The following is a 95,000-nucleotide window of genomic DNA, read 5'->3' on the forward strand; positions in this document are numbered from 1 at the left end:
TGCGTTTCGGAATGCTGTTGCCCATGGTGACAGGTGAGCCGACGATGTTCGTCGTCCGCCGCGTCGCCTTCTCCACCTCATATTCGAGGCCAACGGAGGCACGCCATTGGTCGAGAACACGTAGGTTTCCGATCGAATCGGCCCAGTTGATGCCCGGGTAGGCGAATTCCGTTTGACCGGCGCGAATGGCGTCGCCAGCGGCGTCGACTTCGAAGGAATAGAGCCAACGATCTTCCTTGACCTCGACGATCTGTGTTTCCGCGCCCTTGATGAGCTCGATCTTGCCGATGCCACCCTTATGCCCGGAGGCGAACCAGAAATCCTTGACTTCCAGGCGACCGTCCGAGCCGATGATACGCAGCGTATTGTCCTGATTTGCCATGATCGAGCAGGAGACTTCGGCGATGATGTTGTTCGGGAATTTCAGCACCGCCGAGGCCCATTCGTCGACGCCGGTCTGGCCAAGATGAGCAACGCCTGAGACCTTTTCCGGGTCGAGGAACGGCTTGCCGTCAACGGCACCGGCAACCAGCCGCGCCATCGATACCGGATAGCCGCCGACATCCAGAATGCCTCCGCCGGCGGTGTCGTTGGCAAAAAGCCGGTGTTCGGGCTTGACCGTGCCCATGTTGAAGCCGAACGACGAGCGGATGATGCGGACCTCGCCGATCACGCCGCTTTTCACCAGTTCGATCAGCTTCGCCGTTTGCGGATGCACGCGGTACATGAAGGCTTCGCCGGCGAAGACGCCAGCCTTCTTGGCTTCGTAATAGATCGCCTCGGCATCATAAGCAGACAGCGCGATCGGCTTTTCGACGAGGACATGCTTGCCGGCGCGGATCGCCTTGATGGCCCATTCGGCGTGGCCGGTATGGGGGGTGGCGATATAGATGGCGTCGATTTCCTGGTCCGCCAGCAGCGCCTCATAGCCGGTGACGATGCGCGCACCGGGAAAATTGTCGCCGAGACCCGGCTTGTTGGGATTGCGGCTGGCGATGGCCACCAGTTTGCCGCTACGGGAGTGAGCGACGCCTTCGGCAAAAGTCTGTGCGATCCTGCCGGGGCCGATGATGCCCCAGCGGATGGATGTCTCAGTAGTCATGAATTGGTCCTTTCCTAAATCTGCAGGCTGTCTTGGGAGTGGTAGGAAAAGGGCGCCTATCGCAATCGATTGCCGGCGCCGTCGAACAGGAATGTCTTGGCTGCGGAGAGCGCGACGGTCAGCGTGTCGCGGTTGTTGGCGTTGCGGGATTCTTCCCGCTCAATGACGATCTGCTCGCCGCCGGCAATGTTGGCGTAGATGTAGCTGGTATTGCCGAGATGTTCGGCAACGTCGACATCGACGATCACATCGATATCGCCGCGGCCGGCCTCGAGAAAATGTTCAGGCCGCACACCGAGCGTCACCGCCTGGCCGGTTTCAACCTGAGCTGTCGTAATCGGCAGCGTCAGACGGACTTCGCGCTGATTCTGCAGGGCCACGGTCACGCGGCCATCCTGCTTGTCAACGATCTCGGCTGGCAGGAAGTTCATCTTCGGCGATCCGACGAAGCCGGCGACGAACTGGTTGGCGGGATCGTCGTAGAGGTCGAGCGGCGCGCCGACCTGCTCGATATTGCCGCCGCGCAGCACGACGATCTTGTCGGCCAGCGTCATCGCTTCCGTCTGGTCGTGCGTCACATAGATCATCGTCGTGCCGAGCTTCTTGTGGAGGCGCGAGATTTCGACGCGCATCTGTACGCGGAGCTCCGCGTCAAGATTGGAGAGCGGCTCGTCGAACAGGAAGATTTGCGGTTCGCGCACGATGGCGCGACCGATGGCGACGCGCTGGCGCTGGCCGCCGGAGAGCTGCTTCGGCCGGCGGTGCATCAACTCGGTGATCTTCAGGATCTCGGCTGCTTGTTTGACGCGGCGTTCGGTATCGGCCTTGGGATTGCCGTTCATGCGCAGCCCGAAGCTGAGATTCTGTTCGACGGTGAGGTGCGGATAAAGCGCGTAGGACTGGAACACCATGGCGATGCCGCGATCGGCCGGCTCCATGTCATTGACGACGCGGCCGCCGATCTTCAGTTCGCCGCCGGTGATGTCTTCCAGACCGGCGATCATGCGCAGCAGCGTGGACTTGCCGCAGCCGGATGGGCCGACGAAGACGACGAATTCGCCGTCCTTCACGTCGAGATTGGCGCCGTGGATGATTTCAAGAGTACCGTAGCGTTTGACGATATTGGTAAGGGACAGTTCGGCCATACGGATCTCCCGGAATTATTTGATTGCGCCGGCGGCGATGCCGGCGATGAAGTGGCGTTGCAGGAGAACGAAGACGATGAGGATCGGCGCCGTCAGCATCACGGCACCCGCCATGATGCCGCCCCAGGATACCCTGGTGAGGCCGATCAGCGTCCCGAGCGCCACCGGTGCCGTCATCATTCCCGGCCGGGAATTGATGAGCAGCGGCCAGAGATAGTTGTTCCACGAGGCCAGGAACAGGATGATGGCGAGCGCCGCCATGGTCGGCCTTGCGAGCGGCAGGGCGATGCGCAGAAAGATCTGCCATTCCTTGACGCCCTCGACGCGGGCGGCGTCAAAGAGTTCGCCCGGCATCATCGAGAAGGCCTGGCGCATGAACAGCACCCCGAGCGAATTGAAGAGCGGCGGTACGATCAGCGCGACCCATGAATTGGCCAGCCCGAAATCGCGCGCCACCATGATGAATTGCGGGATGACGACGACGGAGTAGGGCAGCGTGATCGTGCCGAGGATGATGCCTATGACGCCAGAGCGGCCGGCGAACTGGTAGCGGGCCAGCGCCCATCCGGCCATCGAGGTCAGCAGCACCGACAGGAAGGTATAGGTGACGGCAACGACGATGGAGATCGTCATCGCGCCCACGAAGTTGGTGTCGGCCTGCAGGTTCCGGACGTTGTCCATGAAACCCGTCGACGGTGTCAGGATGATGCCGGGGCTGAAGATGCCGTAATCGGGCATGGTCGAGAAGACGAACATCATCCAGAGCGGAAACAGCCAGATGATGGCGAGCGGCACCAGCAAGCCATGCAGCGCGATCGACCTAATCAGATTGGATTTGGACTTCGATTTCATTTCGGTTCGCGCCCCACCCAGAGATTGAGAAGAGAAATGACCACGGCAAGCGCTGCCATCGTGTAGGCGATCGCGGAGGCATAGCCGAAGTTGGTCGACTGGAAGGCCTGGCGATAGAGCAGGAGGCCGAGCGTCTCCGTCCCGCCGCCGGGACCACCCCTGTTGGTGATCAGATATGGTTCGGTGAAGAGCTGCATGGTGCCGATGACGGAGAGGACCACGCAGAACAGAATGATCGGTTTCAGCAGGGGCAGGGTGATATGGATGAACTGCTGGAAGCGGTTGACGCGGTCGAGGGTCGCAGCCTCGTAAACATCCTCAGGGATCGATTGTAGCCCGGACAGGATGATGATGGCGTTGTAACCCGCCCAGCGCCAGGTGACGGCGATGATGATGAGCACCATTGCGGCATGCGATTCGGCAAACCACGACACCGGTGCGAAGCCGACCGTGCCGAGTAGCTTGTTGACGATGCCGAAATCGACGTTGAACATAAGGCGGAAGACAGCGGCATAGGCCACCTCTCCAACAACGACGGGTGCGAAGAAAGCAAAGCGAAAAATGCCACGCGCCTTCAACAGCGGTGAATTCAGCAGCACCGCCATGACAGTGGCGAGCGTGATCATGACAGGTACCTGGACGATCAGGATGATCAGCGTGTTTTCAAGCGCGTTGTAGAAGGCCGGGTCGCCGAACAGTCGCCCCCAGTTGAACGACAGATTGTAGGCCCACGGATTAACTCGGGTGTTCTGGAACGAGATCAGGAACGAATCGATGATCGGCCAGACCCAGAAAGCGGCGAACACCAGAAGATAGGGTGCAAGGAACGCATAGGCGCTCCGGTTTCGCAACCGCATGGAAGCCTTCTCCTTTATGCGCAGTGAAATGATGCGTGACGTCGCATCCCCGCCGCCCTGAGGGCGGCGGGGATGCCGAGCGCGGCTTGGGATGCGCGCCCGGCAGTGTCACTCACTTCGCAAGCGGCAGACCTGTCGCCGAGGCGATCTGCTGGGCCGCATCGTCAAGCGCGGCCTTGCCGTTTGGATAGCCACCAGCGAGGTATTTCGTCTGGACGGCCTTTATGACCTCATCCGCGTCGCTGAAATACTGGGTGCCGGGGCTCGGGCGAATCTTCGGCAGGGTGGCGAGGATATCGGCCCAGACCTTCTGCCCACCCCAATAGGGCTGCGGCTGGTTGACGAAGGGATCCTGAACCGCCGTCAGAAGCGACGGTACGAGCCCGAAGGACTTCAGCATGGTAACCTGGCCCTCATTGGTGCCAAGCGTGTATTCGAGGAATTTCCAGGCGGCTTCCTTGTTCTTGGAACCGCTGGCAATTGCGAGCGACGAGCCACCGAGATTGGCCGCATGCTGGCCGTCGGCCGTCATGCTCGGCATCGGGTAGACGCCCCATTTGCCGGCGAGATCCGGCGAGGTGGAGCGGACGGTGCCTTCATACCAGCCGCCATAGAGCTGCGACGCCACTTTGCCGGCAGTGTTCGCCTGAATTTTCTCGTTCCAGTTCGCGGCGCTCATCAAGCCCGCGTCCTTGATCTCCTTCACCTTGTCCAGGGCTTTCACACAGGCCGGCTGGTTGACGGTGATGCTCTGGCTGTCATACGAGAAATAGCCGCAGCCCTGTTCGTTGGCGAGCATGCGGAACCATTCGGTATCGCCGTTGAGATCGGCCTGCGTCATGATGACGCCCGGATTGGCGGCGGAGATCTTCTTGCCGGCGGCAATGAAATCGTCCCAGGTCTTGATCGTTGCCGGATCGACGCCAGCCTTTTCATAGAAATCGCGGCGGTAGAACATGGTGACCGGGCCGGAATCCCACGGCATGGCGTAGGCGGCATCGCCGACTTCCAGTTCCGCACGCTTGAAGTCCGGAAACTGCTTCTTGAGCGCGTCCGTGTAGCCGAGCTTCGTCAGATCGGTCAGGCAGTCCGGAAAGCGGTTCCAGAAGATCGAAGCCTTGTGATTTTCGATCGACATGACGTCCGGCAGACCGTCGCCGCCGGCGGCACAAGCGGCCAGCATCTTGTCGAAGACCTGCGGGTTGCCGATGTCCTGAACTTCGACCTTGATGTCGGGATATTTCTTATTGAACCCCTCGACCGTGGATTTCAGCGCCGACGCGGCGATGTTCCAGCTCCAGACAGTAATGGTGGTTTGTGCTGCATAGGCAGAACCGGAAGCGAGCAAGGCAGCAAGTGCCGTCGCTCCCGCGAGTTTAAAACGCATTGAAAATCCTCCCTTTTCAATTGCCGTCCTCTAGCGAACACGCTTAAACTAGCTCCCGGTACGCTTCTGTCTCCTAAAAAAGGAACATGGACTTGGCGGAAAGTAAGGTGGGTCATCGAGCGGTTTATCAGCCGGGTGCAAGCAGCATCGAGGGGCTGCCGACGACTCTGCAAATGTTTCATACCCATCCGCCCCTGATGGCGATGCCGCATTGGCATGCGCAGGTCGAGGTGAATTACCTTATACGCGGCACGGTTCACTACCGTATGAACGACCATGAAATTCAGCTCCGCGCTGGCGATATCTGTCTGTTCTGGGGCGGGCAGCCGCATCAGATGGATGATTCCTCGGAAGATTCGATCTATGCCGGCGCGCATTTGCCGCTGGTGCATTTCTTCCGCATGCGCCTGCCGCTCGATATTTCCGGCCGGTTGATGCGAGGAGAGACGCTGGTCACCTCCGCGACGGATGCCGCCGATAACGAGAATTTTGCCCGCTGGTATCGCTATGTCCGCTCCGGCGATCCGGCCAAGGCCGAGCACGCGGTCGCCGAACTTCTGCTGCGCCTGGAGCGCATCGCCTTCGAACCCTATCGCATGCTGCCGGAAAAGCGCGAGCATCAGTCGAACGAACAGGTCCACCCGCAATCGTCGCGCAGCCTGGCACGGATGTGCGATTTCATTGCCGGCAATTTCCTGCACGATATCGATACTGTGGATATCGCCAAGGCGGCGGATCTGCATCCGAAATATGCGATGAACCTTTTCAAGAAATGCACCGGCATGACGCTCAGCAAATATGTCAACCTGCTGCGCCTGTCGCGCGCCCAGGCGATGCTGATGCGCGACGGCGCCAATGTGCTGCAGGTGGCGATGGACAGCGGCTTCGGCTCGATCAGCGCCTTCAACAAATCCTTCCGCCACATTGCCGGCATGTCCCCTTCGGATTTCCGTAGGGACATGCGCATGGTTACGGCAATGAGCGTCGAAGGCGCCCAGCCTGCTCTGCGCCGGTCCGCCTCGCAATTCTAGCCACCGGCCTCTTGCCGTCGCTGCCGATAGGGCGCACTCCTTGCGGCATAGTCTTTGGAGGAAGATTTTCATGCGGCAGTTTTCGGCATGTATCGAATGGTTGTTTGCCCGCGAGGGCGATGATTTTGCCGATCGTATCCGGCTGGCGCATCGGGCGGGATTGAGTGCGGTCGAGTTCTGGCGCTGGACGGACAAGGACCTCGACGCGATCGCATCCGTGGTCGCCGAGACTGGAATTGCCGTGTCGGGCATGGTCGCCGAGCCGATGATCGCGCTGACGAATCCGGCGAACAAGGAGGCCTGGCTGGAGGGATTGGAGATGTCTGTCAGCGTCGCGCAGGGCCTGGGTGTCCCGGTTTTGATCGCGCAGGCGGGGGATGATTTGCCGGAATTTACACGCGCCGAACAACGGGATGCCTTGATCTCCGCCTTGAGCGCCGGCGCCGATATCCTGAGCGGCTCTGGCGTACGCCTCGGCCTCGAACCGCTGAACACCAGGATCGATCATGTCGGCTACTATTTGTCCTCTACCACAGAGGGCCTGGATATTATCGACGAGGTGGGACGGCCGGAAATCGGTATCGTCTACGATATCTACCATTCGGCTGTCATGGGCGAGCGAACGGAAGAGGTCGTCGGCGAGCGGGCCGATCGCATCGTGCATGTCCATGTCGCCGATCATCCGGGCCGCAACGATCCCGGCACCGGCGGGATCGATCTGCTCAATCGCCTGAATTGGCTGTTTGCCCACGGCTATAGCGGCAGGATCGGTCTCGAATACAGGCCGAGGACGGAGGATGCCGCGGCGGTTCGTGCGGTGGTGAGGTCGCTGTCGGCTTGACGCTCAGACGGGCTCCAATACGCCGAAGACGGCGACCAGCGCGATGACGGCGATACCAAGGATGATCTCGGCAATGCTGCTGCGACGGATGGCGTTCAAAGACCGAACCCGATCGCGTCGTATCCTGGGCACGAGAATGTAGCGATTGACGATCGCCAGCAGGCTCATGCACGCGACAAGCGCGATCTTGACGGCAAGCAGCGTCTGATAGGGAGATGACCAGTCGGTCGGCAGGCGCTGGAGGACCAGCATCGTATTGACGAAGCCGGAGGCGATGACCAGCGCCACGGCGCCGTGCCCGGCGGTGGAGAAGCGCCGAAGCGCCGACAGCGCCTCCGCCCGCCATTCGGGCGTGTTCAAAAGCCGGAGGATCGGAACCATCGGCACCAAGGCGCCGAGCCAGCCGCCGCCGGCAAGCACATGAAGCATGTCATTGGCGCGATGGGCCAGCTTCAGCCAGCCTTCATGCATCGAGGCGTGACCGGTGAGCATGAGGGCGGCAAGGCCGAGGCCAGAACCCAGCGCTACGCCCGGACGACGCCATTGCCCTGGCGGCAGAAAGGCAAGAACGAGGATGAGTGCAGCGGCGGCTTGGGCCAGCCAGGCTTGTCCGACTGTCGTATCGAGCAGGACGTCGCGGATCGTGCCGGTATTGAGGGCATCGCTCCAGCCATTGCCGATGGTGGCGCTTGCAAGCGGCAGCCGGGCGAGGGCCGTGAGCCCGGCGATCAGCGCCGCAACGAACGGCGCGACGCCGAACATGCGCCAGACCTTCTCCGCCAGCGCTTTCGGCACCAGAAGGCAGAGAAAGACCGAGGCGCCCCACAGAAGCATCAGGGATACGTCGTGGAAGAAGCGGCACGCCTCGAGCGCTGTGTTGGGATCGATCAAGGTTTTACGGCGCTCGGCGTTTCGGAAACGGGACTATCAATACGCTCTGGGGTCACCGAGCGCGATAGAGTTGTGGACATGCTATGTCAATTTTCACCATGCGGAATGGCTATGTTCGGGACGCTTTGCCGCAAGGTAATTCTTTATTGATGGCTTCCGTCGACATAGACATCGGCCCGGAGCGTTTATTCCCGTACTCGGCAAAGAATTGTCGCTTTTCGATTATTTTTGCTTAGGAGGGTTAGAGCGCTCGGGATGGCGACATTTCGATGAGGGAGTTCCATGGCGGCAAATATCATACGCGAGAAAGTGACTCGCGGCTTCAGCCCGCGCCGGCGTCGGGAAAGCCTCGATAGGCTTGACAGGCCGACCTATGTGATCGGCGACGTCCATGGCTGCTACCACCTCCTGAGCGCGCTCGAACGCAAGATTTTCGCCGATGCCGCCATGCTGCCCGGCCCCAAACTGATCATCATGCTCGGTGATTTCATCGATCGTGGCCCGGCCTCGGCACAGGTTGTCAGCCGGCTGATGGCGCCGTTGCCGAATGGTTTCGACCGGATCTGCCTTACCGGCAATCATGAATTGGCCATGCTTGCCTATGCCGACGGTGAAATATCCCTGGACGACTGGGTGGGGCTCGGCGGCGAGGCAACGCTGAATTCCTACGGTTTGGATATCCAGGCTTTACGGAGGCAATATCCCCAGCAGAAAAAACTCGACACCTTCATCCGAACCTGGCTGCCGGATGATCATCTCAACTTTCTCCGCGGGCTGCCGATCCTGCTGGATACGCCGCAGGTGCTGTTCGTTCATGCCGGTATCGATCCGGAACGGCCGATTTCGGCGCAGGAGGATGATGATCTCGTTTTCATCCGCTCGCGCTTTTACGACAGCGCGCAGCCGCTGCCGAAACTGATCATTCATGGCCATACGCCGGTGAGACAAGCCGAAGCGCATGGGCTTCGGCTCAATATCGACACCGGCGCCTTTCGTTCCGGAAAGCTGACGGCGGCTCGTTTGTGGCAAGGCCGCATCCACATCACGTCGACTTGATGCTTTCTTTCAGAAGCCACCACGCCGCCGACATTTTAAGCCCGCGCAGTATCGTTATCTCCTTGCCTGTTCTATAGAACAGGACGAAAAAAGAATTGAGACGATAAGAGCCAGGAGAGCTTCATGGCCGCCACCATCCGTTATCACGAAGGCGATATTTCCGCGGCCGATGCCGCCCGCTACACCGGCGCCATAGCGATCGATACCGAAACGCTCGGCCTTATTCCGCGCCGCGACCGGCTCTGCGTGGTGCAGCTTTCGCCGGGTGACGGCACCGCTGATGTGATCCGCATCGCCTCCGGCCAGAAAGAGGCGCCGAACCTCGTCGCCATGCTGGCCGATCCCGCGCGCGAGAAGATCTTTCACTACGGCCGCTTCGATATCGCCGTGCTGTTCCACACGTTCGGTGTCACCACCACGCCGGTTTTCTGCACCAAGATCGCCTCGCGCCTCTGCCGCACCTATACGGACCGCCATGGCCTCAAGGACAATCTCAAGGAGATGCTGGAGGTCGATATTTCCAAGGCGCAGCAGTCTTCCGACTGGGCGGCTGAGACGCTCTCGCCGGCGCAGCTCGAATATGCCGCCTCTGATGTGCTTTACCTGCATGCGCTGCGCGACAAGTTGAAGGAACGCCTTGTGCGCGACGGTCGCATCGAGCATGCCAATGCCTGCTTCACCTTCCTGCCGACCCGGGCGAAGCTGGACCTCCTCGGCTGGGAAGAGACCGATATCTTCGCGCATAGCTGACCGGCTGCGCTAAAAGTGATGAAACGGGAAAGCCGGTGCCGCTGACGTTGCATCGGCTTTTATCGTTATGGTTAGCAATCTGTTAAGAGACGTCCTGCTATTCTATCCCTGATTTCAGGCATTCGACCGACGTTTTCCCGCGTCAATCAGCCGGTCAACCGGCCTTCGAATCGCTAGCGGCCGCATGAGCGGACCCTGATTGAACCTGCCTTCTGCTTCCGTCGTCGTCTTGCCAGACAAAGGAGCATCACATGTTGTCCCCCGTGAGTGCCGTGTCTGCTTTGGGTACAGCCCTTGAAAAACCAGTGGTTGCCACCCCGGAAACGTCCGGCGTCCAGACCGCCGCGACGCCGCTTGCCGTACTGTCGAGCACGGTGAACGCCAGCGTCGAGGGCAAGCTGAACATGCTGCTGGTGGCGGCGCGCGAGCGGATGTTCGACAGCCTGCTCTCCGCCATCGATGCTGCCAGCGTTGCGCTGAATGCTTCGCGCGAGCCGGATGAGAACAATGCAGCTTTGGCGCAGCGGCTGGCGGATACGATCCGCAGCCTGCCGCCCCAACAGCTTGCCGTTGCCCAGCAACTCCTGGACACGCAGACGGAAATGCCGATCTCCCTGCCTGTCCTTGCCGAGGCCTTGACCAATCCGGATGGACCGGAAGCGGTGCAAATCGCCATCAGCCTGGAAGCGGCGCTGACACAGGAGCCCGACGCGGTCCTCAAGGCCGTCGTCAATTCCTATGGTCAGAACGCGGGTGAAACGGAGACCGCCAAGCCGCAGACCCCGGTCCCGGCACAGACGGTGCTGAAGACTACAGACGCCGCTCCTATGGCGACATCGGCAGCCTCGCCGGCTTCGTCGGACAAGGCCGCAGCGCCTGCATCCGCGGCCGCGACGGCTGCAACTGCCGCGCAGGTTCCGGAGGAAACGCCGGCTGCGGCTGTGCGGAACCAGGCAGTTCTCTTTGCTGCGGCGATTTTGGGCCCGGAAATATCGCCTGACCTCGAAACTGTCTCGTCTCAGCAGGCCGTTCCGAACCAGCAATCCGCCCCGATTCCGCCAGCCGCAAGTGCGCTCGTCGTTGATACTGGCCTCGGCGAGATCGTTCATCCGCAAAATGCCATCCCCACCGAGGCCAACTTATCGTCCGCCGCAGTGGCATTGCTGGCCGCATCGGCCGAGGAACATCTCCCAACGGAAATCGCCCTGATCAGATCGCCGATCACGCCGCCGCCTGTGCCGCGGGATATCCAGCAGATCAGGGCCGACATCAAGGAAGGGCTGCAGGTGGTCATAGGCCGCGCCATCGACGTCGCTGGCCCGGAACTGCTGCAGATCATCCAGGATGATTCGACCTCGGCAGAAAGTGTCATCGCCCAAGCGCTTGCCGCCAATGCCGACGATCAGAAGGACGTGCCGTCGCTGCCGCAGACGGCCGGCAATGAGGGCACCCGGAATCTTGCCGCCGCCATGGCAAGCCAGAACGCGACCTCTCTCGATGAGATGCCGAATGCGCCAGCCGCACTTCTCGGTAAATCCTTGAGCGGCCCGCTGGTGGCGCCCGCCCCGGTCATGTCCGATGCTGCGGCGCAGATGGGAACACCGGCCCCGCTGCCGCAAGGCATTCCCTTTGCCATCGCACAATATTTGCCGGTGGATCTCCCCATTGACGACGAGGATCTGGAGAAGGTCAATCGTGTCGATCCCGCCGATGACGAGGAGGCCGAACAGGGGCAGGGCGGAGAAGCGCCACAGGACGAAGGTGAAGACGAATCCCAGCCCGAGGAAATGCATCATGCGCCTGCGGAAGCATCCGACGATGCCGAAGCAGCGTCCTCACAAGATAGCGTCGTTGCGCCCAAACCGCTCGCACTGCCCGCACCCGGGCTGAGGGATTCCCTGCATGATCATGCCTTCGATTTCTATCAACGCATGGTGGAATGGGAATAAGCGGACGGCATCAGAGCGCCGCTCCAATTCTTGAATCGTGAGCAAATAAAAAACCCGCCGGATCGCTCCGGCGGGTTTCTATCTCTGAGGCTTCGACCGAAGATTATTCGGCGTTGCGGTTCTTCAGAGCCGCACCCAGGATGTCACCGAGCGAAGCACCCGAGTCGGACGAACCGAACTGAGCGACTGCTTCCTTCTCTTCTGCGATTTCCAGAGCCTTGATGGACAGCATGATCTTGCGGTCCTTCTTGGAGAAGTTGGTGACGCGGGCGTCGACGGTCTGACCGACCGAGAAACGCTCCGGACGCTGCTCGTCGCGGTCACGCGACAGGTCGGCGCGGCGGATGAACGAGGTGATGTCGTCGTGGTTGACGAGCTTCACTTCGATGCCGCCATCGTTGATCGCGATGACTTCAGCCGAAACGACTGCATTCTTGCGCAGTTCGCCGGAAGCGGCGGCTTCGCCAACGCTGTCCTTGCCGAGCTGCTTGATGCCGAGCGAGATGCGTTCCTTGTCGACATCGACGTCGAGAACGACGGCCTTGACGACATCACCCTTGTTGTACTCCTCGATGACCTGCTCGCCCGGACGGTTCCAGTCGAGGTCGGAGAGGTGCACCATGCCGTCCACATCGCCGTCGAGGCCGATGAACAGGCCGAATTCGGTCTTGTTCTTGACTTCGCCTTCGACTTCGGTGCCAGCCGGATGGTTGCGGGCGAATGCTGCCCACGGATTTTCCAGCGTCTGCTTCAGGCCGAGCGAGATACGACGCTTGGTCGGATCGACTTCGAGAACGACGACTTCGACTTCCTGGCTCGTGGACAGGATCTTGCCGGGGTGAACGTTCTTCTTGGTCCAGGACATTTCCGAGATGTGGATCAGGCCTTCGATGCCCGGCTCCAGCTCGACGAACGCACCGTAGTCGGTGATGTTCGTAACGGTACCGGAGATCTTCTTGCCTTCCGGATACTTGGCCTGGATGCCATCCCACGGATCGCTCTCGAGCTGCTTCATGCCGAGCGAGATGCGGTGGGTTTCCTGGTTGATGCGGATGATCTGTACCTTGACCTGCTGGCCGATGGACAGGATTTCCGACGGATGGTTCACACGGCGCCATGCCATGTCGGTGACGTGCAGCAGGCCGTCGATGCCGCCGAGGTCAACGAACGCACCGTAATCGGTGATGTTCTTGACGACGCCGTCAACAACCTGGCCTTCTTCGAGGTTCTGAACGATTTCAGAACGCTGCTCGGCACGGGACTCTTCCAGAACCGTACGACGCGAAACGACGATGTTGCCGCGGCGCTTGTCCATCTTGAGGATTTCGAAGGGCTGCGGGTTGTGCATCAGGGGCGTAACGTCGCGGATCGGACGGATGTCGACCTGCGAACGCGGCAGGAAGGCGATAGCGCCGTCGAGGTCGACGGTGAAGCCGCCCTTGACCTGGTTGAAGATGACGCCTTCGACGCGCTCGCCAGCTTCGAACTTGGCTTCGAGCTTGATCCAGCTTTCTTCGCGGCGAGCCTTTTCGCGCGACAGAACAGCTTCGCCAAGCGCGTTTTCGATGCGCTCGACATAGACTTCGACTTCATCGCCAACCTTGAGCGTGCCGTCCTTGGCGCGTGCACCGAATTCCTTCAGCGCGATGCGGCCTTCGACCTTGAGGCCGACGTCGACAACGGCGACATCCTTTTCGATGCCGGTGATGATACCCTTGGTGACATAGCCTTCAGCCAGATCGTTCTTGGCAAAGGACTCTTCGAGAAGGGCTGCGAAATCTTCGCGAGAGGGGGAAGTTACAGACATAAAATCTCCTGGCGTGTCCTTATTGTGCATTCGGGACACTGATGCGCCGGTGGTTCGTGTTGAACAGGCCTGGATCCGTCCGCCTTCCCTTGGGGAAGGCTATCCGGCGCTTGGACGGAATGTCAGGCTTTCTAAAATAAGCGATTTCGTGCGCAAAGCACGCGAAAGCCGCTCGCATTTTTAGGCATTTCGGCTCAGACCGGCGTCGATGATCGATTTTGCCGCCTGAAACGCCGCTTCTATACTCATTTCCGAGGTATCAAGCAAGTGCGCGTCTTCCGCCGGCCGCAAAGGGCTGTCGGCGCGGCCCATGTCCCGCTCGTCGCGCCGTTTCACGTCCTCGAAAATCGCCGCATAATCGGCGCTGCCGCCGGCATTGACGATTTCGTCGTAACGTCGTTTCGCCCTGACTTCGGCCGAGGCCGTGACATAGATTTTCACCGGCGCATCGGGGCAGACGACGGTGCCGATGTCGCGTCCATCCAGAACCGTGCCCGGCTCCCTCCGTGAAAAAGCCCGCTGCGCCTCGACCAGCGCCCGGCGCACCGCCGGCATGACGGCAATCTTCGATGCCGCCTCGCCGATCTCATGCTTCGACAGGACCGCCCGGTCGAGCCCGGCAAGATCGATCTCGCGCGCCATCGTCTCTGCCACCGCCTCGTCGTCGAGCGGCAATCCGGCATCCAGCAGCGCTTTGGCGGTCGCCCGATAGGTCAGGCCGGTATCGAGATGGTGAAAACCAAATTCCTCGGCGATCCGGCGCGACAAGGTTCCCTTGCCTGCCGCAGCGGGTCCGTCGATGGCGATGATCATTCTTTTTATATCCCTGCCTTCGGTCCTGATATTATTTGTCGTATCGCCGCACCAGATCGGCCATTTCGGCGGCGTCGGTACGGTCGATTGCGTCGAGGCCTTGGGCGACGCCCTGGCGGTCGGCGGCCGGACGGTTCTGGCTGACCTTCCACTTGCCGTCAATTGTCTCGATGTCGATCTCGACACCGATAATGCCTTTCAACTGGGCACTGATGAACTCTGCCGGCGCATCGTCGACCGCCCAGGGCTCTGCACGGCCGCTCTCATTCTCGCCGGTCAGCATGCCGATCTGCTCGCGCAGCCAGGCGGGATCTTCGATGACGCGCGCATTGCCGCGAACCTGCACGACCGCATAGTTCCAGGTCGGCACAACCTTGCCCGTCTCCTGCTTGGTCGCATACCAGGACGGCGTGATGTAGCTTTCGGCACCCTGGAAGACGACGAGGACCGGCGCTCCCGCCTGGATTTCCCGCCATTGGCCGTTCGCTCTGGCGAGATGCGCCTGCAGCGTGCCCTTGGACGAAAGGCCGGTCCTGAGATGGAATGGCAAAGGATTGGCGATCAGCCCACCATTGCCGGCGGTGATCAGCAATCCCAGCGGATGCGCGCGGATTAGCGCGTGCTGCGTGCCGAGATCGTCTTCGCGGTGATGGGGCGGCTGATACATGGTCTGGAGCCATCTGATATTGTCGGGCGCATCATGCCGGCGGCCCCGAATGGCCATCGGCTGCTTCCGATTTGGGGTTGCGTTGCGCCTGCGGGCGCTTTCACCCGCAGGCCAGCACGATTTTATCAGCCCTCGACCTCGATCGTCGCACCCAATCTTGTCATGAGGTCAAAAAACTCCGGGAAGCTGGTGGCGATCATGGTGGAATCATCGACCTTGACCGGATGGTCCGAGGCAAGCCCCATCACGAGAAAGCTCATAGCAATGCGATGGTCGAGATGGGTCCTGACCTCGCCGCCGTCCGCACGGCCGAGACCTTTTCCATCCGGCCTTCCCCGAACCGTCAGCGAATCCGCGCCTTCGGTGCAATCGACGCCGTTCAGCATCAGCCCTTCAGCGACGGCCGAAAGCCGGTCGGATTCCTTGACTCGCAACTCTTCCAGCCCGAGCATGACCGTCGTCCCCTCGGCAAAAGCGGCAGCGACAGCGAGCACTGGATATTCGTCGATCATCCGAGGCGCCCGCTCGGCCGGGACGGTGACGCCCTTGAGCGGGGAGGAGCGCACACGCAGATCGGCGACATCCTCGCCGCCGGCAAGGCGCCTGTCGAGAATTTCGATGTCGGCGCCCATCTCCTGCAGCGTCAGAATCAGCCCGGTGCGGGTCGGGTTCATCAGTACGTTGCGGATGGTGATATCAGAGCCGGGAACGATCAGCGCCGCGACCAGCGGAAAGGCCGTCGAGGAGGGGTCGCCGGGAACGTCGATGATCTGGCCGGAAAGCTTGCCCTGGCCCTGAAGGCGGATGGTGCGCACGCCGTCCCGATCGGTCTCGACCGAAAGCTCGGCGCCGAAGCCGACCAGCATCTTTTCGGTATGGTCGCGGGTCATGACCGGCTCGATGACGGTGGTGATGCCAGGCGCATTGAGGCCGGCGAGCAGTACGGCGGATTTGACCTGCGCCGAGGCCATCGGCACGCGATAGGTGATCGGACTGGCCGTTTCCGGCCCGTGCAGCGTCACCGGCAGCCGGTCGCCTTCGCTGGACTGGACCTGCACGCCCATCCGCCGCAGCGGATCGAGGATGCGCCCCATCGGCCGCTTGGAAAGCGAGGCGTCGCCGATGAAGGTGGTCTCGAAGTCATAGACGCCGACAAGGCCCATGGTCAGGCGGCTGCCGGTGCCGGCATTGCCGAAATCGAGCGGCGCTTGCGGGGCGAGCAGTGCGCCGTTGCCGACGCCCTTGATGATCCATTCGGCCCCGACCTTTTCGATCGCAGCGCCCATGGCCTGCATGGCCTTGCCCGTATTGAGCACATCCTCGCCTTCGAGCAGGCCGGTGATGCGGGTTTCGCCGGCGGCGAGGCCACCGAACATGAGGGCGCGATGCGAAATGGATTTATCACCGGGAACGCGGATGGTACCGGAAAGATTGGTCGAGCGGCGCGCTGTCGCGGGCCGCGGATGAATGTCGTGCGGCATGGGCATTCCTTTGCGATGCCGTTATTTACGCCGCATTATCGCTGGCTTAGCTCCTGTTGCGCCAACTGACCTGCGGTTCACGCCGGCTCGTTACCATAGACCCGTTGCCCGGTCATCCCGGAATGCCGGGAAAACCCGTCTCGGCGTATATAAAGTTTAGCTTTGACAGAGAGAGCCGCAACGATTAAGGGGACCGGCTGATAATTTCCCTTAAAACGCCGGCTTCCCCGGCATTGCCGAATCTTTATTCGGCCATTCATGAGGCTTTGACAGTGGCGAAAGCGGAACTTGGAACAAAACGTACCGATCCAGATACCGGCAAGAAGTTCTATGACTTGAACCGGGACCCGGTCGTCTCGCCCTATACCGGCAAGTCCTGGCCCTTGTCCTTCTTCGAGGAAACCTCCGCTTCGAAGGAAGTTCCGGAAGAAGACGAAGTGGCCGAAGTGGATACCGAAAACACGGAAGTCGAACTGGTGTCGCTCGAAGACGCCGACGAAGCGGCAACCGGCGACGATATTCCGGATATCGGCGATGACGATGTCGAAATCGGCGACGATGACGACGATACCTTCCTCGAAGCCGACGAAGATGAAGATGATGACGATATGAGCGACATCATCGGCGTTACCGGCGACGACGACGACGTTTGATCTTTGAACAATCGGCCCGGTGAACAAGAAAAGTTTTCCGGGCCGAAAATTTCGGCTTGCTATCTGCAAAAACCAGAAGTAATAAGCCGCCACCCCGACGGGCGAAGCGCTCGGAAGGGACCCAGGGCCGGTCAAACGGCACCACCTTGATGGGGCTATAGCTCAGCTGGGAGAGCGCTTGCATGGCATGCAAGAGGTCAGCGGTTCGATCCCGCTTAGCTCCACCAAATTCTCTTCAGCTAAAAATTCTGTAACATAATCAAATGGATGTGCCGGGTGGCTGTCAACCTGAGTACCCAGAGAAGTACCCATGGCAAGTACCCAACGACCTTGGGGATTAAGCCTCGCGAAACTTGCCGCGTGTAACTTTGTGATTCGCGATGGCTCGGATTTCGTTTAGGCTGCCGTCCGCCAACCGGAGATGAAGAGCGCAATGCTATGAGCGCCGGATATGACCCCAGAGCTATTGCCAACCTCATGCTGGATGAGGCGGGCAGGATTGACTTAGGGCTCGGACACATCCAACTGCAAAAGCTCCTGTATTTCTCTCACGGTATCCATCTTATACAAACCAAATCGCCACTGGTCTCGGGATACTTTGAGGCGTGGCAGTACGGTCCCGTTCATCCCACGGTCTACCGGGCGTTTAAGCAGGCAGGCCGTGAAGCCATTCATTTCCGCGCAACCGGCCAAGACCCACTGACCGGGGAGCGGCGCAGCATCGAAGACGTTGCGGATAGCCAGATCGTGGGTCTCATCAGGCGTGTTCTAACTTCCTATGGCTCGATGTCTGCTCGCCATCTCGTCAACCTCTCTCACGCCAAGGACTCTCCATGGTGGTACGTCGTGGAGCAGGGGCGGGTGGGAGTTGCGTTCGGAATGAGAATCTCGGATAGTGTGATTGCAGACCGATTCCGCTACCACAAGGTTTCAGTCGGTCCAGAGCCACTATCTGGAGAACCCCTTGACGATACCCCTTTTGCCTGACACCGATCTGGCGCGGATTGCTCCGCTATCTGATGACATGCAGCGGGCGCAGTTGTGGAAGATGAAGACGGGGTTTTCCACCTTCTCCTACAAGCATGTTCGTGCGTGCTTTGGGGACATCTTCAATGTTCAGCCCGCAATGTTTGGCGATACACCTCCCACACCCTTCGAGAAAATTCGTGAGCGGCTGACTCGGTCGTGCAAGACGGGCGATGAGTTCAATAGCAATGAGCAAATTGCGAAAGCGCTCCACGAGTTTGCTGCACAACACAACATCGCTGGCCGACATCACGACTTCTTCCCGATGGCGATGGGCATTGGCCGCAAGGTAAACTTCTGGCTTCCCTCTGTGTTCGCTATTGACGGTATGCCCTACTCCTTGTTCATCGATCCGAGGCGAACCAAAGGGCTCACCAAGGTGGGACGGCGCTTCGCCTTCTCCGTGATGCATGAACGCATTCGTGTTGCCGATGAAGACTTTGCTGGGGTCAACCTCGGGATCGTCCGCTTTAGTGTCAACGATAACGGCGGGCGAACGGCACGACTCTTTAGTGACACGGGTGTGACGCTCTATTCGCTTGATGAGCTGGAGAGCATGGTGGCGAACACCTATCGCATCTGGACTGAAGTCTACGAGGAGCGAGCCGCAGAGACACGGCGCAAAGGTACGGGCACCGGCGGCTTCTTCGGGTGATTTCCTAGGTTCCAATGTGTAGCTTGCTGGGGGTGTCTCATGCCTGAGGTGGACTTCAGTCCAAGCAATTCGGGACCAAGGATGGGAGAAGTCTTACTTGATGTCAGGCGGTGCCCCCATTGTTCCGTTTCATCGCCCAGGCTTGCAAAGGCATGGAGTAGTGATGGTCCTACAAGAAGACTTGACGGAGGGCAGCAAGAGTGTTGGGGCGCGTTCGTGTGCTCGACGTGCGGGGCAGTAACACTTGCTTGGGCGCTTGCACCCAGACAGTCGGGTCGGTACGGCGTCACAATCATTCCAGCCGAGAAAGTTGCACACGAGGATATCCCTCCCGTAGCACGTACATATCTCCAGCAGGCGTACGAAACGTTGCATGCACCAGATGCCTCAACAGTAATGGCTGCTAGCGCCGTCGATGCGATGCTTAAAGCCAAAGGCTACACCACGGGATCGCTCTATGCTCGAATCGATGCCGCGCTTGCAGATAATGTTCTCACGCAAGGGATGGCCACATGGGCGCACTCAGTCAGGCTTGAGGCTAACAGTGTGCGGCACGCAGACGAAAGCAACCCCCACGCCACGCAGGACGAGGCAAAACAAACAGTCGAATTCGCGGAGGCGCTCGGGAGCTTTCTTTTCGTACTGACAGCGAAGATTGACCGAGGAATTGAAGCTGCCCAGGCAACCAGCTCTCAATGAAAATAAGAGTCGCACATCTCAGAGGTGATCACGTGGCAGCGGCGGCGGGCAACTCCCCCCGTGCCACCCCAGGCTTCCCCTTTCTGCAATGAAGGGGCCACCTGCCCCCCCCCCCGGCTGCTGAGTCAAGGCACCTACGAAAGTCCAATGTTTGCTCGAAGCTGAGCGGCTAGGCCCTGTGCCTTTTCCATAAGCTCTGAGACAGCCGAGACGTGCGACCAAGTATTTCCCTCAAAGTGCGCTGAGAACTCAGCACCAGCCTGGGCTTGCCGGACCCCGTTCTCAAAAGAAAGTAGCTCGTTCATCAGCGTCATGTCTATCAGCCGCCAATCGCAATCGGTTGGCAGTTTTGGAGGCGAGGGTATGTTTATAGAACCTACAGCTTGGTATTGCTCATAGTTTGCTTCCATCATATCTACGAGGTCTTTGCATTCGATGGCAAAGGCTTCAAGCGCAACTGCTGCGCTGACACTTAAGTATCGGGCCTCCCGCCTTTTCTTTCTGTGTCCCTTGACGAATTCAATGAGCTCGCGAAAAGACGCTGAGATAATGCCTGTAGCGATGACGGCACCTACCACTTTATCCGAAGTCCACATCTGAAGGTCCAACTCACGCCCCTGCTTAGTGATGTCCATATTTGATATCACACGATGGGTCTCATTGCGGTAAGCCTCACGCCGTCCCGCTTTGTATGCTCTAGTCCGCACCGTCCAGCAGAGCGTCAAACACCTCTAGCAGCGCTTCGGTTATGACAGACCCCAAGGCGTTACCTGCCGCCCTGATGGTCTCCTCATTGCCACCTTGGGCTGCCAACGCTAGGCCAGCGCCTTCCTCTCCCATGATGGCTCTTGCGCGTTCAATGGCCCACTGCGCGAAGTCGCTGCGATTGGTGATTGTCGTGGTGTCTTCCATCGGCTTGCCTCCTTGCTTGTCGGGGATTGGCTTTAGATCGTGTTGCCCGGAAAGCCAAGCTGTTGCGATTTATCAGGCACAACCAACGTTGACATTTGATAATTGGCCGATATCCTCAGGCGAAACCGTGAGGAGCGAGCCATGAGGCAGTATGTCATTTACACGCGGGTGAGCACCGAAGACCAAGGCAAGAGCGGTCTAGGGCTCCAGGCGCAAGAGCGAGATATAGACATCTTTCTCGCGAACTTCTCGGAGGCACCATGGCAGATAACCGGGCGCTATCAGGATGTTCAATCAGGCGGGGACAACGATAGGCCCGAGCTCGGTAAGGCACTTGCTGTGGTCAGGAAGACCGGCGCTGAATTGCTGGTGGCCAAGCTAGACCGCCTCAGCCGTAAGGTTGCGTTCATCGCCAACCTGATGGATGACCCCAAGGTAAAGCTTCGGGTTGCCTCGATGCCCCAGGCCGATAAGTTCCAACTCCACATCTATGCCGCTCTGGCTGAGCAGGAACGCAAGTTCATTTCGGAACGCACCAAGGCAGCGCTTCGGATCGCCAAGGAGAAAGGTGTCAAGCTCGGTGGCCTACGTGATACGACCTTGAAGCGGAACGAGGCGATACAACAAAAGGCCAACGCTGAGGCCGCGAAGCTCATCACCGTCATTGGCCCAATGCGAGATAGGGGAAAGACCCTCACAGCGATAGCCGAAGCGCTGAACAATATGGGCGTAGCCACCTCACGCGGCGGGGACTGGACGGCAATGCAGGTCTCTAGAGTGCTCGCAAGGGCGGCTTAGCGCTAGGGCGGCATGAGGCCCTAATTCCCTGCGTTGTGGAAAGAGGCAGTAAAGTCCAATTCCCGCAGTAGTGGAAAGAAGCTTGGCACGTAGCTGGGCTTTTTGCATCTTCCACTATCGAGGAACGGAATAACATCCGGCAGGCATGCAGGTTTCCGCATGGCCGGTCCAACGATCATACTTCATGACGACCGCGCAGTTTCCTGATTAGACCTCGTAGCGAAAACGCCATACGAAAACCGCGAGCGATGCAAGGCCAACAATGAGAATTGAGCGTGCAGCGTCCATAGGCGATTAATAACGCGAAATACAACCTAAAGGCAATTCCCTTAGTATCGGAGAGAGAAGCGGGCAAATGCGCCGTTGGTCAATACCCTGCGTTGTGAGAGGAGTTATGTCGCTCCATTGCGGAATCGCCGTTCGCCGTCCTCGTCTCTGACCACATCGATCCTTCCCAACCTGACCGCCTGACCCAATGCCCACCCGAAGCTTCCTTTGGAGTGAGCTTGGCCGGGATCATCCAAGAATATCCACCGATTAACCGAATGCCGCCCTCAGCGATCACTTAGACGCTGGGTAGCGTAGGCATGCCAAATCCCAAGGAAACCTAGTGGACCCCTCCGAGTTCAAGAAGCTATTCGACGTTGACTCCCCCGACACCGCTGCACCTACCACTGAGCAGGCCGCACAGCCCCAAGCCACCCTCCCGCAGGTAGACCCCCAAGCTCTTCATAACCTCCTTAGCACTGTTCAGGCTGCTGCTAGTGGTAGCAGTTCGGCTCAGGGCGGGACATCTGAGCAGCCATTTGGCGCGGAGCTAGGCATGACGCAGAACCCTGATGGCTCCTTTAGCGCCCCGAATGTTGCGCCGGATGACCCGCATGCTTCCCAAGAGAACGCTACGGGCATGGCCGGGATGGTCGCGCCTGTCACGGGTGGCCTTAAGTCGGTCTTCGAGACGAAAGACTTTTTGTTCGGCGATACGCCACCAGAGCGGCAGTCAGCAGCACGCCAGTTCGTAGAGAGCCTGGACCAGCACATCAAGCAGGAAAGCCCGATCATCGGGGGTCTCTCCTCGGGCATCGGGCAGTTCACCGTGGCGATGATGGGCCTTGGCAAGCTGGGCTCTCTGGCAAAGGCTGTGCCGTTGGTGGGCGAGTCGCTGGCATCGGGCCAAGCTTTCGCGGAAGCCTACAAGTATGGCAAGGCTGGGCTTGAAGCTGGCAAAGCGGCCCTCGCTGGTGCCATCGCCTTCGATCCCCATGAAGCCCGCCTATCGAACCTCATTCAGGACACCCCACTGGCCAACTCCTTCAATGCGTGGCTAGCCGCCAAGCCGGGGGATAGCGCCGCAATGGGACGCCTCAAGAACGCCATGGAGAGCCTTGGCATGGATGCTGCCATCATCGGCACATTCACCGGGGGTCTCAAGATATGGAAGTACCTGAAGGCAGGCGATACGGCTTCGGCAAGCCGGGCTGTAAGTAGCCTTGAGGCCGAGCAGCACTCCCACATAGCGCGGGAGCAGCAAGCCAATACCGGTGCTGGACAGCAGCCGGGGACGGTTGACCCCCAAAAGTACAACCCCGCTAATCAGAACGCCGTGGCAAGTCCTAGTGTCACCGAGGGGGCAGGCTCCGAGGCAGCAAGCGCACAGAGCAACCCGGCTGGAGCTGCTATCCAAGAGCTGGCTGGGGGGTCCGAAGCCCAGCCCCAAGTCCCGACACAGCAAGAAGCCACTCCAGGTGAGGCCCGGCAGATGGCTGCCCAAGCGCAGGACCTCTCAGACACCGGCAGCACACCCACGGTGACAACCGAGCCGCCAACCGCCGCCAACCCCCCACCGTTCAAACCAGTGGTGGAATTTCAGCCCAGCGCCATGCCGAGCCTCCTGGACGAGCTGCCGTCTTCCCTTGAGAACGCCCAGCGAGATTGGGAAGCGATGGTAAAATATGGAAGCTGGGGGAAGATGGCCCAGGCTGGCCAACGACTGAGCCCCGACTTGGGAACCCTTTGGGACCGCTTCAAGAATGACAGTGATGTACTGGAGGCAATGGACCTTGCCGTCAACCACAAAGCCGAAGAGCTTCAAGCTCAAGGGTTTCGGGGAACGTTGACAGACCCCAAGCTGCAAGAGCAGATCGCGGCGTTTGCCTCGCTGACTGGAACTGATCCGGCAGGGCTTGCCGGTATCCTTCAGCAGGCTGGAGAGGCATCCACTACGCTGACAGCAAAGATGATCACGGCGGGATCACTTGCGGCAAAGGCCTTTCAGGACGCCTCCTTGCTGGCCATGCGGCGCAAGATTGGGGACTATACACAGCATGGCAGCGTAGAGGCCATGGAGCAGGAGATTGCCAAGCGGTTCTCGATTGCTACCACCTTCCTCAAGATTGCCAGCGATATACGATCCCAGGCCGGGCGCTCGCTTCGCGCTAATAGGGGCAAGCCCTTTGATCCCTCGCTGTTCGAAGGCGTGAGTAAGGATCGGCTGTTTGATTTGCTCGTCCAAGCCCAGGCAAATCCGAATGCTCTGAAGACGTTGGCAGACCCCAGACTGGGCCGCAAGATCATGGACACCGTGAACTACATGCGGGTGTCTAGCTTGGTGTCCGGCCCTAAGACCCAGCTCATCAACATGATGACCAATGGGTACATGCTCGGTGTCCGGCCCATGGAACGCATCCTTGGGTCTATCCCCGGAGCCGTAGCAGGCAGCGATGCCAGCAAGGCACTCATCAAGGAAAACCTGAAGCAATACTCCTACATGGGGTCTGCCTTCTATGATGGCTTCTCACAGGCTGTCAAAGCGTTCGCCAACAATGACGGCGTGCTGCGTCCCCACAATTCGGAGGCATTCGGCCCAGAGGCGAGATGGCAGGTTCCCGGCACACAGGCCCTCGGAGCCAACTACTTCAAGCCTTGGGATAGTATCCCCAACGTCCTCTACAATGCGTTCTCCATCCCGCTCAGCGTGGCGGGTGTAGCTCCTCGCACCCTTGGTGGCGTGGATGAGCTGGTGAAGCAGATTGTCTACCGCTCCAAGCTGGCAGCAAGTGCCAATATGGAAGGCACCGAGCAAGCCGTGAAGGCTGGGCTCACTGGCAAGTCCGCAAAGGATTTCGTCAAGAGCTACGTCTCGCAGCGCCTGGACAATGCGTTTGACGCTGAGGGCCGAGGGCTAGACCCCAATGCCCTCCGTGAAGCCAACATTGCGACATTCCAGCAAGACCTCCTGCCGGGAACATTCGGCAAGAACGTCCAGAATTTCATCTCCAATGACAAGACCCAGCTAGTCCGTCTCATCCTGCCTTTCGTGAAGACGCCGACCAACGTCATCCGGTACGGCTGGAAGATGACACCCGGCCTCAATATGTTCCAAGAAGAGTATCGCCAGATGCTCAGCGGAGCGCTCGGGCAGGAGGCGAAAGCCCAGGCGGTTGGCCAGATGACGATGGGGTCTCTCTTTATGGGAGCCGCTGCGTTCCTCGGTGCTCAGGGCATGGTTACAGGCGGCGGGTCTTCCAATCCGCAGTTCAAAGCCCAAGCTCTAGCCACCGGCTGGCAGCCGTACAGCATCGTGGTCCAGCATGATGACGGCACAAAGTCCTACATCCCGTTCAACCGGTATGATCCCATCGCGCTGCCATTCGGCATCATCGCGGATATCCAGGACGCCTATCACATCATGGGAGACGATGCTGATGGAACGCCCGAAATTGAGAACGCAAAAGGGGCGTTGCTTATATCGCTCGCCAAGCAATTCACCAGCAGGACGTACTTGCTGAGCTTGAACCAAGCGCTGGACGCTATCACGGACCCCGATGCCAACGGCGTTAGGTTTGCAGGCAGCATGGCCCAAAGCATGGTCCCATTCAGCGGAGCCACACGCCAGCTCTCTACGGACCCGTACCTCAGGGATGCCAGAACGATTGCTGACAAGATGATGCAAGTCATCCCCGGCATGTCGCAGGACCTACCACCCAAGTACAACTGGTTGGGCCAGCCCGTTCTCAATAGGCAGGGCTTGTGGTCAGACGACAACGGCTCCCTCGTGGATCAGGAGACCCTTAGGCTCGGGCTTGAGGGTGGCGGGCAGATGAACCCCCCGTCTCCATCATGGAACGGGGTGGACCTCCGCAACATCACCATGACCAACGGGGATAACGCCTACGTGGCGTACCAGCGGTTGGCCGGTAAGCCTAGCCCCAATGCCAAGTCTCTTAGGGACACCGTAGCGGATGCCATGCGGTCTGAAGCCTACAAGCGTGCACCGGATGGTGACCGAGATGTTAGAGGCACAAAGATGTGGCTGCTAGCCACTCGCATCAACAAATACCGTGATGCAGCCGGTGCCCGTATCCGTGCGGACAAGAACGTGCGGGATGCCTTGATGGCGGCTCAGCGTAAGGTGGTGGACCACTATGCCCACCTCAAGCAAGAGGCACAATCAGGCCAGAAGCAAGGCTCGGTGCAAGGCATCATTGACGGCTTTGGAGCCGGGCAGTAACTCATATTGAAAAGGAAGCACAGCCTGATGGCTAGCTTAATGCTCTACACTGCCGTGGCTGGACGGAACCCCGGCATGTTCATTCCCGCCCACGTTTGGGTGTCTCGCCTTGTGGATGGGGTCGGAGTCCTCACATGGACCAACGATAGCGCCAAGCCTAACTTTGACGATGGAACACCCGAGAAGGGGCACTATGCGGCTGTGCTCGCCGCGCTCCCCCAAGTCGCCCAGAGGTCCAGCTTGGTGATAATAGCGAAAGAGAAGTCCACTTTGTGGGACCCCTTCAAGGAGGGGGCAGAAGGGCCGAAACGCTATCACCATCGGAAGCCTAACGGCGAGCCCTATAAGGCCGAAAAGCTTATTCGCTCAATCGATGATTTAGCGGCGGCGCGGGAAATAACCATCGTCTGTCGCCCTCCCGTTTCGGAACTTGAAAGGGAAATGCTCGCGCAGGCCTCAGATGACGCGAAGGCTCGGAGGGATGCGGCAGAGGAAGCGCTGGCGAAAGCGGACGAGAAGTTCCCGAGCTGACATGAGCCGGCAAACAAGACCGGAGGGCGGGCGCGGAATGCCCGCTCTCTTCAATTTACCCCACGTCCCGGCCTTCAATGACTGGATGCGTGCTGTCAGGGCGGATGCTATTTCGCGCGGAGGAAAGGCGTGGAGCAAATCTGAGTTGACGCGGATGGGTGCAGAATACCGCCGAAAGGGTAGCATGCTTCACGTTCAGGATAGGCAACCGGGCGAAATCGCCAATCCCATCACGGGCGAATTGGTGACCGGGTGTTTGAGCATCGGGAGGCTTGCGGCATCCCTCGGCATTACGACAGATCAGCTCACGGATGAAATGGAGCGGCTGCAATTGGTCCATCGGGTTCTCGACTTTCGGGAGGTCCCAATGATCATCGATCCGGCGTTGAGGAAGCCCCGGTATTTCCAGACGCCGGAAGCCAGTCCGAAAGGCATCGAGAAGGGCCTAGTAATTCCGATTGAGACTCATCTCGGTGGCGGGCAGTTTCGGACCATGATCGTTATTACCCCGCAAGGCCAAGCGCTTCTTGGCAGGGCCGGAAGGAATGAGAAGAGGCCGGAAAAGAAGATAGACCAAAAGCGTTGCCTTATCGAAGAGCTAATGGCAGCGGGTCATAGGCAGGCCGAGATTGTGCGGATGACCTCTTTTCCAAAGCAGACGGTTTCCCGTTACGTCAAAGCCATTCGGCTGGCCTTTTAGGTTTGTCCCATTTTGAGGAAATTTACGTATAAAGAGCATAAGGTAGACCACACGGGAGGGGCATTCAGCCCAACGCTTACGGCTTTCTTCTCTAGACCACCATTGACCGTTAAGCTGTCCCGTAAAGGCAGACATGGCGGCAGCTTAAAGCGCGGACTCTATGGTCCCGACTGGCTGCCAACCTAAGGAACACGGTGCTATCAGTCCGTGAAGTGATCACCTTTAAGCTAACCATTCAGCGATCATCCGGGGGATTGTAGCGATGGTGGGTCTATAGCGCAGTAAGCCTCACCCCAACGCTCTCTTCAGAAAGCTACTGAGCCGCACGCGAAAGATACGTCACGAATGATGCGCAAGCACCGAGCATAAAGATGGCCTCCGCCTCACCAACTAACGGCCCATCATCGCCAACTATCGGATGCCTTATGCCGTTTGCATCACTGGTGTAGCCGTAGATACTGTTGAAGCCGTTCTTCAGTGCTGGGTGCATCGGGTGCTTTTTGGATATTTCTTGAAGTGCTTTGAGGAGACTTCCTTCGCCAGTTAGCGAGCGAGCTGTCGATTCCACAGAGTGGATACTCTCGCGAACACTGCCAGCAAAATCACCTGATGTTAAAAGCGAGCCCGCCTTGAGAAGATGAGACCGTGCACCGCCGAGCGATGGCTTGGTGAGGGCGTCGAGTGCTCCCATGAATGCCTCTCCCTCTTCCGGCGAGGCTACAGGAATGATGGATGTCTCAACCAAACGGTAGGCACAGCGTTCTTCTTCAAGAACGGCACGCACCGCAATTTTCAAATGGTCATCGGCACAGTTGCGGACAAACCACTCTACGGTTCCCAGCACCTTAATGTAGTCGTCTTTCTGGAAGCGCGGCCTCATCGTTTCGATGAAGTTGCTCTTTGCGGTGCCAACCGTGTCGGATAACATGGCCAGCTTCTTCACGCAGAAGTCGCGAAACGCTCCGGCCCACTTGCGGCCGAGAGAACGCTGCCAGTTGAGTTCTTTCATCTCTGTTTCGACACGCAGCAGCATGACATCCCAGAGACGTGCTCGTAGAACAGCACTAACATGCTTTAGGGCCATCGGAGTGGGTAGCGCTTCCGCTCCTTCTGCCTGTTCGAAGGAAAGTTCAGATCGCTCAAACTCGCTCAAGATGGCCTCGCAGCTTTGGCTAGTCACAGTCGGGGAGAAACATGAAGGCTACAAAGCTGAATAGATGCAACAACCCAGGCGCTTACGCAATGAACAACAATCACAGGGCGAGCGTTTCTCCCCAGCTCAAGCATCACATACGAGCTCACCGATTGATTTCCGCCAATGTGGGTCTCCGCATGTAGCGGCTCCCAGCGATGCACCATGCTTGATCCGTCTTCCAGAAAGGGCACCACGCCTCCAATGAGCTTTCGAGCACCCTGGCCCTTTCTGCCCGCTGGCTGCCATGGTCTATGTACCAACCCACTGTCAGTACTAGGATGACAATGGGCATGTAGCCGGGAGCGAGCGATATGCATCTTCCCATCTGGTAACCAGCCCTGAAGAGACCCCAACGGTTGGGCTCTTGGTATTCCCCCACATCAGCACCCACCATGCTCTCCCCGTGATTGAGTTGGTCTGCCACACCAGAGCTCCCGCCGATGGCTTAGGCACCCTCTTCGGCTAGAAGTTGTTTGTACCATCGCATGGAAACCACATTAGTAGCACCCCGGCTTATGAGGGGTCTGGTTCGTGTCACCCGTGCCCGCCGCGTCTTTAGCCCCATGATCTGCGATCTAGCTTGCGCTACCCTCTGCCCGATACCCACCTTTGCAGAGTGGATGCATTCGCTTTCGCACCACCACCATTGTGGATCACCCTCTGTTTTGTCCCTTAGGGTCACCGTGAGGACGACCGACCCGTGGCAGTATGGGACTGCCTCCAGGTGGACCCCAATGAAACCGGGGCGTTTCGGCATTGCGCTAAATATCCGGCTAAGCTCCGGCACTGCTTCAAGCCAAACCTTGCGTTCCTCCAAAAAGGAAAGCGTCATGTGAGCCACAAAGTTGCGGTGGAAATCCTTATCTTGCATTGTTCTGCTTTCCGAGTTCGTAACGTGGAAATAACTTCATGGCGTCAACGAGGGTCTTCATCGTGACGCTTCCATATTGCCGCCCTATCGATGATGGGGCATGCCCGCAAATCGCATCCAAGACCTTCTCCTGAATGCCTGCCTCAAAGCCACGGCTTTTGAAGGTGTGCCGCCACCCGTGGTTAGGGGACACATTCGGGTCTTTCACGCACTGGCGAGCAAAAGAGCCTAGTCGGGCAGTCCGTGTCGCGAGTATCTGCTTCAGGTTCGCCTCAGGGCCTAACTCGATAAAGAGATAACCCGCCGTCGCCTTTTTCACGAAAGCCGTAAAGCCTAGCTCGACAAGATGGACGTGTAGCGGAACCTCACGCAGCTCCTTGTTCTTCACGGGCCCAGCTTCGGGGGTAATCTTTATGATCCAAGTGCCGCTTTCGAAACGGATATCCTCCTTGCGGAGTTGGATGGCCTCCCCCACGCGGCAACCGGTATAGGCACAAAGCCATGGCACCCACCGGCACATCACCTCGTTGCTCGAAGGTGACGCAATGTTATCCAGAGCGCTGGCAGCAGAAAGGATGGCTCCAGCCTCAACCGGCGTGAAGTCTCGGGCTCGGACCTTCACCCTCTTCGGCACTACGAGTGTGACCCCAGATGCGGGATTAGAGGTCAGCTTGAAGTTGGCGACCGCCCATTTGAAGATGCTTTTGTATACGCTGAGATGGGTATGTTTCAGGCTCCGCGCCGACATGAGCTTGCCCGTTCGAGGCCTGGGCACCGAAAGGCGATCTTCTTTGAACCGCACGATATCCTCCGTGGTAACCATGCGTGCGTCATCATGCCCGAGAAACCGAGCTAGTTGCTTAAAGATGCCTTTGAACTGGAGGTAGGTTGCCTCAGAGCGTCCCGCCTGTTTGGCCTCCATCCACCATGCGTCTACGAGTCCCGTCAGTGATACCGTGCCGTGGATTGGTGAAGGCTTGACCGCTTGCGCTTGATCGATCTTAGGCGGCTCCCAGGCGGGATATTTCGCTAAAGTGTCGTCCGGCGTGTAGTCGCCCATTGCGTACCGAGCGCGTGTCTTTAGCGCAGCGCTTAGAGCCCGGCATAGAGCTAGCACAAGGCGCTCACGCACTGAGGTAGGCACATAGGGAATACCCTTGTGGGACAGCATGATGGACGCCACCGGCCCAAATAGCTCCAGCCGCTCGGCACCCTTCTCGGGGGTCACGTATGTCTCTACGGCAAGGGCCGCGCCGAGGAGCTGGACGGCTTCAGCATCGAAATCAACAGGGGGAACGGTCGGAAGACCCAACCCTTCCACCATGTAGATTGCATTGGGCATCTCGTCCGGCTCACTAGCCCAGGCGCGATATAGCTCTCCGGCCAGCGCCAAGGTTTGCTTATGGCTCAATTCTACGGGGCGACCCAGGCGCACCACCGCAAAGTATTTATCAAGGTAAGTCTCCGCAGTTGCCTTTCTACGGCGGGCCTCTCCTCGGTCACGGGTTCGTAGCGAAAAGCGGATTGCCTCGGTGCGCTCCGTGATTTCCGCCTTCACGGTCGTATCTGGGGTGATTGGAATGGCGACCGTTCGGCCAACCATCCGGGTCTTAATGTCGGATGGGATACGGAGACAGAATTGAGGGACCTTGGAGTTTTCCCTCATATGCAGGGGGACCCGACGCGGCGGCATCAGTATGGCATCCTTCCGGTCGCTACCGCCCAGAGCCCCAGAGCTACCGAAGCAGCATCTTCAAACGACACATACTCGGCTGCCTCCGGCCTAATCATGCCCGCCTCCCGTGGCTTTCTTAAAGGCGGGTAGCTTCACGGCCTCCACACAGAGCCTTGCCTGCTCCAGCAACGGCCCCGCCGAATAGACCCCAAATGTCATCCCCGTACGCTTATGCCCGACGACAACCGCAATGGTGCTCTCGGGTTGACCCGCCTGTTCCGCTTTGGTGATGAACCAGCGCCGGAAGCTATGAAAATTGACCAAGCCGCGCCGCTTGCCTTCCAGTTGGTCATCAACGTGAACGCTACGCCGGTACTCCGTGAATTGATTTGAGGTCTTGAAGGACCGCTCCCGCAAAGATCCCGCTTTCTTCACGCCCGGCCACTCCGGAAAGATATCATCGTCGGGGGTCTTATCCTTGGTTCGGCGCGTTACGATCTCTTTAAGGTCCGAATGGATAGGACAGAGGCGAGGGCCGGGCTCCTTCTTCTGAGGCTTAAACACAAAGACCCCGTCATCTCGGCAATCCTTCACCCTGAGGCACACAATGGCGTCCAGGCGGGCACCAGTTAGGGCCGCGATCCGCATGAGGTCGTGCATCTCGGGCACGGCTTCGCCACCTAACAATGCCTTCATCTCGTCTTCGGTGAATGGGCGTTCTTTCTGGTCAGAGGTCTGCGCCGGCTCTTTCAGCCGCCTACCTTTCCAGATATTGGCATCAACCTCATGCCGGTTCTCTAGCCACGTCCAGTAGACCGATAGCCTGCTAATGGTCTTGTTTAACGTGACCGGCGTAAGCTTCTCCGTCATCGTGGGCAACTCGTCGCAGAACCGCACGGCCTCGCGCTTCGTTAAGGTCTGCAAGTACGGCGGAACCCCTGCTTTCTGACACCATTTCTTGAGGAGCTTCATTGACCGTATGTCGTCGGCAAGCGTGCGTGGCTTGACTTGCGACATTGCGAGAAACTTTTGGTGGTGCTGATCGATGGGTGTCCTCTCGCCCCGCGCCGTCTGGAAGAAGTTCGCTGCAAGCTCTAGCCGCGTGGGATCATAAATCTCGTTGCCATCCTCATCGGTCGCAACAGGCCGTCCCGCCAGCTCTTCCGCACGCCACCCAATCGCAGTGTCAATCTCTTCGCGCTGCTCCACGTCGAAGGCAATCTTCCGCTGCTCGGCAAGCAAGGTGGCCTCCCGCATGGCCCGCTCACGGGTACGGGTGAGGGCGGCATCTTTGGACAGGAGGGGGTCATCAGCCTGCTCAATCATCGCCTTCAGGTCAGCCACCGCGTCCCACTTCAGCCGGTTTGCTTCGCGCAGGCTATCAGTACCCAGCCCCCTCTTTAACTTGGTGCCTAGCTTCCGGTGCAGTCTTCGGGGTACATTGACGATGACGCGCCACTGGTTGCCATGAAGCTCTAAATATTTGCGATCTGCTGAGGATGACGGGGGCAAAATGACCTCTGAGTACCCATTAAAGTACCCAAGGCTAGTCCCGTTAGCGATTGAAAAGCAATAAGAATTTGATCTGTATGGATAGTTTTGTTTGCCGGGTTGTCCCCCGCTTAGCTCCACCAACCTTCGCTTAAAAGGCACTTACTTGGCGGACCAGTTCGGTCTAGTTGATGTTGACTTGTCGCCAACATGGTCGAATTCGGTAACCCTTCGTTCAACCATTTATTGTAAATTGACACGGTGATTACCACATGGTAACGGCGGCGCCTAGCGCCAGGTCGTGGAACGAATCGACGCAGCAATAGTTGCGTCTTGAGTCAAGCGTTTCTTGTAGTACACTCAACTGAATTCGATTCGGGGGGAAGTCATGATAATGAATCTTATCCTCGCCGTGGCGTCGGGCGCCATCGGTCTATCCCTGATTCGCTTCGCAATCAAACTCGCGAAGTTTGATAGGATTGAATATCAGAAGTCTCGAGCTCGATATCCATCCTTGATGGCGGCGATTTCCGGCAAGGCCACTGTTCGATACAACGGAACTCCGGATGGTCGCGTTCGGGCCGGTATCGTTTATAATACCAAAAAAAAGCGCATCGAGCCCAATGGCAAGCTTCGTAACGATGTGGTCGATCAGGTGTTGTAACGAAAAATGTTCTATAAAGGCTGGGTGCCGACGGTAAATGGCCCGGCTTTCGTACAAGCTTATCGGCGAGACGCGGTATCCCAGTAACCCGGAATATGTGAACTCATCTGATGGGTCTCATTTGTACGTGGCCGCAGCGCAATCTCGTCAGCTAAGTGATGTTTTGTTTGAGCCTTTTATCGGAAGGCTATTCGGATATAGCGGTCGTTTCGAATTTGTTTTTTGCGCCAGATCCCGGCGCACCCTGCCTTCTCCCGACTCTAAGCTCATCGGCAAGGTCTTCGTCTTTCATCAGGAAACGTTCTCCAAAAGCGGCGCTCGTGAGAGCTTCCGGAGTTCTGTACAGTCGATGCGGACCTTGGATCCGGGTGCGATGAACGTGGGGCTCAAACAACAGTATCTTGAGCTAAGTCAATCGATGCTAGCACGATGCGACTTCCACATGGATGTCGTCTTGAATCGCGATGGCGTCATAACGCTTTCGAAATTAAAATGGTCTGACTCCGAACTGCGGAGAAATACCGAGGAATATACCGACACCATAGAATTTGATTTGGAACATGGCATAGCTGACCAAATCTATTTTTTTGTTCGCGACTTGACGCACCAGCACCAACACCACGGAAATGATGCCGATACGATAATCACTACGCAGCGTCAGGCCAAATCAGATGATTTGCGTTGGTGCCTTGAGATCATGTACAGCCTTTATTTTCACATCATCACCGTGAAGAGAAAGGAAAACCCGTCAGAACATGTCAGGGCTCTAGGTGTCTTGGCCTATCTTCAATCTTACAAGACCATAATCCAGCGCCGCATTGATTCCGTTGGATACCCTTTGGTGCTACCTGAGTTTGACGACGCCTCATCAAAAGAATCTATCAAAGCGACAAAAGACTACATCGACTTCAAGCTAAATGAACAAAAGCGTAACAGCGAAATCCAGCGATCGTTTCTTCTCTGGGTAGTTGCCATTGCGATAACAGTGATGAATTTCACCATCAGCTTCGCGGATAAAAGTTTGCCTACGAATCCGTTTATACTTTCGATGGCAAACTTCTTGAAGACGAACGCCTTTGTAATCCCAGCGCTGGCCATCATTGCGCTGATCTACTACGCAAGCAACCTGATCGTGAAACCGCGTTACGACTTTAAACGTGATGTCGTGCGATTATCGATAGCTGGTCGAGGCGTTGCCATACCAATCCTCTCTTTACTGGGCGCCGCATTGCTTTTCACTGCCGGTATTTTTGTTCGTAATCTTCTGTTCGGCTGAATGCTATTCGCTAATCCGCTGGTGACATGCAAGTGTTAGCATCGTCCTGCCCTCCGCCCACTCCTTTCCCTCACCCACCAACCAAAATCGCCACATTGCAGCGCACAAATATCTGCTAGGAAAAAACGAATCGTTTTCTGCCGGCGCTCTCAAGAGCCCCGGCTCGACACGCCCGAGGATGTATCTTGTTCGTTTTTTCCAAACTTGTCTGGATTTTTGGTCAGCCGCTGTCTTTGGCTTTTTTCTTCGGCGTATTGGCCCTGATCGGCAGCCTGGTTGGCCGGCGCGTTGTCGTGGTCATCTCGACGCTGTTGTCGACCCTGATCCTGTTCGTCGCGCTTTACACGACCGCTGGCGCCTATATCGTCCAGGGGCTGGAAGAACGCTTTCCGCGTCCGACCTCCGATCCCGCGGATCTCAAATGCATGATCGTTCTCGGCGGCGCTACGCAGAATGAGGTGACGACGGCGCGGGGTGGGTATGAGCTCGATTCGGCTGGCGATCGTCTTGTCGAGACGTTGCGGCTGGCGCAGAAGTTTCCGCAGGCGCGCGTCGTCGTTTCCGGTGGCGACGGATCGATCAGCGGCAAGTATGAGGGGGATGCCGTCATTTCCGAGCGCTTCTTTGTTGCGCTCGGCCTTCCGAAGGACCGCCTGGTCGAGGATGCGACGTCGCGCACCACCTATGAAAATGCCGTCAACACGAAGGAGCTGCTGGCGCAGAACGGGTTGTCCGGCTGCCTGCTGATCACCTCCGGCTTCCATATGCCACGTTCGATGGGCCTTTTCCGCAAGCAGGGCATCGATGTCGTTCCCTGGCCGGTCGATTATCGCAGCACGGGTAAGGAAACGCTTGAGCTCGATTTCACCCAGCCGTCATTGAACGCGCAATTGCTGGCGACCGGCATCCGCGAATGGATCGGCCTCGTCGGCTATTACGCCGCCGGCCGCACCTCGGCGCTTTATCCCGGCCCCTAACCAGGTGGCCCGGCCCCTAACTAGGTGGCCCGGCCCGTAACCACGCGGCACTGGCCCTGAGATGCTCGGCTGACAGCTACTTTTTTGCGACGGTGACGAATTTGACGCCGCGAACGCGGACGGTGATTTCACAAGGATCGCCCTCGGTGCGGTCGCAGAAGCGCGGGTGCATCTTCATGACCAGCACCATGTTGCCGAAGCGCTGGATGAAATCGTAGCCGTAGATCCGTGCCGTGGCGACGAGAATATAGCCGCCTTCGGCGACATGGATATAGAAGTTGTAGGGGCAGCCCTCGTCGGTGCAGTCGGGCCCCTTTTCCCCTTTGCAGGTGATCTCGCCCTCGTTGACGACAAGGTCGGTCAGCGAGTCGTTGTTGATATCCCGCTCCGTGGCGAAGCCGTCACCGAAGCTTGCCTGTCCCTCGCAGCGCTTGGTGAAATGTTCCTTCTCGAAGGCCACCGGATCTTGCACCAGCGATTGCTGCGCTTGCGCCACGACGGGCATGATCACGAGCGCGATGAGATTCAGGATCACGATCAGCAGGGATTTCACCGGGATTTCCTCTTGAATGCGCAGGGCCGGCCGCAGGGGGTGCCGTGGCCGCTCGGATATCTTTACGCCTGCCTGCTTGCGTGGCCCTTGCCGCCGTGATTCACTTTGCCGAAAATCGCGCCGGCACTCTCCTGGAGCCTTAAATGTCGCTTCTTTCGTTTCTCGACTATGCCGGCGTCGCCCTCTTTGCCGCGACCGGCGCGCTCGCTGCCTCGCGCAAGCAGCTCGATCCGATCGGTTTCCTGTTTTTTGCGGCGGTCACCGGTATCGGCGGCGGCACCCTCAGGGATATCGTCCTCGGCCGGGTGCCGGTCTTCTGGGTGTCGAACCCGACCTATATCATCATTTGCGCCATCGTCGGCGTGCTGGTCTTCTTCACGGCACATCTGTTCGAATCGCGCTATCGGCTGCTGATCTGGCTCGATGCGGTCGGCCTGTCCGCCTATTGCGTCATGGGCGCGGCCAAGGGCATGGCGGCGACCGGCTCGCCGACGGTTGCCATCGTCACCGGCGCGCTGACGGCGACCTTCGGAGGCATCCTGCGCGATCTCTTGGCAAATGAGCCCTCGGTGCTGCTGCGGCCGGAAATCTACGTGACCGCGGCGCTGGTGGGGGCAGGCGCCTTCACCGCTGCCAATGCCACCACGATGCCGCTCTATGCCTCGGCGGCACTCGGCATCGCCGCAGCCTTCGCGGTGCGCGGTGGTGCGCTCTGGTTTGGCTGGACCTTCCCGACCTACCATCATAAGCCCGGCCGGCATCCCGACGATGTGATGTAATCGGAGGCAGCAGGAATTAGGCGGTAGGCAATAGTGAATGGCTCGAAGGCAATTCTATTGCTTATTGCCTATTGCCTAGCCTTACCGCTGCTTGCGGCGCAGGCGGATGACGACGTCGACATGGGCGATTTCCATGCCCCTTGGCGGTTCCGGCAGGTTGCCGATCGTCAGATTGCTGATCGGAATATCCAGAACTTCGTTCTGGCCTTCGATGAAGAAGTGGTGATGGTCGGACACGTTGGTGTCGAAATAGGTCTTGGTGCTTTCGACGGCGAGAACGCGGATCAGGCCGGCCTCGGTGAACTGATGCAGCGTGTTGTAGACGGTGGCGAGCGAAACCGGCACACCGGCGGTGACCGCCTCTTCGTGCAGTTCCTCGACGGTTAAGTGACGGTCGCCCTTGGCGAAGAGAAGGTCGCCAAGGGCGACGCGTTGCCGGGTCGGTCTCAGGCCTGCGCTGCGCAGCCTGGTTTCGATCGCGATTTCGGCCTCTTCCGCCATTCAGGGAACTCCGGATTCCTGATCTCTATAAATCTTTACTAAGCCATATAACTTTTGCACGAATTGCTTTCAATAGTTTCAATAGGGTGGGAAGGCGGTCAAAAGCCGTAAAAATAGGGTTTTTGACGCATTTGCCTCTGGCCGCAGCCCTGGCCTTCCTGTATGCGACCACCACATAACAGTGAAGTGTGTTCGATCGAACGGTGGAATGCGAGCGTCATGCTTGCGCTTCATTTTCTGTCGATCTTACACTAAAGCTTCACATCAATCGGCATTCACCGGGGGAAACGGAACTTTATGACGACGAGACAATCCAGCTTCAACTATGAGGAAATCCTGGCCTGCGGCCGCGGCGAACTGTTCGGCCCGGGCAATGCGCAGCTTCCCCTGCCGCCGATGCTGATGGTCCATCGCATTACAGATATTTCCGAAACCGGTGGCGCCTTCGACAAGGGCTATATCCGCGCCGAATACGACGTGCGTCCCGACGACTGGTACTTCCCTTGCCATTTTGCCGGCAATCCGATCATGCCGGGCTGCCTCGGCCTGGACGGCATGTGGCAGCTCACCGGCTTCTTCCTCGGCTGGCTCGGCGAGCCCGGCCGCGGCATGGCGCTTTCCACCGGCGAAGTGAAGTTCAAGGGCATGGTTCGTCCGGATACCAAGCTTCTCGAATACGGCATCGACTTCAAGCGCGTCATGCGCGGCCGCCTCGTTCTCGGCACCGCCGATGGCTGGCTGAAAGCGGATGGCGAAGTCATTTATCAGGCGACAGACCTGCGTGTAGGCCTGTCAAAAGACAAGACTGCCTGAGCTGCGGCACCGCCGCCCCACAAAGACAGAGCTTTTAGAAAAGGTCATCGACATGAGACGGGTAGTAGTTACGGGTCTGGGTATTGTCTCTTCGATTGGAAACGATGCGCAGGAAGTCACCGCCTCGCTGCGCGAAGCCAAGTCGGGCATTTCTTTTTCCTCCGATTTCGCCGAACACGGTTTCAAGTGCCAGGTCTGGGGTTCGCCGAAGATCGACACGACGGATCTGGTCGACCGCCGCGCCATGCGCTTCCTGTCGCAGGGCGGCGCGTGGAATCATGTCGCGATGAAGCAGGCGATTGCCGACAGCGGCCTCGAAGAAAGCGACATCAGCAATGAGCGCACCGGCATCATCATGGGCTCGGGCGGCCCGTCCACCCGCACGCTGATCGAAGCCGCCGATATCACCCGCAAGAACAACAGCCCGAAGCGCATCGGCCCCTTCGCCGTTCCGAAGTCGATGTCGTCGACCGCCTCGGCAACGCTCGCCACCTGGTTCAAGATCCACGGTGTCAACTATTCCATCTCGTCTGCCTGCTCGACCTCGGCGCACTGCATCGGCAATGCCGCCGAGATGATCCAATGGGGCAAGCAGGACGTCATGTTCGCCGGCGGCCACGAGGATCTCGACTGGACCATGTCGAACCTCTTCGACGCCATGGGCGCCATGTCCTCTGACTTCAACGAGAATCACCCGGAAACCGCCTCGCGCGCCTATGATGCCAAGCGTGACGGCTTCGTCATCGCCGGCGGTGCCGGCGTGCTGGTCCTGGAAGAGCTGGAACATGCCAAGGCGCGCGGCGCTAAGATCTATGCGGAAATCGTCGGCTATGGCGCCACCTCTGATGGTTACGACATGGTCGCTCCATCGGGCGAGGGGGCTGTGCGCTGCATGCGTCAGGCACTTGCGACCGTAAAGGGCGACATCGATTACATCAACACCCACGGCACCTCGACGCCAGTCGGCGACAGCAAGGAAATCGGCGCCATCCGCGAGGTTTTCGGCAGCAACATCCCGCCGATCCAGTCGACCAAATCGCTGACGGGCCATTCGCTCGGTGCAGCTGGCGTGCAGGAATCGATCTATTCGATCCTGATGATGCAGGAGCGCTTCATCGGCGAAAGCGCTCATATCACCGAACTCGACCCGGAATTCGAAGGTGTGCCGATCGTGCGCAAGCGCATCGACAATGCCAAGATCGACACGGCTCTTTCCAATTCCTTCGGCTTCGGTGGCACCAACGCCACGCTCGTATTCCAGCGCTATAACGGATAAAGCAATGACGGGAATCATGCAGGGTAAGCGCGGCCTCATCATGGGCGTCGCAAACAATCATTCCATTGCCTGGGGTATTTCGAAGGCTCTTGCGGCCGAAGGCGCGAGCCTTGCCTTTACGTTCCAGGGCGAGGCGCTCGGCAAGCGCGTCAAGCCGCTCGCCGCCGAAGTCGGCTCCGATTTCCTTCTGCCTTGCGATGTCGAGGATATCGCCTCCGTCGATTCCGTTTTCGAGGAGATCAAGGAGCGCTGGGGCAGGCTGGATTTCATCGTCCACGCCATCGGCTTTTCCGACAAGAACGAGCTGAAGGGGCTCTATGCCAATACCACGCGTGATAATTTCACGCGCACCATGGTGATCTCCTGCTTCTCCTTCACCGAAATCGCCAAGCGCGCCGCCGACCTGATGGTCGAAGGCGGCAGCATGTTGACTTTGACCTATAATGGCTCGACGCGGGTTATCCCGAACTATAACGTCATGGGCGTCGCCAAGGCGGCTCTGGAAGCCTCCGTGCGCTATCTCGCCGCCGACTACGGCCCGCGCGGCATCCGCGTCAACGCTATCTCGGCCGGCCCGATCCGCACGCTCGCCGGCGCCGGCATTTCCGACGCTCGCGCCATTCTCTCGTGGAACCAGCGCAACGCGCCGCTGCGCAAGTCGGTCACCATCGACAATGTCGGCTCCTCGTCGCTTTACCTGCTTTCCGAGCTTTCGGCGGGCGTCACCGGCGAAATTCATTTTGTCGATGCCGGCTACAACATCACCTCGATGCCGACGCTGGAAACGCTGTCGAGCGCGGACGCCGAATAATTTCCGCTCGGAATTGTCCCCCGCCGCCATCGGCTGTGGGGGATAGGTTTCTCGGGAATGTTGTCACCGGGATCCGCAATGACGTTCAACAAGGCTGAACCCCTCGCATCCACCGAACGTCTCATTCTCCGCAGCTTCGTGCCGGAGGATTTCGAGGCTTACAGCGCCTATCGTTCCCAGCCAGCCATCTACCGCTTCCTCTACAGCGACCCGCCATCCGCGCAGGAGATGCGGGAGCGTTTCGACGCCAGCCTTAACACGCGCCTGTCGGAAGATGGCGATATCCTGCGCTGTGCCGTCATGAGAAGCGAGGATGATGCCCTGCTGGGCCAGGTCAGCCTTAAGCTTGCCAGCAAAGCCGCCCTTCAGGCCGAGGTCGGCTATATCTTCAATCCGGCCTATGCCGGCAAAGGATATGCGACCGAGGCGGTGCGGGCCATCATCACGCTCGGCTTCGATAGATTCGGCTTCCACCGAATTTTTGCACGGCTGGACACGAAAAATACCGGCTCCGACGGCGTTGTCGAACGGCTCGGCCTGCGGCGCGAGGCGCATCTGATCGAAAACGATCGCTTCAACGGCGCCTGGGGTGACGAATATATTTATGCGGTTCTCCGCCGCGAATGGGCCTTAAGAGCGCCGAATCAGGCGCGTTAATCTCCATTCGATAAGATTTTACGAAAATTTTAGGTTAATTCTATCTTGCCGGGGATGGCCCGTTACGGCTGGCCGGAATTCCGATACAAGGCAGGCATTCAACAGTATTTCCTGCATGTCCATCGGTATTCACTAGCCATTTACGGGAACCCCAGCCGTGAACACCATAACTGTTGCCAGTTCCAAGCCGCTCGATCCATTGGACGAGAGGGCATCGCTCGAAGCCGCCGCCACCGCAAGGGCATTGGGGCCGGATATATTGCGTGCGCTTGCCATCCTGCTTGTCATGCTCGTGCATCTGCCGGCGGAAGCGACGCCACTGCCGCTCGCCGGGATCAGGCCCTATGGCTGGATTGGCGTCGACATATTCTTCGTGCTCAGCGGCTATCTCATCGGCACTCAGCTACTGACCGAAGTCGTGCGCGATGGTCGTGTGCACCTGAAATCCTTCTATCTGCGGCGTGCATTCCGGATCCTGCCGGCATTCTTCATGGTATTGGCCATCTACACCGTCTTCCCCATTCTGCGTGACGCGCCGACTATGCAACCGGCCTGGCGCTTTGCGACCTTTACCGTCAATTTCGGGCTTGATCCCCGATATGGTGGGGCGTTCACCGAGGCTTGGTCGCTGAGCGTCGAGGAGCATTTCTATCTCGCCCTGCCGGTTCTCATCATCTTGCTGAAGCGGCGCGCGACGGTGGTTTTCGTTGCTTTTCTGATTGCGACAATTTTGATGGCCGGCATGGGTCTGAGGTTTGCACTTTGGCAGAGTGACGTCGGCCCGGCTGCTGAAATGCAGGCCTACAGGGCGGCGCTGGCCGTCTATCTCAGGGATGTCTATTATCCGACTTACAATCGATTGGACGGACTGACCTTTGGCGTCGTTCTCGCAGCAATCCGGCTGTTCAAGCCGCTGCTTTGGGAAAGATATATGCCGCCATACATCGCGCTCGGTATAGGCAGCCTGTTCGTGATAGTGGCTCTCGTGATCTTTTCCGTCCGCGGGCCGTTTGCTGAAACCAATTTGCCGCTTGTACTTCAGCCTCTTCCAGGCGCGGTCGTCGGCTTTCCGCTTTTCTCGGCGGGAGTGGCGTTCATTCTCGGCGCACTGCTGGACCTGCAGCCCAGGATCGCGCGCTGGCATCTTCCGGCCATATCGGGTATCGCCACGCTCTCCTACAGCCTCTATCTGACCCATAAGGGCGTCTACCATCTCGACCAGATGGCGTTCGGCAAGGACAATCTTCAGGGGCTCTCGGGCTTCGTCATCTATTTCGCCACCTGTTTCATCGTGGCGGCGACGCTCTGGTTTCTCGTCGAAAGAAACTTCCTGACCCTGCGCGATCACCTGATGCCCCGCTCGAGCCGAACCGGCTAAATCCTTCGCATATAAAAAGGCGGCCGATTGGCCGCCTTTGTCGTTTACTTCTTCGCCCACAGCACCTTGAAGCGAGCATTGCGGCAGGTCTCGCCATGCTCGCGGAAATTCTCCGCCAGCACCGGCTCGTAGGGCAGGCCGCGATTGGCGACCAGCATCAGGCGGCCGCCGCCGCGCAGTGCCGAGGATGCCGCCTTGATCATCGCCTGGCCGAGCGAAGGCTCGGCAGCATGGCCCTCGTGAAAGGGCGGGTTCATGATCACCAGATCGTATTTGTCCTTGACCGGCTCGCTTGCCAGATCGTGCCAGAAGAAGCGCTGGGCGACCTTCGGGCAGTTTTCCAGGAGATTGGCGCGGGCGGCCTCCAGCGCTGCGTAGTGGGCCTCGTAGAGGTCCAGGCGCGCGATCCGCGGCGATCTGGTCGCCAGTTCCACCGAGAGATAGCCCCAGCCGGCGCCGAAATCGGCGGCGTCGCCGGAAAAATCGGTCGGCAGGCGCGATGCCAGCAATTCGGAGCCGGCGTCGATGCGATCATGCGAGAACATGCCGGCAGCGGTGGTGAACCGGCCTTCGATGCGTGTGGCGGGCTTTGCCAATTGCGCTGTCAGAGCAGCGGTGTCTGCCGGCCGCGTAAACCAGAACGCCACGCCATGATATTTCGGCATGTGCTCGACATCCAGGCCAAAACCTTCGATGCGCTTGCGCAGCGGCTGAATGCCGTCTTCCTTGCCACCGGCGACGACGATCAGCCCGCCCGCCTTCACGCGTTTCAGCGCTTCGGCGATATGGGCTTCGTTCTCGCCCTTGTGCTTGGTGCAGAGCACCAGCGCGCCATCATAATCCTCGTCCTCGATCTGCGGCGTCACATTGACGCGCTGCGCCTGAAGCTGGCGATAAAAGGGACGGAAACCTTGTACGGCGGAAAGCTCGGCGGCAAAGCCGTCGGGCAGCGAAAAGCCGGCCTCGGCGCCGAGAAACAGGATCCGCTTACCCTCGCCGGGCGCGTCGACAGTGCCGGAGGCAAAGGGATGGAACAGGGTCTTCAGGGCATCGCGGCTCATGGGCATGGTCTCGTCATGGGAGTGGGTTTCGTCTGTCGGATATGCGCGCAGTTCTCGACCTCATGCTTGCCCCTCACCCTAGCCCTCTCCCCGTTGGGACGGGGAGAGGAGACGACAGCGCAAGACTAGATGCCTCGGTTTGGTGGGAGGGTAGTCGTCGAGCACAGTCGCTATCCCCTCTCCCCGCGTGCGGGGAGAGGGCTAGGGTGAGGGGCCGGGCACTCAGTATCAGCAAGGGCGGCCGGCGGCATTCAATATAAAAAGGGCGCGGAAAAGATCCCGCGCCCCGGAACATGAGTGAAGGCGGGGCTTATTCGGCCGCGTCGTCCTTCTTCTTTTCAGCAGCGATTTCCTGGCCGGTCGCCTGGTCGACAACCTTCATGGACAGGCGGACTTTGCCGCGCTCGTCGAAGCCGAGCAGCTTGACCCAGACCTTGTCGCCTTCCTTGACGACATCGGTCGTCTTGGCAACGCGCTCGGAAGCGAGCTGCGAGATGTGGACGAGGCCGTCGCGGGCGCCGAAGAAGTTGACGAAAGCGCCGAAGTCGGCGGTCTTGACAACAGTACCTTCGTAGATCTGGCCGACTTCCGGTTCAGCGACGATCGAGTGGATCCACTTGCGGGCCGCTTCGATTTCCTTGCCGGAGGACGAGGCGATCTTGACGGTGCCGTCGTCTTCGATGTTGATCTTCGCGCCGGTCTTTTCGACGATTTCGCGGATGACCTTGCCGCCGGAGCCGATGACTTCGCGGATCTTGTCGACCGGGATGTTCATGACTTCGATGCGCGGTGCGAATTCGCCGAGCTGGCCGCGGCTTTCGGAGATGGCCTTGGACATTTCGCCGAGGATGTGCAAACGGCCGCTCTTCGCCTGGTTCAGGGCGACATTCATGATCTCTTCGGTGATGCCTTCGATCTTGATGTCCATTTGCAGCGCGGTGATGCCGGCTTCCGTGCCGGCGACCTTGAAGTCCATGTCGCCGAGGTGGTCTTCGTCACCGAGGATGTCGGAAAGGACGGCGAAACGCTCTTCTTCCTTGATCAAGCCCATGGCAATACCGGCGACCGGCTTTGCCAGCGGTACGCCGGCATCCATCAGCGCCAGCGAGGTGCCGCAAACGGTCGCCATCGAGGAGGAACCGTTGGATTCGGTGATTTCGGAAACGACGCGCAGCGTGTAGGGGAACTGCTCTGCCGTCGGCAGCATCGGATGGACAGCGCGCCAGGCGAGCTTGCCATGGCCGATTTCGCGGCGGCCCGGAGAACCCATGCGGCCGGTTTCGCCGACCGAGTAGGGCGGGAAGTTGTAGTGCAGCATGAAGTTTTCTTTGTACATGCCGGTCAGGCTGTCGACATACTGCTCGTCTTCGCCGGTGCCGAGCGTGGCAACGACGATCGCCTGCGTTTCACCGCGGGTGAAGAGGGCCGAGCCGTGCGTGCGCGGCAGCAGGCCGACTTCAGCGAGGATCGGGCGGACCGTCTGCAAGTCGCGGCCGTCGATGCGGCTGGACGTGTCGAGGATGTTCCAGCGAACGATCTTCGCCTGCAGATGCTTGAAGATGGCGCCGACTTCTTCAGCCGTGTACTTGGCTTCGCCTTCCTCGGGAAGGAAGTGTGCCTTCACCTTGGCCTTGACGGCGTCGACGGCGGCGTAACGATCGGCCTTCTGAGTGATCTTGTAGGCTTCGCGCAGTTCGGCTTCGGCAAGGCCCAGCATTTCGGTTTCGAGCGCGGAGAAATCGTCCGGCGTGAAATCGCGGGGTTCCTTGGCGGCAACTTCGGCGAGCTTGATGATCGCGTCGATCACCGGCTGGAAGCCGCGATGACCGAACATGACGGCGCCGAGCATGACGTCTTCCGGCAGTTCCTTGGCTTCGGACTCGACCATCAGAACGGCTTCCTGCGTGCCGGCGACGACGAGATCGAGGCTCGATTCCTCCATCTCGTCGAGATGCGGGTTGAGCACGTATTCGCCGTTGATGTAGCCGACGCGGGCGCCGCCGATCGGGCCCATGAACGGAACGCCGGAGAGCGTCAGCGCTGCCGAGGTGGCAACCATCGACAGGATATCTGGGTTGTTTTCGAGGTCATGCTGGATGACGGTGACGACAACCTGGGTGTCGTTCTTGTAGCCTTCCGGGAAGAGCGGGCGGATCGGACGGTCGATCAGGCGGGAAACGAGGGTTTCGTTTTCGCTCGGGCGTCCTTCGCGCTTGAAATAGCCGCCGGGGATCTTGCCGGCTGCATAGGTCTTTTCCTGGTAGTTGACGGTGAGCGGGAAGAAATCCTGGCCCGGCTTCGGCGACTTGGCGGAAACGACGGTGGCGAGAACGACGGTCTCGCCGTAGGTGGCGATGACGGCGCCATCGGCCTGGCGGGCGATCTTGCCGGTCTCGAGCTTCAGCGGGCGGCCGGCCCACTCGATTTCGACGGTATGGATATCGAACATATCTTGTCCTTGCGTAGTGCGGGAAAAGGCGCTGTCGTCCATCGATTGGCAAGGCGCATCTTCAACCGCACGAAATGTGACGCATCACGGGCAAGACAACGAGAGGCTTTCGAAGATCGGCCGAAGCATGAAGCTTCGGCTGAAAGCATCCGGCAATCCTGCCCCATGACAGGTCAACGGTTGGTGTTGGCAGAACCGGCCCATCCGGCCTGCCGGCTGTCTCACATCGCGCAAACGGAAGCGCGACGGAACACGTTTGATGGGTTTCAAACCCTTCATAAGCATCCGGCGGACGTTCACGCGAACGCCCGCCGGAAAATTCGATTAGCGACGGATACCGAGGCTGGAGATCAGCTTGGTATAACGGCCTTCGTCCTTCTTCTTGAGATAGTCAAGAAGCGAGCGCCGGCTGGAAACCATCGTCAGGAGGCCACGGCGGGAGTGATTATCCTTCTTGTGGTCCTTGAAGTGGTTGGTGAGGTTGTTGATGCGCTCGGTCAGGATCGCAACCTGGACTTCCGGAGAACCGGTGTCGCCTTCGGCGGTAGCGTATTCCTTGATCAGCGCAGCCTTGCGCTCAGCAGTAATCGACATCGGATGGTCCTTTCTATGAGAGGAAATATGTCGCCAAACGCCGGGATGTCGTCCAGCATTGGCCGCGAATGCAATCGGGCAGGCCCGATGCTGGCGCTGCCTATAAACCAAATGAGCGACAATGGAAAGAGGGTTCTCCCTGAGGCGCTTTTCAGCGCCCCGCCATGGCATTCCGGATCAGCGCATCGTAACCCTTGGGATCCTGCAGCATGGCGAAATGGCTGACGTCTTTCAGGATGACGAGCTTCGCTCCCGGAATCTCCTTCGCCATCATCTGCGTATGGTCTAGCTTGACCGCCTCGTCATGGTCGCCGATGGCAAGCGTGACCGGCACCGTGATCTTTCCAAGGTCGGCGGCCGTCCATGTCGGTTGCGTGGCCCACATCTGCGAGAGTTGCTTGACAAAGGCATCGTATTCGTTCGGCGTCGGTGACAGTTTCTTGTAATACTCGCCGGCGACATTGATGTATTCGTTGAACGTCTTGTTGCTCATGACGTCAGGCTTTACGCCGTCGGTGGTGACATTTGCCGCCTGAGCGATCACGCGTGTCAGCTTGTCGGGGTATTTCATCGCCATGTCGATGCCGATGATGCCGCCATCCGACCATCCGACCAGCGTCACCTTGCCAATCTTCAGATAGTCGAGCAGCGCGGCGTAGTCCGAGGTCATCAGGTCGTAGCCGAAGGGCTGCTGGCTGCGCGTTGAGCGGCCATGCCCGCGGCTGTCGGCAACGATGACCAGATGATCCCTCGCGAAATCGGCAACCTGATGGCCCCAGACGTCGGCGTTCCCAAGTCCGCCATGGATGAAGAGGATTGGGTCGCCCGCACCGTATTCGGCATAATACATCTTGATGTCATTGACATCGGCCATGCCGCTCGTCTTCGGCTGCGGCATTGGCGGAAAAGCCGGCAGCCCGGCCCAGCGCTCGGCGGAATTCGCGCTCGCTGCTGTGAGGAACAACGAAAGGACTGCCAGTATTCCGATGGTAATTCTGCGCATGTTCTCTCCCCTGAGGGCCGTTATGGCCCGTCGGGGAGCATATCGCATCGCCAATTACCCGCAATAGCTGTATCTTTCGGCTGGCCGAACGTCAGCCGAACACGCGCTTCGGCCGGAATTCGCCCTGTCCGATCTCGCCGATGGCGATCAGCTTGCCGCGCGCCGTCGCATAGGCCTCGCTCTCGGCCACCGGCGCATCGCGCCCACGCACGAGAATGGGATTGCCCATCTTCAGGCGATGCGCCTGGTCGTCGTTGATGACGAGATGCGGCAGTGCCGACAGCGCTTCCGCCGTATCGATCAACAGAGCATCGAGAGCGGCGAGCCGTTCGTCCGCATCCTCGATTGCCTCGAGCGCGACGAGATTAGCGAGCGGCACCATCGTCTCTTCGGCGAAGGGCGCGACGAAGCTGCGGCGCAGGCCGGAAATATGGCCATAGCAGCCTAGATCGCGGCCGAAATCGCGCGCGAGGGCCCGAACGTAAGTACCCTTGCCGCATTCCACTTCGAAATGCGCCGTGTTGGCATCGGGGCAGGCGAGCAGCGTCAGACGGAAAATTTCCACCTCGCGTGACGGAATCTCGACCGTTTCGCCATCGCGGGCCAGATCATAGGCGCGCTCGCCGGCGATCTTGATCGCCGAAAACTGCGGCGGGATCTGGTGGATGACGCCCGTATATTTCGGCAGCAGCGCGCGAATATTCTCTTCGCTCGGACGCTTGTCCGAAGTCTCGGTCACTTCGCCTTCGAGGTCGTCCGTGGCGCGTTCCTCGCCCCAGGTGACGGTGAATTCATAGATCTTGCGGCCGTCCATGACGTAGGGAACGGTCTTGGTGGCGTCGCCAAGCGCGATCGGCAGCATGCCGGAGGCGAGCGGATCGAGCGTGCCGGCATGGCCCGCCTTCTGCGCCTTGAACAGCCACTTGATCTTCGAAACGGCCTCTGTCGAGCCGAAGTCCACCGGCTTGTCGAGGATGAGCCAGCCGGAAATCGGACGGCCTTTGGGTTTGCGTGGTTTGGACATTCGCTGTCTCTGTTATTGATCTTGATCGTTATCGTCTTCGAGATCGCGGCTGACCTCGGGCGAGCGCAGCAGTTCGTCGATCTTCTTGTAATTGTCGAAGCTCGTATCATCGCGGAAGCGGACTTCCGGCATGTACTTCATCTGGCGAAGCTGCGGGCCGAGACGGCCGCGGATATATTTCGCGTGGCGGTTCAGCGCCTCGATGACGGCGCCGTGGTCGGAGACGCCGAGCGGGGTCACGAAGGCGGTGGCGATCTTCAGATCCGGCGACATCCGCACTTCGGAAATGGAGATCACGGTGCGCTCGATCAGGTCGTCGCGCACTTCGCCGCGCTGCAGAACCTGCGTGATCGCTGAGCGCACCTGCTCGCCGACGCGAAGCATGCGCTGCGAAGGCGCGGAAGAAGTTGGTCTGGTCATGGTTGTTCCGTTAGCAGCGTCCCTTGGACGCGATAAAGCGGGTCAAATGACTCGATCCGGCGCAAAGGTCAAGGCTGGACAGGGTTTGCGGCCCGCCAGAAGCCGAGAATCCTTGCGAAAGCGGCGTCCTGTTCGGCCTGATCGGCAAAAGCGGATACCGGGATATAGGTGACGAAGGATTCGAGGTCGAATTCGATACGGTCGTTTCGGCGCCCAATATCTTGGATCTCCGACCAGGCAAGCCACATCGATGAGGCCTGCGTGTTCCATGATGCGCCTTCAGGGGTGATGACTACGGTGATCGTGATGTTTGGGCGAATGCGCGATTGCATCGCTGCCAGGCGTCGAGCTGCCAGCCAGCGGAAATAAGGGACCAGGACGACATAGAGAATCAGGGTCGGCACCAACCAGATAAACGCGATGTCGCCCGTATCGATTGACGCTGGTAGCTCGAAAATAGGAATGAAAAGATCGTTGCGCAGGAAATAGAAGAGCGCCGGCACGCCAGCGCCGCAGCCGATCGCCAACAAGAGGGCCCAGCCCAATTTGCCGTAGCGGCTCACAGCGCGGCGAGCGGTAAAGCGGCGTCCAGTTTCCTGCATGACGGCGACATGATCGCTTGGCTGACGGACGAAGGATATAGCGATCCGGTCATCGCTTTCAGGCATTGCCGTCATCTCGACGCTTCTTCCTGTTCTTTGGTTCGTTCCAGGCACGGTGCACAGCGGCTTTACTTGCGAGGTCGTTTAAAACAAAAGACTTAGCCCTCAAAGAAAAACCGCCGGTTTCGGCCGGCGGTTTTGATATCTGGCAAATCGAAGATTGCTTAGAGCGTACGGGTAATATGCTCGACGCGGAAGCATTCAATCGTATCGCCAACGCGAATGTCTTCGTAGTTTTCGAACGCCATACCGCATTCCTGGCCGACATTGACTTCGGAGACTTCGTCCTTGAAGCGCTTGAGCGTCTTGAGCTTGCCTTCGTGGATGACGACGTTGTCGCGCACCAGACGAACGCCGACGCCACGCTCGACCTTGCCTTCGGTGACGCGGCAACCCGCGACCTTGCCGACCTTCGTGATGTTGAACACCTCGAGGATCTCGGCATTGCCGAGGAAGGTTTCGCGACGTTCCGGAGACAGGAGGCCCGACATCGCCGCCTTCACGTCATCGACGAGATCGTAGATGATGTTGTAGTAGCGGATTTCGATACCCTGACGTTCGGCGAACTGACGTGCCTGCGCATTGGCGCGGACGTTAAAGCCGATGATCGCCGCATTGGAGGCTTCGGCCAACGACACATCCGACTCTGTGATCCCGCCTGCGCCCGAATGGACGATCCGGGCACGAACTTCGTCGGTGCCAAGCTTGTCGAGTGCGCCAGCGATTGCTTCGATCGAGCCCTGCACGTCGCCTTTGATGACCAGCGGGAATTCCTTCACGCCAACAGCCTGGAGCTGGGTCATCATCTGTTCGAGCGAGCCGCGCTGACCGGACTGGCGGGCAGCCGCCTTGTCGCGCGCCAGACGCTGGCGGTATTCGGAAATCTCGCGAGCGCGGCTTTCGCTTTCGACGACCGCGAACTTGTCGCCTGCCGCCGGTGTGCCCGACAGACCGAGAACCTCGACCGGCGTTGCCGGCGTTGCTTCCTTCACATGCTCGCCCTTGTCGTTGACCAGAGCGCGTACGCGGCCCCACTGATCGCCGGCAACGACGATCTGGCCCGGACGCAGCGTGCCCTTCTGCACGAGGACGGTGGCGACGGAGCCGCGGCCACGGTCGAGCTGGGCTTCGATGACGGTGCCTTCCGCCGTGCGGTTCGGATTGGCCTTGAGATCAAGGATTTCTGCCTGCAGCAGGATGGCTTCCAGCAGCTTGTCGAGGTTGGTGCGGTTCTTCGCGGAAACTTCCACGTCGAGCACTTCACCGCCCATGGATTCGACGAAGACTTCGTGCTGCAGCAGTTCCGTGCGGACCTTCTGCGGATTGGCTTCGTGCTTGTCGATCTTGTTGATCGCCACGATGATCGGAACACCCGCCGCTTTGGCGTGGTTGATCGATTCGATCGTCTGCGGCATCACGCTGTCGTCGGCTGCCACCACCAGGATGGCGATGTCGGTCGCCTGGGCACCGCGGGCACGCATTGCCGTGAAGGCGGCGTGGCCGGGGGTGTCGATGAAGGTGATCTTCTGACCGTTCTGCTCGACCTGATAGGCGCCGATATGCTGGGTGATGCCACCGGCTTCGCCGGCCACCACGTTGGCGTGGCGGATGGCGTCGAGCAGCGAGGTCTTGCCGTGGTCGACGTGGCCCATGATGGTGACGACGGGAGGACGGGAAATCAGTTCGCCATCCTCGTCGGCAACATTGAAGATGCCCTGTTCGATATCGGATTCCGAGACGCGCTTGACCGTATGGCCGAATTCGCCGGCGATGAGCTCGGCCAGGTCGGCGTCGATAACGTCGCCCGGCTTCATCATCTGGCCTTCCTTCATCAGGAACTTGATGACGTCGACGGCGCGTTCGGACATGCGCTGCGACAGTTCCTGAATGGTGATGGTCTCCGGCAGCACGACTTCACGCGAGATCTTCTCGCGCGTTTCCTGCATCTGGCTGCGGCGGAACTTTTCCTGGCGGCGGCGCATGGCCGAAAGCGAGCGGCCACGGGCATTGCCGTCTTCGTCGACATCGGCCGTCGTCACCGTCAGCTTGCCGCGGCGGCGGTCATCGTCGGTCTTCGGACGCGTGGTGACAGGCTTTGCCGGTTCAGGGCGCACGAGCTTCCCGCGTACCGGGCCGCCACGCGACGGGCCGCGATCGTCTTCCTCTTCATTGACCCGGCGGCGGCTGACCGGTGTTTCCGTGGCAGCAGCGCCGGGGCGCGCAGCCTGGGGAGCCGCATCCGGGCGACGAGCAACGACAGGGGCTGCGGCCGGCTGAACCGCCGGCTTCGGTGCTTCCACCTTAGCTTCGACCGGCGCGGGCGCCTCGACCTTGGCTTCGGCGGCGCGGGCAGCCTCTTCGGCGGCGCGGCGGGCAGCTTCGGCCTGTTCGGCGATGCGACGTGCTTCTTCTTCCTGCTGGCGGCGAGCCTCTTCCTCAGCACGGCGGACCGCATCGGCGGCATCGCGAGCCTGGGCTTCGGCCAGTGCGCGGCGCCGCGCATCCATTTCGCCGGCCGACAGATGGTTCAGAACCACCGGACGCGACGAACGATCCTGCTGCGGGCGCTGCTGGTTGTTCTGGTTGGATTGCTGCGGCCGCTGCTGCTGGCCACCCGGCTGATGAATGCGCGGAGCCGGCTGCGGCGGGCGTGGCGGCTGCGGTGTCGGTTCCGCGACGCGCGTCACGGATGCCGTTGCGGCGGCCGTTGTCGTCGTCGGGGTGATCATTGGCTTTTCATCTTCAGGGCGTAGCGGGCGACGCTTGCGAGTCTCGACCACGACCGCCTTGGTGCGACCGCGGCCCATGTCCTGGCGCACGGTCCCCTGGTTCACGCCTGAAGGCTTCAGGGTGAGGGTCTTCTTACCCGAAACACTCAGCGTCTTGTCGTCTTTATTGTCGGTCATTCCGTTCCCGTTCCTTCGGACAGGGTACGGAATCGTCCGTCACACCCTGTCGTTCAATGCATGTACCTTAATGAGGCGTCCGGCATCGGCCGGTGACCGCGTCATTGTTTTCGCCGGCCAGCGCCGCCCGTTGCCCGGGACTGACCGCCGTTGCGGTACCGTTCGAGCAGGTTTGCGCGCTTCACTACACCCTCACCTGCCTGCCCTGCAAGCGCTGCGGCATGGATAAAAGCGTTCTGGCCCATCAGTTCTTCCATTTCCGCCTCCGTGAAGACACGGAATGACGGTATTTCTTCTTCAGTCTCCATGCCAAGATGCCAGGCCTTGCGTGCCTGGTCGATCTTGCGAACGCCGTCGGCAGCGGCATCCATCGCATGGAACACGGCACGTGCCGAGCCGTTGCGAACGGCGCCATCAACCTTCGACGAGCCGCTTACGAACTGGCCCGCCTTGCGCGCCATGTGCATCATCCCGGCAAGTTGCGCCGCAAGAAGGCGGTCGACGGTGGCGCCGAGATCGCTCGGTGCCGTCACCTCCGCCTTCAGGGCGCGGGAGAACATTTTCTTCGCCACTGCCTTGTCCACCAGCGCCCGGTCGAGTTTGACCCAGCATCCGCGTCCCGGCAGTTGCCGCTTCAGATCGGGAACCACGGTCCCATCCGGAGCGGCCACGAAGCGGATCAGCTCGTCCGGCGATCCGCTTTCGCGTGTTACGATGCACATACGGCCATTTGTGCCGTCGCCCGAGAGATCGTCGTCTTCCGGCGGAGCCTTCGGCCCATCTGCGTTTATCATGCTTCCTGCTCGGCCTCGTCCTCCGATGCCTCTTCGGCCTCGGCAGCGAGATCGGCTTCCGTGATCCAACCGGCCAGCAGACGGGCCTGCACGACCATCTGCTCGGCTTCGACGCGCGACACTTCGAGCTTGGAGAACAGGCCTTCGAACTTCTTCGTTTCGCCGTTCTTGCGCTCGGTCCAGCCGACGAGATCGTCAGCGGCGCAGCCGGCGAAGTCCTCGATCGTCTTGATGCCGTCCTCACCGAGGGCGACCATCATCTGTGCGGTCATGCCGTTGATCTGGCGCAGCTCGTCGGAAACGCCGAGCGCCTTGCGCTTCTCGTCCATTTCGGCTTCCAGGCGCTCCAGATATTCGCGGGCGCGATCCTGGATTTCCTGGGCGGTCTCTTCGTCGAAACCGTCGATGGACGAAATTTCGTCGAGATCGACATAAGCCAGTTCCTCGACGGCGGCAAAGCCTTCCGAAGCCAGAACCTGGCCGACCATTTCGTCAACGTCGAGTGCATCCATGAACAGGTTGGTGCGCTCGTTGAATTCCTTCTGACGGCGTTCCGATTCCTCGGCTTCCGTCATGATGTCGATGTCCCAGCCGGTGAGCTGCGAAGCGAGGCGGACGTTCTGGCCGCGGCGGCCGATGGCGAGCGAAAGCTGCTCGTCCGGAACCACGACTTCGATGCGCTCGGCGTCCTCATCGAGAACGACCTTGGCGACTTCGGCCGGCTGCAGCGCGTTGACGACGAAGTTGGCCGGTTCGTTGGACCAGGGAATGATGTCGATCTTTTCGCCCTGCAGTTCGCCAACCACGGCCTGGACGCGCGAACCACGCATACCAACGCAGGCGCCGACCGGATCGATCGACGAGTCGTTCGAAATGACGGCGATCTTGGCGCGCGAGCCCGGATCGCGGGCAACCGACTTCACCTGGATGATGCCGTCGTAGATTTCCGGCACTTCCATGGTGAAGAGCTTGACCATGAACTGCGGATGCGTGCGCGACAGGAAGATCTGTGGGCCGCGCTGTTCGCGGCGGACGTCGTAGACATAGGCGCGAACGCGGTCGCCATAGCGGAAGTTTTCGCGCGGGATCATTTCGTCGCGGCGGATGATGCCTTCGCCGCGGCCGAGGTCGACGATGACGTTGCCGTATTCGACGCGCTTGACGGTGCCGTTGACGATTTCGCCGACGCGATCCTTGAATTCGTCGAACTGGCGGTCACGCTCGGCTTCGCGCACCTTCTGCACGATGACCTGCTTGGCCGACTGCGCGGCAATGCGGCCGAAATCCATCGGCGGCAGCGGATCGGCGATGAAGTCGCCGAGGGCGGCGTCGGGGTTGCGGTCGCGGGCCAGTTCCAGCGGGATCTGCGTGGAATAGTCCTCGGCCTTTTCGACGACTTCGAGCAGGCGCTGCAGGCGGATTTCGCCGGTCTTCGGGTTGATGTCGGCGCGGATGTTCGACTCCGTGCCATAACGCGAACGCGCGGCCTTCTGAATCGCGTCCGCCATTGCGGCAAGCACGATCTCGCGGTCGATGACCTTTTCGCGCGCCACTGCATCTGCGATCTGCAGAAGTTCTAGCCGGTTCGCACTGACTGCCATTGTCTTTAGTCTCCGTCTTCCTGCCCTGGGGTTCCCGTCCCGTGAGCGGTTCGTTGATCGGTTATTCTTCTTCGTCCGCTTCGTTCTGGTTCGCAGCCTCGGCTTTCGCCAGCTTGTCGGCGCGCAGCGCATCGCGGATGAGATCGTCCGTCAGGATCAGCTTGGCGTCGGCCAGCGTGCTGAACGGAATGGTCACCTTCGGCTCTTCGCCGTAAGCAACCTGGTCGCGCTCGATCGTAAAACCATCGGCGCTGACATCGGCGATCTTGCCACGGAACCGCTTGCGGTTATCCACCAGGATCGAGGTCTCGCACTTGATGAGATGGCCGATCCAGCGGCTGAAATCCGACTTGCGCACCATCGGGCGGTCGATGCCGGGCGAAGACACTTCCAGATGATACGCTTTATCGATCGGATCTTCCACATCCAGCACCGGCGAAATCGCCGTCGAGACCTCTTCGCAATCCTCGACGGTCATGGTGCCGTCGTTGCGCTCGGTCATGATCTGCAATGTCAGGCCGTTCTGATTGAGGAGGCGCGCGCGCACTAGGCGGAAGCCCATGCCGACGAGCACGGGCTCGATGATGGCGGCGATGCGCTGGTCAAGGCCGGTTTCGACGATCAGCCGCGGTTCATTGACATTGTCTGCGTTTGTCTCTTCCGACAAGCGTTCACTCCTGCATTGTCCATGCATTTGGAGATCGAGCTAATAAAAAAGAGCGGGTCCTTGCGGCCCACTCTTCATCACACGATCAAGAATTTGATGCCGATATAAGCCCGTTCCCGTCAAATTGCAAGGTCTTCGCAGCGAAACCCGGCTTTCGCGGTTATTTGCGGAATTCTCCAGTAAATACCGCGAAACCTTCCGAACCCAGCGTATAACGCCATGGCTTGATTCTTTGGCGCAATGATCCGCAAGTGCGCGCCATCAGTAGTAAGGCGAGATGCACAACCGTCGTGGACCGTAAACGCGCATAGCACTAGCGCGCCGCGTAAAGGGCGGCAGCACTTGATTTCCAAGCTGGCGATCGCGCCGGTAAGGTTGACTTTGGTCGCCATTTCCCCCGCAACGGTGCAGTGCTGCACGGCCGACCGCATCGCTGGCGCCTCAAACGATCCGCAGCCAAGCCTCTCCATGCCCTGCGAAAGTCACCTCAACCGGTTTTCAGGCCTTGTTGGTGAACCAAATCGTCGGTGCGCCCAACACGCCTCCCCGGCGCATCGCGGCCCTTAGTTCTTCCAGTTTACCGAAGGCTTGAGCTGCTTCAATCGTGGCAAACTCATGGATGACGGTAACGTCGTTGGGATTGTCGGTGGCTTGAAAGACCGCCTCTGCTGTAACCCCGTTTGCCTTCTGTACGGGCCGAAATTCATCGTATACTTTACGCCAGGCCGCGTAGTCCGAAACGTCGTGCCTTACAAACAGCGTCGTCATCTCATCCTCCCGCTTTTGTATTTTCACGTTGGGACGTCTGGCGTGTCAGCATATCACCGAAGAGACTCTCGCGCTTGAGGAATATCTGGCCGCTCGCGCTTCTGGCGATTTCTTGAGAGCGCGGACAAAGCGGACCTTGCGTCTGGGTCAGGTAAGTTCTTACAATCCTGTCGGCGAGGGACGAGAGCGGAAAAGCCACACCACTTGCGGAAAGCACTCAAAAGCTGCCGCAGGTCGCACCTGCCGCCAAATTCCGCTTATTTCAGCACGCCGAGCATCGAGCTGTCGGGATAGCAGGTGGGCTTGCGGCCGCTTTTTTCCTGCCATTGGCCGATCGACCGCCGGGTCTTGTAGCCCGGCAGTCCGTCGGTGCCGCCGACGTCGTAACCCTTGTGCTCCAGGGTCATCTGCATGCCGGCGACGTCGGAGCGCAGCATCTTGCCGACATCGCCCCATTTGCCCTGGAACGCGCCGGAGCCGTAGGTAATGCGGTCGGCGAGATTGCCGATATAGAGGCCGTAGAGGTCGGAATTATTGTATTCCTTGATGACGTAGAAATTCGGCGTGACGATGAATTCCGGTCCGTCGCGGCCGGCCGGCACCAGCATCATGCCGCTGGCGCGCAGCTCATCGGACGGAAAAGCCTTGCCGGCGATCCTGGTGATCCCGAGCGCGTTCCATTGTGAAATCGGCTTGGCAAGATCCGGCCCTTCCTGCGCGCAGGACACGTTTTCCGGGATCGTCACTTCATAGCCCCAGCCGCGGCCGCGCTGCCAGCCCTTCTGCACAAGATAGTTGGCTATGGATGCGAGCGTATCCGGCACGGACGTCCAGATGTTGCGATGGCCGTCGCCGTCGAAATCAACAGCGTATTTCAGGTAGCTGGTCGGCATGAACTGCGGTTGGCCGAGCGCGCCGGCCCAGGAGCCCATGAACTGATCCGGCGTGACATCGCCATGCTCGAGAATGCCGAGTGCTGCGATAAGCTCGGTACGGAACATTTCCTTGCGCGTCGACATAAAGGCCTTGGTCGCCAGCACCTGGATCGCCGAATTCGGCAGTTTCGCCGCTCCGAAGCCGGTCTCGCGGCCCCAGATCGCCAGCACGATCGGACCGGGCACGCCATAGACCTTTTCGATCCTCTTCAGCGTCGGGCCATATTGCGAAGCGAAGCTGCGTCCGGTCGTCGCCAGTTTCTGCAGCCGCGCCTCGTTGAAATAGGGAGCAGGCGAGGAGAATTCCGCCTGCGTCTGTGGCTGTTCCTTGGGCTTTGGGAAGCCCGGCGGGACGAGATCCGGCAGGTCCCAATTCAGCGTCACGCCGGAAAAAGCCGCCTTGAAGGTTTTTTCGGAAATGCCGTCCTTCTTTGCTTCCGGCCAGAGATTCTGTTGGATCCAGCTCTCGAATTGGGCTTCGACATCGGCTTTGGAGGCGGCGAGGGCGGGGAGGGGGAGAAGAGCAAAAAGGACGATAAGCGTGCGCAGAATATATCGCGCCGGGTGCACTCTCCTCATGCTCTGTCTCTCCTTCAAATCGTCGTCCGCGCCCGCAGCGCCGCTGTCAGCGTGCCTTCGTCGAGGTAATCGAGCTCGCCGCCAACCGGTACGCCATGGGCGAGGCGGGTGATTTTCACCTCCAGGCCGGCGAGCTGGTCAGTTATATAGTGTGCTGTGGTTTGCCCCTCGACTGTGGCGTTGACGGCGATGATGATCTCCCGGACACCGCCCTCGTTGACGCGCTCTATCAGCCCGCGAATGTTGAGATCGTCGGGTCCGACGCCATCGAGCGGCGACAGCACGCCGCCAAGAACGTGATAGGCGGCATTCATCGCGCCGGCGCGCTCCAGTGCCCAGAGGTCGGCGACATCTTCGACGACGATGATGACGGACTGATCGCGCCGGTCGTCGGTGCAGACGGTGCAGGGGTCGACAGTATCGACGTTGCCGCAGCGCGAGCAAATCTTCACCTTGTCATAGGCATCGCCCATGGCATGGGAGAGCGGGCCGAGCAACTGGTCCTTCTTCTTGATCAGGTGCAATGCGGCGCGCCGTGCCGAGCGTGGGCCGAGGCCCGGCACTTTTGCCAGAAGCTGGATGAGTTTTTCAATTTCGGGGCCGGTGACTCGCTTTGCCATGGGAGGCTTTTAGCTCATATGCTGAAGGAACGGAATCGCGGAAGGGATGAACGCCCTATGAAAATTCTGGCCGTCTGCATCGGCACCGCCGAAACACTGCCCGGCAAGAGCTACAAGACCGGAATTAACAAGCATGCGGTCGGCGGCACGGTCATGGTCGACGCCGAGGGTATCATCGGCGATGCCGTCTGCAATGGCGAACATCACGGCGGACGCGATCAGGCCGTGTATGTCGAAGGTTCGCTGACGCTGGATTGGTGGTCGAACGAGTTGGGGCGCAAGCTGGAACCCGGTGCGTTCGGCGAAAATATCGTCATCGAAGGGCTCGATAACCGCGAGGTCGCGGTCGGCGACAGATTCATAGCCGGCGATCTAGTTCTGGAGGTCACCTCGGCCCGCATTCCCTGCGCGACGTTCGCGGCGAAGATGGGTGATCCGAAATTCGTCAAGCGCTATACGCAAGCGGGCCGTCCCGGCATCTATTGCCGCGTCATCAAAAACGGCACGGCCACCGCCGGGACGCCGGTGACCTATGTCCCCTATGCCGGCGCCAAGGTCACCATGCCGGAAATGATGGCGACCTTCGGTAGACGATTGTCCCCGGAGGATCGGACGCGTTATCTCTCCGCGCCCATTCACTACAAGCTCAGGGCGCTTCTCGACGATGATTCCTAAAGCATGTGGCGCAAAAATGCGCAGCGGTTTTGCGATAACGACATGCGCAAAATCAAAGACCTAAAGCGCGAGGAGCGAATCCTAGAGATCGCGATACGCTTTAGACAAGCCCGGTGCGAAAACGCTCGAACAGTGCCCGACCTTCCGGCCAATCGCCAATTCCGGAATTCGCATTGATATGGCCGAGCGCGCCGACATCGATCAATGCGCTGCCCCAGACCGCAGCACTTTCCGTCGCATAGTCGAACGAACCAAAGGGATCGTTGGTGCTTGCGATGAGAAGCGACGGAAATGGCAGTCTTAAGCGCGGCGGATTGGCGAAGCTGGGGGCTTCCGTCAGATAGACGTCGCCCGTGGGATCGGGCGCCGAGACGAGGAAGGCGCCGAGGATGCCTGCAGGCGCAGATGCCGCCCAGTGCGCGACCAACTGGCAGGCGAGGCTATGGGCGATGAGGATCGGCGGCGTCCTGGAGCGGCGGATCTCCCAGTCGAGTGCGGCGAGCCAATCGGCCAATTCCGGCCTGTCCCAGCTCGTCGGCTGAAAGCGGCGCATCTCGGGGTCCTGCCGTTCCCACAGGGTCTGCCAGTGGCCTTCCCCCGAGCCGCCAAGGCCGGGCAGGATAATGATCTCACTCATGTCTTCCTCTCGTACTGTGTTGACGGAGGGAAGGTGGCATGCCGCATTGGCAATTGACATTGCAATCCATCGGGTAAAACTTGCTTCCGCCGATGAATTCAAGGCACGAGAATGGATAGCTTCGAGAGAGACCTAGACCCGACCGATTTGTCGATGATCGAGATCCTGCAGGAGGATGGGCGAATTTCCGTATCGGAACTTGGCCGCCGGGTAGGGCTTTCACAGCCCGCCGCGTCGGAACGCCTGAAAAGGCTTGAGGAACGCGGGATCATTGCCGGCTATCGCGCCGTCATTGATCCCGCTGCCGTCGGCCTCGGTATGATGGCAGTCGTCCGGCTGCGCACGACCCATGAGCACATACGCCCCTGCTTGAAACAGTTTTCGGAGATGCCGCAGATCATCGAGGTCCTGCGGCTGACCGGCGAGGATTGTTTCCTGCTCAAGGTCCTGGTGCCGACACCATCAGACCTTGAAACCATCGTCGATTCCATTGCTCGCCACGGCGCGGTGACCACGTCGCTGGTATTGCGGAACGAGCCGGCGAAACCGATCGGTCGCGAGCTCATCCGCAAGACGATGGCGCGTTGACCGCGTTGAAGCGAACGCTTCTCAGAAAGGCAGCTTGAACCCGGGCGGGATCGGCAGGCCGGCGGTCAGTTCGCGGGTCTTTTCGGCGGCCAGCGCCTCGGCCTTTTCCTGGGCGTCCTTGTTTGCAGCGACGATCAGGTCCTCGAGGATTTCAACGTCTTCTTCCTTGAAGAGCGACGGATCGATCTTGATGCCCAGCATCTGGCTCTTGCCGTTCACAGTGACGGTGATGAGGCCGCCGCCGGCTTTGCCTTCGGCCCGGATGTCGGCGATTTCCGCCTGCATCTTCTCCATCTTGGCCTGCATTTCCTTCACTTTGCCCATCATGCCCATGATGTCGCGCATCGTTGCTGGTCCTTCTCTTCCGTCTCTTTGTCTTGTTATTTTTGGCTACAATCTATGTCGAAAACCGCTTTACGCTTTTATCCTACGGCTCTTCGATTTGGTATCATACCCTTAGAATTCGATATCATCGCCCGGCAGAATATCGCCGTCATCGGATTCGGCAGTCGCCGGGGCGGCAGTTTGTTCTTCTTCCTCAGGGTCAGGCGCGCGGACGCGAACGTCGATGATCTTGGCGCCCGGAAATTGCGATAGGATCGCCGCCACATCGGGGTCCTGGCGGGCATCGGCGACCCGTTGCCGCTGCTCGTTCGCCTCGGCCTCCACCAGGGTCGGTTCGCCTTCGTCGCGGCTGAGGCTGACGATCCAGTGGATGCCGGTCCATTCCTTCAGCTTGACGGCAAGCTCGTTCAGCAGCGTCCCCGGCGCACCCGGCGCCAGGCTGACATCGAGCCGGCCGGGCTCCAGCCGCACCGGGCGAACGAAGCTGCGCACCAGCGCCTTTACTTTCGGATCACGCTTCTGGCCGGCGAGCTCGGCGATATCGGCCATCGAATTGACGGGAACCAAAGGCTTCGGCGCTTCGGCGGGTTTTGGCTCGATACGGCCGATCACGGGACTTGCCTGTGGCTGCGTATTCGGAACCGAGCGCAGCATGGCGACCGGTGCAGCCGGCGACGGGGCGGGCCGTGATGGTGCGGTTTCCACCGCGCGCGCCATGACATTGCCCTGATAGGAGACAGGCGTTCCCATGCCGTTGCCGGCAGATGGCACGGGCGATGGACGCGTTCCGCCGCCATTGCCATCCGAAAATTCGGCAAGCCGCCGCGCTGCGTCTTCCGGCGCCGGCAGATGGGCGGCATGCGCCAGGCGGATCAGCACCATTTCGGCGGCACCGGCCGTGCGGGCTGCGCTTTCGGTCTCCGGTATGCCCTTCAGCAGCATCTGCCAGAAGCGAGAGAGCGTGGTAACCGCCACGCCCTGGGCGAAATCAGCCGCCTTGGTGCGCTCGACCTCGCTCAGCGACGGATCGTCGGCGGCATCGGGCACATATTTCAGGCGGGTGACGAGATGGGTGAAATCGGCAAGATCGGTCAGCACGACGACAGGATTGGCGCCGGCTTCGTACTGGCTGTTGAATTCCGCCAATGCGGCGGCGACATCGCCCTTGATGACATGGTGGAAGAGATCGACGATGCGGGCGCGGTCGGCGAGCCCCAGCATCGAGCGAACGGCATCCGCTGCAACCACGCCGCTGCCATGGGCGATCGCCTGATCGAGCAGCGACAGCCCATCGCGGGCCGAGCCTTCGGCGGCACGGGCGATCATGGCGAGCGCTTCCGGCTCCGCCTCGATGCCTTCTTTCGCGGCGATGGTGGTGAACAGGCCGACTAGGTCGGAAGCGCTGATGCGGCGCAGATCGAAGCGCTGGCAGCGCGACAGCACCGTGATCGGCACCTTGCGGATTTCGGTGGTGGCGAAGATGAACTTCACATGCTCCGGCGGCTCTTCCAGCGTTTTCAGCAACCCGTTGAAGGCGGCCGTCGACAGCATATGCACTTCGTCGATGATATAGACCTTGTAGCGCGCCGAAACCGGACGGTAGCGCACCTGCTCGATGATCTCGCGGATATCGTCGATACCGGTATGTGAGGCGGCGTCCATCTCGATGACATCGACATGCCGGCCTTCCATGATCGCCTGGCAATGTTCGCCAGGCTCGCGCAGGTCGATGGTCGGGCGGTCGATCTCGGCGGTCTTGTAGTTGAGCGCGCGCGCCAGGATGCGGGCCGTCGTCGTCTTGCCGACGCCGCGCACGCCGGTCAGCATATAGGCCTGGGCAACGCGGCCGGTCTCGAACGCATTGGTCAGCGTGCGAACCATCGGCTCCTGGCCGACCATTAGGTCCGTGAAATCCTTGGGCCGGTATTTGCGAGCCAGAACCCGGTAACCGGTGCCGGTCGAAGCGGCATCTTTTGCTTGTCGCTCGGTGTCGCTCATCGCCCTGCTTGTCGCCCGCAGAAAGCCGGGCCTTGCTTTCGGAAAGGGTGGGAGGCTGGCACGATGACCCGTGCCGGGCTCGTTAGGGCTGCTTCCTTCCGGACCTGACCCGGTTGGCGAGTGGCTCGTCCACCACCAACCTCCCGGATGCACATATCGGCAATATCGGCATCAAAAGCAAGCCAAGGTCAAAAAAAACTGCTAAACATTTGATAAAACACTGGAGGACAACCCATTGCAGGATTTTGCGCTCGACAATCGTCTGGCGAATGACAGCGTTTCCGTCGCCATTACCGGCCTTTGCGACGTGCGGCTGATGAAGGATCGCCGCTGGCCATGGCTGTTGCTGGTGCCCCGTCGGCCCGGCATGTCGGAAATATTCGAGCTGACACCGCTCGACCAGGTGCTGTTGACCTTCGAGACGAATAAGGTCGCAGCCGCCTTGAAGGCGGTGACCGGAGCGACAAAAATCAACATCGGGGCCCTTGGAAATATCGTCCGTCAGCTTCATGTTCATGTCATTGCGCGGTTCGAAGGGGACACGAACTGGCCCGGCCCGATCTGGGGCTACGGCAAAGCGGAACCCTATGCGGACGAAGATATGAACAGCTTCATAGCCAAGTTGCGGGAAACGCTTTCACAATGAACCATTCCATCTTCTCTACGGATGCCCCCCACCCGGAAGCCAGCAGCCTCACCGCCTTTGCGGAAAACCAGCTTAACCGGGACGCCGAGCACCGCGACGAGGAATCGGTCGAGCGAGCTCTTTCCAAGGACGGCACGCATATCCTTGCTTTCGCCAGGGACAGGCTGGTCCTGAAACATGACGGCCAGGTGCTCGATCCGCTGTTTGCGCGCTACGAACTGCAGGAACTCGATCCCGACTGGGAGGCGGCGGTGCTGCTCGGTTACCGCAAGACCGGCGAACCGCGACTGGCCGTGCCGGTGCGCATCAATGCCGACGATCTCGCCAGCCACTACAAGCCCGCCGACATGCGCTCGCTTTGGCGCGATCTCCTGCTCGAAGGTGAAATTCTCGGCGAAGCGGCGCAGGGCATGAGCCTTATCCGCTGGAACCACGACAATCGGTTCTGCGGCCGATGCGGCTCGGTCATGGAAAGCCGAATCGGCGGCTACAAGCGCGTCTGCACGGCCTGCGAACACATGATCTTTCCGCGCACCGATCCGGTCGTCATCATGCTGACGATCGACGAGGAGAAAAATCTCTGCCTGCTCGGCCGCAGCCATCATTTCGCACCCGGCATGTATTCCTGTCTCGCCGGTTTTGTCGAACCGGGCGAAACCATCGAAAATGCCGTGCGTCGCGAGACGCATGAGGAGTCTGGCATCCGCATTGGCCGTGTGCGCTACCATGCCTCGCAACCCTGGCCGATGCCGCACTCCCTGATGATCGGCTGCTATGCCGAGGCGAAGTCGAGGGAGATCCATATGGACACCGCCGAGCTCGATGACTGCCGCTGGTTCACACCGGAAGAGACGCTTGCCATGCTCGATCGCGTCTCGGCCTCCGGTAACACCTCGCCACCCAAGGGCGCCATCGCCCATCGCCTGATGCGCGACTGGGTGGAATGGAAGCGATAGGCGCTCGTCATGGCGCGCTCGGAACGGCTGCTGACCCTATTGCAGACGCTCAGGCGCTACCGACGTCCGGTCAGCGGCGCGACCCTTGCCGACGAGACTGGCGTCAGCCTGCGCACGCTCTATCGCGATATCGCCAGCCTGCAGACGCAGGGTGCCATGATCGAAGGCGAGCCTGGCATCGGCTATGTTCTGAAGCCCGGCTTCATGCTGCCGCCGATGATGTTTTCGCAGGATGAGATCGAGGCGCTGGTGCTGGGATCGAGATGGGTCGCACGCGCAACCGATTCGCGATTGGCCGCCGCCGGCGCCGATGCTCTTGCCAAGATCGCTGCGGTGCTGCCCGCCGAAATGCGCGAGGCGGTCGATCAGGCGGCGGTGGTCGTCGCAACGCGCCGCATAACGGAGGATAAGGCTGATCTTTCCCTGATGCGCAAGGCGATCCGCGGCGAACGCATGGTGCAATTGACCTATGGCGACGTCAACGGCGCTATCTCGACCCGGCGCATCTGGCCCTTCGCGCTCGGCTATTTCGATAATGCGCGCATCATCATGGCCTGGTGCGAGCTGCGCCAGGATTTTCGTCATTTCCGCGCCGACCGCATCGTCGATTTTGCGGTGCTGGACGCACGCTACCCGCGACGCCGTGTTACGCTGGCGAGGGAATGGAATGCCCGGGAGGGCATGCTTCACGATTGATCCTCAAGAGCAACGCTACTGCCAGAAACTGTCAGTAGGTACGACTATGATGGGCACCATCCCAAGCAGGAAGGAGGACCGATCATGGCAAGCCACGCTTTCATCGTCACGAAACAAACGCATCGCGGCGTCATCGAGGCGCGCAAAGGCAAAGATTTCTCTGTGCCGACATGGCCCGCCCGCTTCTTGCGGGTTGCACTGGGCTATTTTGCCGGCAGCCGAAATCACCTCGATCTCGAGGGAGCGTCTGATTTGGTCAAGCGCGATCTGGGCTTTCTGGACGGCCACGCGCCATACCGTGAGGAAGAACGGATGCACTAAGGCCGAAGCGATTTGGGCGATAAAGACATTCGTAAAATCAAGAGTTTAAAGCCCGAGAAAGCGACTCTGGCAGATCGCGATACGCTCTAAAAGCGCATCCCCATAAACATCCAATCCGCTGACAAATCCATCACCCGGCAGGCTCCGCCTCGCCTGCCGGACTGCATCTTTCATGCCCTTATATCCCCGTAAAACGAGAGGAATATCCAAATGACAAGCCCGAATCTCATCATCTTCTACGTTAAGGACCCGGCCGAAAGCGTGCCTTTCTATCGCGACCTGCTCGGCCGCGAGCCCGCCGTTGCCGCGCCGAATTTCGCTGCCTTCCCGCTCGACAATGGTTTCACCCTCGGCCTCTGGCGCCGCAGCAACGTCGAGCCGCAGCCCTCGGCCATCGGCAATCGCGGTGAACTCGCCTTCATGGTCGAAGGCGAAGGCGCGGTCGCGGAACATTACCAGGACTGGAAAGCCCGCGGCCTGCCGATTGCGCAGGAACTGACGACCATGGATTTCGGCCCGACCTTCGTCGTGCTGGATCCCGACGGTCATCGTCTCAGGGTTTGTGAGCCGGATAAGTGAATTGCGACCAGGTCACCCGCCCTCGTGGTTCGAGGCTGCAGCCCTTTGGGCTTTCGCACCTCACCATGAGGGCTGATCCTGTATGCTCCGCCACGGAACATGGTCCACGTCATGGTGAGGTGCATTCGCAGAAGAGACTGATCGATAAATTCAGAGCAATGCGAGGAACAATTGCTGCATCATATTTCATTCGGCGTCTCAGATATCGAGAGAGCCGCCACCTTTTACGACGCCGCCTTCGCACCGCTCGGCTATGTCAGGGTTTGGGAAGACTTGAACCCCGGCGATCCCAACCAGGCGATCGGATACGGCCCGCCGGGTGGGGGCGATAAGTTCGCCATCAAATTGCGTGGCAAGGAAGCCCACGCGCCAGGTCCGGGCTTCCATCTCGCCTTTGTCGCGCCAAGCCGTGATGCCATCGTCTCCTTTCACAAAGCAGCGCTCGCCCATGGCGGAAAGGACAACGGGCCGCCTGGTCTTCGGCCTCATTACGGGCCGAATTATTTTGCAGCCTTTGTCATCGATCCGGATGGGCACCGTATCGAGGTCGTCACCAAGGCTGCGGAATAGCCGCTCGATGGCAACCATAAGGGTACCGCAACCCGCCCTCGCGGTTCGAGGCTGCAGCCCGGCGGCCTTCGCACCTCACCATGAGGGCTAACCCTTTGGGTCAATAGCGAAATTCTCCCCCGCCTCATCCTGAGGTGCGGAGCTCGAAGAGCGAAGCCTCGAAGGACGAGGCGGCCTCCGACGCCATTAAACTTAAAGGATCAGACTTAGAGATCGCCCCGCATCGGATGCCCCTTGTAAACGCCCAGAATACGGACCTTCTCGGAGAAGAACCGCAATTCCTCCAGCGCGCGGCGCACATGGGCATCGGACGGATGGCCCTCGATATCGGCATAGAACTGCGTCGCTACAAAACGGCCGCCGAGCTGATAGCTTTCGAGCTTGGTCATGTTGATACCGTTGGTGGCAAAGCCGCCCAAGGCCTTGTAGAGCGCAGCCGGAATGTTGCGCACGTTGAAGACGAAGGTGGTGACGATCTTTTCCTCGGTCGAGCTGCGCTGCGCCCAGTTTTCGTCACGCGACAGGATGACGAAGCGCGTGACGTTGCTCTCGGTATCCTCGACATTTTCCGCAACGATTTCCAGCCCATAGAGGTCGGCCGCCAGCCGCGGCGCAAGGGCGGCCATGGTGCGGTCGCCGGTTTCCTGCACGAGCTTGGCCGCCCCCGCCGTATCGCCGGCGATGATCGGCTTCCAGCCATTGGCGCGCACTATCTTGCGGCACTGGCCAAGCGCATGGATGTGGCTGTGCACCGTCCGGATTTCTTCCTTCTTCACACCTGGCAGCACCATGAGCTGGAAATGGATCGGCATGAAATATTCGCCGACGATATGCAGCCGCGATTCCGGCAGCAGATGATGGATATCGGCGACCCGGCCGGCGATCGTGTTTTCGATCGGGATCATGCCGAGATCGGCTTCGCCATTGTCGACGGCGGTGAAGGCGTCCTCGAAGGTCTGGCAAGGCAGCGGCTCCATCGTCGGGAACATGTCACGGGAGGCCATGTCGGAATTGGCGCCGTAGTCGCCCTGGAAAGAGATCTTGTTGGTCTTGGTGATCATTGGACTGCCTTTGGGGAAATTCCGTCAGAGAGAGGCGCCGGAAAGGATACGGCGGGCCTTTTCGAGGTCGGCGGGAGTATCGACACCGAGCGGTATTGTGTCAACGATCTCGACATCGATGCGCATGCCGGCTTCCAGCGCCCGCAATTGCTCCAGTGATTCGCGTTTTTCCAGCGTCGAAGGGCCGAGGCTGACGAATTTTTCCAGCGCGGCGCGGCGATAGGTGTAGAGGCCAATGTGATGATAAAGCGGCCCGTTGCCGTAGGGAGCGGTGGCGCGAGTGAAGTAAAGTGCGCGCAGACGGCTGTCCGAAACGGGCGAGCCGACAACCTTGACGACACTCGGCAGCTTCTTTTCTTCCTCGTCTTTGATCTCGACGGTCAGCGTGGCGATATCGACGGCCGGGTCTTCCAGCGGGCGCAGCGACGCGCGGATGGTTTCGGGATCGACGGTCGGCAGATCGCCCTGGACGTTGACGATGATCTCGGCATGACCCTCGGGATCCACGGCCTGCAGGGCCTCATAGATCCGGTCCGAGCCGGATTGGTGATCCTTGCGCGTCATGACGACTTCGAAGCCGGCATTCGCAACGGCGGCAAAGGTGTCCTCGTGGTCGACGGCGACGACGATGCGACCGATCGCCGCCTCGCGCGCCCGTTTGGCAACCTGTACGATCATGGGCAGGCCGCAAATATCGGCGAGCGGCTTGCCCGGCAGGCGGGTGGAGGCCATCCGGGCCGGAATGAGCACCAGCGTCTTGTCTAAGTTGGGATCTGTCATTGTTGGGCCTTCTATTCCTGCCGGAAAAGTGTCAAAAAGTCTCACGGTGGAGACCGTTTAGAGAGTTGCAAGAAACTGCCAAAAGACATAGGTTTCGCGCGAATTCAAGATGGGCCGGCAGCCGCTGCCGGAGGCGAGGGGAGCATAGCAGATGAATTCATCCTACGTGAACATGGGTGTCGGGGCACTTCTGGCCACACTTTTTGTGCTGAAGTCCGTGTCGCTCGCGTCGGGATTTATTTTCCATTCAGAAACGCCGGAAAAGCCGGGCTTCGCAATTATCGCCGCTGAAGAAACGTCTGCCGGCGCCGGCGGCAAGGGAGCCGCCGCCAAGCAGGAAACGCCGATCGCGCAATTGCTGCAAAAGGCCGACGCGAAGGCCGGCGAATCGATCTTCAAGAAGTGTCAGGCCTGTCATGACGGCACCAAGGGCGGGCCGAACAAGGTCGGTCCGGATCTCTGGGGTGTGGTCGATCGTCCGATCGCCTCGCACGAAGGTTTTGCCTATTCCTCCGCCATGAAGGATTTTTCCAAGGGCAGCAGCGAAAAGTGGACCTACGATCATCTCTACCACTTCCTCGAAGCGCCGAAGAAATTCATCGCCGGGACGGCGATGGGCTTTGCCGGCCTGCCGAAGGAGGAAGATCGTGCCAATGTCATCGCCTATCTGCGCACGCTGGCCGACACGCCTCAGCCGCTGCCTGACGCGAACGCTCCCGCGGCGACGAACTAAGCTGCCTCAAGCGAACGATTGCCAAAAGCCCGGTCGTCTCGGCCGGGCTTTTGCATGCCGGTCAGTCGCTCAGACGGCGTGCTTGCGCGTCCGCATCTTTTGATCCAGGTCGTAGACCTTGAGCCCGTCCTCGGCGCCGGGCGGCACGCGCCAATCTTCCGAGATCAGGGCCTTGCGGGCGTCGTGCAGGCCGGCTTGCCAATGCTCGTGCATCGACAGCGCCGAAAATTCGTAGTCCTTCGAATGGGCGCGGAACTGCTTGTTGCGGTAGATCAGGTGGATGATCGTGACGCTGTGATCGCAGCAATGTTGCTTCAGCTTCTGGATCTCCGGGTCGGCCTTGGCCTCTTCCGGCAGGCGCGCATAAAGCTCCGATATGGTACGGCGCAGACGGTGGCGCTCGAGAAAGAGGTCGGTGTTGAGCCGGGTGCGGCTGGAATAGCTGATATCCTTGCGCCGCTCCTCCACTTCTTCGAGGTCCTGCGGCAACAGGCCGGTAGCACTGAAGAGATCGACCTGGAAGACGACCGTGTCGACTTCGGCGGCGTTCCTCAGCACGTAACTCAGCGGCGTGTTCGAGACCAGGCCGCCGTCCCAGTAATATTCATTGCCGATCTTGATCGCCGGAAAGCCGGGTGGCAGTGCGCCGCTCGCCATGACGTGCTCGGGTTTGATTTTGATGTCCTTATTGTCGAAAAAGGCGAAATTGCCGGTTCTGACATTGACGGCGCCGAGGCTCAGTCGCACCGGGCCATGATTGATGCGGTCGAAATCGACATGGTCGAGCAGGGTCTGACGCAATTGCGCGGTGTCGTAGATACTGGTCGCACCCGCTGAGCCCCGCGGCTGGAACCAGGATGGGATCTGCCAGGGCGAAAAGAAACCGGGCACGCCGAAGGTCGATACCCACCAACTGCTGACCGTGCGGTAGAACCGACTGGTCTCGCGTTGGCGCTCCATCAGCACGTCGACCGGCAATTGCACGCTGACCTTGTTCCAAAAGGAGCGCAGTTTTTCCAGCCGCTGGCCCGGCACGTTGCCCGCCATGATCGAGGCGTTGATGGCACCGATCGAGATCCCGGCGATCCAGTCCGGCTCGATATTGGCTTCCCTCAATGCTTCGAAGGCGCCCGCCTGATAGGAGCCGAGCGCACCGCCGCCCTGCAGGACGAAGACCTTCTGCGCATAGGCCGAAGCGGGATTGGTGGTGGTGAGTGGAGCTGCAATATTCATGGTTCCATCCTTTGTTGCGCTCCACCCTTAGTTAAAGGCGGCGGTGCGCGAATATATGACCATTTTCCTGCCTGCTTCTCCGAAGGCGGAGATATATTGTCGCAGTGTTCAACCGGCGGTGAGCTCACGCAAAGCCGCCTGCACCTTTCTAAGATCACCTTGGAGCGCCGCGCGATGACAGGAATCCACACGGGCCGCTCGCGTCGCTAGCCGAGCATATAGGCCCAAAGTGACACTGAAAGTACGCCGAGCGCCGTTGTCAGCGTAATCGTCGAGGCCGCGAGACTGTGACCGACGCCAAAGCGATTGGCAATCAGCCAGGCGTTCACACCTGTGGGAACTGCGGCGGTGAGGACGATCGCCTCACGCCATTGCGAGCTAAGGCCAAGAAGATAGCCGGCCGAAAGCACGCAGGCCGGCAGCAACAGAAGCTTGAACGCCGAGGTAACGCTGGCGATTCCGAGATTGCCGGAAAGACCATATTGCCGCAGCGCCATGCCAAGCGAAATCAGCGCCGCCGGGCCTGCCGTGTTGGCGATGCTGTCGACGACGCTGCCGAGCGTTGCCGGCAGGGGAATACCGATGAGGTGCACGACGAGGCCGGCGACAAGTCCGATGACCAGCGGATTGCGGACAAGGTTTCTGCCTACCTGATGCAGTAGCTCGCCTGTGCTCCGCCCGCTGCCGCCATTCGCCTTGCGCTCAGCCTGCTCCATCAGCATCGTACCGGCGATCATCATGACAGGCAGATGCACAGCGATCAGGATCGATAGCGCCACGATGCCATCGGGACCGACCACACGGCTCACAAGCGGCAGGCCGATGAAGGTATTGTTGGCGAAAGCCGACGACACACCGGCGAGCACCCCGATCCGCGCATCCCGCCCGAATAGGCGCGTCGCCGCCAGATGGCCGGCTGTCCAGGCGACCGCGACGCCGGCAAAATAGGCGATCCACAATCGGAATGGCGAAGCCCCGTGGAAATGCGCGCCAGCAATGGTCTGGAAAAGCAGCAGCGGCACGGCAATCTTGAAGACGAACTCGCTCATCGCTTCGCCGACGCTGGCCGTCAATATTCCGGCACGCACGATCAACCAGCCGACGAGGATCAGCAGGAAAATCGGCAGAACATCGGAAAAGATTTCGGACATGCCGGCGAGCGAGCTGTGGCGGGATCTTGGGACTTGATCCCAGAGTTGTAGCAGCTTGCAGCAACGTGAGAAGCCGAAAAGCGGTCGGAAATAAAAAAAGCGGGCCACGCCCGCTTTCCCGCATCCGGCCCCGCCGGAGTCCTCCCGGTGCACAGGCCGCCAGTTCATCCGTGGTCGGCGCGCGTACCGGTGAGGCGGAAGGTATCATACCTTCCCAGAACTGGCCCGAATGCCTTGTCCGCATCCCATGCCCGTTCACTTGATAAGTGTTTACAGATGGAAAGTGACAGGCAAATGACTGGTTGAGATTTAGTTACCTCATCGGACACCGATTTTCCTTCCAAACTTCGGAAAAACCGCTAATACCGGATACCGGCTATCACCAATACCGGGACCCCCTTTTTGATGACTCGTTTCGATGTACTGACCGTTGGCAATGCTATCGTCGACATTATCTCCCGCTGCAACGATCAGTTCCTGATCGACAACAAGATCACCAAGGCCGCGATGAATCTCATCGATGCCGACCGTGCCGAGCTATTGTATTCGCGCATGGGTCCGGCGCTCGAAGCCTCCGGCGGCAGCGCCGGCAATACGGCGGCGGGCGTTGCGAATTTCGGCGGCAGGGCGGCCTATTTCGGCAAGGTCGCGGAAGATCAGTTGGGAGAAATCTTCGCGCACGACATCCGCGCCCAGGGCGTGCATTACGAGACCAAGCCGAAGGGCACGTTCCCGCCGACTGCCCGCTCCATGATCTTCGTCACCGAGGACGGCGAGCGTTCGATGAACACCTATCTCGGCGCCTGCGTCGAGCTTGGCCCGGAAGATGTCGAGGAAGATGTCGTCGCCAACGCCAAGGTCACCTATTTCGAAGGCTATCTCTGGGACCCGCCGCGCGCCAAGGAGGCGATTCGCGAATGCGCCCGCATCGCCCATGTCCATGGCCGCGAAATGTCGATGACTTTGTCCGACAGCTTCTGCGTCGGCCGTTATCGCCACGAATTCCTTGATCTCATGCGCTCGGGCACCGTCGATATCGTCTTTGCCAACCGCGACGAGGCATTGTCGCTCTACGAGACCGATGATTTCGAGAAGGCGTTGAAGCTGATTGCGGCTGACTGCAAGATCGCCGCCGTCACCACCGGCAAGGACGGTGCCGTCATCGTGCGCGGCAACGAGCGCTATGTCGTCGACGCCCATCCGATCGAGGAGCGCGTCGATACGACCGGCGCCGGCGATCTCTTCGCAGCCGGCTTCCTCTTCGGCTACACGCAGGGTCGCAGCCTCGAAGACTGCGGCAAGCTCGGCAACCTCGCCGCAGCTATCGTCATCGAGCAGATCGGCCCTCGGCCGATGCGGTCGCTCTCGGAAGCCGGCAAGGAATTCGGGCTTCTTTAAGCTCGCCCACTGGCTCATGCTGAAATTGAAAGCCGCTCGCAGCAGACCGCTGCAGCGGCTTTTGCTTGAGGTGTCACGGCCAGCAAACGAAATCTATCACCATAGCAACCGAAAGGTTCCGGCCTCGTGGAGAATGAGAATTCCAAGCGCCACGAGAACGAAGGGCACCACCCGATACCCATAGCGACGGATCGGCGCACCGATCGTCGGGTGATTGACCAGGAAGTGCGCGGCGCCGAGCCACAAAGCCGTCATGACGACAAACACAATGGCGATGATGGTGATCTCATCGCTCGTGCGCGTGGCAAATAGCGGCGTGTAGATGCCGATATTGTCGCCACCATTCGCGATGGTGACCGCCGCGACGGCTATGATATTGCCATGCCCGATCGACGCCTTTTCGTGATCTTCCGGATCACTCTCTGCCTCAAAGCCCTGCCACAACGTCCATAGCTTCTTCAGGCCAAGAATGATCGGCACCAAGCCGAGGAGGCCGATATAGGCGGCGGGAATAACGAGAGAGATCAGGGAGGCGAGCACGCTTACGCCGCAAAGAACGCTAATGCCCAGATATTGGCCGATGACGATTTGGCGCGGGTGGAATTTGCGGTCCGCAAAAAATCCGAGCAGAACAAAAATATCGTCCACGTTCGTCGATGCAAACAGGACGATCGCTATGCCGAGATTCCCGAACAAATATTCCACAATCACCGTTCCCGCTCTTGATGCCAGATGCATCGCCGCGTCGAAGAATCACGCGGTCGCGGCTACCATGGAGCTTTGAGGGGCTTTCTTTTACTTGAAGGCTTCGCCGGGGTAGGCGCCCCAGATTTCGGATTGCGCCACCCAGCCTTCGGTGCCGTCGGCGGTCGCCAGGCACCAGTCGCCAGTGCATTCGCGGATGTTCATCATCACGCCCGGCTGGAGCTTGGCGATGACGGTGCTCGACGGCTGCGCGTCGCGGCGCATATTGACGAAGACCGCCTTGCCCTTGCCCTTCATCCACGGCGCGGCGATTGCCGAGCGCTGGCCGGATAGCAGCGACTGGTTGACCCAGCCCTCGGTGCCGTCGGCATCACGCACGCGGCGCCAATTGTCGTATTCCTGGATGATTTCGACCGGCAATCCCTGCTTAAGATAAAGCCATGACACGGCGTAGTCGGCGCTCGGGCCGATGCGCAGGTTGACGCGCTTCGATTTCAGCGTGACGAATCGCGGCAGCGGCAATCCGCTCGGTCCCTTGGCGGCCTGGGCCGCGGCAAGATCGGCGGTGGCGCCGGCCATCATCAGGCCGATCGCGAAAACAGCGCAGGACTTCAGGACTTTGCCACGCATAGGGATTTCCGTTCGCTCATCATGACCAAGGCGGCCTATCGTTCCGGTTTATCGGCAAATCCCTGCGCCGCGCCCACGAGTTTTATTTGTCTTCGCCTGCGGGTCTGGTAGAAATGCTCGGAACGGGAAAATTATCCTGCTTCTTGGTTAATAACATCTGAACAAGGCATCGCCGGTCGCCATGACGACGAAGAAAAAACCGAAGGTCTATATCACGCGTAAACTGCCGGATGCAGTGGAGACGCGGATGCGCGAACTCTTCGATGCCGAGCTCAACATTGACGATACGCCGCGCACGCAGGCCGAGCTTGTGGAAGCCATCCGCTCCGCCGATGTGCTGGTGCCGACAGTCACCGACCGCATCGATGCCGCATTGATCGAGGAAGCCGGGCCGCAGATGAAGCTGATCGCCAGCTTTTCCAACGGCACCGACCATATCGACGTCGAAGCGGCGGCCCGTCGTGGCATCACCGTCACCAACACGCCGAATGTCCTGACCGAGGACACGGCCGACATGACCATGGCGTTGATTCTTGCCGTGCCGCGGCGCCTCGCCGAAGGTGCGCGCGTGCTGACGGACAAGCCCGGCGAATGGGCCGGCTGGTCGCCCACCTGGATGCTTGGGCGCCGCATTCACGGCAAGCGTATCGGCATCGTCGGCATGGGCCGCATCGGCACCGCCGTCGCCCGCCGCGCCAAGGCATTCGGCCTCTCCATCCATTATCACAACCGCAAGCGCGTCAGCCTGGCGACCGAAGACGAGCTGGAGGCGACCTATTGGGACAGCCTCGATCAGATGCTTGCCCGCGTCGACATCGTCTCCGTCAACTGCCCGTCGACGCCGGCGACCTTCCATCTGATTTCGGCGCGTCGGCTCGCTCTGCTGCAGCCGACGAGCTACATCGTCAATACAGCGCGCGGTGACGTCATTGACGAGACGGCGCTGATCAAGATTTTGCGCGAAGGCAAGATCGCCGGCGCCGGCCTCGACGTCTTCGAGAACGAACCGGCCGTCAATCCAAAGCTGGTGAAGCTCGCCAACGAGGGCAAGGTGGTGTTGCTGCCGCATATGAGCTCAGCCACGCTCGAAAGCCGCATCGACATGGGCGACAAGGTCATCATCAATATCCGCACCTTCATCGACGGCCATCGCCCGCCGAATCGCGTGCTGCCATTTCGCTGAATTAAATCAGGGCTTTGCGCATCTCGATCGACGTCGTGCGGTCGAAGCCGGCGTGGCGATTCTCTGCGGTTTTGGCGAATCCCCAATTGGCAAAGGTGGCGTGATTGCCGGTTAGCTCGATCCGCGTTTCCAGCCGCAGCACACGAAGGCCACGCTCCTGCGCCGTCGTTTCCGCAAGACTCAGCAAGCGCCTGCCGATCCCCTTGCCCTGTGCGCTCGGCAAAACAGCGAGCTTGCCGATATAGAGGCTGTCCGGCTCCGGACGGCAGAATATGCAGCCGGCTAATCGATCGCCATCAAATGCGATATAGCCGATTTCGGCTCTCGCTTTTTCCCTGAGCGATTGCGCGGTCAGCGACAGCGCCGAGGAGGGCGGATCGATCCGTCCGTCCATATAGGCGAAGGAGGCGAGAATGAGCTCAAGCAGCTCATTCCAGCGGCCGAAATTGTCGTCGAGACGCTGAAGGGTGATACCGGTCATTCGGCCGCGGCCTTGGCGCGCTTGCGGCGATAGCGGATGGTTTCGAAGCGGGCGGCGAGCCCGTCATAGAGCAGCAGCCGGCCGATCAGCGGTTCACCGATGCCGGTAATGACTTTGATCGCCTCCATCGCCATCAGCGTGCCGATGACGCCTGTCAGCGCGCCGATGATCCCGGCCTCGGAGCAGGCGGGAATGAGGCCTTCGGGCGGTTGCGTGGGGAAGAGGTCGCGATAACCAGGGTTCAGCGTGCCGTCGGCGCTGGCCTCATAAGGTTTCAGCGTCGTCAGTGAGCCGTCGAAGCGGCCGACCGCGCCGGTCACCAGCGGCAGGCGCGCCAGCTCGGCCGCGTCGGCCGCGGCATAGCGCGTATCGAAATTATCGGAACCGTCGACAATGAGATCGAAACCGGCGAGAAGCCGCTCGGCGGTCTCGATGGAAAAACGATCCTCGAAGCGAATGGTGCGCACATGTGGGTTCAGCCGTGCAATGGCGTCGGCCGCACTCTGCGTCTTCAGCTCGCCGATCGTGCCGGTATCGTGGATCACCTGCCGCTGCAGGTTGGAAAGCGAGACGCGGTCGTCATCGGCAATCCCAAGCGTACCGATGCCTGCGGCGGCGAGATATTGCAGCACGGGCGCACCGAGCCCGCCGGCGCCGATCACCAAAACCCGCGCCGCTTTTAATTTTTGCTGCCCGGCGCCGCCGACTTCGGGCAGCAGGATGTGGCGCTTGTAACGGGCGATTTCGTCTGGGGTCAAAGGGTCCATGGCCATGATACTATCACGCTCCGCGGAAAATTCTCCGCCTATGATTTCGAAATGCCGCCATGCGCGACGGTAAAGAATTGCGCCCGTTCGCCGAGCGCTGAAAACATTGCCTTGTCCGTGCCGGTCATGAAGGCCTGGCCGCCGAGCCCGTCGATCAGGTCGAAGAGCGCTGCGCGCCGGCCTTCATCGAGATGCGCGGCGATTTCATCGAGCAGCAGGATCGGCGCATGGCCGGTCAAGTTGCCGACGAGGCGGGCATGGGCGAGGATGAGGCCGACGAGCAGCGCCTTCTGTTCCCCCGTCGAGCAGCGCTCCGCCTCCATATGCTTCTCGCGATGACGCACCAGCAGATCGGCCCGATGCGGGCCATCAAGCGTGCGTCCGGCGGCCGCGTCGCGGTATCGTCCTTCGCGCAGCATCTCGGCATAGCTGTCCTCGAGATCGACCGCCGGGCGATCGAATTGCCCGTCGAGGAAACCGGAGAGCTCGAGTGCGGCGGATGGAAAGGGCGTCGCCTCGCGTGTTTCCGCGATCAGCCGCGAGAGGAGGCCGAGCATCTCCTGCCGGGCGAGCGCCATGGCGATGCCGAGACTCGCCATCTGCTCCTCGATGCCGCTAAGCCAGGACGGATCGAATCGGCCTTCGGCGAGCAGTTTGTTGCGGCTGCGCATGGTGCGCTCGAAATCGCTGGCGCGGCGGCCATGGGCGGGATCGAGCGACAACACGAGCCGGTCGAGAAAACGGCGGCGCTCGGAGGAGCCGCCGGTGAATAGCCCGTCCATCGCCGGTGTCAGCCAGAGCACGCGTAGATGGTCGGTCAGCTCGTCCACGGTCTTGGCCGGTGCGCCATTGATCCTGAGCTTGCGCGCCGTCGCCTCGTCGGTCGCGTCGACGCCGGTCCCGATTTCGACTTCGCCATTCATGCCCTCAAGCTCGGCAAAGATCGAAAAGCCGCCGGATGCATCGACGCGGATGATATCCGCATAGGCCGCGCGCCGCATCCCGCGTCCGGGCGAAAGGAAGGAGACTGCCTCCATCAGATTGGTCTTGCCGGCGCCATTGTCGCCGGTCAACACCACATGCCGCTCGTCAAGCACAAGCGACGCCGCCGCATAATTGCGGAAGTCGGTCAGCTTCAGGCGCGAGATGAAAACCTTGTGCGGCATCGGGCATCCGGATTCGTGTCGATGGCCGAGGCGTATGCCGAACCCTGCGCAAGTGCAAGGATTTTGCCGATGGGCATTGAAGAGAGGTGCATCGGAGCGACGGCGGGGCCACCCGCGTCCTTCGACAGGCTCAGGATGAGGGTGGAGAAGCTCCCGAGCCGAACCGCATAGATCAGCCCTCATAGTGAGGAGGCCCATGAGGCCGTCTCGAACCACGAGGGCGGGTGATTCGCCCTCAAAATAAAAAAACCGGCCGAATCACCGGCCGGTTTCACGTGAAGCAATGTGATTCGCCGCTGTTTTGTAGCTCAGTCGCTGAACGTGTCGAAGAAATCCTTCATGCGGGCGAAAAAGCCCGTTGATTCGGGATTGTTGTCCTTCGAGGAGATCTGCTCGAATTCCTGCAGCAGCTCGCGCTGGCGCTTGGTGAGTTTTTGCGGCGTTTCGATCTGGATCTGGATATAGAGATCGCCGACCTGGCTGGAGCGCAGCACAGGCATGCCCTTTGCCTTCAGGCGGAATTGCTTGCCGACCTGCGTGCCTTCGGGAACCGTGACGCGCGATTTCGTGCCGTCGAGGGTCGCGACGTCGAAGGTGCCGCCAAGGGCAGCCGTCGTCATCGAGATCGGCACGGCGCAATAGAGATCGGCGCCGTCGCGCTGGAAGAACTCATGCGGCTTGACGGAGAGGAAGATGTAGAGATCGCCCGAAGGCCCACCGCGCAAGCCGGCTTCGCCTTCGCCCTGCAACCGGATGCGCGTGCCATCCTCGATGCCGGCCGGGATGTTGACCGAAAGCGAACGCTCTTCGGTCACGCGGCCCTGGCCGTGGCATTTGGTGCAGGGATCGGGAATGATCTGACCGCGGCCATGGCAGGTCGGACAGGTGCGCTCGACCGAGAAGAAACCCTGTGCAGCCCGTACGCGGCCCGCGCCCTGGCAGGTGCCGCAGGTCTTCGGCTGCGTGCCCGGCTTGGCGCCGGAGCCGGAGCAGACATCGCAGGTGATCGAGGTCGGCACGCGAATCTGCGCCGTCTTGCCGGTAAAGGCCTCTTCCAGCGAGATTTCCATGTTGTAGCGAAGATCGGCGCCGCGTTCGCGACCGCCGGAGGAGCGCCCGCGCGAGCGTCCGCCACCCATCATCTCGCCGAAAATATCTTCGAAAATGTCGGAGAAGCCACCGCCGCCGAAGCCGCCGCCGCCAAATCCGCCGCCATTGCCCATGCCGCCATGCTCGAAGGCTGCATGGCCGTAACGATCATAGGCCGCCCGCTTCTGCGGATCCTTGAGCGTCTCGTAGGCTTCGTTGATTTCTTTGAACTTTCGCTCGGCGTCCTTATCCTCCGGGTTCTTGTCCGGATGAAATTTCATCGCCAGCTTGCGAAAAGCGCTTTTCAGCTCTTTTTCGTCCGCCGTTCTGGCGACACCCAACGTGTCGTAAAAGTCCGCTTTTGCCATTAAGGAATAGACCCCGGAAATGGATTTCCGGCTGCCCTAAGGCAGCCGGATCTGAGTTGCAGCAAAACCTGTTGAGGCTTGCGATTATGCAGACCGCTTGCGGTCGTCCTCGTCCTTGATTTCCTCGTAGTCGGCATCGACGACATCATCCTTGCCGCCTGCCGACGCATCAGCGGTGGAGCCTTCCGCCTGCTGGGCCTCATAAATGGCCTGGCCGAGCTTCATGGAGACTTCCATGAGGGTCTGGGTCTTAGCCTTGATGTCTTCGGCGTCCGGCTCGGAAGCTTCGGTCGCTGCCTTCAGCGCTGCGATCGCCTCGGAGATCGCGTTGCGGTCGGCTTCGGTGACCTTATCGCCGTAATCCTTCAGCGACTTCTCGCTGGAGTGGATCAGGCTTTCAGCCTGGTTCTTGGCTTCCACGCCTTCGCGGCGCTTCTTGTCCTCGGCAGCATGGGCCTCGGCATCCTTGACCATCTTTTCGATGTCGGCGTCGGAAAGACCGCCGGAAGCCTGGATGCGGATCTGCTGTTCCTTGCCGGTGCCCTTGTCCTTGGCCGAAACCTGCACGATGCCGTTGGCGTCGATATCGAAGGTGACTTCGATCTGCGGTACACCACGCGGAGCCGGCGGCAGGCCGACGAGGTCGAACTGGCCGAGCAGCTTGTTGTCGGCAGCCATTTCGCGCTCGCCCTGCGAAACGCGGATGGTCACGGCCGACTGGTTGTCGTCGGCGGTCGAGAAGGTCTGCGACTTCTTCGTCGGGATCGTCGTGTTACGCTCGATCAGACGGGTGAAGACGCCGCCCAGCGTTTCGATGCCGAGAGACAGCGGGGTCACGTCGAGCAGCAGAACGTCCTTGACGTCGCCCTGCAGAACGCCAGCCTGGATGGCAGCGCCGAGTGCGACGACTTCATCCGGGTTGACGCCCTTGTGCGGCTCCTTGCCGAACAGTTGCTTGACGATTTCCTGTACCTTCGGCATGCGGCTCATGCCGCCGACGAGAACGACCTCATCGATTTCAGCCGCGGTAACGCCGGCATCCTTGAGGGCGGCCTTGCAGGGAGCGATGGTGCGCTGAACGAGATCGTCGACCAGGCTTTCCAGCTTGGCGCGGGTCAGCTTCAGCGTCAGGTGCTTCGGGCCGGTGGCGTCTGCCGTGATGAAGGGCAGGTTGATTTCGGTCTGCTGCGAAGACGACAGTTCGATCTTGGCCTTTTCGGCAGCTTCCTTGAGGCGCTGCAGAGCCAGCTTGTCGCCCTTGAGGTCGATGCCGTTGTCCTTCTTGAACTCAGCAACGAGATATTCGACGAGGCGCATGTCGAAGTCTTCACCGCCGAGGAAGGTGTCGCCGTTGGTCGACTTCACTTCGAAGACGCCGTCGCCGATTTCCAGGATGGAGATATCGAAGGTGCCGCCGCCAAGGTCGTAAACGGCGATCGTCTTGCCGTCCTTCTTGTCGAGGCCATAGGCGAGCGCGGCAGCGGTCGGCTCGTTGATGATGCGCAGAACTTCAAGACCGGCGATCTTGCCGGCATCCTTGGTTGCCTGGCGCTGCGCGTCGTTGAAGTAAGCGGGAACGGTGATAACGGCCTTTTCGACCTTTTCGCCGAGGTAGGATTCGGCGGTTTCCTTCATCTTCTGAAGGATCATTGCGGAAACTTGTGCGGGCGAATAGCCCTTGCCCTGTGCCTCGACCCAAGCGTCGCCGTTGTCGCCGCGGACGATCGTGAAGGGAACGAGGTGCTTGTCCTTCTCGACGGTCGGATCTTCGTAGCGGCGGCCGATCAGGCGCTTGACAGCGAAGAGGGTGTTGGTGGGGTTGGTGACCGCCTGGCGCTTGGCCGGCTGGCCGACGAGGCGTTCGCTGTCGTCCGTGAAGGCTACCATCGAGGGGGTGGTGCGGGCGCCTTCGGCATTCTCGATCACTTTCGCGTCCTTACCGTCCATGACGGCGACGCAGGAATTCGTGGTTCCAAGGTCGATACCAATTACTTTTGCCATGTCATTCTCTCCTTGAAGCAAGCTATCGGAACCCCTGTCAGGCATTCCATTGACAGCCCCTTACGGGATGGTCTTGAGGATTGCGCAGCCATGACTGCGGTGATGCCGCGTATATAAGTAGCGGTTTTACTGACTGCAAGGCAGGAAATCACCCGGAATCCAGCAAAACGAATGGTTTGTCGCGCAAATTCCACAGTGCCACATCGAGGTTGTGAACCCTTGGGAAATGGCGCGACCATCTATCAGATCAGCCTTGCCCCCGCCATGCAAGCGGCAATGCCAGGAATCGCTTCTTATTGCCCGAGGATGACATCGAGAAGCGAGGAGCGGTGCCGCCGTACTGTCGCCGTTATCGGGCCGGGATCGCCGATATCGGCAGGCGGGATATCGCCGTTATCATACTCGTCCGAGCTGTAGGGATTGTTGTCGGCAAGGCCCACGGGCGGCAGATCCTCGGGATCGTCATTCAGCGTTGCCTGATCGACGGGCTGTTGGCGCTGTTGAACCGGTTGCTGCGCCGGCCGTTGCTGGAGCGTCGGCTGGCCCTGCTGCAGCGAAGCCTGCCCGCCATTGCCGCCGAGTGCGCCGGAGATGATCGAGCCGATCGTCGTCTGCTGGTCGGTATTCGGCGCGGATGCTACCACCGGCGCGCCATTGTCGATGATCTGGCCGCCGCCGAAGATCGGCGTCGGCGTCAGGCCCTTATGAGCGGCGACCATGAATTCCTTCCAGGCCTTGGCCGGCAGCCCACCGCCTGTGACCTTTTTCATCGACTTGCCGTCGTCATTGCCGAACCAGACGCCCGTCGTCAGATGGCTGGTGAAACCGACGAACAGCGCATCGCGGAAGGACTGCGTGGTGCCGCTCTTGCCGGCCGCCTGCCAGCCGGGGATGCGGGCCGCCTTGCCGGTGCCGAAATTAATGACGCCGGTCATCATCGTGTTCATGTTGGTGACGACATCGGGATTCAAAACCCGCGGCGGATTGTCGAAGTTCGCCTGGTAGAGCACCTTGCCGGAGGCGGTCGTCACCTTGGTGATGACATGCGGCGTCGCCTTGTAGCCGCCATTCATGAAGGAGGCATAGGCCGAGGTCAGCTCCAGCAGCGAAACTTCCGATGTGCCGAGCGCGATCGAGGCATTGGCCTGCAGGTCGGATTCAATGCCGAGCCGATGCGCGACCTTGACCACCTGCTCCGGTCCGACTTCCATCGCAAGTTGGGCGGCCACCGTGTTCAGCGAATGGGCGACGGCCGTGGCGAGCGTCACGGGTCCGTTATATTTCTGCTCGTAATTCTCCGGCGCCCAATTGCCGATCTTCACCGGCGCGTCGTTGCGGATCGAGTTCGGCGTCAGGCCCATTTCCAGCGCAGCGGTATAGACGAAGGGCTTGAAGGCAGAGCCCGGCTGGCGCTTGGCGGTGACGGCGCGGTTGAACTGGCTCTGCGCATAGTCCCGCCCACCCACCAGTGCACGGATGGCGCCCGTTGCATCTACGGAGACGAGGGAGGCCTGCGAAGCGTTGAGTTTCTTGCCGTCCTTCGCAAGCACATCGTTCAGGGACTGTTCGGCCTTCTGTTCCAGCGAGGTGTCGATCGTGGTGTCCACCGTCAGATCTTCTTTGACGGCGCCGCCGATCAGGCCGGGAAGCTGGTCCATGACCATATCAGCGACATAGTTCTGGGCGCCGTTCCAATAGCTCGTCGCGTGCGTCGGCGGCTGCGACATCGCCGTCTTGATATCGGCTTCGCTGATGAAGCCCTGGTCGCGCATCGCCTGCAGCACGAGTTGGGCGCGAGCCTCGGCCGCGGCGGGATCGCGCGCGGGCGACAGCTTCGACGGCGCCTTGACGAGGCCAGCAAGCATGGCCGCTTCGCCGAGATTGACGTCGCGGGCTGATTTGTTGAAGTAGCGTTGTGACGCCGCCTCGACGCCATACGCGTTCGCGCCGAAGTAGACGCGGTTCAGATACATCGTAAGGATCTGGTCCTTGGTGTACTTGTGCTCCAGCCAGATGGCGAGCAGCACTTCTTGCACCTTGCGTTCCAGCGTGCGTTCCGGCGACAGGAAGAGGTTCTTGGCTAGCTGCTGTGTCAGCGTCGAGCCGCCTTGCACGGCATGCCCGGTCAGCACGTTCGTCACCACGGCACGGCCAAGCCCGATCGGATCGAAGCCGAAATGTGAATAGAAGCGGCGGTCCTCGATGGCGACGATCGCCTTGGGAATATAGGGCGACATATCGCTCAGCGTCAGAGCTTCGCCGCCGGTCGCGCCGCGATTGGCGATGATGCTGCCGCCGAGATCGGCGATCTTGACGTTCGGCGGCCGGTCGGGAATGGCCCAGGTGCTGGCGTTCGGCATGCGCGATCCGTAATAGACCACGAGACCGGCGGCACCGATGCCGGCCCAGAGGCAGAGCACGAGGCTCCAATAAATCACAGAGCGCACGAAGCCGAAGAAACCACCGCCGCGCTCGCGCCGCGGCTGCTTGCGCCGGCTCTTGGCGCGGCGCGGCCTGTCCGGCGGAGGGTCCTCGCTGCGCCGGGAAGAGCGCCCGCCGCCGGCAATCCGCTCGCCCGCGCTGAAACCATCATCGCCGCGTTCGCTGCCGCTTGAAAACGAGGGCTCTATCCTCTGGCCTGATCTGCTTTTGCCTGCCATTGCGGACCGGTCTTACCCCCGATGGTTCCATATTCCGATGTCTGGTGCCGGGGCCGCTACGCGCCCGCTCGTTCCCCGCGTTTACGCCGCCTGGGCATCAAAGCCCCGGTGAACTGTAAATGCGGCGATTTAAGGAGGAATTAAAAACATCCTTAACCGGTCGCAGCGGCAGCATTTGTCCATCCACAACGGGTTTGTTCAAGGAACTTTTGTTTTTCTCGTGCATTCTCTCCTCATAAAATAAGAGGGCGAGCAAATGAGTTCACATATCAACTTCGAGAAGGTCGGCGAAAATAAGCTGCGGGAAGTCTGGAGTGTCGAGGATTTCGTGCGGCGCCATCGGATTTGCAAGGAAGAGGAAATTCGGCTGAAGAAGCTGTTCGGCGACTTCGCCACCAAGCAGGAGTTGCTGTCGAACGCGCAGAGGCCCCCACTATTTCGCTAGGAGCTGTTTCGCTAGAGCGGATGGATAGGCCGGACGCGACGTTCATCCTGGGCGACCAGTTGGTCCGTTGCGGGGGAGCCTTATCATGTGGAAACGCTTTGAACTGTGGCTGATCGATCAGCTCGATCGGATTTTCGGATTGGAACGGCTGGCCCGTCGCGCCGGCTTTTCGGCCGATGATGCCAAGCGGATTGCACGGGAAAAGTAAGTGCATTTGGCGGCTCACCGCAAAGAGATCATCAATCGGCCGATAGATCCGTAGCGCTACGGGTGGGACGGTTTAATTCCAGATCGCAAAAATCCTGATATCGTCCCGTTTGGCGGAAAATGCCGCGTGCTCCAGTCACACTGGAACTTTACGCTCGCTAAAAGCTTTATCCTTACGTGAAACTCTACTCATTCGTCGGCCGCTTCATCCAGCCGGCGAATTTGCCTCTTCAGATGGTAGAAGCGTTTGCAATGTTCCATATTTTCGAATGCTCTGATTGAGGTTATAGTGGAGTTGTGCGGCCGTCTTCAGGACGGTTCCAAGCACGTGGTAGCGCGTGAGGAGGAGTATTCATGCGACATATCAAATGGAGCAACCCGATCGAGATCGGTTTCGCTCAAGGCAGCTCTCAGATGGTCACCGGCCCTTCCGAGGCCTTGAATTGCATGGCTAACCTCTGGCCAGATCGGCGCGGTCCGCTTTATGTGGCTGCGAGAAGCGTCTGCCGAGCTGCGATCGACGGACGGAAATCCGCTGAAGAAGCCCGCGAGATGTTTATTTCGGCGATGCGCGAAGCGCATTTGAAAATCCATTGAGGCAGCGCGGCGCTTCGACGCCGCCTGATTGCTCAACCCTTCTGAGCCGGCGAACGCCGGTCGCCGTCGCGCAGCTTTAAGACGCGCTCATCCCCCACATCGTCAGTCCCGGTTTCGCCGTCGCATCCCCGCTGAACGGCCGGATTTTCCGATCCCTAATGAACCCATGCAAAAGGCCAGCGATGTCAGTCGCTGGCCTCATCATTTCGCTGCCATGAAGGCAAGATTACCGGTTGGAGCCTCTTGGCGTCATACGGCAATTAGGTTGATCTGCCGGGCAGGGATCGACATGGTCTGGGCTATATGGACCTGGCGAACCGGCATTCGGCCGTGGATTGTTCTGTTGTGGTTGCACCTGCTGAGGCTGCACCTGCCGCGGCTGCGCCTCTTGTTGTTGCGGCTGGGGACGGCGCTGCTGGTCGTCCTGGCGGTTGCTGTCACGCCGACGGTTGCCCCAACCCTGATTGTCGTCGGGCTGCTGGCGACCCCAGTCCTGGTTATTGTCCCAGTCGCGATTGCGGTCTCTTCGCCGGCGCCAATCATCATTGTCCTGCTGGTCGCTCCAGTCGCGGTTTCGGTACGGGCGACGATCCCAATTGCGGTCCGGTTCATCGTTCCAATCCGATCCGCGGTCCCAACCCGGGCGGCGGTCTACCCAACCTGGTCCGCGCCGCCAGCGGTCACGGTCGCGGTAGAAGTCGCGGCCACGATAATAACGATCCCAATAATCATCGAAATTGAAGGTGATGGTCGGAATGCCGAGCGGCCGGTAATATCGCGGTCCGACATAGATGCGGCGCGATTGGTAGGTTGCCTGGATGTACTGACCGGCGACCCAGCCGCGCCCGCCAAAGAAGGAGACGTCGCACCATGGCGTTTCGTTGAGGCAGCCGTTGATTTCCAGCGGTGTGCCGATGGGGATCATGGTCACTGCCGGATACCGCGTGCTCGGGCCGGACCTCATGTTGACGTTGGCGGTGGAAAAACCCTCTGCGGCTTCCGCGATTGCCGGGATCGCAATGAATGCGGTCAGCGCAAGTGCGGCAAGAAGCTTATGTCTCATCAATGCTCTCCTTTGCGCGTCGCCGGCAGGATAGGATTGCCCGGCGGCTGCGCTGATTGCTGTTGCCCGCTTGCCCAGCATATCCACCAAGGGACATGCGGTGCGGTTACAGGACCCGGCACGCCGTTTCCAGTTTCGATAAGATAAAAGTTAGCGCGGTCGCGGGATTTGGTTAGGGCCCAGCGCTATTCCTTCAATCTTTTCAGCGGTTTTACGAGAATTTGCATGAATGCAGGTTGAACGGATACGCGCTTAACTCTCAAAATTTGCATTAAATTTTAGGCAGCTTCACTTATTATCTTGAGGGTTACTAAGGCTTTAGTGCGCGGAATGGCGCGTTCTGCAGTAATAAGGCTTTGAGAATAAATTTAACGGCCTTGAAATCGCCACCTTGCCACCCGATATGGGCTGCAGTCAGACAGCCGGTGGATGCTTGGCGCGCTTAGAGCGAGCCGTTTTCATTCCCTGGCGGTTGCGGAACTGACGTTGACCTTGCGTTAACCTTTCGCGATCAATCTGGCTGCAGTTCTACCTTCCCTTTGACCACGGATGTACTGGCACTGATGTGAGGGTGGATGACGAAAGGCCGGTTTGCTCCGGCCTTTTTGTTTTTCGATGGCGTGCTTTGCGGAAGCGGAGCGCGCCATTTTTAATTTGGCCCCATTTATTTCGACCAAAGAAAAACCGCCGCAGTTTCCTGCGGCGGTTCGTATGAGAAGCGCCCGACGAAGCCGGGCGGTATCCTTAGTTGACGGTCTTCTTGGCAGCGACCTTGACGACCTTGGCATCCGGCTTTGCGGCTACGGTTACCTTTTTGGCGGGAATGTAGCCGGCGCCGATATTGACGTTCAGAGAGATGTAGTCGAGAGCGCTTTGCTGAACCGCCTGGGCGAGGCTTTCCTGCGCCGTTGAAACGTTGCGCTGCGCATCGAGAACGTCGAGCAGCGAAGAGGCGCCGTCCTTGTAGCTTGCCGTCGAGAGTTCGAGGGCTTCCTGATAGGACTTCACCTGCGCCCGCAGTGCGGCAACCGTCTGAGCATCGCGGCTGACAGCCGACAGGGCGTTTTCGACCTGTTCGACACCAGACAGCACGGTCTGCTTCCAGACGATATACTGCTCGCGGCTGGTGGATTCGGCGTTCTTGACGTTGGCGCGCAACGCGCCACCGTCGAAGATCGGCAGCGACAGGCTTGGGCCGAACGACCAGGTCGTCAGGCTGCCGCTGATGGACTTCGTGTGAATGTAGGACGGCGAAATCGAACCGCCGAGCGTGATCGTCGGAAAGAGCTGGGCCTCTGCCACGCCGATCTGAGCGGTCGCAGCGGCAAGGTTACGCTCGGCGACACGGATGTCGGGCCGGTTGCGGATGAGGTCGGCCGGGACGCCCGTATCGACGCGGCCGCGGAATACCGGCTGGCTGCCGCCACCGTGCAATTGGGCGATAATGGTCTGCGACGGTACGTTCAGCAGGGTCGCGATATGATGCACCGCCTGGCGGTAGCTGATTTCGAGGCCTGGAATTTGAGAAAGCTGCGAATTGACGAGACCTTCGGCCTGGACGACGTCGAGGCGGGACGCGGCGCCGGCGTCGAGCTGGAACTTGGTGAGTTCAAGCGTTGAGCGGCGGGACTTCAGGTTGTCCTGCGCGATCGAGATGAGGGCCTGATAGTAGCGGACGTTGACGTAGCTGTTCGCCAGATCCTGCAGATAGGTCAGGCGAGCAACGTCGACGTTGGAATAGGCCGCATCCAGCGATGCGTTGGCGCTTTCCTTGGCGCGACGATATTGGCCCCACAGGTCGAGCAGCCACGAAGCCGTGGCATCGCCGCTGGTGGTGTTTCGCGTTTCGGTTTCCGTACGCAGGCCGCCCTTCTGGCCGCTGGTCGTATTGCCGCCTGACACAAGGAGGCTAGGCATTCCGCCGGCTGCGGCCGAGACGACCTGCGCCTGCGCCTGATTGATGCGTTCCAGCGCCTGCTGGATATTGAGGTTTTCTGCAAGTCCCTGCTCAGCCAGGGTGTTCAGCTTCTTATCGCCGAAGGCGGTCCACCATTGTGAACTCGAGACGTCGCCGTTGATCTTCGTACCGCCCTCCGAGAACTTGGCCGCGAGGGGCATTTCCGGTGGCTTATGATCGGGGCCGCTGACGCAACCTGCCAGAAGAAGCAGCAGGGCGGGGGCGGCAGTACGAATGGATACCATCACATTATCCCACAATTCATTTTACATGATCACTAACTTACGGGGTCAGCGTGACCCCCATGTGTGTCGGCGCTTCTGTCTACGCAATACCAACAAACGACCCGAAGCATTCGGCGTCAATCTATCAACAAGTTTGCAATAGCACAGTGCCTTTTGCGATTTTTCGCGGCGGAACACGTGTGGGAACATGACAAATAGGGGGGTTCCGGTAAAAAAATTATGAAGTGTTGCAAAAAAATACCCTCCGCCTTGCTACTTTAAGCGGTAAGTGCGCAAAAATACCATATTTTGCGCAACTAAAGGACGGTGTCTCCAGACACTCGATGGGCGAAATGACCATTCGGACGGTTTGTTATGGGAAATAAGGGGAGAGGTTTGCGCGAACCCTATCCCGCGGTGTTGCACCGCGGTCGTCGGGAACAAAGGGCGTAGCCGTGATCGCTTCGTAAGCGCGGATATACACCTTTGAGGTCTGCTCGATCAGGTCGAGCGGAATTTCGGGTATCTCGTCCTTGTAAGGATCGCACCGCTCGGTCACCCAGGCGCGGACGAAATCCTTGTCGAAACTTGCGGGGCGCGCGCCCCTTTCGAAGCTGTCTTGGTAACTGTCGGCCAACCAGTAGCGGCTGCTGTCCGGCGTATGAATTTCGTCGGCAAGAAGGATGTTGCCGTTTTCGTCGGTGCCGAACTCATATTTCGTGTCGACGAGGATCAGCCCCCGTTTGCGGGCAATCTCCTGGCCGCGGGCGAATAAAGCCAGCGCGTAATCCGATAATGTCTGCCATTGCTCCTTCGTCAGGAGTCCATGCTCGATGATTTGCGCCGGCGTCAGCGGTTCGTCATGGCCGCCGTCGAATTCCTTGCTGGTCGGCGTGATGATCGGCTCCGGCAGGATCTGGTTGTCGCGCATGCCGTCCGGCAGCGTGATGCCGTACATCTCGCGCTGACCTTTCTTATAGAGCGTCAGGATCGAGGTGCCGGTGGTGCCGGCAAGGTAGCCGCGCACGACAACCTCCACCGGCAGGATGTTCAGCCGCTTGCCGACGACGACGTTCGGGTCGGGATAGGCGATGACGTGATTCGGGCAAATGTCCTTCGTCGCCTCGAACCAGTAGCGGGCTGTCTGCGTCAGCACCTGTCCTTTATAAGGGATGCAGGTGAGGATGCGGTCGAAGGCGCTCAGCCGATCGGTGCTGATGATGATGCGGCTCCCATCCGGCAGGTCATAATTTTCGCGCACCTTGCCGCGGTAACAATTGGGCAGTTCCGGAAAATGGGCTTCGGAGAGAATTCGCAACATAGTCACCAGTAGGCTCGTGCATCCGCCCGGCGGACGCTTCATGGTTGGACCCTTAACGCATAATGCCGAAAATCGGAATCGATTTTCGGACGGGATCATCGTCATCCGTTCAGCGCGGCTGCGCCCTCAGATCCAGAACCAGCCGATCAACGCGAGCGCCAGGCCATAGCTGAAAATGGTCAACAGCCAGCCGGCACGCAGGAAGTCGGTGAAGCGATAGCTGCCGATGCTCATGGTTAGCGTATTGTTGTGATGGCCGAAGGGCGTGATGAAATCGAGCGAGGCGCCGGCCGCGACGGCAATCAGATAGGCGTTGGCGGAATGCCCCGCCTTGGCCGCCAGTTCGAAGGCGACCGGCGTCAGCACGATGGCGACCGTGGCGTTGTTGACGAAAGGGGTGATCACCATCGCCAGGAACAGGATGAGCGCTACACCGAAAACCGGTCGCTCGATCGGCACGATCGTGCCGAGCCCGCCCGCCAGCATCTCCGCCGTCCCGGACGTCGCCACCGCGGCGCCGAGCGGGATCATCGCCGCCAGCATGATGATGATCGGCCAGTTGAGATCGGCGATCGCGGCGCGCAGGTTGATGAAGTTCAGCAGCGCCATCGCCAGGATGACGCCGGCAAACGCGATCTCGGGGCGAAGCAGACCGGTGGCGGCGACAAGCACGCCGCAGGCGAAAATGAAAAGCGGCCAGAAGGAGCGCAGCGGCGGTGTATGATCATAGCTTGCGGCCAGCGGCAGGCATTCGCATTCCTCCAGTGCTTCGGCGATGGCGTGTCTCGGCCCTTCCAGCTTGAGGATATCGCCGATCGACAGCGTAAGATCGTCGAAGCGCCCTTCGATGCGCGGCGAGCGCATGGAAAGCCCGGTTATCGCAACCCCTCGCGAGCGAAAAACCTCCAGCGATTGGATGCGCGAGCCGATCAGCGTGCTTTGCGGCATGACTACCGCTTCGCTGCGAATGAAATCGGATCCATAGGGGTCGGGATGGGATTCGAGCATCAGCACGCCTTTTGCCAAGAGTCGGTCGAACAGAACATCCGGCCCCTCGGCAAGCAGAATGTCGCCAGCCTCGATCGCAGTGCCTTCGACTGCGGGGACGAAGAGGCTGCCGCGGATCAGGGCATGCGGCTGAAGACCGAAGGCCCGGCGGCAGTCCACCAGCCGCTGCCCGACCAGGGGAGAGCCATGTGGTATACGGCGTTCGGTAATCATCTGCCGGTCTATGGCTTGGCCCGGCGCCGCATCCTCCTCACCTGATTTGGGAAACAGCCGCGGGACGGTTGCGGTAATCAAAATCACGCCGACGATGGCCACTGGCAGGCCGACATAGGCGAAGTCGAAGAAGTGGAAACCGTGTCCGGTCACCCTCAGCAGGGCATCGCTGACCAGAAGGTTGGCCGGCGTGCCGATCAGCGACACCAATCCGCCAAGGAGTGCCGAAAAGGAAATCGGGATCAGCAACTGTCGCCGCGGAATGGCGGTGACATCGGCAATGCGCAGCGCCACCGGCAGCGCTATGGCATAGGCGCCGATATTGTTCATGAAGATCGAGATGAAGGCCGTCAGTCCGGCAAGCGCTCCGATAATCACAGAGGTCGGCAGGTCTGTTGCAAGCAGGCGATCCGCCAGCGCGCCGAAAAGCTGCGCCCGCGCCAGCACCTGCACGATCAGCAGGATTTCGATCACGGTGATGACGACCGGGCTTGCGAGGCCGGAAAATACCCCTTCCGCCGGATAGAGGCCCAGCGCATATCCGGCAAGCAGCCCCGCGATCGAAACGACCTCGATCCGGAAACGGCCAAGACAAAACAGCGCCAGCATGAGGCCCAGAAGGATCAGCAGGGATGCTTGTTCGAACGTCATGGGCGGGTCCCGGAGATTCGCCAGGACCTAGAATGAACCAGCCTGCCGGTCCTGTACAGCCCCGGCACCGAACTGCCGTCAGGCAGGCTTGTTCCAGCCGCCGTTTCCTGCTTTTTCAAGAATCGGCGTCGAAAACACGCCAACGATCCGCTCGCCCCACGGCTTGCCGGTGGCATTGAGCCGCTCCCGCCAGCGCTCGGACTGCAGCATGGCCGCCCCGATCACGACAGGTTCGATGCCGCATGCGGCCAAAAGCTCCAGGCCGGAAACGATAGAGGCACCGCTCGAGATCACGTCGTCGATCAGCGCAACCCGTTTTCCCTGCAGGAGCGGCAGCATGCGCGGGTCTATATAAAGACGTTTTTCCTGGTTCGGCGTCGTAATGGAGGAAAGCGAAACCGACAGATCCTCGCGATACCAGAACTTACGCGAGGTGCCGAGCGGCACATAACGCTGATGGCCGAGGACCCGGGCAACCGCGCTTGCCAGCGTCAGCCCGAGGGTCGCCAGTCCGGCGACGACATCGACATCATGCGCGGCAATGCGCACGGCAAGCGCTTCGGCCAGCGCGTCCTGCACAGGAAAACTTGCCTGATTGATGATCAGCGAAGCGAGCGCATGGTCGCCATCGGCGAGCAGCCGGATCGGCAGGCGCAACTGCCGCCCATCGGGCAGTTCCGCCACATAGAAATCGCGGAATTCACTGATTGCATCAAAGCTTCGCGGCGGATCAATCTCCTGCCAGAAATCATGAGGCTGCATCGCGTCCGGCCTTCAGTCCATTTCGTCCGTTCTTTTCCATGCCCGCCCGGCGGCGAAGTCCGACAATCTCGGCTTCCGTCAGCGCCCGGACCGCGCCTTTCGCAAGGTCGCCGAGCGCGATGTCGCCAAAGGAGACGCGCACCAGCCGCAGACATTCTATGTCGAGAGCCTCCAGCATCCGCCGAATCTGCCGGTTGCGCCCCTCCCTGAGCTCGACTTCGATCCAGCCATTGCGGTCGCCACTGCGCAGCAGACGGGCGGAGATGGCCGTCAGAAGTTCGCCATCGTCGACGATCCCCCGTTCCATACGGCTCAAGAGCTCCTGGTCCATGATGCGGTTAACCTGCACATGATAGATCTTACTCACATGCGTGACAGGATCGAGCAGCGCCTGCGCCAGCACGGTATCATTGGTGAAGAGAAGCAGCCCTTCGCTTGCCTTGTCCAGCCGTCCGACCGGCGCTAGATGCCGGGCGTCGATATCCCTCAGACAGTCGTAGACCGTCGGCCGGCCCTCGGGATCGTCGCGTGTCGTCACCAGACCGCGCGGCTTGTTCAGCATGAAATAAAGCTTCTTTTCCGCCGAGATTTCGATGCCGTCGACGGCAATCCGCGCCCGGTCGAGATCGATCCAGGCAGCCGGATCGGTAATCTTGCGGCCATCGACTGTAACGCGGCCGGCAGCGATCAACCCTTCGGCCTGGGTACGCGAGCAATAGCCGAGCTTCGACAGCGCCCGCGGCAGGGTCACGCGCTTACCCTCCGCCTCCTGCCGGGCCTTCCCCGCCTTGCCCGATCTTTGCGGCGCACGCCTTTGGCTCACCCCGTTGCCTCGTCCTTGTTGTGTCGATGGTTAGGCGTACCGGCCCGATAAAGCATGAGGCCAATCCTTCGCACGACGAACGTCGCGACGCAAATCGCGTCAAAGGGAAACACACAGGAGAGACAGGGCTCGCGCCTTGTCAACGCGAGCCCTGCCGGCGGACCGGAGCGGCGATGGGTCGGGTGCGGCGGTGCCGGGGTAGCTGCCGCCGCCCGCTCCGGAGGGGGGCCGTCGCGGCGAAACCTGCATGGCGTCTGTTGCCGGAATTTTTCAGAATGGCGGAAATTTGTTACAGTTTGTATCACCGGCCGTTTCCCTGTTGTCAAAACCGCCCTTCGCCTCACATGGATGATCCATGGTTTCTGCATCGCTTCTTCTGGTCGAGGACGACCGCGAAATTCGGGCGCTTCTGGAGGAGTTCCTGAGCCGCGAGGGTTTTGCCGTCGAGGCGGTCGAAAGTGCCGCCGCCATGGATCGCGCGCTGGCCAGGGGTTTTCCCGATCTCATCATTCTCGATCTGATGCTGCCGGGCGAGGATGGCCTTTCTGCTTGCCGTCGCATACGGGCGCGCAGCCAGGTGCCGATCCTGATGCTGACGGCGAAGTCCGATGATATCGACCGCATCCTCGGCCTGGAAATGGGCGCCGACGATTATCTCGGCAAACCTTTCAATCCGCGCGAGCTTTTGGCGCGCATCCGCGCCATCCTGCGCCGCGCCGGCCCCGAACGCCCCGAGGAGGGCGGCGGTCCGCGCCGACGCAAGAGTTTTGCGGGCCTCATCGTCGATCTCGACGGCAGGGCGATCGAGATCGAAGGCGAGGGGCCGGTGCGCCTGACGACTGCGGAATTCGATCTGCTTGTCTGTTTCCTGGAGCGGCCGCGCCGGGTGCTGTCGCGCGACCAATTGCTGGACTGGACGCGCGGACGCGGCGCCGATCCTTTCGATCGCACCATTGACGTGACCGTCTCGCGCCTGCGCACCAAGCTTGCGCACTATTTGCCCGATGGCGCACAGGTCATCACTACCGTGCGCAATGCCGGCTACCTTCTGACCGTCGATGTGAGGGATGTCTGAACCATGCTGAAACTTGGTCTCGTTTCCCGCATCATCATGATCGTCGCCGTGGCGCTGTTCATTATCCAGCTCGCCGCCTTCGTTGCCGCCAGTTTGAAACCGGACTCGCCGCTCAGTCATCAGCTATCGCCGGCGATGCAGGTCAAGTCGGCAGTACGCCTCCTCGATGCCATTCCGCCCGAGGCGCAGGAGCAGGCCGTACGGGCACTGAACACTACCGGTCTGGATCTGCGCTTGGTCGATGCCGCGGCGCCCGCGCAAAGTGATGCAGCCGACCCGACGCTTGGCCGCAAACTGGCCCGCGAACTTGCCAATTTCGCGCTCGGCGACCGCTATTTCAGCCTGCGCTCGCTGCCCGAACGGCCGCAGGGCTGGTTTTCGGTCGGTGCTCCCGACCGGACGATCGAAGTGTCGATCGGCGTTGCCGGCGGCAAGGTTGCCGTCTTCAGCCTAGCCGATACGCCGACGGTGCGGCTGCGCGGTGTTCCCGTGGGTTTCATGGCCGGGCTTCTCGGCGTGTTGGTGGCGGTGATCGCGGTCGTCGCCGTGGCCCGCGAGACCCGGCCACTGACGCGCCTGTCGCGCACTGTCAATTCTATCGGCAAAGGCCTGCAACCGATTGATATTCCGGAACGGGGCGCTTGCGAACTGCGTATGCTGATCCGCGCCATCAATGGCATGCAGTTGCGCATCGCCGCCCTGATCAACAACCGCACCCTTATACTCGGGGCGATCTCCCATGATCTCAGAACCTATCTCACCCGTTTTCGTCTGCGCATGGAGATGATGCCGGATACGCCGCATCGCGAGCGGGCGATTGCCGATATCGAGGCCATGCAGCGGCTCGTTGAAGAGGCTCTGGGCCTTGCCCGCAGCACCGTCGTTTCCGGAGGAAGGGATATCGCCGATCTCAATGCGGCCGTTTGCGCGCTTGTCGCCGAGCGCCAGGACGGACCTGACCTCGTCTCGTTTTCACCGCTCGGACGAGAATTGGCGGTGACGATGCCGCAGACGGCGCTGGCCCGGGTGCTGGATAATCTGATCGACAATGCCCTGCGTTATGGCGGCAGGGCCGATATTTGTACTGAGCGCCGCGGTGATCATGCCGCCATTATCGTCGGCGA

General features: G+C 60.1%; 90 protein-coding genes, 1 tRNA gene and 1 other RNA gene (2 of these 92 cut by a window edge). 39 read left to right on the forward strand and 53 right to left on the reverse strand.

Going from position 1 to position 95,000, the window contains the following annotated elements; all coding sequences use genetic code 11:
* The 5 genes from N2601_RS17730 to N2601_RS17750 all read right to left on the reverse strand — a co-directional run.
* Positions 1-1,102 carry the 5' portion of an aldo/keto reductase gene (locus N2601_RS17730; RefSeq protein ID WP_104821490.1) on the reverse strand. 902 nt of this gene lie to the left of the window's left edge, so only the first 1,102 of its 2,004 coding nucleotides appear in the window; the start codon lies at positions 1,100-1,102; its stop codon lies beyond the left edge, outside the window.
* Positions 1,103-1,158: 56 nt separating this feature from the next.
* Positions 1,159-2,247 carry an ABC transporter ATP-binding protein gene (locus tag N2601_RS17735; protein ID WP_104821491.1) on the reverse strand — a complete coding sequence of 363 codons (1,089 nt, stop codon included), beginning with the start codon at positions 2,245-2,247 and terminating at the stop codon, positions 1,159-1,161.
* A 15-nt stretch (positions 2,248-2,262) separates the two neighbouring features.
* Positions 2,263-3,099, reverse strand: a complete 837-nt coding sequence (locus tag N2601_RS17740; RefSeq protein WP_104821492.1) for a carbohydrate ABC transporter permease — start codon at positions 3,097-3,099, stop codon at positions 2,263-2,265.
* A complete protein-coding gene (locus N2601_RS17745; protein WP_104821493.1) occupies positions 3,096-3,956 on the reverse strand; it encodes a carbohydrate ABC transporter permease in 861 nt (286 codons plus the stop codon). The genes N2601_RS17740 and N2601_RS17745 overlap by 4 nt, the downstream gene beginning before the upstream one ends.
* 112 nt (positions 3,957-4,068) lie before the next feature.
* Complete coding sequence (locus N2601_RS17750; protein WP_104821494.1) at positions 4,069-5,343, reverse strand: ABC transporter substrate-binding protein; 1,275 nt, start codon at positions 5,341-5,343, stop codon at positions 4,069-4,071.
* A gap of 86 nt (positions 5,344-5,429) precedes the next feature.
* Here N2601_RS17750 and N2601_RS17755 point away from each other — a divergent pair, with 86 nt between their 5' ends.
* Together N2601_RS17755 and N2601_RS17760 are read left to right on the forward strand one after the other, a co-directional pair.
* Positions 5,430-6,374 carry a helix-turn-helix domain-containing protein gene (locus N2601_RS17755; RefSeq protein WP_104821495.1) on the forward strand — a complete coding sequence of 315 codons (945 nt, stop codon included), beginning with the start codon at positions 5,430-5,432 and terminating at the stop codon, positions 6,372-6,374.
* A 70-nt stretch (positions 6,375-6,444) separates the two neighbouring features.
* Positions 6,445-7,215: a TIM barrel protein gene (locus N2601_RS17760; protein ID WP_104821496.1), complete on the forward strand. Its 771-nt coding sequence runs from the start codon at positions 6,445-6,447 to the stop codon at positions 7,213-7,215.
* Positions 7,216-7,218: 3 nt separating this feature from the next.
* On the opposite strand, the gene copD is transcribed toward N2601_RS17760, so the two are convergent.
* Entirely contained in the window at positions 7,219-8,106 is an 888-nt protein-coding gene (gene copD, locus N2601_RS17765; protein ID WP_104821497.1) for a copper homeostasis membrane protein CopD, read from the reverse strand.
* 282 nt (positions 8,107-8,388) lie between these two features.
* Between copD and N2601_RS17770 the strand changes: the two genes are divergently transcribed.
* From N2601_RS17770 to N2601_RS17780, 3 genes are all read left to right on the forward strand, one after another.
* The gene (locus N2601_RS17770; RefSeq protein ID WP_104821498.1) at positions 8,389-9,162 is read left to right on the forward strand and encodes a metallophosphoesterase family protein; all 774 of its coding nucleotides are present in this window, start codon (positions 8,389-8,391) and stop codon (positions 9,160-9,162) included.
* Between the two features lie 123 nt (positions 9,163-9,285).
* Positions 9,286-9,912: a ribonuclease D gene (locus tag N2601_RS17775; RefSeq protein ID WP_104821499.1), complete on the forward strand. Its 627-nt coding sequence runs from the start codon at positions 9,286-9,288 to the stop codon at positions 9,910-9,912.
* A 251-nt stretch (positions 9,913-10,163) separates the two neighbouring features.
* Complete coding sequence (locus tag N2601_RS17780; protein WP_104821500.1) at positions 10,164-11,861, forward strand: hypothetical protein; 1,698 nt, start codon at positions 10,164-10,166, stop codon at positions 11,859-11,861.
* Positions 11,862-11,964: 103 nt separating this feature from the next.
* Here the strand turns inward: N2601_RS17780 and rpsA are convergent, their stop codons facing one another.
* The 4 genes from rpsA to aroA all read right to left on the reverse strand — a co-directional run bounded on the left by rpsA (position 11,965) and on the right by aroA (position 16,629).
* A complete protein-coding gene (gene rpsA / locus N2601_RS17785; protein WP_104821501.1) occupies positions 11,965-13,668 on the reverse strand; it encodes a 30S ribosomal protein S1 in 1,704 nt (567 codons plus the stop codon).
* A gap of 180 nt (positions 13,669-13,848) precedes the next feature.
* Positions 13,849-14,481 (reverse strand): (d)CMP kinase, encoded by a 633-nt coding sequence (gene cmk, locus N2601_RS17790; RefSeq protein WP_104821502.1) that lies wholly within the window; start codon positions 14,479-14,481, stop codon positions 13,849-13,851.
* A 31-nt stretch (positions 14,482-14,512) separates the two neighbouring features.
* Complete coding sequence (locus N2601_RS17795) at positions 14,513-15,148, reverse strand: FMN-binding negative transcriptional regulator (protein WP_104824931.1); 636 nt, start codon at positions 15,146-15,148, stop codon at positions 14,513-14,515.
* Positions 15,149-15,273: 125 nt separating this feature from the next.
* Positions 15,274-16,629 (reverse strand): 3-phosphoshikimate 1-carboxyvinyltransferase, encoded by a 1,356-nt coding sequence (gene aroA / locus N2601_RS17800; RefSeq protein ID WP_104821503.1) that lies wholly within the window; start codon positions 16,627-16,629, stop codon positions 15,274-15,276.
* 272 nt (positions 16,630-16,901) lie between these two features.
* Between aroA and N2601_RS17805 the strand changes: the two genes are divergently transcribed.
* From N2601_RS17805 to N2601_RS17825, 5 genes are all read left to right on the forward strand, one after another.
* Entirely contained in the window at positions 16,902-17,282 is a 381-nt protein-coding gene (locus N2601_RS17805) for a TIGR02300 family protein (protein WP_104824932.1), read from the forward strand.
* 151 nt (positions 17,283-17,433) lie between these two features.
* Positions 17,434-17,509 (forward strand) — tRNA-Ala (locus N2601_RS17810).
* 211 nt (positions 17,510-17,720) lie between these two features.
* Entirely contained in the window at positions 17,721-18,269 is a 549-nt protein-coding gene (socA, locus tag N2601_RS17815; RefSeq protein ID WP_260303249.1) for a type VI toxin-antitoxin system SocA family antitoxin, read from the forward strand.
* Entirely contained in the window at positions 18,247-18,963 is a 717-nt protein-coding gene (socB, locus tag N2601_RS17820) for a type VI toxin-antitoxin system SocB family DNA replication inhibitor toxin (RefSeq protein ID WP_260303250.1), read from the forward strand. Before socA ends, socB begins: the two co-directional genes overlap by 23 nt.
* Before the next feature lie 396 nt (positions 18,964-19,359).
* Complete coding sequence (locus tag N2601_RS17825) at positions 19,360-19,662, forward strand: DUF4145 domain-containing protein (protein WP_260303251.1); 303 nt, start codon at positions 19,360-19,362, stop codon at positions 19,660-19,662.
* Between the two features lie 134 nt (positions 19,663-19,796).
* On the opposite strand, the gene N2601_RS17830 is transcribed toward N2601_RS17825, so the two are convergent.
* Both N2601_RS17830 and N2601_RS17835 read right to left on the reverse strand, forming a co-directional pair.
* Positions 19,797-20,297 carry a hypothetical protein gene (locus tag N2601_RS17830; protein ID WP_260303252.1) on the reverse strand — a complete coding sequence of 167 codons (501 nt, stop codon included), beginning with the start codon at positions 20,295-20,297 and terminating at the stop codon, positions 19,797-19,799.
* 61 nt (positions 20,298-20,358) lie between these two features.
* Positions 20,359-20,574 (reverse strand): hypothetical protein, encoded by a 216-nt coding sequence (locus N2601_RS17835; protein WP_260303253.1) that lies wholly within the window; start codon positions 20,572-20,574, stop codon positions 20,359-20,361.
* A gap of 141 nt (positions 20,575-20,715) precedes the next feature.
* Here N2601_RS17835 and N2601_RS17840 point away from each other — a divergent pair, with 141 nt between their 5' ends.
* The 4 genes from N2601_RS17840 (at position 20,716) to N2601_RS17855 (ending at position 27,113) form a co-directional block, all read left to right on the forward strand.
* On the forward strand, positions 20,716-21,372 hold the full coding sequence (locus N2601_RS17840) for a recombinase family protein (protein WP_260303254.1): 657 nt from the start codon (positions 20,716-20,718) through the stop codon (positions 21,370-21,372).
* Between the two features lie 823 nt (positions 21,373-22,195).
* Positions 22,196-25,882, forward strand: coding sequence for a hypothetical protein (locus N2601_RS17845; RefSeq protein WP_260303255.1), 3,687 nt, complete (start codon positions 22,196-22,198; stop codon positions 25,880-25,882).
* Positions 25,883-25,909: 27 nt separating this feature from the next.
* Complete coding sequence (locus N2601_RS17850; protein WP_260303256.1) at positions 25,910-26,413, forward strand: hypothetical protein; 504 nt, start codon at positions 25,910-25,912, stop codon at positions 26,411-26,413.
* 37 nt (positions 26,414-26,450) lie between these two features.
* A complete protein-coding gene (locus N2601_RS17855; RefSeq protein ID WP_260303257.1) occupies positions 26,451-27,113 on the forward strand; it encodes a hypothetical protein in 663 nt (220 codons plus the stop codon).
* Between the two features lie 313 nt (positions 27,114-27,426).
* On the opposite strand, the gene N2601_RS17860 is transcribed toward N2601_RS17855, so the two are convergent.
* The 3 genes from N2601_RS17860 to N2601_RS17870 form a co-directional block, all read right to left on the reverse strand.
* On the reverse strand, positions 27,427-28,266 hold the full coding sequence (locus N2601_RS17860) for a hypothetical protein (protein ID WP_260303258.1): 840 nt from the start codon (positions 28,264-28,266) through the stop codon (positions 27,427-27,429).
* A gap of 902 nt (positions 28,267-29,168) precedes the next feature.
* Entirely contained in the window at positions 29,169-30,737 is a 1,569-nt protein-coding gene (locus tag N2601_RS17865) for a tyrosine-type recombinase/integrase (protein WP_260303259.1), read from the reverse strand.
* Between the two features lie 225 nt (positions 30,738-30,962).
* Complete coding sequence (locus N2601_RS17870) at positions 30,963-32,198, reverse strand: tyrosine-type recombinase/integrase (protein WP_260303260.1); 1,236 nt, start codon at positions 32,196-32,198, stop codon at positions 30,963-30,965.
* 541 nt (positions 32,199-32,739) lie between these two features.
* On the opposite strand from N2601_RS17870, the gene N2601_RS17875 reads away from it, so the two are divergent.
* From N2601_RS17875 to N2601_RS17885, 3 genes are all read left to right on the forward strand, one after another.
* A complete protein-coding gene (locus N2601_RS17875) occupies positions 32,740-33,009 on the forward strand; it encodes a hypothetical protein (protein WP_104821504.1) in 270 nt (89 codons plus the stop codon).
* A gap of 37 nt (positions 33,010-33,046) precedes the next feature.
* Complete coding sequence (locus N2601_RS17880; protein WP_104821505.1) at positions 33,047-34,285, forward strand: hypothetical protein; 1,239 nt, start codon at positions 33,047-33,049, stop codon at positions 34,283-34,285.
* A 185-nt stretch (positions 34,286-34,470) separates the two neighbouring features.
* On the forward strand, positions 34,471-35,262 hold the full coding sequence (locus N2601_RS17885) for a YdcF family protein (RefSeq protein WP_104821506.1): 792 nt from the start codon (positions 34,471-34,473) through the stop codon (positions 35,260-35,262).
* Between the two features lie 76 nt (positions 35,263-35,338).
* On the opposite strand, the gene N2601_RS17890 is transcribed toward N2601_RS17885, so the two are convergent.
* The gene (locus N2601_RS17890) at positions 35,339-35,815 is read right to left on the reverse strand and encodes a hypothetical protein (protein ID WP_104821507.1); all 477 of its coding nucleotides are present in this window, start codon (positions 35,813-35,815) and stop codon (positions 35,339-35,341) included.
* Positions 35,816-35,958: 143 nt separating this feature from the next.
* Between N2601_RS17890 and N2601_RS17895 the strand changes: the two genes are divergently transcribed.
* Positions 35,959-36,594 carry a trimeric intracellular cation channel family protein gene (locus N2601_RS17895; protein ID WP_104821508.1) on the forward strand — a complete coding sequence of 212 codons (636 nt, stop codon included), beginning with the start codon at positions 35,959-35,961 and terminating at the stop codon, positions 36,592-36,594.
* 81 nt (positions 36,595-36,675) lie between these two features.
* Here the strand turns inward: N2601_RS17895 and irrA are convergent, their stop codons facing one another.
* Positions 36,676-37,095 (reverse strand): iron response transcriptional regulator IrrA, encoded by a 420-nt coding sequence (irrA, locus tag N2601_RS17900; RefSeq protein WP_104821509.1) that lies wholly within the window; start codon positions 37,093-37,095, stop codon positions 36,676-36,678.
* 297 nt (positions 37,096-37,392) lie between these two features.
* Here irrA and fabA point away from each other — a divergent pair, with 297 nt between their 5' ends.
* The 5 genes from fabA to N2601_RS17925 all read left to right on the forward strand — a co-directional run bounded on the left by fabA (position 37,393) and on the right by N2601_RS17925 (position 42,030).
* Complete coding sequence (gene fabA, locus N2601_RS17905; protein ID WP_028754668.1) at positions 37,393-37,908, forward strand: 3-hydroxyacyl-[acyl-carrier-protein] dehydratase FabA; 516 nt, start codon at positions 37,393-37,395, stop codon at positions 37,906-37,908.
* Positions 37,909-37,960: 52 nt separating this feature from the next.
* Positions 37,961-39,184 carry a beta-ketoacyl-ACP synthase I gene (gene fabB, locus N2601_RS17910; protein ID WP_104821510.1) on the forward strand — a complete coding sequence of 408 codons (1,224 nt, stop codon included), beginning with the start codon at positions 37,961-37,963 and terminating at the stop codon, positions 39,182-39,184.
* 4 nt (positions 39,185-39,188) lie between these two features.
* Positions 39,189-39,995 (forward strand): enoyl-ACP reductase FabI, encoded by an 807-nt coding sequence (gene fabI, locus N2601_RS17915; protein WP_104821511.1) that lies wholly within the window; start codon positions 39,189-39,191, stop codon positions 39,993-39,995.
* Positions 39,996-40,073: 78 nt separating this feature from the next.
* Positions 40,074-40,652, forward strand: a complete 579-nt coding sequence (locus N2601_RS17920) for a GNAT family N-acetyltransferase (protein ID WP_245463912.1) — start codon at positions 40,074-40,076, stop codon at positions 40,650-40,652.
* Positions 40,653-40,809: 157 nt separating this feature from the next.
* Complete coding sequence (locus N2601_RS17925; protein ID WP_104821513.1) at positions 40,810-42,030, forward strand: acyltransferase family protein; 1,221 nt, start codon at positions 40,810-40,812, stop codon at positions 42,028-42,030.
* A 44-nt stretch (positions 42,031-42,074) separates the two neighbouring features.
* On the opposite strand, the gene N2601_RS17930 is transcribed toward N2601_RS17925, so the two are convergent.
* The 14 genes from N2601_RS17930 to recR all read right to left on the reverse strand — a co-directional run bounded on the left by N2601_RS17930 (position 42,075) and on the right by recR (position 58,113).
* The gene (locus N2601_RS17930) at positions 42,075-43,091 is read right to left on the reverse strand and encodes a class I SAM-dependent methyltransferase (RefSeq protein WP_104821514.1); all 1,017 of its coding nucleotides are present in this window, start codon (positions 43,089-43,091) and stop codon (positions 42,075-42,077) included.
* Positions 43,092-43,401: 310 nt separating this feature from the next.
* Positions 43,402-45,540, reverse strand: coding sequence for a polyribonucleotide nucleotidyltransferase (gene pnp / locus N2601_RS17935; protein ID WP_104821515.1), 2,139 nt, complete (start codon positions 45,538-45,540; stop codon positions 43,402-43,404).
* Positions 45,541-45,864: 324 nt separating this feature from the next.
* Positions 45,865-46,134: a 30S ribosomal protein S15 gene (gene rpsO / locus N2601_RS17940; RefSeq protein WP_104821516.1), complete on the reverse strand. Its 270-nt coding sequence runs from the start codon at positions 46,132-46,134 to the stop codon at positions 45,865-45,867.
* Between the two features lie 151 nt (positions 46,135-46,285).
* A complete protein-coding gene (locus tag N2601_RS17945; protein WP_104821517.1) occupies positions 46,286-47,137 on the reverse strand; it encodes an alpha/beta fold hydrolase in 852 nt (283 codons plus the stop codon).
* A 91-nt stretch (positions 47,138-47,228) separates the two neighbouring features.
* Positions 47,229-48,161: a tRNA pseudouridine(55) synthase TruB gene (gene truB, locus N2601_RS17950; protein ID WP_104821518.1), complete on the reverse strand. Its 933-nt coding sequence runs from the start codon at positions 48,159-48,161 to the stop codon at positions 47,229-47,231.
* A 12-nt stretch (positions 48,162-48,173) separates the two neighbouring features.
* Positions 48,174-48,581, reverse strand: a complete 408-nt coding sequence (gene rbfA, locus N2601_RS17955; RefSeq protein ID WP_104821519.1) for a 30S ribosome-binding factor RbfA — start codon at positions 48,579-48,581, stop codon at positions 48,174-48,176.
* A 68-nt stretch (positions 48,582-48,649) separates the two neighbouring features.
* Entirely contained in the window at positions 48,650-49,258 is a 609-nt protein-coding gene (locus N2601_RS17960) for a hypothetical protein (RefSeq protein WP_104821520.1), read from the reverse strand.
* 149 nt (positions 49,259-49,407) lie between these two features.
* On the reverse strand, positions 49,408-52,149 hold the full coding sequence (gene infB, locus N2601_RS17965; RefSeq protein ID WP_104821521.1) for a translation initiation factor IF-2: 2,742 nt from the start codon (positions 52,147-52,149) through the stop codon (positions 49,408-49,410).
* A 101-nt stretch (positions 52,150-52,250) separates the two neighbouring features.
* Positions 52,251-52,943: an RNA-binding protein gene (locus tag N2601_RS17970; protein WP_104821522.1), complete on the reverse strand. Its 693-nt coding sequence runs from the start codon at positions 52,941-52,943 to the stop codon at positions 52,251-52,253.
* Complete coding sequence (nusA, locus tag N2601_RS17975) at positions 52,940-54,544, reverse strand: transcription termination factor NusA (protein ID WP_104821523.1); 1,605 nt, start codon at positions 54,542-54,544, stop codon at positions 52,940-52,942. Before nusA ends, N2601_RS17970 begins: the two co-directional genes overlap by 4 nt.
* Positions 54,545-54,605: 61 nt before the next feature.
* Positions 54,606-55,211: a ribosome maturation factor RimP gene (gene rimP, locus N2601_RS17980; protein ID WP_104821524.1), complete on the reverse strand. Its 606-nt coding sequence runs from the start codon at positions 55,209-55,211 to the stop codon at positions 54,606-54,608.
* A gap of 498 nt (positions 55,212-55,709) precedes the next feature.
* Complete coding sequence (locus N2601_RS17985; RefSeq protein ID WP_104821526.1) at positions 55,710-55,979, reverse strand: antibiotic biosynthesis monooxygenase; 270 nt, start codon at positions 55,977-55,979, stop codon at positions 55,710-55,712.
* Positions 55,980-56,236: 257 nt separating this feature from the next.
* Positions 56,237-57,493, reverse strand: coding sequence for a lytic murein transglycosylase (locus N2601_RS17990; RefSeq protein WP_104821527.1), 1,257 nt, complete (start codon positions 57,491-57,493; stop codon positions 56,237-56,239).
* Positions 57,494-57,507: 14 nt separating this feature from the next.
* The gene (recR, locus tag N2601_RS17995) at positions 57,508-58,113 is read right to left on the reverse strand and encodes a recombination mediator RecR (RefSeq protein WP_104821528.1); all 606 of its coding nucleotides are present in this window, start codon (positions 58,111-58,113) and stop codon (positions 57,508-57,510) included.
* Positions 58,114-58,170: 57 nt separating this feature from the next.
* Here recR and N2601_RS18000 point away from each other — a divergent pair, with 57 nt between their 5' ends.
* Complete coding sequence (locus N2601_RS18000; RefSeq protein WP_245463913.1) at positions 58,171-58,788, forward strand: MOSC domain-containing protein; 618 nt, start codon at positions 58,171-58,173, stop codon at positions 58,786-58,788.
* A 100-nt stretch (positions 58,789-58,888) separates the two neighbouring features.
* Here the strand turns inward: N2601_RS18000 and N2601_RS18005 are convergent, their stop codons facing one another.
* Positions 58,889-59,425, reverse strand: coding sequence for an RBBP9/YdeN family alpha/beta hydrolase (locus tag N2601_RS18005; protein ID WP_104821530.1), 537 nt, complete (start codon positions 59,423-59,425; stop codon positions 58,889-58,891).
* A 111-nt stretch (positions 59,426-59,536) separates the two neighbouring features.
* On the opposite strand from N2601_RS18005, the gene N2601_RS18010 reads away from it, so the two are divergent.
* Entirely contained in the window at positions 59,537-60,013 is a 477-nt protein-coding gene (locus tag N2601_RS18010) for an Lrp/AsnC family transcriptional regulator (RefSeq protein ID WP_104821531.1), read from the forward strand.
* 21 nt (positions 60,014-60,034) lie between these two features.
* On the opposite strand, the gene N2601_RS18015 is transcribed toward N2601_RS18010, so the two are convergent.
* From N2601_RS18015 to ffs, 3 genes are all read right to left on the reverse strand, one after another.
* A complete protein-coding gene (locus tag N2601_RS18015) occupies positions 60,035-60,358 on the reverse strand; it encodes a YbaB/EbfC family nucleoid-associated protein (RefSeq protein WP_104821532.1) in 324 nt (107 codons plus the stop codon).
* A gap of 111 nt (positions 60,359-60,469) precedes the next feature.
* Complete coding sequence (locus tag N2601_RS18020; protein ID WP_104821533.1) at positions 60,470-62,356, reverse strand: DNA polymerase III subunit gamma/tau; 1,887 nt, start codon at positions 62,354-62,356, stop codon at positions 60,470-60,472.
* 47 nt (positions 62,357-62,403) lie between these two features.
* An RNA gene (gene ffs, locus N2601_RS18025) (signal recognition particle sRNA small type) lies at positions 62,404-62,500 on the reverse strand.
* 91 nt (positions 62,501-62,591) lie between these two features.
* Here ffs and N2601_RS18030 point away from each other — a divergent pair.
* From N2601_RS18030 to N2601_RS18055, 6 genes are all read left to right on the forward strand, one after another.
* Positions 62,592-63,002 (forward strand): HIT family protein, encoded by a 411-nt coding sequence (locus N2601_RS18030; protein WP_104821534.1) that lies wholly within the window; start codon positions 62,592-62,594, stop codon positions 63,000-63,002.
* Positions 62,999-63,958 carry an NAD(+) diphosphatase gene (gene nudC / locus N2601_RS18035; RefSeq protein ID WP_104821535.1) on the forward strand — a complete coding sequence of 320 codons (960 nt, stop codon included), beginning with the start codon at positions 62,999-63,001 and terminating at the stop codon, positions 63,956-63,958. The genes N2601_RS18030 and nudC overlap by 4 nt, the downstream gene beginning before the upstream one ends.
* A gap of 9 nt (positions 63,959-63,967) precedes the next feature.
* Positions 63,968-64,654 carry a helix-turn-helix transcriptional regulator gene (locus N2601_RS18040; protein ID WP_104821536.1) on the forward strand — a complete coding sequence of 229 codons (687 nt, stop codon included), beginning with the start codon at positions 63,968-63,970 and terminating at the stop codon, positions 64,652-64,654.
* 84 nt (positions 64,655-64,738) lie between these two features.
* The gene (locus N2601_RS18045; RefSeq protein ID WP_104821537.1) at positions 64,739-64,975 is read left to right on the forward strand and encodes a hypothetical protein; all 237 of its coding nucleotides are present in this window, start codon (positions 64,739-64,741) and stop codon (positions 64,973-64,975) included.
* 210 nt (positions 64,976-65,185) lie between these two features.
* Positions 65,186-65,554, forward strand: a complete 369-nt coding sequence (locus tag N2601_RS18050; RefSeq protein ID WP_104821538.1) for a VOC family protein — start codon at positions 65,186-65,188, stop codon at positions 65,552-65,554.
* 171 nt (positions 65,555-65,725) lie between these two features.
* Positions 65,726-66,124: a VOC family protein gene (locus N2601_RS18055; protein ID WP_104821539.1), complete on the forward strand. Its 399-nt coding sequence runs from the start codon at positions 65,726-65,728 to the stop codon at positions 66,122-66,124.
* A 206-nt stretch (positions 66,125-66,330) separates the two neighbouring features.
* Here N2601_RS18055 and N2601_RS18060 read toward each other — a convergent pair whose 3' ends face one another.
* Complete coding sequence (locus N2601_RS18060; RefSeq protein WP_104821540.1) at positions 66,331-67,185, reverse strand: prephenate dehydratase; 855 nt, start codon at positions 67,183-67,185, stop codon at positions 66,331-66,333.
* 24 nt (positions 67,186-67,209) lie between these two features.
* Complete coding sequence (locus N2601_RS18065) at positions 67,210-67,965, reverse strand: 3-deoxy-manno-octulosonate cytidylyltransferase (RefSeq protein WP_104821541.1); 756 nt, start codon at positions 67,963-67,965, stop codon at positions 67,210-67,212.
* A gap of 151 nt (positions 67,966-68,116) precedes the next feature.
* On the opposite strand from N2601_RS18065, the gene N2601_RS18070 reads away from it, so the two are divergent.
* The gene (locus N2601_RS18070; RefSeq protein WP_104821542.1) at positions 68,117-68,698 is read left to right on the forward strand and encodes a c-type cytochrome; all 582 of its coding nucleotides are present in this window, start codon (positions 68,117-68,119) and stop codon (positions 68,696-68,698) included.
* A gap of 69 nt (positions 68,699-68,767) precedes the next feature.
* Here the strand turns inward: N2601_RS18070 and N2601_RS18075 are convergent, their stop codons facing one another.
* Positions 68,768-69,931: a patatin-like phospholipase family protein gene (locus N2601_RS18075; protein WP_104821543.1), complete on the reverse strand. Its 1,164-nt coding sequence runs from the start codon at positions 69,929-69,931 to the stop codon at positions 68,768-68,770.
* 206 nt (positions 69,932-70,137) lie between these two features.
* Positions 70,138-71,082, reverse strand: a complete 945-nt coding sequence (locus N2601_RS18080; RefSeq protein ID WP_104824933.1) for an AEC family transporter — start codon at positions 71,080-71,082, stop codon at positions 70,138-70,140.
* Positions 71,083-71,487: 405 nt separating this feature from the next.
* On the opposite strand from N2601_RS18080, the gene N2601_RS18085 reads away from it, so the two are divergent.
* Positions 71,488-72,480 carry an adenosine kinase gene (locus N2601_RS18085; protein ID WP_104821544.1) on the forward strand — a complete coding sequence of 331 codons (993 nt, stop codon included), beginning with the start codon at positions 71,488-71,490 and terminating at the stop codon, positions 72,478-72,480.
* A 96-nt stretch (positions 72,481-72,576) separates the two neighbouring features.
* Here the strand turns inward: N2601_RS18085 and N2601_RS18090 are convergent, their stop codons facing one another.
* Both N2601_RS18090 and N2601_RS18095 read right to left on the reverse strand, forming a co-directional pair.
* Complete coding sequence (locus N2601_RS18090) at positions 72,577-73,185, reverse strand: cadmium resistance transporter (RefSeq protein WP_245463914.1); 609 nt, start codon at positions 73,183-73,185, stop codon at positions 72,577-72,579.
* A 90-nt stretch (positions 73,186-73,275) separates the two neighbouring features.
* On the reverse strand, positions 73,276-73,815 hold the full coding sequence (locus N2601_RS18095; protein ID WP_104821546.1) for an SH3 domain-containing protein: 540 nt from the start codon (positions 73,813-73,815) through the stop codon (positions 73,276-73,278).
* A gap of 181 nt (positions 73,816-73,996) precedes the next feature.
* Here N2601_RS18095 and N2601_RS18100 point away from each other — a divergent pair, with 181 nt between their 5' ends.
* On the forward strand, positions 73,997-74,998 hold the full coding sequence (locus N2601_RS18100; RefSeq protein WP_104821547.1) for a 2-hydroxyacid dehydrogenase: 1,002 nt from the start codon (positions 73,997-73,999) through the stop codon (positions 74,996-74,998).
* Between the two features lies 1 nt (position 74,999).
* Here N2601_RS18100 and N2601_RS18105 read toward each other — a convergent pair whose 3' ends face one another.
* The 6 genes from N2601_RS18105 to N2601_RS18130 all read right to left on the reverse strand — a co-directional run bounded on the left by N2601_RS18105 (position 75,000) and on the right by N2601_RS18130 (position 83,530).
* Positions 75,000-75,479 (reverse strand): GNAT family N-acetyltransferase, encoded by a 480-nt coding sequence (locus tag N2601_RS18105; protein ID WP_104821548.1) that lies wholly within the window; start codon positions 75,477-75,479, stop codon positions 75,000-75,002.
* Positions 75,476-76,246 carry a molybdopterin-synthase adenylyltransferase MoeB gene (locus N2601_RS18110; RefSeq protein WP_104824934.1) on the reverse strand — a complete coding sequence of 257 codons (771 nt, stop codon included), beginning with the start codon at positions 76,244-76,246 and terminating at the stop codon, positions 75,476-75,478. Before N2601_RS18110 ends, N2601_RS18105 begins: the two co-directional genes overlap by 4 nt.
* 38 nt (positions 76,247-76,284) lie before the next feature.
* A complete protein-coding gene (gene recF / locus N2601_RS18115; protein ID WP_104821549.1) occupies positions 76,285-77,412 on the reverse strand; it encodes a DNA replication/repair protein RecF in 1,128 nt (375 codons plus the stop codon).
* Between the two features lie 308 nt (positions 77,413-77,720).
* Positions 77,721-78,869, reverse strand: a complete 1,149-nt coding sequence (gene dnaJ, locus N2601_RS18120) for a molecular chaperone DnaJ (RefSeq protein ID WP_104821550.1) — start codon at positions 78,867-78,869, stop codon at positions 77,721-77,723.
* 84 nt (positions 78,870-78,953) lie between these two features.
* Positions 78,954-80,870 (reverse strand): molecular chaperone DnaK, encoded by a 1,917-nt coding sequence (gene dnaK, locus N2601_RS18125; protein WP_104821551.1) that lies wholly within the window; start codon positions 80,868-80,870, stop codon positions 78,954-78,956.
* A 293-nt stretch (positions 80,871-81,163) separates the two neighbouring features.
* The gene (locus N2601_RS18130; RefSeq protein ID WP_104821552.1) at positions 81,164-83,530 is read right to left on the reverse strand and encodes a transglycosylase domain-containing protein; all 2,367 of its coding nucleotides are present in this window, start codon (positions 83,528-83,530) and stop codon (positions 81,164-81,166) included.
* A 256-nt stretch (positions 83,531-83,786) separates the two neighbouring features.
* Between N2601_RS18130 and N2601_RS18135 the strand changes: the two genes are divergently transcribed.
* The 3 genes from N2601_RS18135 to N2601_RS18145 all read left to right on the forward strand — a co-directional run bounded on the left by N2601_RS18135 (position 83,787) and on the right by N2601_RS18145 (position 84,779).
* Positions 83,787-83,975: a hypothetical protein gene (locus N2601_RS18135; RefSeq protein WP_104821553.1), complete on the forward strand. Its 189-nt coding sequence runs from the start codon at positions 83,787-83,789 to the stop codon at positions 83,973-83,975.
* A gap of 85 nt (positions 83,976-84,060) precedes the next feature.
* Positions 84,061-84,183, forward strand: a complete 123-nt coding sequence (locus N2601_RS18140) for a hypothetical protein (RefSeq protein ID WP_260303263.1) — start codon at positions 84,061-84,063, stop codon at positions 84,181-84,183.
* 353 nt (positions 84,184-84,536) lie between these two features.
* Positions 84,537-84,779 carry a DUF982 domain-containing protein gene (locus N2601_RS18145; RefSeq protein ID WP_104821554.1) on the forward strand — a complete coding sequence of 81 codons (243 nt, stop codon included), beginning with the start codon at positions 84,537-84,539 and terminating at the stop codon, positions 84,777-84,779.
* Positions 84,780-85,005: 226 nt separating this feature from the next.
* Here N2601_RS18145 and N2601_RS18150 read toward each other — a convergent pair whose 3' ends face one another.
* The 6 genes from N2601_RS18150 to N2601_RS18175 form a co-directional block, all read right to left on the reverse strand.
* Positions 85,006-85,842: an SH3 domain-containing protein gene (locus tag N2601_RS18150; protein ID WP_104821555.1), complete on the reverse strand. Its 837-nt coding sequence runs from the start codon at positions 85,840-85,842 to the stop codon at positions 85,006-85,008.
* A gap of 744 nt (positions 85,843-86,586) precedes the next feature.
* Complete coding sequence (locus N2601_RS18155) at positions 86,587-88,044, reverse strand: efflux transporter outer membrane subunit (RefSeq protein WP_104821556.1); 1,458 nt, start codon at positions 88,042-88,044, stop codon at positions 86,587-86,589.
* A 352-nt stretch (positions 88,045-88,396) separates the two neighbouring features.
* The gene (locus tag N2601_RS18160) at positions 88,397-89,341 is read right to left on the reverse strand and encodes a phosphoribosylaminoimidazolesuccinocarboxamide synthase (protein WP_104824935.1); all 945 of its coding nucleotides are present in this window, start codon (positions 89,339-89,341) and stop codon (positions 88,397-88,399) included.
* 129 nt (positions 89,342-89,470) lie between these two features.
* Positions 89,471-91,216, reverse strand: coding sequence for an SLC13 family permease (locus N2601_RS18165; RefSeq protein ID WP_104821557.1), 1,746 nt, complete (start codon positions 91,214-91,216; stop codon positions 89,471-89,473).
* Between the two features lie 78 nt (positions 91,217-91,294).
* Positions 91,295-91,978 carry a phosphoribosyltransferase gene (locus N2601_RS18170; protein WP_104821558.1) on the reverse strand — a complete coding sequence of 228 codons (684 nt, stop codon included), beginning with the start codon at positions 91,976-91,978 and terminating at the stop codon, positions 91,295-91,297.
* A complete protein-coding gene (locus N2601_RS18175) occupies positions 91,965-92,801 on the reverse strand; it encodes a pseudouridine synthase (protein WP_104821559.1) in 837 nt (278 codons plus the stop codon). Before N2601_RS18175 ends, N2601_RS18170 begins: the two co-directional genes overlap by 14 nt.
* Before the next feature lie 355 nt (positions 92,802-93,156).
* Here N2601_RS18175 and N2601_RS18180 point away from each other — a divergent pair, with 355 nt between their 5' ends.
* Together N2601_RS18180 and N2601_RS18185 are read left to right on the forward strand one after the other, a co-directional pair.
* The gene (locus N2601_RS18180; protein ID WP_104821560.1) at positions 93,157-93,876 is read left to right on the forward strand and encodes a response regulator; all 720 of its coding nucleotides are present in this window, start codon (positions 93,157-93,159) and stop codon (positions 93,874-93,876) included.
* Positions 93,877-93,879: 3 nt separating this feature from the next.
* Positions 93,880-95,000: the 5' portion of an ATP-binding protein gene (locus tag N2601_RS18185; RefSeq protein ID WP_104821561.1), read on the forward strand. The gene runs 229 nt beyond the window's last position; the window shows 1,121 of its 1,350 coding nt (coding positions 1-1,121); it begins with the start codon at positions 93,880-93,882; its stop codon lies beyond the right edge, outside the window.

It is taken from the genome of Rhizobium sp. CB3060, assembly GCF_025200735.1.
Lineage (GTDB): Bacteria > Pseudomonadota > Alphaproteobacteria > Rhizobiales > Rhizobiaceae > Rhizobium.

Excerpts from the sequence above, each read along its gene's own strand:
- N2601_RS17735 (WP_104821491.1), bottom strand. The coding sequence starts at position 2,247 with ATGGCCGAACTGTCCCTTACCAATATCGTCAAACGCTACGGTACTCTT.
- N2601_RS17740 (WP_104821492.1), bottom strand. The coding sequence starts at position 3,099 with ATGAAATCGAAGTCCAAATCCAATCTGATTAGGTCGATCGCGCTGCAT.
- N2601_RS17745 (WP_104821493.1), bottom strand. The coding sequence starts at position 3,956 with ATGCGGTTGCGAAACCGGAGCGCCTATGCGTTCCTTGCACCCTATCTT.
- N2601_RS17750 (WP_104821494.1), bottom strand. The coding sequence starts at position 5,343 with ATGCGTTTTAAACTCGCGGGAGCGACGGCACTTGCTGCCTTGCTCGCT.
- N2601_RS17755 (WP_104821495.1), top strand. The coding sequence starts at position 5,430 with ATGGACTTGGCGGAAAGTAAGGTGGGTCATCGAGCGGTTTATCAGCCG.
- N2601_RS17760 (WP_104821496.1), top strand. The coding sequence starts at position 6,445 with ATGCGGCAGTTTTCGGCATGTATCGAATGGTTGTTTGCCCGCGAGGGC.
- N2601_RS17770 (WP_104821498.1), top strand. The coding sequence starts at position 8,389 with ATGGCGGCAAATATCATACGCGAGAAAGTGACTCGCGGCTTCAGCCCG.
- N2601_RS17775 (WP_104821499.1), top strand. The coding sequence starts at position 9,286 with ATGGCCGCCACCATCCGTTATCACGAAGGCGATATTTCCGCGGCCGAT.
- N2601_RS17780 (WP_104821500.1), top strand. The coding sequence starts at position 10,164 with ATGTTGTCCCCCGTGAGTGCCGTGTCTGCTTTGGGTACAGCCCTTGAA.
- rpsA (WP_104821501.1), bottom strand. The coding sequence starts at position 13,668 with ATGTCTGTAACTTCCCCCTCTCGCGAAGATTTCGCAGCCCTTCTCGAA.
- cmk (WP_104821502.1), bottom strand. The coding sequence starts at position 14,481 with ATGATCATCGCCATCGACGGACCCGCTGCGGCAGGCAAGGGAACCTTG.
- N2601_RS17795 (WP_104824931.1), bottom strand. The coding sequence starts at position 15,148 with ATGTATCAGCCGCCCCATCACCGCGAAGACGATCTCGGCACGCAGCAC.
- aroA (WP_104821503.1), bottom strand. The coding sequence starts at position 16,629 with ATGCCGCACGACATTCATCCGCGGCCCGCGACAGCGCGCCGCTCGACC.
- socA (WP_260303249.1), top strand. The coding sequence starts at position 17,721 with ATGAGCGCCGGATATGACCCCAGAGCTATTGCCAACCTCATGCTGGAT.
- N2601_RS17825 (WP_260303251.1), top strand. The coding sequence starts at position 19,360 with ATGGCTGCTAGCGCCGTCGATGCGATGCTTAAAGCCAAAGGCTACACC.
- N2601_RS17830 (WP_260303252.1), bottom strand. The coding sequence starts at position 20,297 with ATGGACATCACTAAGCAGGGGCGTGAGTTGGACCTTCAGATGTGGACT.
- N2601_RS17835 (WP_260303253.1), bottom strand. The coding sequence starts at position 20,574 with ATGGAAGACACCACGACAATCACCAATCGCAGCGACTTCGCGCAGTGG.
- N2601_RS17840 (WP_260303254.1), top strand. The coding sequence starts at position 20,716 with ATGAGGCAGTATGTCATTTACACGCGGGTGAGCACCGAAGACCAAGGC.
- N2601_RS17845 (WP_260303255.1), top strand. The coding sequence starts at position 22,196 with ATGACGCAGAACCCTGATGGCTCCTTTAGCGCCCCGAATGTTGCGCCG.
- N2601_RS17850 (WP_260303256.1), top strand. The coding sequence starts at position 25,910 with ATGGCTAGCTTAATGCTCTACACTGCCGTGGCTGGACGGAACCCCGGC.
- N2601_RS17855 (WP_260303257.1), top strand. The coding sequence starts at position 26,451 with ATGCCCGCTCTCTTCAATTTACCCCACGTCCCGGCCTTCAATGACTGG.
- N2601_RS17875 (WP_104821504.1), top strand. The coding sequence starts at position 32,740 with ATGAATCTTATCCTCGCCGTGGCGTCGGGCGCCATCGGTCTATCCCTG.
- N2601_RS17880 (WP_104821505.1), top strand. The coding sequence starts at position 33,047 with ATGGCCCGGCTTTCGTACAAGCTTATCGGCGAGACGCGGTATCCCAGT.
- N2601_RS17895 (WP_104821508.1), top strand. The coding sequence starts at position 35,959 with ATGTCGCTTCTTTCGTTTCTCGACTATGCCGGCGTCGCCCTCTTTGCC.
- irrA (WP_104821509.1), bottom strand. The coding sequence starts at position 37,095 with ATGGCGGAAGAGGCCGAAATCGCGATCGAAACCAGGCTGCGCAGCGCA.
- fabA (WP_028754668.1), top strand. The coding sequence starts at position 37,393 with ATGACGACGAGACAATCCAGCTTCAACTATGAGGAAATCCTGGCCTGC.
- fabB (WP_104821510.1), top strand. The coding sequence starts at position 37,961 with ATGAGACGGGTAGTAGTTACGGGTCTGGGTATTGTCTCTTCGATTGGA.
- fabI (WP_104821511.1), top strand. The coding sequence starts at position 39,189 with ATGACGGGAATCATGCAGGGTAAGCGCGGCCTCATCATGGGCGTCGCA.
- N2601_RS17920 (WP_245463912.1), top strand. The coding sequence starts at position 40,074 with ATGACGTTCAACAAGGCTGAACCCCTCGCATCCACCGAACGTCTCATT.
- N2601_RS17930 (WP_104821514.1), bottom strand. The coding sequence starts at position 43,091 with ATGAGCCGCGATGCCCTGAAGACCCTGTTCCATCCCTTTGCCTCCGGC.
- pnp (WP_104821515.1), bottom strand. The coding sequence starts at position 45,540 with ATGTTCGATATCCATACCGTCGAAATCGAGTGGGCCGGCCGCCCGCTG.
- rpsO (WP_104821516.1), bottom strand. The coding sequence starts at position 46,134 with ATGTCGATTACTGCTGAGCGCAAGGCTGCGCTGATCAAGGAATACGCT.
- N2601_RS17945 (WP_104821517.1), bottom strand. The coding sequence starts at position 47,137 with ATGCGCAGAATTACCATCGGAATACTGGCAGTCCTTTCGTTGTTCCTC.
- truB (WP_104821518.1), bottom strand. The coding sequence starts at position 48,161 with ATGTCCAAACCACGCAAACCCAAAGGCCGTCCGATTTCCGGCTGGCTC.
- rbfA (WP_104821519.1), bottom strand. The coding sequence starts at position 48,581 with ATGACCAGACCAACTTCTTCCGCGCCTTCGCAGCGCATGCTTCGCGTC.
- N2601_RS17960 (WP_104821520.1), bottom strand. The coding sequence starts at position 49,258 with ATGACGGCAATGCCTGAAAGCGATGACCGGATCGCTATATCCTTCGTC.
- infB (WP_104821521.1), bottom strand. The coding sequence starts at position 52,149 with ATGACCGACAATAAAGACGACAAGACGCTGAGTGTTTCGGGTAAGAAG.
- N2601_RS17970 (WP_104821522.1), bottom strand. The coding sequence starts at position 52,943 with ATGATAAACGCAGATGGGCCGAAGGCTCCGCCGGAAGACGACGATCTC.
- nusA (WP_104821523.1), bottom strand. The coding sequence starts at position 54,544 with ATGGCAGTCAGTGCGAACCGGCTAGAACTTCTGCAGATCGCAGATGCA.
- N2601_RS17985 (WP_104821526.1), bottom strand. The coding sequence starts at position 55,979 with ATGACGACGCTGTTTGTAAGGCACGACGTTTCGGACTACGCGGCCTGG.
- N2601_RS17990 (WP_104821527.1), bottom strand. The coding sequence starts at position 57,493 with ATGAGGAGAGTGCACCCGGCGCGATATATTCTGCGCACGCTTATCGTC.
- recR (WP_104821528.1), bottom strand. The coding sequence starts at position 58,113 with ATGGCAAAGCGAGTCACCGGCCCCGAAATTGAAAAACTCATCCAGCTT.
- N2601_RS18000 (WP_245463913.1), top strand. The coding sequence starts at position 58,171 with ATGAAAATTCTGGCCGTCTGCATCGGCACCGCCGAAACACTGCCCGGC.
- N2601_RS18005 (WP_104821530.1), bottom strand. The coding sequence starts at position 59,425 with ATGAGTGAGATCATTATCCTGCCCGGCCTTGGCGGCTCGGGGGAAGGC.
- N2601_RS18010 (WP_104821531.1), top strand. The coding sequence starts at position 59,537 with ATGGATAGCTTCGAGAGAGACCTAGACCCGACCGATTTGTCGATGATC.
- N2601_RS18015 (WP_104821532.1), bottom strand. The coding sequence starts at position 60,358 with ATGCGCGACATCATGGGCATGATGGGCAAAGTGAAGGAAATGCAGGCC.
- N2601_RS18020 (WP_104821533.1), bottom strand. The coding sequence starts at position 62,356 with ATGAGCGACACCGAGCGACAAGCAAAAGATGCCGCTTCGACCGGCACC.
- nudC (WP_104821535.1), top strand. The coding sequence starts at position 62,999 with ATGAACCATTCCATCTTCTCTACGGATGCCCCCCACCCGGAAGCCAGC.
- N2601_RS18040 (WP_104821536.1), top strand. The coding sequence starts at position 63,968 with ATGGCGCGCTCGGAACGGCTGCTGACCCTATTGCAGACGCTCAGGCGC.
- N2601_RS18045 (WP_104821537.1), top strand. The coding sequence starts at position 64,739 with ATGGCAAGCCACGCTTTCATCGTCACGAAACAAACGCATCGCGGCGTC.
- N2601_RS18050 (WP_104821538.1), top strand. The coding sequence starts at position 65,186 with ATGACAAGCCCGAATCTCATCATCTTCTACGTTAAGGACCCGGCCGAA.
- N2601_RS18060 (WP_104821540.1), bottom strand. The coding sequence starts at position 67,185 with ATGATCACCAAGACCAACAAGATCTCTTTCCAGGGCGACTACGGCGCC.
- N2601_RS18065 (WP_104821541.1), bottom strand. The coding sequence starts at position 67,965 with ATGACAGATCCCAACTTAGACAAGACGCTGGTGCTCATTCCGGCCCGG.
- N2601_RS18070 (WP_104821542.1), top strand. The coding sequence starts at position 68,117 with ATGAATTCATCCTACGTGAACATGGGTGTCGGGGCACTTCTGGCCACA.
- N2601_RS18075 (WP_104821543.1), bottom strand. The coding sequence starts at position 69,931 with ATGAATATTGCAGCTCCACTCACCACCACCAATCCCGCTTCGGCCTAT.
- N2601_RS18080 (WP_104824933.1), bottom strand. The coding sequence starts at position 71,082 with ATGTCCGAAATCTTTTCCGATGTTCTGCCGATTTTCCTGCTGATCCTC.
- N2601_RS18085 (WP_104821544.1), top strand. The coding sequence starts at position 71,488 with ATGACTCGTTTCGATGTACTGACCGTTGGCAATGCTATCGTCGACATT.
- N2601_RS18095 (WP_104821546.1), bottom strand. The coding sequence starts at position 73,815 with ATGCGTGGCAAAGTCCTGAAGTCCTGCGCTGTTTTCGCGATCGGCCTG.
- N2601_RS18100 (WP_104821547.1), top strand. The coding sequence starts at position 73,997 with ATGACGACGAAGAAAAAACCGAAGGTCTATATCACGCGTAAACTGCCG.
- N2601_RS18105 (WP_104821548.1), bottom strand. The coding sequence starts at position 75,479 with ATGACCGGTATCACCCTTCAGCGTCTCGACGACAATTTCGGCCGCTGG.
- N2601_RS18110 (WP_104824934.1), bottom strand. The coding sequence starts at position 76,246 with ATGGACCCTTTGACCCCAGACGAAATCGCCCGTTACAAGCGCCACATC.
- recF (WP_104821549.1), bottom strand. The coding sequence starts at position 77,412 with ATGCCGCACAAGGTTTTCATCTCGCGCCTGAAGCTGACCGACTTCCGC.
- dnaJ (WP_104821550.1), bottom strand. The coding sequence starts at position 78,869 with ATGGCAAAAGCGGACTTTTACGACACGTTGGGTGTCGCCAGAACGGCG.
- dnaK (WP_104821551.1), bottom strand. The coding sequence starts at position 80,870 with ATGGCAAAAGTAATTGGTATCGACCTTGGAACCACGAATTCCTGCGTC.
- N2601_RS18130 (WP_104821552.1), bottom strand. The coding sequence starts at position 83,530 with ATGGCAGGCAAAAGCAGATCAGGCCAGAGGATAGAGCCCTCGTTTTCA.
- N2601_RS18135 (WP_104821553.1), top strand. The coding sequence starts at position 83,787 with ATGAGTTCACATATCAACTTCGAGAAGGTCGGCGAAAATAAGCTGCGG.
- N2601_RS18140 (WP_260303263.1), top strand. The coding sequence starts at position 84,061 with ATGTGGAAACGCTTTGAACTGTGGCTGATCGATCAGCTCGATCGGATT.
- N2601_RS18145 (WP_104821554.1), top strand. The coding sequence starts at position 84,537 with ATGCGACATATCAAATGGAGCAACCCGATCGAGATCGGTTTCGCTCAA.
- N2601_RS18150 (WP_104821555.1), bottom strand. The coding sequence starts at position 85,842 with ATGAGACATAAGCTTCTTGCCGCACTTGCGCTGACCGCATTCATTGCG.
- N2601_RS18155 (WP_104821556.1), bottom strand. The coding sequence starts at position 88,044 with ATGGTATCCATTCGTACTGCCGCCCCCGCCCTGCTGCTTCTTCTGGCA.
- N2601_RS18165 (WP_104821557.1), bottom strand. The coding sequence starts at position 91,216 with ATGACGTTCGAACAAGCATCCCTGCTGATCCTTCTGGGCCTCATGCTG.
- N2601_RS18170 (WP_104821558.1), bottom strand. The coding sequence starts at position 91,978 with ATGCAGCCTCATGATTTCTGGCAGGAGATTGATCCGCCGCGAAGCTTT.
- N2601_RS18180 (WP_104821560.1), top strand. The coding sequence starts at position 93,157 with ATGGTTTCTGCATCGCTTCTTCTGGTCGAGGACGACCGCGAAATTCGG.